This is a genomic window from Streptomyces crystallinus, assembly GCF_039521265.1.
GTDB classification, from domain to species: Bacteria; Actinomycetota; Actinomycetes; order Streptomycetales; family Streptomycetaceae; genus Streptomyces; species Streptomyces crystallinus.
Window position 1 is genome coordinate 279,763 of record NZ_BAAACA010000006.1, and the last position, 115,343, is coordinate 395,105.

Sequence of the window (115,343 nt, forward strand, 5' to 3'; positions counted from 1 at the left end):
CCCCGCCGACACACAGGATGAGCAGCGCGTTCATCGCCGTCTCCTGGGTCAGCTTGCTGCCCGCGAGCGCGCGCGCCATGGCGCCCATCACGAAGGGCAGCGCGATCATGATGGCGAGGAAGGTCCGGTCGGCGCCGAGCGCGGCCGCGTACCGGCGCACCAGGGTGCCCAGCTGGGCGCCCCAGCTCTGCGCCTTGGGCGGCTTGGCCACCACCCGGGCGGCGGCGGCCCGGCCGAGGTGCGGCTGGGCGCTGGAGGCGACGACGTACTGCTGGTGGAAGCGCGAGCCGGCGTACTCGCCCGCCCAGTCCCGTTCGCGGTCCCGCTCGAAGGCCTCGAACGCCTCCGGCCACTGCCCGAAGCCGAAGAAGCCCAGGGTGTCCCGGGGCGGCCCGTAGTACGCGATGCGGCCGCCCGGCGCCAGGACGAGGATCCGGTCGCAGACGTCGAGGCTCAGCACGCTGTGGGTGACCACGATGACGGTACGGCCGTCGTCCGCGAGGCCGCGCAGCATGTGCATCACCGAGCGGTCCATGCCCGGGTCGAGCCCGGAGGTCGGCTCGTCGAGGAAGAGCAGCGAGGGCTTGGTGAGCAGCTCAAGGGCGACGCTGACGCGTTTGCGCTGGCCGCCGGAGAGGCTGTGGATGGGCTGGGCGGCGCGCTGTTCGAGGCCGAGTTCGCCGATCACCTCGTCGACCCGGGCGCGCCGCTCGGCCTTGGCGGTGTCCTGCGGGAAGCGCAGCTCGGCGGCGTAGCCCAGCGCCCGGCGCACGGTGAGCTGGGCGTGCAGGATGTCGTCCTGGGGGACCAGCCCGATGCGCTGGCGCAGCTCGGCGTAGTCGCGGTAGAGGTCGCGGCCGTCGTAGAGGACCGTGCCCCGGTCGGCGGGGCGCAGCCCGGTCAGGGCGTTGAGCAGGGTCGACTTTCCGGCGCCGCTGGGCCCCACCACGGCCAGCAGGCACTTCTCCCCGACCGGGAAGGAGACCTGGTCGAGCAGGGTCTTGCGCCCCCGGTCGACGGCGACGGTCAGGTCCTGGACGTCGAGCGAGACCTCGCCGGTGTCGACGTACTCCTGGAGCTCGTCGCCGACCAGGCAGAACGCCGAGTGGCCGACGCCGACGATGTCACCGGGGGAGACCCGGGCGCGGGCGACGGGCTGGCCGTTGAGGAAGGTGCCGTTGTGGCTGCCGAGGTCGACGATCTCGTAGCCGCCGCCGGGGAGGGCGCGCAGTTCGGCGTGCCGACGCGAGACGACCAGGTCGTCGACGACGAGGTCGTTGTCGGGGGCGCGCCCGATCCGTACGGTCCTGGCGGGCAGCGGCCGCACCGAGGTGGGCCGGCGGAAGGCGCCGGTCGCGGACGGCATGGACACCGCGGAGAGCCGCTCGGGCGCGCGGACCGGTGGCGGGGCGCGGCCGACCAGCACGGCGCGGGGGCCGTCGGCGGGGCTGCCGAAGCGGATGACGCTGCCCGGGCCCACACCCCACTCGTGGACGCGGCGGCCGTCGGCGTAGGTGCCATTGGTGCTGCCCTCGTCCTCGACCGTCCAGTGGTCGCCCGCCGCGCGCAGCACCGCGTGGTGCCACGAGACGCGGGCGTCGTCGATGACGATCTCGCTGAGGGGGTCGCGCCCGACGTGGTAGTCCCGGCTCGGACTCATCACCGTGGAGCCGGTGTCGGTCTCCAGGACGAGTACGGGCGCTGTCGGCGCGGCAGACCGCTCTCCCATGGGTGGAATTCTACCTATACGTCCGTTTGCGCGCCCGGCGGTGACCCAGGCCTGAGTGCGGCCTTACCGGCGGTATACCGCCAGGGTTTACCGTCTGCTCGATCTACCTCGCAGGGATGACGTCCCACGTCATCCGCCTGCTGGATGTGGCTCCGCGGGCCCGCCGCCTAGATTGCGGCGCGGAACGCAAGCACCTCCGTACCTCTGCACCACCGCACCGACGAGCCGCCCGGCTCGACTCATCGCACCACGGACCGGCAGAGAGGACCTGTACCGCTATGTTCCACACCAGACGGGGGAGACGCGGCGGCATACGCGCCAAGGCGGTGACGCTGGCGACCGTGCTCGCCACGGCGGCCGGCGCGCTCGCGCTCACCCCTCAGTCCGCCTCCGCGGCCCCCAACTACTCCGGCGACCCCGTGCAGTACTGGAACAACGTGCTGCTGGGCGCGATCAGGACCGCCGGCGGCCCGCCGGGCCCACTCTCCCGCGCCGCCGCCGAGATGAACGCGGCGATCTACGACGCCGAGAGCTCGTACCAGCTCAAGTTCCACACCATGACCTCCGACCCCTACCTCCAGGCGGTCAACTACGCGGGCTGGGCGGAGGGGCCGGGCGAGGAGGAGCGGGTGATCGGGCGCACCGCCTACAACATCCTGCTCAAGCTCTTCCCCGGCCAGACCACCTACCTCGACAACAAGTTCACCGAGCGGTTCGGCACCAAGCCCACCGACTTCGACATCCTCGATGTGACCGTGGTCAACACGATGGTCACCAACATGTGGAACTTCCGGACCGCGGACGGCTCCGCCGACCAGACCGTCTACACCCCGGACGACAAGCCGGGCGCCTGGCGGCCCACCAGCTACCCGGACCTGCCGGACGCGAGCTGCGCCCAGGGCGGCCAGGCCGCCAACCCCGAGTGGGGCAAGGTCAAGCCGTGGGCGCTCACCTCCGGCTCCCAGTTCCGGCCCGCGACGCCCGGCCAGTACGCCTCGTACGAGAACCTGCTGGCCAGCCCCGCCTACGCGGAGCAGGTCGCGAAGGTGCGCGGGCTCGGCGCCGCGAACTCCACCACCCGCACGACCGACCAGACGGCCGCGGCCTGGTTCTGGGCCAACGACGCCAACGGCACCTACAAGCCGCCGGGGCAGCTGCTCGACATCACCGCGCGGGTGGCCCGGGACCGCGGCCTGACGCCCTATCAGAACGCCCGGCTGTTCGCGCTGGTGTCGGTGGCCATGGCGGACGCGGCCATCGCCGAGTGGGACGTGAAGTTCCAGACGCCGATCGACCTGTGGCGGCCCGTCTCCGCCATCCGCGAGGGCCTGGGGGACACCGGCTGGAAGCCGCTGTCGGGCAGCACGCCGTGCTTCCCGGCCTGGGCCTCGGGCCACTCCGCGTTCGGCGCCGCCTGGGCGGGGATCATGCGGCAGTACTTCAAGAGCGACAACATCACCTTCACCGCCTCGACCGACGACCCCAAGTCCCCGGTGAAGAACCGTACGTTCAGCAGCTTCAGCCAGGCCGCGCGCGAGGACGCGGACAGCAGGGTCTGGCTCGGCGTCCACTACCCGTGGGACGCGAGCGACGGGCTGACCCTCGGCGACGCCGTCGCCACCTGGGTCTTCACCCACAAGATGAAGGCCGCGGGATCCTGACGGACCGAGTACGCGGTGCCCGCCCCCGGGAGTTTCGGGGGCGGGCACCGCGTCTCAGCCGGGCTGGTCCCCGGGCGGCAGGTGCGAGGTCGGGCGGGCCTCCGCCGCGGGGTCGAGGATGCGGTTGAGGAAGTTGCGGGTCCGCTCCTCCCGGGGGGCGCCCACGACCTGCTCGGCCGGGCCCTGCTCGACGATGACGCCGCCGTCCATGAACACCACCCGGTCCGCGACCTCCCGGGCGAAGCTCATCTCATGGGTGACCACCATCATCGTCATGCCCTCGCCCGCGAGCACCCGCATCACCGCGAGGACGTCGCCCACCAGCTCCGGGTCGAGCGCCGAGGTCGGCTCGTCGAAGAGCATCACCTCGGGGCCCATGGCGAGTGCCCGGGCGATGGCGACGCGCTGCTGCTGCCCGCCGGAGAGCTGCGCGGGGTAGGCGTCGGCCTTCTCGGCGAGCCCGACCCGGTCCAGGTTCTCCCGGGCCACGGCCGCCGCCTTCACCTTGTCCCGGCGCAGCACCCGCCGCTGCGGCAGGACCAGGTTCTCGGTCACCGTGATGTGCGGGAACAGGTTGAACTGCTGGAAGACCATGCCGATACGGCGGCGCACCGCGTCGATGTCGACGTCCAGGTCGGTGACCTCGGTGCCGCCCACGAACACCTGGCCCGCGCTCGGCTCCTCCAGCAGGTTCACACAGCGCAGCAGCGTCGACTTGCCCGACCCCGAGGGCCCGATGACGCACACCACCTCGCCCCGGGCGACCTCCAGGTCGATGCCGCGCAGCACCTCGTTGTCCCCGAAGGACTTGCGCAGCCCGCGGATCTCGATCTCGTTGCGTGACGTCTCGTTCCGCGGCGTCTCGTTCCGCGGCGTTTCGTTCTGTGGCATCGCTTTCCTCACCTCGCCCGGTCGGCACGGGCTTCGAGGCGGCGCACCACGAAGCTCAGGGGCACGGTCACCATCAGGTAGCAGAGCCCGGCGACCAGGATCGGGGTGGAGTTGGCGCTCTGGCTGGCCAGGTCCCTGCCGTACTTGGTCAGCTCCCGCTCCTCCAGGGTGACCCCGAGGAAGAGCACCAGCGAGGAGTCCTTGAAGAGCAGCACCAGCTCGTTGGTCAACGGCGGGATGACGATCCGGAACGCCTGCGGGATGATCACCGACACCATGGCCCTGGCGTGCGAGAACCCCAGCGAGCGGGCCGCCTCCATCTGGCCCTTGGGCACCGCCTGGATGCCCGCCCTGATCGTCTCGGCCATATAGGCCGCGGCGACCAGGCCGAGCCCGAGGGCGACCTTTCCGTACGTACCGCCGGGGATCTCCGTGCCGGGGAAGGCCAGCGGCACCGCCACACCCACGAAGATGAAGATCAGCAGGGCGGGCAGCCCGCGGAACAGCTCGATGTAGATGCCCGCCACCCAGCGGTAGGGCGCCACGGACGACAGCCGCATCAGCGCGACCACCAGCCCGAGCACCAGACCGAAGGCGAAGCCGGAGAGCGTGTACACCACGGTGTTGCGCAGGGCGATGGTGATGATCTCCGGGAAGAGCTTCCCGATGAGGTCGGTCTGCGCGAACTGGTTCTGCAGCCGGTCCCAGTCGGCCAGCACCCCGATGGTGACCAGCACGCCCACGAAGACCGCGTACTGGATGCCCTGCGAGACGCGCCTTCGTTGACGCCTCGTCAGGCGGGAGGTCACCGCTGGGCCTTGGGCAGCGGTCCGATCCACTGTTCGTAGATCTTCTTGTACGTGCCGTCCGCCTTGGCGTCGGTGATCGCCTTGTCGATGGCGGCGAGCAGCTTGGTGTTGCCCTTCTTGACCGAGAAGCCGTACCGCTCACCGGTGGAGATGTTCTCCACCAGGGCGAACCGGTCGGCGTTGGCCTTGTCCTTGAGCCAGCCCTGGACCACCGGGTAGTCGATCACCACGGCGTCGACCTGGCCGGTGCGCAGCCCGTTGAGGACCGCGTCGGAGCTCTCGAAGGCGACCGGGTTGAAGCCCTTGCCGGTGGCGTAGCTCTCGCCGGTGGTCTCCGCCTGCGCGCCGAGCTTCTTCCCCTTGGCCTTGAGGTCGGCCAGCGAGGTGATCCCGCTCTTCTTGGTGGCGAGGAGCGCCTGGGTGGCGTCGAAGTAGGGGACGGAGAAGTCGACGTTCTTCTTGCGCTCGTCGGTGATGGTCATACCGGCGGCGGCGAGGTCGCACTCGCCGGAGTTGAGGAAGGCGCCGGTCTTGAAGTTCTCGAACGGAGTGTCGAGGATCTTCTGTTCGACCTTGAGGTTCTTGGCGACGAGGTCGATCAGCGACACATCGAAGCCCACGACCTTGCCGTTCTGCTCCGACTGGAACGGCGGATAGGGCAGATGGGTGCAGGTGGTCAGCTTGCCCTTCTTGACCACCGGCACCCCGCCCGCGGCCTCCCCCGAGCCGCCGCCGTCCGACGAGCACCCGGTGGCGACGAGCAGCAGACCTGCCGCGGTGGCTGCGGCGGTGGTCAGATTGCGGATACGGTGAGCCGTCCTGGTCACGGTTGACCTCCATCGGTACGAGGGTGGCTGAGGAGCGGAACCGTTCAGCCATGATCGTATGAGACTGGGGGTGACTTCGCCCCCGAACGCGTCAGGCGCGCCGATGACGTCATCCGGCCACCCGCCTGCCCGAAGCACCGGCGGGCGGGGTTCCAGGACACTGTTCAACTTGGCCATCTAGGCTGATCATTGACAGTTCCACCAGGCCCCCAGGAGACGACGCCCGTGACCGAGAACCCGGCCAACCTCGATGCTCCCGAGCACGTTCGGAGCAGAATCAACACCTCCCAGCCGCACACGGCCCGGATCTGGAACTACTGGCTCGGCGGCAAGGACAACTACGAGGTCGACCGTGAGGTCGGCGACCAGATCCGCCAGCTGCACCCCGGCATCGGCGACTACGCCCGCGCGGACCGGCTCTTCCTCGGCCGGGCGGTGCGCCACCTGGTGGCCGATCGCGGCATCCGCCAGTTCCTCGACATCGGCACCGGTCTGCCCACCGCCGACAACACCCACGAGGTGGCGCAGCGCATCGCCCCCGAGTCGCGGATCGTCTACGTCGACAACGACCCGCTGGTGCTCGCCCACGCCCGCGCGCTGCTGACCAGCACGCCCGAGGGCCGCACCGACTACCTCGACGCGGATCTGCGCGATGTGGACAGCATCCTGGAACACGCGTCGAAGACGCTCGACTTGACCCAGCCGGTCGCGCTGATGCTGCTCGGCGTGGTCATCTTCATCGAGGACGACGAGCAGGCGTACGGGCTGGTGCGGGGGCTGATGGAGAAGCTGGCGCCCGGCAGCTTCCTGGTCCTCTCGCACACGGTGACCCACCCCGAGATGCCCGACGTCGACCAGGCGGTGGCCTTCTGGAACGAGCACGGCACCCCCAAGCTCACCCAGCGCACCCCCGAGCAGACCGCCCGGTTCTTCGACGGCCTGGAGGTCCTGGAGCCCGGTGTGGTCTCCTGCTCGCGCTGGCGGCCCGAGGACGCGGCGGACGGCGAGCCCGCCGAGGTCGCCATGTTCGGTGGTGTCGGCCGCAAGGCCTGACCTGCGCCGGAGCCGTCTCCTGGGACGAAAATGGCCACGGCTTTGCCATTGCGGGGACCTCCCGCCGGGATGTCCCCGCAATGCGCCCTTCGTCACCGGGACGGCTTCACCGCACCTTGAGGGAAGGTTGACCAACTCACAAACGGATACAGAGGGTTACGGACATAGGTTCGGCCGCATGGCCCCCACCCCCTCCTCCCTCCCGGTCCTGCCGTACCGCAAACCGACCCGCGGCCGCGACTACTGGGTCCTCGACGACGTCCTGCCCAATGCCGACGAGGTCCGCGCGCGCTGCCTCGCCAAGGACGACTGGGTCGAGGGACACCCCCGCAAACCGGAGACCTGGCCGGGGCTGCGCACCATGCCGGGCCTGGAGCCCGCGGAACTCGCCCGGGTGGAGCGGCTGGTCAAGAAGGCGACCGGAGCCGCAGAGCTGTGGGTGCAGCGGGCGCCCGGCGGCGCCACGCTCAACCACAACTGCGTCCAGGTCGTCGGCCGGGACGAGTGCGAGCCGCGCCCGCACACCGACTCGCGCGCGCTGTGCCGGTACGCGGCCGTGCTCTACCTCAACCCCGGCGTGCCCAAGGACTGCGGCACCAGCTTCTACCGGCAGAGCCTGCCGGGCGGCGTGCTCGGCGGCAATCTGGTCGCGGCCCCGCACACCAACCTGGTCGAGGCCCTCGGCACCCGGTTCGTGCCGGCCGACTCCTTCACCGAGGACGTCCGCGTCCCCCACCGCTACAACCGCCTGCTGCTCTACAACGCCAACATGATCCACACCGCCACCGGCTACTGGGGCAGCACCCTGGAGGACAGCCGGATGACGGCCGTCTTCTTCTGGATGGCGTGAGCGTCACGCCGCGCCCTCGGCGGGCCGGGTGGCGACGACCACCGTGGCGTACCGCTCCTCGCAGCTCGCCACGCGCGGCACCAGACCGCCCGCGGTGACCGCGGCGACGGCCGAGGGCACCTGGCGCTCACCGGTCTCGAAGAACAGCCGCCCGCCGGGAGCCAGCCACCGCGCCGCCTCGGCGGTCACCCGGCGCAGCACGTCCAGGCCGTCGGCGCCGCCGTCGAGCGCCACCCGTGCCTCATGGACCCGTGCCTCCGAGGGCAGCAGCGCGATCTCCTCGGTCGGTACGTACGGCACATTGGCGAGCAGGACGTCCACGCGGCCGCGCAGTGCGGCCGGCAGCGCGGCGAACAGGTCGCCGTGGTGGGCCGAGCCCCCGGCGGCGGCGACATTGCGGCGGGCGCACTCCACGGCCGCCGGGTCGATGTCGGCGGCGTACAGCTCGCCATCCGTCAGCCGGGCCAGCAGCGCCACGCCCAAGGCGCCCGAGCCGCAGCACAGATCCACCACGACCGCCCCCGGCGGCGCGAGCGCGGCCGCCCGCTCCACCAGGAACTCGGTGCGGCGGCGCGGCACGAAGACGCCCGGGTCCACCGCGACCCGTACCCCGGCGAACTCCGCCCACCCCAGGACGTGTTCCAGCGGCAGTCCCTCGGCGCGCCGCGCCACCATGGCGTCGAGTTCGTCGGGGGTGCGGGCCGAGGTGATCAGCAACTCCGCCTCGTCCTCGGCGAAGACACAGCCGGCGGCGCGGAGCCTGGTCACAACGGAGGAGTGGTCAAGCACGGTAATGGGTCTCACCTGGGGATACGGGGCCGGGAAAACCCGCTGGGGCTCCGGCGGGGCGCGGTCACCCTACCCCGGGCGTGTCGGGCACCCGCAGTGATTTATCCGTGCATACCGTGCCTAGAATGACCGGATGATCTTTATTGTCGTCAAGTTCCCCGTGAAGCCCGAGTACGCCGAGGAGTGGCCCCGGCACGTCGCCGACTTCACCCACGCCACCCGGGCCGAGCCCGGCAACCTCTGGTACGAGTGGTCGCGCAGCATGGAGGAGCCGAACACCTACGTACTGGTCGAGGCCTTCCAGGACGGGGCCGGCGAGGCGCACGTCAACTCCGACCACTTCCGGGCGGCCATGGAGACCATGCGCCCGCTCCTGCGCCGCACCCCCGACATCGTGAGCACGACGATCGAGGGTGCGACGGGGTGGAGCGCCATGGGCGAGCTCCAGGTCGACTAGTCGACCGGCGGCCGCGCCGGCCGGGCCGTCACTTGACGGTGACGGTCACGGTCGGCGAGACGGTCTCGCCGTCCTTGACCCGCAGCTCCTCCTTGCCCTTGGTGTTCAGCTTGGCGTCCAGCGAGTAGCTGGAGCCCTGCTTGATGGTGGTACTGGCCTGCAACGTCGTCCACTTGCCCTTGTTCTTGTGCTGGAGCACGACCTTGCTGCCGACCGCCAGGCCCTTGGAGCGGCCGGTGAAGGTGACCTTGCCGCCCGCCTTCACCTCGGTGGCGCTCGCCTTGACGGTCAGCGATCCCGCCGCCGGTGACGCGTACTTGCTGCCGCTCGGCGTCGGCTTCGGGGTGGCCGCGGTCGCGATTCCCGTGGCCGACCCGGCCAGCAGGGCGAAGGACAGGGCGCCCGCTGCCGCCATCCGGGCGCAGCGGTGGCTCAGAGTGGATTTCACGATTGATCTCCCGTCTCGACCTGCTCCCCAGCCGGTCGATTCGTACCTTTTCTGAGGTTATCCATGGATGTTGGGAAACGGCGACCGGGCGGCGTGCCCCGGCGGGGGCCGTGCGCGCCCCTATGCTGAGGGCGATGTTCGCTCCCCAGGGCCCCACCGTCCGTGAACTCGCCGTCCAGGCACTGTCGTCGGTCGAGCGCGGCTACGACCTGCTCGCCCCGAAGTTCGACCACACGCCCTACCGCACACCGGACCGGGTCCTCGACGCCGTCACGCACACCCTCGCCGCACTCGGCCCGTTCGGCCGCGGCCTCGACCTGTGCTGCGGCACCGGCGCCGGTCTGGACGTGCTGCGCGCGGTGTGCCACGGGCGGATCGCCGGGGTCGACTTCAGTGCCGGGATGCTGGAGGTGGGCCGGGCGCGCGGGGGGCCGGACGCCGACCGGGTGCGCGCGGACGCCCGCGCGCTGCCCTTTCGGGACGCGTTCGACCTGGTCGTGAGCTTCGGCGCGTTCGGCCACTTCCTGCCGGCCGAGCGGCCGGGCCTGTTCGCCCAGGTCCGCTCGGTGCTCGCGCCCGGCGGCCGGTTCGCGTTCCCGGTCGCCGCGCCCGCCCGACCCGGCTCGCTCGGCTACTGGACCCTGCTCGGCTTCGACACCGCCATGCGGGTGCGCAATGCGCTGTGGCGGCCCCGGTTCGTCATGTACTACCGGGACTTCAGGCTCGCCGACGTCCGCGCCGAGCTCGCCGACGCCGGGTTCCGGGTGGACCTGTACGCCTTGGAGGAGCTCGGGCGGCGCCCCGACGGCAGCCCCCGCTGCCGTCTGGTGGTCGCGACGGCCCGCTGAAATCCGCCCCCGCCACCTGCGGTGATAACGCTCGGTAGTGCTCGTGTGGCGCGCGGTGAGCGGGAGTCGTACCGTGGCGGAGGTGGTTTTCACCGGTCCGTCGCCAGGGCGCGGCGGACCGGTCTCGACACTCTCGGGGTCACGAGGTGACTACCTTGCCCTCCGTGCACTTTCCTCTGATGCTCGCGCTGGCAGCGGGCTCGTTCTTCCTCTGGCGCAAAGGCGGCACCAAGCTGTCCCACGCGCTGATCTGCGCCGGATTCGGCTTCTACTTCGCCGACACCGCCGCGGCCCCCTCCCTGCACAGCGCCGTCAACTCGGTGGTCGGCATGCTCAGTCAGCTGGGCTGAGCACGCCGGCCACCGCGCCGGCTCAGGCGTCCGCGACCCAACTGCCGTGGAAACCCAGGGGCACCCGCCCGGGCAGATGGATCCGGGCCAGCGGACGGCCGCCGAAGTCCTGCGCCGCCAGGATCAGCAGATCGGCGGCCCCGCGCTCCGGATCGTGGACGTACGCCAGCGCGTAGCCGTCGTCCTCCGCCTTCCCCGGAGCCGGGCCCGGCCCGTGCGCCGCCACGAACACCGCCTCGCCCACGGCCGAGCCGCGGGGCAGCCGGTGGCGCTCGGCGGTGCCGCGCAGGAAGTCGTGCTTGATCAGGGCGTTGCCGAAGGAGAGGTCCGGCGGCACGCCGTCGGCCGTCAGATAGGCGGTGAACATCTCGGCGCTGGCCGCCGTGTACCCGTACCGGTGGCGCCGGGACACCAGCGACTCGTTGACGCGCGGGAACTCCTGCGGCCGGTCGTCGAGCCGCCGGGTGCGCACGCGGCCGTGCGCCAGGTCGACCGTCCAGCGGTCGAGCGAGGCGGGCGCGAGCGCGCTGGGGCCGTCGGAGCCCCGACCCGCGACCTGGAACGGCGCCGGGAAGGTGGTGAGTTCGACGACCACCGAGGCGCCGTCGTCGTACGCGTTGAGCGTGTGCGAGGCGAAGACGGGGTCGACCTCGAACCAGCGGACGCTGCCGCCCGCGCGCGGCATGACACCCACCCGCGCCGGGTGCCGGTCGTTCCACACGTACGGAACGAGCGCGCCCGCCCCGGCCGCCGCCGCGTCGAAGGTGACCGGGACGTCGAAGAGGACCACATAGCGCTCGGTGAGCGCGAAGTCGTGCATCATCGGGCTGTCCGCGACCGGGATCCGGGTCGTCCGGGCCACCCGCCCGGTCCGGTCGACGACCAGGTGGCGGACGTGGTCCCAGGTCGGGTAGTACGTCACCGCGTGCAGCTCGTCGGCGTGCGCGTCGTACTTGGTGTGCGCGGTGAACGAGCCGCTGAGCGTGGAGCGGAAGTCGTACGGGCGCAGGGTGTTGAGCTCGCCGTCGAGCTCGTACGGCAGCGGCCCGCTCTCCTGGAGGGCGAGGATGCGGCCCTTGTACGGGATGACGTGCGTGTTGCACGCGAAGTCGTCCTCCGGGACGGGCCCGGGGTGCGGCTCGCCGAGCTTGCGGCTGACGGCGGCCGAGCGGACCCACCGGTTGCGGTACCACTCCGCCCGCCCGTCGCGCAGCCGCACCCCGTGGACCATGCCGTCCCCGAGCATCCAGTGGTGCGGGCGAGGGTCCTCCAGGCCGAGGACGTTGGGGCCGGTGCGCAGATAGCGCCCGTTCAGGGAGCGGGGGATGCGGCCGGTGACCGGCAGGTCGAAGGCGGTGAGCTCCTCGGTCACGGGAGCGAAGGCCCCCTGGAGGAACGGCAGGCTCGCGGGGGAGGGCGCGGTCGCCCGCGGTGCGGTGCGCGGGGCGGCCGAGGCGACCGCACCTGCGCGCGCGGCGAGCAGACCGCCCGCCGCCGCGCCCGCCGCTCCTCGCAGCACGTTCCGCCGAGTGTGATCGTTCATGTCCGAGCCCCCCTGCTTCCGCTTCGGTACGACTTCCGTACGAGCTGTCGACGACGATCGTCCGCCCGGGCGGGGGGCCGGGTCAGGAGGTCTGGGGCCCGGAGCGGGGTGGTGCCAGGCCCCCTGTTTCGCGGCCGGCCCTTCGGGGTTTTCGCACGAAATCCCAGGCAAGGTGTTGAATATGCGACTATCGAAATGATGTGATGCGGGTCACAGATCGGGAGTGGCAGCAAGGAGCAAGTCGATGTCCACCACCGTCGAACAGTCCGTCCTGGCCCGCCTCGTCACCGACGCCGACCACGGCGTCCCCGTCCCCGTCACCCTCACCTACGACGGCTGTGACCCGCTGGCCGTCCGGATGGTCTTCCCGCCGGAGGTCTCCCTGCACGACGGCGGCGTGACCTGGGTCTTCGCCCGCAACCTCATCGACCGGGGGCTGCGCGACCCGGCCGGTACCGGCGATGTGCACGTCCGGCCGCTCGACCGGACCCGGACCGTGGTGGAGCTGCGCTCCCCGGAGGGTCTGGCCCTGCTCGAGTTCGGCACCGCGGCCCTGCGCCGCTTCCTCTTCCTCACCTACGCGGCGGTCTCCGCCGACGTCGAGAACCAGGATCTCGACATGGACAGCGCCCTGGCCGAGCTGCTGCGCGAGAGCCGGTGACCGCGCGGCACCGCTGAGCGGGCGAAGGTTCAAGGCGGGCTCAGGAGTCACCCGAGCATCGGCGCCGCCCGGTCGAGCACGGCGCCGATGCGCTCCCAGGCCGCCGTGTCACGCGCGACCGGCTCCAGCGCGGCGCCCTCGCCCGTGCCCCAGGCCGCCGCCGTCGCCACCGGGTCCGCGCCGGTGACGGCGGCCGCGGCGAGCGCGGCGGCGCCGAGCGCGACCAGTTCGGTCGCCCGGGGCACGATCAGCGGCCGGCCGGAGAGCCTTCGTACGGTCTCGATCCAGGTGCGGCCCCGGGCGCCGCCGCCGATCAGCCGCAGCGGGCGGGCGGCGGCCTCCGCGTCGGTGAGCCCGCAGGCGCGCAGCAGGTCGTCGAGGGCGGAAAGGGCGGTGAAGACCGCGCCTTCGTAGGCGGCGCCCAGGAGCTGGGGGCCGGTCGTGCTGTGGCGCAGACCCGTGAGCAGTCCGGCGGCGGTCGGCAGATCGGGGGTGCGCTCGCCGTCCAGGTACGGCAGCAGCACCGCCTCGCCGCCGGGTTCCGCGTCGTCGCGGCCCAGCCCGAGCAGGGCCGCCACCTTGTCCACGGCGAGCGTGCAGTTGAGGGTGCAGGCGAGCGGCAGGAACGTGCCGTCGGTGGCGGCGAAACCGGAGAGCGCGGGCGAGCCGGGCCGGGTGCGGGTGGCGGCGAAGACCGTGCCGGAGGTGCCGAGGCTGAGGACGGGGTGGTCGAGCAGCCCCGCGCCGCCGAGCCCGAGCCCCACGGCGGCGGCCATGTTGTCGCCGGTCCCGGCGGCGACCGCGATCCCCGCGGGCAGTCCGAGCGCGTCGGCGGCACCCGCCGTCAGCGATCCCACCCGGGTGGCCCCGGTGGCGGCGACCGTCGGCAGCAGGGAGGCGTCGAGGCCGAGGAGGCCGAGCAGCTCAGGGTCGTAGGCGCCGGTCGCCGTGGAGTACCAGCCGGTGCCTGAGGCGTCGCCCGGATCGGTCGCGGCCGTGCCGGCAAGGCGCTCGGTGAGGAAGTCGTGGGGGAGGCGGATCGCGGCGGCGGCCGAGGCGTGCGCGGGCTCGTTCTCGTACAGCCAGCGCCACTTGGCGGCGGTCACCGCCGCGACGGGGACCGAGCCGGTGCGCGCGGTCCACGCCCCCGGGCCGCCGAGCGCCTCGGTGAGGGCGGCGGCCTGCGGGGCCGAGCGGGTGTCGTTCCAGAGCAGGGCGGGGCGCAGCGGGCGCCCGGCGCGGTCCAGGACGACCAGGCCGTGCTGCTGTCCGGCGACCGCGATCCCGGCGACGGCTGACGCGGCCACCCCCGCCTCCTCGAGCCCCGCCGCGACCGCCTCGCCCAGCGCCCGCCACCACTGCTCGGGGTCGCTCTCGCGGGCCCCGTCGGCGCCGTCGACCCGGTGCGGGGCGCGGCCCGTGGCGAGCACCCGACCGCTCTGGGCGTCGACGAACAGCGCCTTGGTGGACTGCGTGGAGCTGTCCACCCCGATGACGACCGGCGCCTGCGGCATACGGGCCCCCACCTCTCTTCCGCGGATTCGACTCCGACCTGCGTGCACGGATTTGCGCGCGCGCGAAACAAATTAGATGACGGGCTGGGGTTTCGGAAGCCGAGGCGACCGTGTCATATTCGTCAGGTCAGTGAACAAATAGCCGCAGGGGCCGTCGGGCGCCCCGCACCGAGGTGGACACGACGATGACGGAACGCTTCACCCCCACCCCCGAGGACAAGTTCACCTTCGGTCTGTGGACCGTGGGCTGGCAGGGGCGCGACCCCTTCGGCGACGCGACCCGCCCCGCCCTCGACCCGGTCGACACCGTCCACCGGCTCGCCGAGCTCGGGGCGTACGGAGTGACCTTCCACGACGACGACCTGATCCCGTTCGGCGCGTCCGGCGCCGACCGCGAGGCGCACGTCAAGCGGTTCCGGGCGGCGCTGGACGCCACCGGCCTCGCGGTGCCGATGGCCACCACCAACCTCTTCACCCACCCCGTCTTCAAGGACGGCGCCTTCACCGCGAACGACCGCGACGTACGCCGGTACGCGCTGCGCAAGACGATCCGCAACATCGACCTCGCCGTGGAGCTGGGCGCCCGGGTGTATGTGGCGTGGGGCGGCCGCGAAGGCGCGGAGTCGGGCGCCGCGAAGGACGTACGGGTGGCGCTCGACCGGCTGAAGGAGGCCTTCGACCTGCTGGCCGAGTATGTGCTGGGCCAGGGCTACGACCTGCGGTTCGCGGTCGAGCCCAAGCCGAACGAGCCGCGCGGGGACATCCTGCTGCCCACCGTCGGGCACGCGCTCGCCTTCATCGAGCGGCTGGAGCACCCGGAGCTGGTCGGGGTCAACCCGGAGACCGGGCACGAGCAGATGGCCGGGCTCAACTTCACCCACGGGGTCGCCCAGGCGCTCTGGGCCGGAAAGCTCTTCCACATCGACCTCAACGGCCAGTCCGGCATCAAGTACGACCAGGACTTGCGGTTCGGGGCGGGCAATCTGCGCGACGCGTTCTGGCTGGTCGACCTGTTGGAGTCGGCGGGTTACGAAGGCCCGCGCCACTTCGACTTCAAGCCGCCGCGCACGGAGGACGCCGCCGGGGTGTGGGCCTCGGCGGCGGGCAACATGCGCACCTATCTGATCCTGCGCGAGCGCGCGGCGGCGTTCCGCGCGGACCCCGCGGTACGGGAGGCGCTGCGGGCGTCCCGCCTCGACGACCTGGCCCGGCCGACGGCCGAGGACGGGCTCGCCGGGCTGCTCGGGGACCGCTCGGCCTTCGAGGACTTCGACGCCCACGCGGCGGGGGAGCGCGGCATGGCCTTCGAGCAGCTGGACCAGCTGGCGATGGAGCACTTGATGGGGGTGCGCTGAGAGCCCGGCTTCCCACCACCGGGGGGGGTCCGGGCGGGGGTGGGACGCCCGGCTCGGGGACCTGATCCCGGCCCCGGCTTCGGCCGGGTCCGGGATCAGGCCTGCGCCCACCCCGCCGGATCGTCCAGCACCGCCTCCACGACCAGGGCCGCCGCGCCCCGGGCCGCGTCCCCCGAGGGTGAGGAGGGGCGCAGCCGGCCGCTGCCGCGGGGCCACAGGCCCGACACCACCCGGGACGCGAGCTCGGCCTCGGCCGGGGGCGTGAGCCACGGCGCCAGCGCGCGGTAGACGCCGCCGAGGACCACGGTCTGCGGGTCGAGGAGGTTGACCGCGCCCGCGAGGACCCGGCCCAGCATCCGCCCGGCGGTGCCCAGCGCCGTCAGCGCGCGCTCGTCGCCCGCCCGCGCCCGGCGTTCCAGCTCGGCCACGCCGGCCGCCCCGGCGCCCTCGTCGATGCCCCCGCCGCTCAGCAGCGCCGACTGGCCCGCGTACCGCTCCAGACAGCCGCGCGCCCCGCAGCGGCACTCGGGACCGGCCGGGTCCACCGGGACGTGGCCGATCTCCCCGGCGAAGCCGTGCGCGCCGCGCAGCAGTTCGCCGTTGAGGACCAGGGCGCCGCCCACGCCGATCTCGCCCGAGAGGTAGAGGAACGTACGGGCCTCGCCCGGGGCGCCGAACCACAGCTCGGCGAGCGCCGCGAGGTTGGCCTCGTTCTCCGAACCCACCGCCACGGGAGGGGCCTCGGAGCACTTCGCGAGCTCGCGCGCGAACAGGGTGTCTGCCGGGACGCCGTTCCAGCCCAGGTTCGGCGCCTGGCGGACCGTGCCGCCCGCCACCAGGCCCGGCAGGGCGAGCGTGACCCCGGCGGGCCGCAGCTCCTGCTGCCCGGCGGAGTCCAGCGCGCGCGAGGTGAGCCGGGCCGCCCGGGCCAGCACCTCGGCGGGCGGCGCGCCCCGGTTGTCCAGGTGCTCGGTGAGCCGGACCCGGTCGGTTCCGGCCAGGTCGACCACGCAGACGGTCGTGTAGTCGACGTTGATCTCGACGCCGACCCCGGCGACACCGGTCCTGGCCGGTTTGAGGACCGTGCCGGGGCGCCCCGCCTGCCCGCTGGAGGTCTTGCCCGACTCCGTGACGAAGCCGCCCTCCAGGAGCTGCTCCACCAGCGAGGACACGGCCGCCCTGGTCAGCCTGACGCGTGCCGCGACGCCCGCCCGGGTGGCCTCGCCCTCGTCGTGGACCGCGCGGAGCACCAGGCTGAGGTTGTGCCGCCGCACGGTGTCCTGGTCCGCCTTGGGCGCCAGTGGGGCGAGGTTGCTCTTCATGTCGTGGCCGAGCCTATGCGATGGCCGGGGCGCCGCAGTTGCCCGATCCAGCGGCACTCGAACGGGACTCGCGTGTCCCGGCACTAGGTTCTGCGAGCATGAGTGAGAAGACCATCACCGATGAGAAGCCCGTCACCGTCCTGCCCGCCGACGAGGCCTTCGCGGTCCCCGCGAGCGCGCGGAGCCTGGAGCGGGCCGCCGAGGCCCTGCGGGGCAACGGATTCACCGTACACATAGTGGAGACGGCCGCCGACGCCCGCGAGCTGGTGACCGGGCTGCTGCCGACCGACCGGGCGATCCTCGCCTCGACCAGCGAGACCCTGCGGCTCTCCGGGATCCAGGAGGACATCGACGCCTCGGGCCGGTTCAAGAGCATCCGCGCCGAGCAGGCCGACTGGGACCTGCGGGCCCGCCGCGACGAGGTGCGCGCCGCGCGCTCCGCGCCGGACGTCGTCGTCGGCAGCGTGCACGCCGTGACCGAGGACGGCCGGCTTGTCACCGGGTCCGCGAGCGGCAGCCAGCTCGCCTCGTACGCGTACGGCGCCGGCCAGGCGGTCTGGGTGGTCGGCGCCCAGAAGGTGGTGGCCGACCTGGACACCGCGCTGCGCCGCGTCGAGACGTACTCGCTGCCCAAGGAGGACGTCCGGGCCCAGCGGGTGATGAACCAGCGCAGTGTCCTCGCCAAGGTCCTGATCACCAGCCGCGAGGTCGTCCCGCACCGCAGCACCGTCGTCCTGGTCCGCGAGCCGATCGGCTTCTGAACCGTGTGCTGAGGACCCTTCCCACCGCCTTCGAAGCCGCCGCACCTCCCGGGTGCGGCGGCTTCCCGCGTTCCGGGGGTGAGTTCAGGCCACTCCCCGAGCCGAGGTGTGGGGGAACGTAACACCGATGCAATCTCTTGCGGAAGAGCTTGCGGAGAGAAAGGGGAGGGGAGGCGCGGAGATTTCCGCAGTGTGCCGAGGGTGTGTCCAAAGGGTTGACCAGCTGGTCCGGTCCGCCTACGGTCTCGACCGCAACAGCTTTCCGGTTGTTTCAGCAAGAACATTCAGAGACCTTCTGGGGCGGCCGGGCCGCGCCGCCTGGAAGGCCGCTCCGTCTCCCCGCATCCCCGCACGGAGGTCCCCCCCCATGGACGGTCGCACCGCCAGCACCCCCCGCAGACGCCGCCGTACGCGCAAAGCCCTGGCCGCCGCCGTCGCGCTCCTCGCGGGGGCCGCGAGCAGCGTCGTCCTCGGCGCCCCGCAGGCGGGGGCCGCCGCACCCGGGCCCAAGGACGTGGCCGCCGTCCTCTTCGAGTGGAACTACGCGTCGGTGGCCAAGGCCTGTACCGACGAACTCGGCCCCGACGGCTACGGCTACGTCCAGGTGTCCCCGCCCCAGGAACGTATACAGGGCGACGCCTGGTGGACCGGCTACCAGCCCGTCAGCTACAAGCTCGGCAACCGGCTGGGCGACCGCGCCGCCTTCCGCTCCATGGTGGGCACCTGCCACGCGGCGGGCGTCAAGGTCGTCGCCGACGCGGTGGTCAACCACATGGCGAGCGGCTCCGGCACCGGCACCGCGGGCTCGCCCTACTCCAAGTACGACTACCCCGGCACCTACTCCGGCGCCGACCTGGACGACTGCAAGGCCGAGATCACCAACTACCAGGACCGCTGGCACGTCCAGCACTGCGAGCTGGTCGGCCTCGCCGACCTCGACACCGGCGAGGAGTACGTCCGCAACACCGTCGCCGGGTACTTCAACGACCTGCTCTCCCTCGGCGTCGACGGCTTCCGGGTGGACGCGGCCAAGCACATCCCCGAGGACGACCTCGCCGCCATCAAGTCCCGGCTGACCGTCCCGGGCGTCTACTGGAAGCAGGAGACGATCTACGGCGCGGGCGAGGCCGTACAGCCCACCGAGTACCTGGGCACCGGCGACGCCCAGGAGTTCCGCTACTCCTGGGACCTCAAGCGGGTGTTCACCAACGAGAAGCTCGCGTATCTGAAGAACTTCGGCGAGGGCTGGGGCTATCTGACGTCGGGCAAGGCCTCGGTCTTCGTGGACAACCACGACACCGAGCGCGGCGGCCAGACCCTCACCTACAACGACGGCGCCCGCTACACCCTCGCCCATGTCTTCATGCTGGCCTGGCCCTACGGCTCCCCGGACGTCCACTCCGGCTACGTCTTCAGCGACAAGGACGCCGGGCCGCCCAACGCCGGTCGGGTGAACGCCTGCTACAGCGACGGCTGGAAGTGCCAGCACGCCTGGCCGGAGGTCCGCTCGATGGTGAAGTTCCGCAACACCGCGGGCACCGCGCCGGTCACCGACTGGTGGGACAACGGCAACAACGCCATCGCCTTCGGGCGCGGCGGCAAGGCGTTCGTGGCCCTCAACCACGAGGGCTCCGCGCTCACCCGCACCTTCCAGACGTCGCTGCCCCCGGGCGGCTACTGCGATGTGCAGAGCGGCAGGAACGTCACGGTCGACGGCTCCGGACGGTTCACCGCGACCCTGGGCCCGGACACCGCCCTCGCCCTGCACACCGGCGCCAGGACGTGCGGCACCTGACGCGAACACCCCCTGGCGCGTCCGGCCGGCCGGTCCGACGCTCCCCTCGTGCCCCGTATCCGCAGTCCCTCCGCAGAAGGAGTACGTCCGTGATCGGCTCTTTGCGCCGAACCGCCGTCACCGCCGCCGTGGCCCTCGCCCTGCTGGCGTCGGCCGCGCCCGCGGCGCAACCGGCGCCCGCCGGGCCCCCGGCCCCGCCGTCCGACGCCCGGCTCGCCGCCGAGCCCGCCCGGCACGAACTCACCCGGGAACAGCCCTACTTCGTCCTGCCCGACCGGTTCGCGGACGGCGACAGCGCCAACAACCGGGGCGGGCTGACCGGCGGCCGCTCGGTCACCGGCTACGACCCGACCGACAAGGGCTTCTACCAGGGCGGCGACCTCAAGGGGCTGACCGGGAAGCTGGACTACATCAAGGGGCTCGGCAGCACCGCGATCTGGCTGGCGCCGATCTTCAAGAACAAGCCGGTCCAGGGCACCGGCGCCGACCAGAGCGCCGGCTACCACGGCTACTGGATCACCGACTTCACCCAGGTCGACCCGCACTTCGGCACCAACGCCGACCTCGCCCGGCTGATCGAGGCGGCCCACGCCAAGGGCATGAAGGTCTTCTTCGACGTCATCACCAACCACACCGCCGACGTCATCGGCCACCGGGAGCAGAGCTCCGCGTACCTCTCCAAGGGCGCCTTCCCGTATCTGACCAAGGACGGCGTGCCCTTCGACGACAGCGCGTACGCGGCCGGAGGCAAGGGCTTCCCGGCCGTCGGCCCCGGCTCCTTCCCGTACACCCCGACCGTGCCGGCCGCCGAGAAGGACGCCAAGGTCCCGGCGTGGCTCAACGACCCCGCCCTGTACCACAACCGGGGCGACTCGACCTTCGCGGGGGAGAGCGCGGAGTACGGCGACTTCTCGGGCCTGGACGACCTGTGGACCGAGCGGCCCGAGGTCGTCCGGGGCATGGAGAAGATCTACGAGAAGTGGGTGAAGGACTTCGACGTGGACGGCTTCCGCGTCGACACCGTCAAGCACGTCGACATGGACTTCTGGACCCAGTGGGCGACCGCCCTGGACGCCTACGCGGCCAAGCACGGGCGCCGGGACTTCTTCATCTACGGCGAGGTGTACTCCGCCGACCCGTCGGTGACCTCCCCGTACGTCCGCCGGGGGCGGCTGGACGCGACGCTTGACTTCCCCTACCAGCAGGCGATGCGGAGTTACGTCTCGCAGGGCGGTTCGGCGGACGACCTGGGCGCGGCGCTGGGCCAGGACTACCGCTACACCACCGACAAGGCCAACGCCTATGAGCAGGTGACCTTCCTCGGCAACCACGACATGGGCCGGATCGGCGCCTTCCTGGTCCAGGACAACCCGAAGGCCGACGCCGCCGAGCTGCTGCGCCGCGACCGGCTCGCCCATGAGCTGATGTTCCTCAGCCGGGGCAACCCGGTGGTCTACTACGGCGACGAGCAGGGCTTCACCGGCTCCGGTGGCGACAAGGACGCCCGGCAGACGATGTTCCCGTCCAAGGTCGCGGACTATCTCGACGACACGCAGATAGGCACCAGCCGTACGCACGAGAGCAGCGCTTTCGATCCGGAGCACCCTCTCTACAAGGCGATCGCTGCTCTCTCGAAGCTCCGAAAGCAGAACCCGGCGCTCGCCGACGGTGTGCAGAGCGAGCGGTACGCGGCGCGGGGCAAGGGGATCTACGCCTTCTCCCGCACCGACGCGAGGACCGGGACCGAGTACGTCGTCGCCGTCAACAACGCGGCCGAGGAGCGGAGCGCCGAGTTCGCGACCGGCTCCGCGGACACCGCGTTCACCGGGATCTACGGTGCCTCGGGCACCCTCGCCAGCGGCGCCGACCGCCGTATCGCGGTGCGGGTGCCGGCCCTCTCGGCCGTCGTCTACAAGGCGGCCAAGCCGCTGGGCGCCCCGGCCGCGCTGCCCTCGCTGACCCTCGAGGCCCCGGCGGCCGGTGCCACCGGTGACGTCGAGCTCGCGGCGGACGTCGAGGGCGGGCAGCTGAACCGGGTGGTGTTCGCCGCCCAGACCGGCACCGGCGAGTGGCAGGTCCTCGGCTCCGCCGACCACGCCCCGTACAAGGCCGTCCAGCACCTGCCCGCCACCCTGGCGCCCGGAACCCCCGTGCGCTACAAGGCCGTTGGCGTCGACTCGGCCGGGCGCACCGCGAGCGCGACCGCGCAGACGACCAGCGGCGCCCCCGCCACCGACCCGGTGCCCACCGCGACGAGCCGGGACTACGCCGTGGTCCACTACAAGCGCCCGGCGGGCGACTACACCGACTGGCGGCTCTACGCCTGGGGCGACCTCGCCGACGGCGAGTCCACCACCTGGCCCGCGGGCCACGCCTTCACCGGCCGCGACGCCTACGGCGCCTTCGCGTACGTCAAGCTGAAGCCGGGCGCCTCCGGCGTCGGGTTCCTCGTCATCGACAAGGACGGCAACAAGGACGTCACCGCCGACCGCACCATCGACGTGGGCCGCACCGGCGAGATCTGGGTCGAGCAGGGCAAGGACGCCGTCCTCACCACGCCGCCCGCCAGCACCTACCCGCCGCAGGACACCACCAAGGCCGTCATCCACTACCGGCGCGCCGACGGCGACTACAGCGGCTGGGGCATCCACACCTGGACGGGGGCCGCGACACCCACCGACTGGTCGAGCCCGCTGCCGCCGGTGCGCACCGACGCCTTCGGCGCGGTCTTCGAGGTGCCGCTGAAGGAAGGCGCCACCAGCCTCAGCTACATCCTGCACAAGGGCGACACCAAGGAGTTCGGCTCCGACCGCTCACTGGACTTCTCCACGTACGCGCACGAGGTGTGGCTGCTCGGCGGGGTCGAGAAGTACCTTCTGCCCATGACCTCCGGCTCCGCCGCCGACCTCGACCTGTCGAAGTCGCGGGCGCAGTGGATCGACCGCGACACCGTCGCCTGGGACACCGGCAACGCGGCCGCGAGCTACCAGCTGGTGTACGCGCCGGGGGGCGGCCTCGCCGTCAAGGACGGCGTCCTCACCGGCGAGGGCCACTGGCTGCGGCTCACCCCTGTGCCCGGCGGCCTCACGGACGCGCAGAAGGCCCGGTTCCCGCACCTGAAGAAGTACGCGGCGTTCACCGTCGACCCGCGCGACCGCGCCCGCGTCGGCCAGGCCCTCACCGGTCAGCTCGTCGCCACCCAGCGCCTCGCCAACGGCGCCCTGCTCGCCGCCACCGGCGTCCAGACGCAGGGCGTCCTCGACGACCTGTACGGATCCCGCGCCACCAAGGCTTCGCTCGGCCCGGTCTTCAGGGGCGGCCGCCCGACGCTCTCGCTCTGGGCCCCGACCGCCCGGCGGGTCGCCCTCGAACTCGACGGCCGCACGGTCGCGATGCGCCGTGACGACGCGACCGGCGTGTGGTCGGTGACGGGCCCCCGGAGCTGGTCGGGCAAGCCGTACCGGTACGCCGTGACCGTGTGGGCGCCCAGCGTCCAGAAGGTCGTCACCAACCTGGTCACCGATCCGTACTCCACCGCCCTGACCACCGACTCGGCCCGCAGCCTGGCCGTCGACCTCGCCGACCCGAAGCTCGCGCCGCGGGGCTGGGCCACCCTGCGCAAGCCCGCCGCCGTACCGCTGCGCGCCGCGCAGATCCAGGAGCTGCACATCCGCGACTTCTCGGTCGCGGACCGCACCTCCCGCCACCCCGGCCAGTACCTCGCCTTCACGGACACCGGCTCCGACGGCATGAAGCACCTCAAGGAACTGGCCGCCTCCGGGACCTCGTACGTCCACCTCCTCCCGGCCTTCGACATCGCCACCATCCCGGAGAAGAAGTCCGACCAGGCCGTTCCCGCCTGCGACCTCAAGGTGTACGCGCCGGACTCGCCGGAGCAGCAGGCGTGCGTGGCCAAGAGCGCCGCCAAGGACGCCTACAACTGGGGGTACGACCCGCTGCACTACACCGTGCCCGAGGGCTCCTACGCCACCGACCCCGAAGGGACCCGGCGCACGGTCGAGTTCCGGCGTATGGTCCAGGGCCTCAACGGCGCCGGGCTGCGCACGGTGATGGACGTCGTCTACAACCACACCGCGGCGAGCGGCCAGGCCGACAAGTCCGTCCTCGACAAGATCGTGCCGGGCTACTACCAGCGGCTGCTCGCCGACGGCACCGTGGCCACCTCCACCTGCTGTGCCAACACCGCGCCGGAGAACGCCATGATGGGCAAGCTCGTGGTGGACTCGGTGGTCACCTGGGCCAGGCAGTACAAGGTCGACGGCTTCCGCTTCGACCTGATGGGCCATCACCCCAAGGCCAACATCCTCGCGGTCCGCAAGGCGCTCGACGCGCTGACACCGGCCGAGGACGGCGTCGACGGCAAGAAGATCGTCCTGTACGGCGAGGGCTGGAACTTCGGCGAGGTCGCCGACGACGCCCGGTTCGTCCAGGCCACCCAGAAGAACATGGCGGGCACCGGGATCGCGACCTTCTCGGACCGGGCCCGCGACGCGGTGCGCGGCGGCGGCCCCTTCGACGAGGACCCCGGCGTCCAGGGCTTCGCCTCCGGCCTCTACACCGACCCCAACTCCTCCACCGCCAACGGCACCCCGGCCGAGCAGCGCGCCCGGCTGCTGCACTACCAGGACCTGATCAAGGTCGGCCTCTCCGGCAACCTGGCCGGATACACCTTCACCGACACCCTGGGCCGTACGGTCAAGGGCGCGCAGGTCGACTACAACGGCGCCCCGGCCGGATACGCCGACGCCCCGGGCGACGCGCTCGCGTACACCGACGCCCACGACAACGAGTCGCTGTACGACGCGCTCGCCTTCAAGCTGCCGCGCACCACCTCGGCGGCCGACCGGGCCAGGATGCAGGTGCTCGCGCTGGCGACCGCCACGCTGTCGCAGGGCCCGGCGCTCTCCCAGGCCGGTACGGACCTGCTGCGCTCCAAGTCGCTCGACCGCAACTCCTTCGACAGCGGCGACTGGTTCAACGCGATCCACTGGGACTGCGCGGACGGCAACGGCTTCGGCCGCGGGCTGCCGCCGGCGGCCGACAACCAGTCCAAGTGGGCCTACGCCAAGCCCCTGCTGACGACCCCCTCGCTCACCGTGGGCTGCCCGGAGATCACCGCGGCCTCGGCCGCCTACCGGGACCTGCTGAAGATCCGTACGAGCGACCCGGCGTTCCGTCTGGCCACCACGGCCGAGGTGCAGTCGGCGCTCTCCTTCCCGCTCTCTGGCAAGGACGAGACGCCGGGTGTGATCACGATGCGACTCGGCTCTCTGGTGGTCGTCTTCAACGCGACCCCGGAGCGGCAGACCCAGCGGGTCGCGGACCTGGCGGGCCACGGGTACGCCCTGCACCCGGTGCAGGCGTCCGGCGGCGACGCGGCGGTGAAGTCGGCGTCGTACGAGAAGGGTTCGGGCACGTTCACCGTCCCGGGGCGCACGGTGGCCGTCTTCCGCCGTAGCTAGCGGCTCTGTCTGCCGCAGGGGAACCGCCGACCGGTGTGCCGGTCATGCGGTTCCCCTGCGGCGCTTCGGGCCTCAGCCCTCCCTGACCCGCACCAGAACCCCCCGCTCGTCGCGCACATACGCGCGGCGCCGGTTCTTCTCCAGCTTGCGGGCGACCTCGTCGTCCAGGTCCACGCCGTTCATCTCGGCCAGCGCCACCAGATAGAGCAGGACGTCGGCCAGCTCCTCGCCGAAGTCCGGGAGCCGTTTGCGCCAGGCCGTGAACGCCTCGCCCACCTCGGCGGTGAGCAGGCCGAACTCCAGGGGCACGTCCGTGACGTTGAACCCCTTCTCGATCTTGTTCGCCCAGGCCTGCTCCTGGGCGGTCCGGATCTCCAAGGCTCCTCCGTACCTGCGCTGCGACGGCGTCCGCCCAGCCTAGCCAGGGCCGAACGGGGCCCACCCGCCGATCAGGTTCAACACCGGGGCGCCGATGGCCGATAGGAGGGGGGAGATCCGGACGGCGAGGAGTACGGGACCATGCTCAACGAGTGGCACACGGCCGCCAACATCGGCGCGGGCCTCGGCTATGGCGGCATCATCGGCCTGGAGCGCCAGTGGCGGGCCCGGATGGCCGGGCTGCGGACGAACGCGCTGGTGGCGGCCGGATCCGCGCTCTTCGTGCTGCTCTCCACCTACGGCTTCGTGGACGCCACCAGCACCAGCGGCTACGACGGCTCGCGGGTGGCCGCGCAGATCGTCTCCGGCATCGGCTTCCTCGGCGCCGGCGTCATCATGCGCGACGGCCTGAGCGTACGTGGCCTGAACACGGCCGCCACCCTGTGGTGTTCGGCGGCGGTCGGCGCCCTCTCCGGGGCGGGCCTCTACGGGGTGGCCGCCCTCGGCACCGCCGGGGTGGTCGGCGCCAACCTGCTGCTGCGGCCGCTGGGGCGACGGCTGGACCGCGAGCCGCACGGCGGGGTCGAGGTCGGCACGGACTATCTGTTCGAGGTGGTGTGCACCGAGCCGGAGGAGGCGCATGTACGCATCCTCTCCGTCCAGGCCCTGACCCGGCCGGGGTTCCGGCTGCGCTCGGTGCACAGCCAGGACGCGGACGCGCCGGGCAAGGTGACGGTGGCCGCCGAGCTGACCACCGAGCGCCGCGACGACAGCCTCCTCGAAGAGGCGGTGAGCAGGCTGTCGTTGGAACCGGCCGTCTCGGCGGTGAGCTGGACGGTGCTGCACCACCCGGACGACAACGACGACGAGGAGTACGGCAACGGCTCCCGGCGCCGCCGCTACTGGGTCCGCAACTTCTTCAACAATCCCTAGAGCCCCACCCCTGGCGACACTCTGACGTTTCGTAAAGAATCGGACTCCCGCGTTCAGGTTCGAAAGGATCTTCGTGTAAAACAGTGCGGGACCGGTCAATGACAGTGTGTACTGGCCACGTTCGCCTTCCGGGGCGGTCGTCCACATGCCCTTCTCCCGATCTCCCCCGAAGGCCCATCAGATGATTGAGATACCGGACCTGGCCGCCGGAGGCCTGGCGGCCGGGACCCTGTCCGCGTTCGTGCTCGGGGGCGGGCTGCTGCGCTCCCGGCGCCGGGTGGCCCGGCAGCAGGAGGAGATCGCCGAGCTGCGCTCCCAGGGGGAGGGCGCCCGCGCCGAGGTGACCCGGCTCTCCCGGGCGTACGCCGCCGAGGTCGCCCATCTCGCCCAGCGCCGCGTCCCGGCCGAGGCGACCCGGGCCGCGCATCCGCACGTGCAGGTGCCCGGCCCCCTCCACCCGGACCTGGCGGGCACCGAGCTCGGCGCGGGCCTCGACGGCGTCCTCGAAGGGGTCGCCACCGCCGTGGCCCAGGAGCGCAAGCGCGTCGACGCCGCCGCCCGCGCGGGCATGCGCGGCGCCACCCGGGAGATCCAGGCCGGTCTCTACCGCCTCCAGGACCAGCTGCGCGGCCTCCAGCAGCGCTACGACGACCCGGAGCTGGCCCAGACGCTCTTCGCCCTCGACCACGAGAACGAGCAGTCGCTGCGGCGCGCCCAGGTCACCGCCGTGGTCTGCGGCGCCTGGGTGGGCCTGGCCCGCGAGGAGTCGCACCTGGTGGACGCGGTCACCGGCGGCCAGTCCCGACTGGTGGGCTACCACCGGGTGCGGGTCCACAACCACCTGGAGACCGGCACCGCGCTCGTCTCGCACGCGGTCGAGCCCGTCGCGATCATCGTGGCCGAGCTGCTCGACAACGCGCTGCGCCACTCCGCCCCGGACACCGAGGTCGTGGTGAACCTGGAGCGCGCCCACCACGGCGTCTCGGTCACCATCGACGACGCCGGGGTCGGTATGAGCCCCGACGAACGGTCCTACGCCCAGCGGATGGTGGCCGGCACCGAGCCGATCCTGCTCTCCGAGCTCGGCGACCCGCCCCGGATGGGTCTGGCCGCGATCGGCCAGCTCACCCGGCAGTTCGACCTCTCGGTGGACCTGTCCTCGCCCTCGCCGTACGGCGGGGTGCGCGCGGTGCTGCTGGTCAAGAACCATCTGCTGAGCCGGATCGACCCGGCCCACCGGCCGCCCGCCGCGGCCGCGCCGCGCTCCACCCGGACGGCCGAGACGCAGCCCGTCGCCGAGTACGCCCTGGAGCCCGCGGCGCCCCAGCCCCAGCCCCTGCCCGCCGCCGTGCACGCCACCGGCGCGATCGCCCACGAGCCCGCCCCCGACGGCGACGCGCTGCCCCAGCGGCGCCGCCGCGCCCGGGCCGCGCTGCCCGCCGAGACGGCCGCGGCGCCCGCCCGTACCCCCGAGGAGTCGGCCGCCGCACTCGGCGCCCTCCAGTCCGGCACCGCCGCGGCCCGCTCCGCCGCGTCCACCGAAGGGAACGAACCGCGATGAACAGCGGCACTACCGGCGAGACGGCGTGGGTGCTCGACGCGATCCTGGAGATCCCGCACGTCCAGGCCGCCGTCCTGCTCACCCGGGACGGCCTCGTCTCCGGCTACACCAAGGCGCTGTCCCAGGCGTCCGCCGAGCGCACCGCCGCCATCATGAGCACCGTGCAGGGCGCCTGCCGCACCGCCGCGGCCGCCTTCGCGGACCAGGAGGACGCCCGGATCCGCCAGGTCGTCATCGAGTCGGACCACGGCTACATCCTGGTCGCGCCGACCGCCCACGGCACCTGTGTGGCCGCCTACGGCGACCCGGACGTCCGGCTCGACCTGCTCGCCCACCGCGTCCACTCCCAGGTGGCCCGGCTCGGCGAGAAGACCATGGCGGCCGCCCCGCGCGGAGCCGACGGCGCCACCCACGCATGACGGGCCGCCGCGGCGGCCGCCCGCTGGTCCCCGCCTATCTGTCCACCGGCGGAGTCGCGCGGCCCAGCCGCAACAGCCTGGAGCGGCTCTCCGTGCTGACCGGCGGGGGCGGGCCGGAGCCCGCCGGACTGCCCGCCGCCCAGCACGCCCTGCTCGATGTGCTGGACGGCGGCTCGCTCACCGTCGTCGAGACGGCGGCGCTGCTCGAACTGCCGGTCTCCGCCGTCCGGGTGCTCGCCGCCGACCTGGTCGACCAGGGCCTGGTGAGCGCCCGCCCGCCGATCCCCGTCGCCGCCCTGCCCGCCCCCGATCTGTTGAAGAGAGTGGCCGATGGCCTCCGCGCCCTCAAGCAGTAGCCCCGGCTCCACCGGCGCCGCCGGGGCCCGTGGGATCCATCTGCCCGACACCGCCCGCGAGCTGGTGAAGATCCTCGTCGCGGGCCCGTTCGGGGTGGGCAAGACCACCCTGATCGACTCGGTCTCCGAGATCCGCCCGCTGCACACCGAGGAGCACCTGAGCGAGGCCTCGGTCGCGGTCGACGACCTCGCCGGGGTCCGGGACAAGACCACCACCACGGTCGCCATCGACTTCGGGCGGATCAGCCTGGGCGGGGGAGTGGTGCTCTACCTCTTCGGCACCCCCGGACAGGAACGTTTCCGCTCGCTGTGGGCGGACATCGCCTACGGGGCGCTCGGCGCGCTCGTCCTGGTGGACACCCGGCGCATCGACGACTCCTTCGACGTGCTGGGCCTGGTGGAGGAGACCGGACTGCCGTACGCGGTCGCGCTCAACACCTTCCCGGACTCCCGCCCGTACACCGAGGAGCAGCTGCGCCGCTCGCTCGACCTGGAGCCCGACACCCCGATGGTGACGTGCGACGCCCGCGACACCAACTCCTCCATCGACGCGCTGCTCGCGCTCGTCCAGCACCTGATCGCCCGCAACCGCCCGGAGACCCGGTGAACGCCCACCCCGCCTACCCCGCCCCCGCAGCCGCCTTCTCGCTCTCCGCGCCGGTGCGGCTGTGGGAGGACGGCTTCGCCGCCGACCCGCACGCCTACTACGCGGCGCTGCGCGCCCAGGGCCCGGTCGGCTGGGCCGAACTCGCCCCGGGCGTGCCCGCGTACGTCGTCACCGACCGGCGGGCGGCCCTCGACCTGCTGCACGACAGCGACACCTGGTCGCACGACCCGAGGCCCTGGGAGGCCACGGTCGCCGCCGACTCGCCGATCCTCGGCATGATGCGCTGGCGCCCCAACGCCCTGTTCGCGGACGGCGACGCCCACGTCCGCTACCGGCGCACCCTGCTGGACGCCTTCGACCTGGTCGAGCCGCACGACCTGCGCGAGCGGGTGCACCGGGCGGTGGACATCCTGGTGGGCCGGTTCGGCCCGGCCGGAAGCGCCGACCTGGTCACCGAGTTCGCCCGGCCGCTGATGGCGCTGGTCTTCAACAACCTCTTCGGCCTGCCCGACAGCGAGAGCGGCCGCCTCAACGACGCGCTCGGCCAGATGATGGAGGGCGGCGAGCGGGCGGCCCAGGGCGAGATGGAGTACGGCCGCTATGTGCTCGAACTGATCGCCGCCAAGAGCGAGCGGCGCGGCGACGACCTCACCAGCCGGCTCCTCGACCACCCGGCGGGCCTCACCCCCGAGGAGGTCACCTGGCAGGTGTTCCTCACCCTCGGCGCGGGCCACGAGCCCACCGCCAACCTCGTCTCCAACGCGCTCTCGCGCATCCTCGGCAACCCCGCCTACTACTCGACCCTCACCAGCGGCTCGCGCCCGGTCACGGACGCGGTGGCCGAGGTGCTGCGGTACGAGACGCCGCTCTCCAACTACGGCATTCACTTCGCCCGCCAGTCGCTGAGCTTCCACGGCGTATGGATCCAGGCCGCGGTGCCGGTGGTCGTCTCCTACGGCGCCATCGGCCACTTCGCCGAGCACGCGTACGCCGGGGGGCACCACCCGCACGACGCCTCGCACCTGTCCTGGTCGGCCGGCAACCACGGCTGCCCGGTCAAGCAGCACACCCTGCTGATCGCCACCGAGGCCATCGAGCGGCTCACCCAGTGGCTGCCCGACCTCGACCCCACCACCGAGCGCGGGCGTCTGACCTGGCGCCCCGGCCCGTTCCACCGTTCGCTCACGTCGCTGCCCGTCCGCTTCACCCCGCGCACCCCCGACCAGCCAGGAGAACGAGCATGACCCCGTCCACGCGAGTGCCCCTCGACCCGTTCGGCGCCGACATCCCCGCCGAGAGCGCCAGGCTGCGCGCGCTCGGCACGGTGGTGCCCGTCGAGCTGCCAGGAGGCATCCCCGCCTGGGCGCCCACCCGTTACGACACCCTCAAGTCCCTGATCCTCGACCCCCGGGTCAGCAAGGACCCCCGCCAGCACTGGGGTCTGTGGTCCGAGCTGGGCGAGCACCCCGACTGGGGCTGGATCCTGGGCTGGGTCGGCGTGATCAACATGCTCTCCACCTACGGGCCCGACCACACCCGGCTGCGCAAGCTGGTCGCCCCCAGCTTCACCGCCCGGCGCACCGAGGCGATGCGCGCCCGGGTGGAGGCGATCACCGCGGAGCTGCTCGACTCGCTGGCCGAGGCGGCCGCCTCGGGTGAGCCTGTCGACCTCAAGGCGGCCTACGCCCACCCGCTGCCGATGCGGCTGATCTGCGAACTCTTCGGCGTCCCGGGCTACTTGGTGAAGGACATGGCCCAGCTGATCGCGGCCATCATGGACACCTCCGACCCCAGCCCCGAGCACGCCGAGTTCGTCCAGAAGCAGATCGCCTATGTGCTGCCCTCGCTCATCGCGTTCAAGAGCGAGGTGCCCGGCGACGACATGACCACCGAGCTGATCAAGGTACGGGACGAGGACGGCGACCGGCTCAGCAACGACGAGCTCGTCTACACGCTGCTGCTCGTCATCGGCGCCGGTTTCGAGACGACCGTCAACCTCATCGGCAACGCCGTCGTCGACCTGCTCGGCCACCCCGAGCAGCTCGCCGCCGTCCGCGCCGGCGAGATCAGCTGGGACAACGTCATCGACGAGGTGCTGCGTGTGCACCCGTCCATCGCCACCCTGCCGCTGCGGTTCGCCGTCAGCGACATCGAGGTCGACGGGGTCACCATCCCGGCGGGCGACGCCATCGTCACCACCTATGCGGCGGCCGGCCACGACCCGGCCCATTACGGCGAGGACGCCGGGTCCTTCGACGCCACCCGCGCCGCCGACGACCACCTGGCCTTCGGCATCGGCGTGCACCGCTGCATCGGCGCGCCGCTGGCCCGGATGGAGGCGCTCACCGCGCTGCCCGCCCTCTTCGAGCGCTTCCCGGACCTGCGCCTGGCCGCGCCGACGGACGAGCTGAGCCAGGTGCCGTCGTTCATCGCCTTCGGCTACCAGGAGATCCCGGTCCGGCTGGGCTGAGCCGACGCGCCTTCGCGGTGGGGGCCGCCGGATCGGCTCGGCGGCCCCCACCGAATGAGCCGGATTTCCCGGCGGCTCCCGCTACTGCACCCGGACCTCGGAGCCCTCGGAGGCGCCGTCGTCCGGCAGGTGGACGTCGTCGACGGAGATGTTGACCTCCACGACCTCCAGGCCGGTCATCCGCTCCACGGCCGCGATCACGTTCTCGCGCACCTCGGCCGCGACCGCCGTGATGCTCACGCCGTACTCCACCACCACGTCCAGGTCGATGGCGGTCTGCCGCTCGCCGACCTCGACCTTCACGCCCCGGCTGACGGAGGCGCCCCGCGCCCTCGGCACCCGGTCGCGCATGGCGCCGATGGTCCGGGCGAACCCGCCGCCCAGCGCGTGGATGCCCGGCACCTCGCGCGCGGCGAGCCCGGCGATCTTCTCCACCACGCCGCCGGCGATCGTCGTACGGCCGCGCGTCGCGGGTGGCTGACCCGCACCGCTGCGCGCGGTCTGCAGGGTGGTGCCCGAAGTGCCGCTGCGGTATTCGTCGGTGTCGGGGCTCTCGGGCTTCTCCACGGCCGGGCTGATCGGCTCCGTCATCCGAAGCCACCTCCTCGGGGGTCGGTGTCGGTGCGCGGGGTCCGCGCGTTCTCGTCCTGCGAGTACCGTGCGCGCGGCTCGTCATGCGGGCAAGGGGGCGTGTCCCGCCCCTCGTTTCTTTGTCCAGCGCGCGTCAACACGGACGCCGTTCGCTGCTCCGGCCGGGTTCTCCTGCTGTAAAGGAACGCGCGAGACGGTGGTCGGGGGTGATCCCATGACTGCCGTGGCAACTGATGCACCGTCAAGGCAAGGCGCCACCGGCGCCTTTTCCGGCTGGAGGAAGATCATGAGACGTATCCGGTCGACCCGCTGTCTCCTCGCCCTCGCGGGCGCGCTGTGTCTGGCGACGCTGCCCGCGAGCCCCTCGGCCGCCGACCACCGAGGCACCCCGGTGCTCCGGGTGATGCCGCTGGGCGACTCGATCACCTGGGGCGGCGGAAGCCCCACCCTCTCCTCGTACCGGCGCCCGCTGTCCCAGATCATGCGGCTGGAAAGCCGTTACACCGTACGGTTCGTGGGCTCCAAGGCCTCCGGCAGCTTCGCGGACTTCTCCAACGAGGGCCACAGCGGCTATGTCATCGACCAGCTGACCGCGGGCATCGACGGCTGGATGGCCGGGGCCCGGCCCGACGTCGTGCTGCTGCACATCGGGATCAACGACATCGCCCGGGGCATCGACCTGCCGCACGCCCCCGACCGCCTGGCCGCCCTCGTCGACCGGATCTACGCGGACAAGCCGGACGTCAGCGTGCTCGTGATGGGGCTCATCCCGACCACCAGCGGCCTGGAGGAGCCCGCGGAGGCGTTCAACGTACGGGCCAGGGAGCTGGAGGAGACCGAGACGGAGGCCGGGCACAAGTTCCGTTACGTGGAGCCGCCCGCGCTCACCCAGGCCGAGTTCGTCGACCAGCTGCACCCCAACGACGCCGGGTTCCGGCGGATGGCGTGGTCCTTCTTCAAGCCCCTCGACGCGGTGTGGCGCGAGGGCTGGGAGTCCGGCGGGCCCGCGCTCGGCGCCGGCACCGAGGCGGGCGGCGCCAACGCGGTGCGCTGGGCGGACCTCGACGGCGACCGCCGCATGGACCAGTTCACCCTCGACGGCCACGGCGGTGTCTCGGTCCGGGTGAACCGGGGCGGCGCCGGACACGGCGGCTGGCAGCCGACCGGCCGGATCCTCGGCGGGCTGCCCGCCGACCCGGCCCGGGTGCGGTTCGCGGACTTCGACGGCGACGGCCGCGCGGACTGCCTCACCCTGGACACCGGCGGCGCGGTCTCGGTCCGCCTCTACCGGGGCGGCGACGACCACGGCGGCTGGCAGCTGCTGGGCCATGTCACCGAGGGCACCACGGCGGACGCGGGCCAGGTGGTGTTCACGGACTTCGACGGCGACGGCAGGACCGACTACGTCACCCTCGGCTCCACCGGAGAGGTACGGGTCCGCCTCAACCGGGGCGGCGACGGCCGGGGCGGCTGGACGGACTGGGGCCGGGTCGCCACCGGAGTGACCGCCGAGGCGAGCCGGGTGCGCTTCGCCGACCTCGACGACGACGGCCGCCCGGACTACAGCGTGGTGGCGGCGGACGGCTCGGTCCGCAGCTTCCTCAACCGGGGCGGCGACACCCGGGGCGGCTGGGTCGACCTCGGCACCACCACCACCGGCCTCACCGACGAGGCGGACCGGGTGTCCCTGGCCGACTTCAGCGGCGACGGCAACGCCGACTACATCCTCGCCGGGCCCACGGCCGCGGCGGCCTCGGTGCGCGCCTGGGCGGGCGGCGACGGCCACGGCGGCTGGGTCGACCGGGGCCGGGTGATCTCGGTGGCGCCGAGGCCGTGACGCCGGGGGAGAGGGCGGGGCGCTGTCGACACCAAGTGAACACCCCGGCCCCGCCAACTCCTCTGATCCATCAAGGCAATTGACGCACGCTCATTGACACTCTCTGGTCCGGACCACGATTCTGAGAGCGCTCTCACGAGGTGGAAGAGTCGGTTCCCCTCGCGGCGCCCCCCCATGAACCGCCGAGTCCGATGAGGAGTTGGAGCGTGTCCCTCCAAGGAAAGCTGCTGGCACCCCTGGTCACCGCGTTACTCGTGGCCACCGGGTTCACCGCCACCGGCGCGGCCACCCCCGCCACCGCCGCCGTGCCCTCGACCGTCCCGCTCACCGTGACCAACAACTCCGGTCGCGGTGGGCCGGTCTATCTCTACAACCTCGGAACGCTGCTCTCGACCGGCCAGCAGGGCTGGGCCGACGCCGGCGGCACCTTCCACCCCTGGCCGGCCGGGGGCAATCCGCCCACCCCGGCGCCCGACGCCGCCATCCCGGGACCGGCGAGCGGGCAGTCCACGACCATCCGGATACCCAAGTTCTCCGGACGCGTCTACTTCTCGTACGGCCAGAAGCTCGTCTTCAAGCTCACCACGGGCGGGCTGGTGCAGCCCGCGGTGCAGAATCCCAGCGACCCGAACCGGAACATCCTCTTCAACTGGTCCGAGTACACCCTCAACGACGCCGGACTGTGGATCAACAGCACCCAGGTCGACATGGTCTCGGCCCCGTACGCGGTCGGGGTGAAAGCGGGCGACGGCAGCGTCAGGTCGACCGGACATCTCAAGCCCGGCGGCTACAGCGGCTTCTTCGGCGCGCTCAGGGGCACGCCCGGCGGCTGGGCGAACCTCGTCCAGACCGGCCCCGACGGCTCGCCGCTGCGCGCGCTCGCCCCCGGCCACGGCATCGAGTCCGGAGCGCTCCCGAGGACCGTGCTGGACGACTACATCAACCGGGTGTGGCAGAAGTACAGCACCTCCACGCTGTCGGTGACGCCGTTCGCGGACCAGCCGGGCACCAAGTACTACGGCCGGGTCTCGGGCTCCACCATGGACTTCACCAACAGCGCCGGCGCGGTCGTCACCCGCTTCCAGAAACCGGACTCCGACAGCGTCTTCGGCTGCTACAAACTGCTGGACGCCCCGAACGACCTGGTGCGCGGCCCCATCTCCCGTACGCTCTGCGCCGGCTACAACCGCTCCACGCTGCTGGTCAACCCCAACCAGCCGGACACCGGTTCCGCCGCGTTCTACCAGGACGCGGTGACCAACCAGTACGCCCGTGAGCTGCACGCCCGGATGGCCGACGGCAAGGCGTACGCCTTCGCCTTCGACGACGTGGGCCACCACGAGTCGCTGGTGAACGACGGCAATCCGCAGCAGGCGTATCTGACCCTCGACCCGTTCAGCTAGGACCGGGGCCGCCCCCACCGACGGGGGACGGGGTTCGACCGGGCGGCTCATCCCGGGGGAGATCTCCCGACGCGGGGGAAGGCTCGCAGTCAGTGCACGAGTACGCCAGTACGCGAGTCCAGCGGGAAGGAGACGGGGATGAGCCGCCCCGAGGAGAGCGACACGGCGGGCCTGGAGGGCAGCGGCGGCAACGCCGGGTACGGGAGCAGGCCGTTCAAGCGCTCGCGCAGCCACTTCGTCGACCGCATCACCCGGGACGGGCGGGACGGCTGGCCCGTCGAGTACGGCCGCTACCGGCTGGTCGTCAGCCGGGCCTGCCCCTGGGCGAGCCGCGCGCTGGTCTCCCGGCGCCTGCTCGGCCTCGACGACGCCCTCTCGCTCGCGGTCGCCGACCCGATCCAGGACGACCGCAGCTGGCGCTTCACCCTCCAGGCGGACGGCCGGGACCCGGTGCTCGGCATCCGCTACCTCGCCGAGGCGTACGAGGCGCGGGAGCCCGGCTACTCCGGTGGCGTCAGCGTCCCGGCGATCGTGGACGTGCCCAGCGGCGAGCTGGTCACCAACGACTTCCAGCAGATCACCCTCGACCTCGCCACCGAGTGGCGCGAGCTCCACCGGGCCGGGGCGCCCGACCTCTACCCCGAGGGGCTGCGCGAGGAGATCGACGAGGTCATGGACGGGGTCTACCGCGACCTCAACAACGGCGTCTACCGGGCGGGCTTCGCCACCGGGCAGCGCGAGTACGAGGACGCCTACCGCGAGGTGTTCCGCCGGCTCGACCTGCTCTCCGGGCGCCTCGCGGACCGCCGCTACCTGGTCGGGGACACCATCACCGAGGCGGACATCCGGCTGTTCACCACGCTGGTGCGCTTCGACGCCGTCTACCACGGGCACTTCAAGTGCAACCGGAACAAACTGGCCGAGGACCCGGTGCTCTGGGCCTACGCCCGGGACCTCTTCCAGACCCCGGGCTTCGGCGACACCGTCGACTTCGACCACATCAAGCGGCACTACCACCTGGTCCATTCCGGCATCAACCCGACCGGCATCGTGCCCGCGGGCCCCGACCTCTCCGGCTGGCTGACACCCCACCACCGCGAGCAGCTGGGCGGCCGCCCGTTCGGGGACGGCACCCCGCCGGAGCCGGTGCGGCGCGGCGAGGCGATCCCGGAGGCGGGCCGGCCCTGAGAGCCTGTCTGTGAACCCCGCTCCGAGCCACCGCGCCCGGGCGCCGAGGTGCCGGGCCCGGGCGGGACGGGCAAGATGTTTCCAGGTCGCTTTATCGACTTCAGGGGGCTTGTGCGGCGCCCTGGGGTCGTTCACCCGTGCGAACCTGGAAGCGGCGAGCGGCGATGAGCGAAGAGTCGGTCATGGGCGGGGAGTGCTGGCTGTTGACCACCGGCGAACTCGTACCGGGCGACGTGGTCGCGACCGGCGTGGACCGCTGGCACGTCGTGGTGCGCACCGCCCCCGCCAGCGAGGCCCGGACCCGGCTCGTCCTGCGCCCGCTGGGCGGCGGCCCCGACCAGGAGCGCCTGCTCGACCGGCGCCGGCGCCAGGTGGTGCGGGTGGGCCGGGTCGACCCGCACGGCGTCGCACGGCCCGAGGGACCCGGGACCGGCGGACGGCGGGTCGTGGTGACCGGCCTGGGCGCGCTGACCCCGCTCGGCCCCGATGCGCCCGGGCTCTGGCAGGGGCTCCTCTCGGGGCGCTCCGCGGTCGGGCGGCTGGCGGGCGAGGAGTTCGACGCGCTGCCGGTGCGGCTCGCCGCCCGGGCCGCGGTGGACCCCGCCGAGCTGCTGCCCAGACCGATGGCGCGGCGGATGAACCGAGCCGCGCAGTTCGCCCTGCTCGCCGCCCGCGAGGCCTGGCGGGACGCGGGCCTCGACCTGGCGGGCGCCCGGCAGAGCGGGCTGCTGCCGGCCCGCGCCGGGGTGTCGATGGGGTCGATCATCGGGGGTGCGCCGGTGCTGGTGGAGGCCCAGCGGCGGCTGGCGGAGCGCGGCCCGCGCGCGGTCTCGCCGCACACCGCGCCGATGCTGGTGCCGTCCTCGGCCGCCGCCCAGATCTCCATCGACCTCGGCATCCTCGGTGAGGCGAGCACCCTGGTGTCGGCCTGCGCCTCCGGCACCGAGGCCATCGGGCGGGCCGTGGACCGTATCCGCGACGGCCATGTCGACCTGGTGGTGGCGGGCGGCACCGAAGCCGTGATCACCCCGGTGATCCTGGCCGCGTTCGCCGCCATGAGGGCCGTTTCCACCCGCAACGACGAACCGGCCGCCGCCTCCCGCCCCTTCGACAAGCGGCGGGACGGGTTCGTCCTCGGCGAGGGCGCGGGCGTCCTGGTCCTGGAGGCCGAGGAGCACGCCCGGGCCCGGGGCGCGCGCATCTACTGCGAGGCCGCCGGCTGGGGCCTGTCCGCCGACGCCTTCCACATGGCGGCCCCCGAACCGGGCGGACGCGGCATCGAGGCCGCGCTGCGGGCGGCCCTCGCGGACGCGGACGCCACGGCGGCGGACGTGGTCCACGTCAACGCCCACGCCACCGCCACCGTCGAGGGCGACCGGGCCGAGGCCAGGGCGCTCGGCCGGGTCCTGGGCGCCCACACCCCCGACGTCCCCGTCACCGCGAACAAGGGCGCGCTCGGCCACCTCCAGGGCGGCGCCGGCGGGGTGGAGGCCATCGCCACCGTCCTGGCGCTGCGCGACGGGCTCATCCCGCCCACCGCCGGGTGCGACGACGTCGAGGACGGGATCGCCCTCGACGTCGTGCGCGGCAGCCCGCGCTCCCTGCCGCTGGACGGCGACATCGCGCTCAGCGACTCGTTCGGCTTCGGCGGCCACAACGCGGTGCTGGCCTTCCGGAGCATCGGCTAGCACGCCGGACGTACGGGAGTGAGCCGCCGGAGACGTACGTAGGTGACTCAGCCGAGGCCTCCCGCCAGCGCGTTCATCAGGGTGCCACCGGCGGTGTCGCCCGACATCTCCCAGATCATGGCGCCCAGCAGCCCCTTCGACTTGAGATAGGCCGTCTTCCTGCCGATCGACCAGGTGTCGTCGAAGGTCCACCACTGCCCGTCGGCGCCGGTGTAGCCGTAGGTGGAGACCGACTGCTCGTCGTGGTACACGGTCAGCCCCGGCACTCCGGAGAGCATGTTGCTGTAGCCGCGCACCCCCGCCTCCTCAGGGAACTGGCCCGGCGCGGCCCCCTTGGCCGCCTGCCACTCGCCGTGCGCCCCGCCGTCGGTGACGCTCTGCCAGCCGCGCCCGTAGAACGGGAAGCCGACGGTGAGCTTGCGCGGGTTGACCCCGGCGTCCAGATACGTCCGGACGGCCGCGTCCACGCTGAAGTGGGTGGGATACGGGTCCTGGGCGTCGGTGTAGAGGTTCGCCTGGTGGCCGGTGCGGTTGGGCTCCCAGGAGTTGTCGCTGCCGGCGCCGTGGAAGTCGTACCCCTGCACATTGGCGAAGTCCAGGGACGAGAAGATCGTGCTCAGGTCCCAGCCCTGCTGGATCTTCGCCGGGTCGGCGGGCGTGAACGCGGTGAGCAGCCGGTGCGGGCCGCCCAGCGCGTCGAGCTGCTTGCGGAACTCGGCGAGCAGCAGGGTGAGGTTGGCCTTGTCGGCGGTGGAGTAGTGGTTGCCCGCGTGGCCGTCGGGCGAGCCGGGCCACTCCCAGTCCAGGTCGATGCCGTCGAAGACCCCGGCGCCGGTGCCGGGGCCGCCCGCGCCGTTGTAGGCGGGCAGATTGCCCTTGATCCACACGTCGACGCAGGACGAGACGAACTTCTTGCGCGAGGCGTCGGTGGCGGCGGCGTCCGTGAAGAACTTCGAGTACGTCCAGCCGCCGAGCGAGACGACGACCTTCAGATTCGGGTACTTGGCCTTGAGCTTCTTGATCTGGTTGAAGTTGCCCTGGAGCTTGGCGTAGCCGTCGTCGGCGACGCCGTCGACCGACTGGGCGGCGGCGAACGGCCGGGCGTAGTCGGCGTCCGCGTCCCCGGCGCCGGTGCCCTGGTCGGGGTCCTGGGGGTTGCTGGTCGTGCCCTTGGTCACCCCGGCCAGGCACGTCAGGTTGACCGGGTCGATGTTCTCGAAGGCGTAGTTGACGACGTCCAGCTTGGCGGCCGAGCCCGAGGTGTCGAGGTTCTTCACGAAGTACTGGCGGCCGTAGATGCCCCACTGGGCGAAGTAGCCCACCTTCAGGTACTTGCCGTTGCCCGCCTGGTCGTCGGTGGTGACGGTCAGCGCGGCGGAGGCGGGTGAGGCGTTGTCGGCCGCGTCGCGCGCCTTCACGGTGAAGGTGTAGGCGGTCGCCGGAGTCAGCCCGGCGACCGTCGCCGAGAGAGTGGTGGCGGGGAGCGTCTGGACGAGCGCCCCGTCGCGGTAAACGTCGTACGCCGCCACGCCGACGTTGTCGCTCGACGCGTTCCATGCCAGGCTCACGCTCGTGGACGTCCGGCCGGTGGAGCGCAGCGCGGTGGGCGCGGTGGGCGGTGTGGGGTCGGAGGCCGGGTCGGTGGTCGTCACGGTGACCGCCGCGCTCTGCGGCCCGGGGTTGCCCCGGGTGTCCCTGGCCCGGACCGTGAAGCCGTAGGCGGTTGCCGGGGTGAGGCCGCCGACCGTGGCCGAGGTGGTGGTGGCGGTGGCCACGACCGTACCGCCGCTCAGCACGTCGTACGAGGCCACCGGGTAGTCGCCGCCGGTCGCGGCGGACCAGGCGAGCGAGACGCTGTGCGCGGTGACCGAGGTGGCCGTGGGGGTGCCGGGCGCGGACGGCGGTCGGTCCGGGGTGCCGTCGCACTTGTCGCCGTTGACCGTGCAGCCGCCGGGCGCGCCGATCGGACCGTTGGCGACGAACCAGTAACTGTACGGCTCGGTGGTCGAGTTGGCGGGGACGGTCGCGTTGTAGTACGCGTTCCTGACCGTCACATGGCGGCCGCTGACGGTGGCCTCGCCGTTGTAGTGGCCGCTGATGGAGACCCCGGCCGGGAGGTCGAACTCCAGGGTCCAGCCGGTGACGGGGGAGGAGGTGGTGTTGCGGATGACATACGTCCCCTTCCACCAGGAGCCGTTGTCCTGGCTGCTGAAGGAGGCGGTGAGCCCGCCCGCCGCGTGCGCCGGGGTGGCGCCGAGGCCGGTGAGCAGGGCGACGGGGAGCAGCAGGGCGCCGAGCAGTGCGAGGAGTCTTCGGTGCGGGGTCGGGCCCGGTAAGGGCGAAGGCGACGAGGACATGCGTTCCTCCCTGCGATGCCGTGGGGGATGGTGCCGTGGGGGATGGGACAGGGCGGATCGCTGGGCAACGTAGAAGGTCTGGACCAATCGGTCAACCGTTTGGTCCAGACCTTTTTCGCGAGCCCGGTTCCGTACGCTGCCGCGCGCCCCCGGCCGCTACATCGTCTTGCCGCGCTGCCGCGCCGCCTCCTCGGCCACGGCCGAGGTCAGTGTCCGCCGCAGCACCCCGGCGAACCGCACCGGATGCGTGCTCAGGCCGACGTGGCCGCCCGGGAACTCGACCAGCCCGGTGCCCAGCCGCTCGGCCAGCACCGCCGCCGGGCGGGCGAGCAGCAGCTCCCGGGAGGCGCGCCCGCAGGCCAGGACCAGCTGCCCGGGGTGCCCCGCCAGCGCGTCGAGGTCCGGCATATGGCCGCTGAACTGCCGCAGTTCGCGCTCCAGGAACTGCGGCATGTTCTCCCGCATCCGCCGCAACCGCTCGGCGTCGGCCGCCGGGTCGCCCGCCCCGGCGGACCCTTCCCGTACGTCGTCGGGCTCGTCCGCGCTCTCCTGGCCCGCCACGGCGCCGAGCGCGGCCATCGCCGCCTCCAGGCCGTCGCGGCCGAACGCCTCGGCCACGCCCGCGAAGGCCGCCCGCCAGTGGTCCGCGTCGGGCAGCAGTCCCAGCGCCGGCGGCTCGTGGGCCACCGCCAGGCGCACCCGCTCCGGGTGCCGCGCCAGCAGGTCGAGCGCGATGATCGCGCCCGAGCTGCTGCCGAAGACGTACGCCGGCTCCGTCGGCGAGACCTCGGCGAGCAGTCGGTGCATGTCGTCGCTGTGCACCTCCACGCGCTGGTCGCGGCCCCGCTCGCCGGCGGCGCTGCGGGACTTGCCGCGCGGGTCGACGGCGACCACGGTGAACCGGTCGGCCAGGTCCGCGCCCACCCGGTCGAAGGAGGCGGCGTCCCCGCCCCCGCCCGGGATCATCAGCAGCACGGGGCCCGTGCCGCGTATCTCGTAGTACAGCCCCGCGCCGGGTACGGGCAGTTCAGGCATGGTTCGCTTCCTCCGTGGACGAGGTGGGCCAGTGGGTGAGGGCGAGGTGCAGGGCCGCCACGGCCCGCCGCCAGGAGGCGTCCACATCGCGTACGTGGTGGAAGCCGCCCTGGGCCTCGATGCTCAGATAGCCGTGGAAGGTGCTGCGCAGCAGCCGTACCGCGTCGGTCAGGTCCGGCTCGTCCAGGCCGTAGCCGCGCAGCATCCCGTAGGTGATCTCGACGGTCCGCCGCATCGCGGGCGCGTCGGCGACGAGATCCAGGTCGACCCGGATCTGGGTCGACGCGTAACGGCCCGGGTGGGCCCGTGCGTAGGCCCGGTAGGCGTCGGCGTACGCCATCAGGGCGTCCCGGCCCGAGCGGCCCGCGACCGCGACGGCGATCTCGTCGATCAGCTCGCCGCCGGCCAGCAGCGCCACCCGCATGCGCAGCTCCCGCACGTTCTTGACGTGCGAGTACAAGCTCGCGTCCTTCACGCCGAAGTGCCGGGCCAGCGCCGACAGGGTGACGTTCTCGAACCCGCTCTCGTCCGCCAGGTCGGCGGCGGCCGCCGTGATCCGGTCCGCCGTGAGCCCCGCACGTGCCATGCGCCCCGTACCTCCGTCGTCGCTGCTCAGCACCTCGGAATCGCTGTTCCTAGGGCCTCTAGGTTAAAACCTAGGATACATAGGTACGCTGCTGTCGCGCCATCGCGGCTAGTCTCTGGCGACACAGCGCTTTGGGGAGGCAGCCGTGCCGCAGGAACCGACGGAACGCCGCGTCGTCGTCACCGGGGTGCCCCGGCGCACCCGGGGGCCCGGCGGCCACCGCCCCCGCACCGAGATCGACGAGCAGACCACCCTCGGCCACACCTATGTGCGCTCCCTGATGCGCAGCCAGCTGCTCGCCGGGCTCACCGTGCTCGCCGTGCTGGTGCTGCTCGTCGGGCCGCTGCCGCTGGTGTTCGCGGTGCGGCCGCAGAACCCCGGGCTCGTCTGGGGCGTGCTCGGCTTCGGCGTCTACCCGCCGCTGGTGCTGCTCGCCCGCTGGTACGTGAAGCGCGCCGAGCGCAACGAACAGGACTTCGCCCGCCTCGTCGAGGACCGCTGACCGCCCGCGCGGCGCCGCCGAGGAACGTGGAGACGTGAACCAGAACTACGCCGTACCGGCCGTGGCCCTCGTGGTGCTCGCCACGGTCCTCGTCGGCGCGCTCGGCCTGCGCATATCGCGGACCACCTCCGACTTCTACGTGGCCTCGCGCACGGTGGGCCCCCGGCTCAACGCGGCCGCCATCAGCGGCGAGTACCTCTCCGCCGCCTCCTTCCTCGGTATCGCGGGCCTCGTCCTCGTCCAGGGCCCCGACATGCTCTGGTACCCGGTGGGCTACACCGCGGGCTATCTCGTCCTGCTGGTGTTCGTCGCCGCCCCGCTGCGCCGCTCCGGCGCGTACACCCTGCCCGACTTCGCCGAGGCCCGGCTGGAATCCCGCTCGGTGCGGCGGCTCGCGGCCGCCCTGGTCGTCGGGGTGGGCTGGCTCTATCTGCTGCCGCAGCTCCAGGGCGCGGGCCTCACCCTCCACGTGCTCACCGGGGCGCCGCGCTGGTTCGGCGGGGTGCTGGTCGCCGTGGTCGTCGTCGCCACCGTCGCCGCGGGCGGCATGCGCAGCATCACCTTCGTGCAGGCCTTCCAGTACTGGCTGAAACTCACCGCGCTGACCGTGCCCGCGCTGTTCCTGGTGCTCGCCTGGCACACCGACGGCGCCCCGCGCGTCGCCTTCGACGAGCCGGCCGCCTTCCGCGAGCAGCGGTCCGTGCGCGTCGACGACACCCTCGACATCCGGCTCGCCGCCCCGCTCACCGTCACCGCCACCGGCACCGTCGACGGCACGCGCCGCCAGGACGAACGCCTCCTGCTGCCCACCGGCACCCACCGCGTCGAGCGCGGCACCCGCCTCGACTTCGCCCCCGGCGACCCGGTCCCCGGCAGCGACGCGGGCAGCGCCGGTATGTCCACCCCGCTCGCCCACGCCCGCCAGGAACGCCCGCTGTACGCCACCTACGGGCTGATCGTCGCCACCTTCCTCGGCACCATGGGCCTGCCGCACGTGGTGGTCCGCTTCTACACCAGCCCGCACGGCGTCGCCGCCCGCCGCACCACCGTCGTCGTCCTCGGCCTGATCGGCGCCTTCTATCTGCTGCCGCCCGTCTACGGCGCCCTGGGCAGGCTGTACGCGCCCGAACTCGCCCTCACCGGCCAGTCCGACGCGGCCGTGCTCGTCCTGCCGCACCTGGTCATCGGCGGGGTCGGCGGCAACCTGCTCGGCGCGCTGCTCGCGGGCGGCGCCTTCGCGGCGTTCCTGTCCACCGCGTCCGGGCTGACCCTGGCGGTCGCGGGCGTCCTCACCCAGGACGTGCTGCCCACCCGGGGCGTGCGCCACTTCCGCCTCGCCACCCTGCTCGCGGTCGCGGTGCCGCTGGCGGCCAGCGCCCTGGTGGGCGGGCTGCCGGTGGCCGACGCGGTGGGCCTGGCGTTCGCGGTCTCCGCCTCCTCCTTCTGCCCGCTCCTGGTGCTCGGCATCTGGTGGCGCGGGCTCACCCCGCCCGGCGCGGTCGCGGGCATGGTGGCGGGCGGCGGCTCGGCGCTGCTCGCGGTCACCGCCACCATGGCGGGCCTGCCCGGCGGCGGACCGCTCTTCGCGCTGCTCGCCTGGCCCGCCCTGTGGTCGGTGCCGCTCGGCTTCCTGACGATGATCCTGGTGTCCCTGGCGACGGCCGCCCGGATCCCGGCGGGCACGGCCGCGATACTGGCCCGCTTCCATCTGCCGGAAGCGCTGTACGCGGACAAGCGCCCCACGACGCCCCGTCAGGCGCAGCCGTGAACGGGTTCCTGGCCGGGATGTTCGCGGCCGCCCTCCCCCTGGTCGCGGCCGGCTTCTGGGCCGGGCGGCGCACCGCGCGCCCGCAGGGGCTCGGCGATCTGGGCACACCCGTCGAGCACGCCACCTTCCAGACCCTGCACACCGCGTCCGTGGCCGCGCCCCCGCTGCGCGCCGGGCTCACCCCCGACACCGCGCGCCGCGCCGCCCGGGGCCTGCGCACCCTCCTGGGCACCGACGCGCTGTGTCTGACCGACGGGTCCTCGGTGCTGACCTGGGACGGGGCCGGGGAACACCACAGCGCGGAGATCCTCCAGCGGCTCGGCCGCATCCGCGAGACCGGCCGGGGTGAGGCGTTCCGTATCCGCTGCGACGACGACGGCTGCGCCCTGCACTGGGCGGTGGTGGCCCCGCTCACCGTCGACGACCGGGTGCTCGGCGCCCTGGTCGCCTGTGCGCCGCGCGAGTCGGCGGTGCTGGCGCGGGCGGCCGGCGAGGTGGCCCGCTGGGTCTCCGTGCAGCTGGAGCTCGCCGACCTCGACCGGTCCCGCACCCGGCTGATCGAGGCCGAGATCAAGGCGCTGCGGGCGCAGATCTCCCCGCACTTCGTCTTCAACTCGCTGGCCGTGATCGCCTCGTTCGTCCGGACCGACCCGGACCGGGCCCGCGAACTGCTCCTGGAGTTCGCGGACTTCACCCGCTACTCGTTCCGCCGGCACGGCGACTTCACCACCCTGGCCGACGAACTGCACGCCATCGACCAGTATCTGGCGCTGGTCCGCGCCCGGTTCGGGGAGCGGCTGTCGGTGACCCTCCAGATAGCGCCCGAGGTGCTGCCGGTGGCGCTGCCGTTCCTGTGCCTCCAGCCGCTGGTGGAGAACGCCGTCAAGCACGGTCTGGAGGGCAAGGCCGACAAGAGCCACATCAGCATCACCGCGCAGGACGCCGGGTCCGAGGCGCTGGTGGTCATCGAGGACAACGGCGTCGGCATGGAGCCCGACCGGCTGCGCCGCATCCTCGCGGGCGAGGCCGGCCCGTCCACCGGCATCGGCCTGTCCAACGTGGACGACCGGCTGCGCCAGGTGTACGGGGACGGGTACGGCCTGGTGATCGAGACGGCGGTCGGCGCCGGAATGAAGATCACGGTCCGGCTCCCCAAGTACCAGCCGGGCGTCCACTCGCCCTAGGGAACCGGTGCTGGGCCCTAACCGGCGTACTCCGTGAGGTCGATGGAGTGCACCGCCAGCTGATGGCCGTGGCGCGGGTCGGCCAGGACCTTCTCCGGGGCCATGCCCAGCTTGCGGATCACGTTGTGGGACGCCGTGTCGCCCACGCGCGCGATGGCCAGGACCCGGTCGAGGCCGCGGTCCTGGAGGGCGAACTCCAGCGAGGCGTGGGCGGCCTCCGAGGCGTACCCCTGCCCCCAGAACTGCCGGCCCAGCCGCCAGCAGACCTCCACGGCGGGCAGCACCTCGGGCAGATACGCGGGCACCGAGAGACCGGTGAACCCGGCCAGCTCGCCGGAGCCGAGGAGCTCGACGGCGAAGACGCCGAAGCCCTCCTCGTCCCACTCCTCCTCCCAGCGCTCGATCTCGTCGGCCGTCTCCTCCAGATCGAGGACCGAGCCGTCCCCGGTCCAGCGCATCACGTCCGGGTCGGCGTTGATCTCGGCCAGTGCGGGCAGGTCGTCCTCGTCCCAGCGGCGCAGGAGCAGACGGGGGGTGTGGATCTCGGTCATGCGCCCATCCTGTCGAATGCGGGGCCGAACCGGTAATCAGCGGCCCGGGCGCGGGCAGACCCGGCCCGTGGAAGGACCCGAGGGCGGGCCGCCCCAAGGCGCGCCGCGCGGGCGGGCGGCCGTGGTGGCCGGGGCCACCCGGGGCGCTGGGCGCGGCATCGCCGCCGACCGGGAGGCCCGGGGCTGCCCGGCGGTGATCCCTTCCGTACGACGCCTGTTCTCCTGCGGCCCGCTGTGCTTCCATGCACCGGCGACGACCGAGCGGCAGGGGGAGCGTGGGGATGGACCGGCGGGGCTTTCTCAGAGGGGCGGCCGTGCTTCCGGCCGCGGGACTCCTGGCGTACCCGGGCGCCGCGCCCGCCGCGGCGCGCGCGGTGGGCACCGGCGACTGGATGGCGGGCCTCGCCGCCTCCACCGACCTGCGGCAGCTGACGATCCCCGGCACCCACAACACCGGCGCCCGGTTCGGCGGCCTGTGGGTGAAGTGCCAGAGCGCGCTGGTCGCCGCGCAGTTGACCGCCGGGATCCGGTTCCTCGACGTACGGTGCCGGGCCACCGGCGACGCCTTCGCCATCCACCACGCCGCCTTCTACCAGAACCTGATGTTCGGCGATGTGTTGATCGCCTGCCGGGACTTCCTCGCCGCCCACCCGGGCGAGACCGTGCTGATGCGGGTCAAGCAGGAGTACTCGACGGCGAGCGACGCGGAGTTCCGCCGGATCTTCGACATCTACCTCGACCAGAAGGGCTGGCGCCCGCTCTTCCGCCTCGACCCCGCGCTGCCCGCCCTCGGCGCGGCCCGGGGCCGGGTGGTGCTGCTCGCCGACAACGGCGGACTGCCCGGCGTCCGCTACGGCGACCCGGCGCTCTTCGACATCCAGGACGACTACAACGCCGAGCCCTTCGGCAAGTACCCCAAGGTCGAGGCCCAGTTCCGCAAGGCCGCCGACCAGCCCGGCAAGCTGTACGTCAACTACGTCAGCACCGCGGCCGGGCTGCCCCCCGAGTGGAACGCCGCCCGGCTCAACCCGCAGGTGCGCGGCTTCCTGGACGGCCCGGCCCTGGCGGGCAGGACCGGGCTCGGCATCGTGCCCATGGACTTCCCCGACGCGGCCCCGGGGCTGATCGACGCGGTGCTGCGGCACAACCCCGCCCCCGCCGCCCGCCGGGCGCGGCCGAACGGGTGACCGCGGGCCGGCGGTGCGACACGGGCCCGTCCGGCGGGCGCGACGCCGTGATGCGGAGGAAAAACCCGCGAAGTTAAGCTGACGCAGTGGCTGGACGCGACCGACGGGAGATCGGGCCGGGCGAGAGGCTGGCCCTCAACCGCATGGGCAGCTTCGACTGGGACCTGGAGCACAACACCCTTGCGTTCGATGACGCCGGTCTGGCCGTCTTCGACCTGCGGCCCGACGAGTACGACGGGAACCCGGACTCGCTGGTCTCCCGGGTGCCGCCCGAGGAGGGCATGCGGATCAACGGGGTGATCAAGGAGGCCATGCGGACCGGCCGCTCCTCGTACGGCGGCTACTTCCAGGTGCGGCGGCGCAACGGCCACCGCCAGTGGACCCATGTGCGCGGCCGGATCCTGCGGGACGGGCGGGGCAACGCCTACCGCGTCCTCGGGATCGTCCGCAACGCCTCCACCGAGCTCACCGAGTTCACCGTGATCAGCCCGCTGGAGGCGGGCCGCAGACGGATCACCGGCATGGTGCAGGGGACCACCGAGGCCCTCTCCAGGGCGGTCACCGTCGACGACGTCGCCGCGGTCCTCACCGGCAGCGACGGCAGGGAGCGGTTCGGCGCCGACGGCCTCCTGCTGGGCCTGGTGGAGGGCGGCGCGCTCAAGGTCATCGCGCTGGCGGGCGACTCGATGGAGGCGCTGGACGAGCTGAAGCTGTACCGCCTGGACGACTCGCTGCCGCTCGCCGAGGCGGTGCTGACCGGCCAGCCCCGGTTCGTCACCTCACTGGGCGAACTGGGTCACACCTTTCCCCGGCTGGCCCCGTACATCCAGCGCCTGGAGCTGGACGCGGCGGCCTTCCTGCCGCTGATCGCCCAGGCCCGCCCGGTCGGCGGCCTGGCGCTCTTCTTCCGGGGCCGCAGCGACTTCTCGGCCGAGGACCGCAATCTGTGCCTGGGCCTGGCGGGCATCGTCGCCCAGTCGCTCCAGCGCGCCATCCTCTTCGACCAGGAGCGCGAGTTCGCCACCGGCCTCCAGGCGTCGATGCTGCCCCGGCACGTGCCCGAGGTCGCCGGCGCCGAGATCGCCGTGCGCTACCACGCGGCCTGGGGCGGCCGGGAGGTCGGCGGCGACTGGTACGACGTGATCCCGCTGCCCCGGGGCCGGGTCGGGGTGGTGGTCGGCGACGTCCAGGGCCATGACACCCACGCCGCTGCGATCATGGGCCAGCTGCGGATCGCGATCCGTGCCTACGCGGGGGAGGGCCACCCGCCCGCCACGGTGCTCGCCCGCGCCTCCCGCTTCCTCGCCGAACTCGACACCGAGCGCTTCGCGACCTGTACGTACGCCCAGGTGGACCTGGTCTCCGGCGGCGTACGGGCCGTCCGCGCGGGCCATCTGGGGCCGTTCATCCGGCACACCGACGGCCGGGTGGGCCGCCCCAATCTGCGCGGCGGGCTCCCGCTCGGGCTCGCCAGCGAGTTCGACGACGAGGACTTCCCCGAGACCCGGCTCGACCTGGTGCCCGGCGAGACGATGGTGATGTGCACCGACGGGCTGGTGGAGGAGCCCGGCCTGGACATCACGGCCGGGATGGACTCCCTGGCGGCGGCCGTCCGCAGCGGCCCCGAGGGCGCCGACGCGCTCGCCGACCACCTCTCCGACAGCCTCTGGGAGCGCTGGGGCACCGGTGACGACGTGGCCCTGCTGGTGCTGCGCCGGGCCCCCGACCCGGGCACCCCGCAGGCCCCCCGGATCCACCAGTACATCCACCAGGCCGACCCCGAGGGCCTGGCCGAGTCCCGGGTGGCGCTGCGCCGGGCCCTGGAGGACTGGGGCTTCGGGGAGCTCGTCGACGACGTGGAGCTGGCGGCGGGCGAGCTGCTCGGCAACGTCCTGCTGCACACCGAGGGCGGCGCCGTCCTCACCCTGGAGGTGCTGCCCGAGCCGGTGCGGCGGGTGCGGCTGTGGGTCAAGGACCGCTCCAGCGTCCGCCCGCGCCGCCGCACCCCCGGCGAGGCGGCCACCTCCGGGCGCGGGCTGATGCTCATCGAGGCGGTGTCGGCCCGCTGGGGTGTGGAGCCCCGGGGCGACGGCAAGGCGGTGTGGTGCGAGTTCGTCCCCGAGGGGGCGCAGGACGCGGCGGCGGCCCTGCCGGCCGGGCGGCCGGTGGTACCGCCGGAGGAGCCCCCGGAGGACTGACCGGCCCGTACCGGAGCACGGGCCGGAGAGTTCCGCGCCGACGCGGACGGGCCCTCAGGGCTTGATGACCCAGGCGTCGCCGAGCGAGCGCTCGCCCGAGGAGTCCGACGGGCGGTTGATGACGCCGTCGGCCGCCGTGACCATCACGCTGGAGCCGCCGCCGTCGAGGTTGAGCGCCTCTCGGGCGCCGAGCTGGCGCATCAGCTCGGCGGTGCGCGCGATGCTCAGCCCCTCGCTGTAGCCCGCCTGGCGGCCGTCGACGACGGCCAGCATCAGCCGGCCCCGGTCGTCCACGCCCATCATCGAGCGGGGGTTGGACCGGTTGGTCCAGTCGTAGGTGAAGGACTGGTCGGTGCCGAACCGGATGATCCCGTCCCCGAGCGCGTTCACCGACACCTTGCCGTGGCGTACCAGGGTGGGGCCGACCTGCATGATCGTGGTGTCCGGGGTGAGCGCGACCGGGCGGCCGTAGCCGTCGCTGACGCGGGTGCGGATACCGAGCTGGTCGCCCTCGTGCACATGGTCGAGCAGCCACTGGGCGCTGTCCCCGATGGCCTGGACGGTGGAGCCGCCGGGCGGGACCTCGGCGCCGCGCGAGGAGTTCACCTCGACCACCCGGTCGGCGGCGTCGAGGACCGCCTCCGCGCCCGCGCCGGTCGGCGGGGTGCCCCACTCGGGGGTGAACCGCACCAGCTCGCTGGGGTCGGTGCACTCGAAGTCGTGCTGCGGCTGCTCGGTGGGGGTGTCGCCGCCGACCCCGCCGCAGTTCCACACGTCGCCGGGGAACCGGTTGACGCCGTCGATCTCCTGGACGGCGCCGCCCGGCGTCTGGAGCGAGATGTGGGCCTTGATGGTGTCGACGCGGACGCTCCGCCCGCCGTCGTTGAGGATGATCGCCCCCCGGCCCTGGGTCGCCGAGGCGAGCACCTTGCCGTCCTTGACGTAGAACCCGCCGGGGGCGTCGTTGTAGAACCACTGGCCGTTGACGCCCGCGACCGCGTGCGCGCGGGCCACGAGGTCGGTGGCCGGCTCGGTGCCGTGCAGGGTGGGCCCGAACTCGGTGCCCACCCTGCCGTGGAACCGGCTGAAGTCGACTCTGATGACGTTGACCTTCTGCGGGGCCTGGTAGTCCGTGCCGTCCTGCGCGGTGTAGCGCGTGTCACCGGTGAACCCGGCGGCCTTCACCCTGGCCAGCTCCGCGGCCGCGTCGGGCCGCTCGGCGTAGCCGCCCAGCCGGACCGTCCAGCCCAGCGTGCCCGCCGCGAGGTCGGCGTACGCGGGCGAGCGGACCTCTTCGACCCGGGGCGCGAACCCCTTCTCGCGCAGGGCCTGCGCGACCCGGTCCGCCGTGTCCTTGGGCCCCAGCTCGGTCGTGGCCCTGCTGATCCGGCCATCGGGCTCGGCCGGCAGGAACACGTGCACGGTCCAGAAGTCGTCGGCGTTCTTCCTGCCGAAGGTGTACGTGGTGAGCGTGACCCCGGGGCTCAGGGTCCGGGTCACCGGCGGAGCGGTGGTCGGCAGCGGCGGCGTGTACGGCTTGGCGGGCGCGTCGAGAGCGGGGCGGAGGGCACCGTGGGGGGCGGCCTCGGCAGTCGGCATGGCGACCGCGGCGGTCAGGGCGACGGCGGCTGACAGCGCGGCGGCGAGGGTGGTTCGGCGCATGAGGCTTCCTTCGTGGGTGGGAAGGTGCGTCGAAAATTAGATGGTGTGGACATGACTTGCGCTGATACGTCACACGCTGCCCACATGAAGTGACTCTCACTGATGAGTGAACGAGGCAGCAGGCCAGAAGTAGTTGGCCCGGACGAAGTTCAACCGCCTTTCGCACAAGGGCTGCTGTGCTCTTCACCGGGGCGTGTGGCGCGCATGGAGTCCCCTTTCGCGATCAGACGATCCGTCAGTTATTTCGTCCGATTTATAGCGGAGGTTTAGGGATCTTCCGCGCGAATCGCCGTCGGCCGGGCAGCGCTGTCCCCCGGTCGGCTCCCGCCGCGCCTGCCCGCCCCCGCCGCCCGGCCCGCTCGCCGTGCGGGGACGGCCGCCAGCGGGCAGCCTGGATCCCCAGAGGTGTCCACGCGCGGCCGTGGAGGAGGTGGTCCGCCGTGCCCGACCGGGATGCGCCCGGCCCGCCGCCCGACCGCGCGCCCCCGCACCAGGCGGTCCTCTCCCGGGTGCTGACCGGGCTGCTGGACGACGTCCAGGCGCACTCCGGCGCCGTCTATGTGTTCGATCCCGGGGAGAACGTCCTGGTCATGGCCGCGATAGCGGGGCTGCCCAGGGTGTTCGCCGCGCCCTGGGAGCGGGTCGGGCTCGCCGCCCCCATCCCGGTCGCCGACGCCGTCCGCGAGCGGCGGCTCGTCTGGGTCGGCGGCGAGGAGGAGATGGCGGGCCGCTACCCCCGGATCGCCGTCGTGCTGCCCTACCCGTTCGCCCTGGCCGCGCTCCCGGTGGCCACCGCCGACACGGTCTACGGCGCCGTCTACACCACCTGGCCCGGCTCGCACCCCTCCGACCTCTCCCGCACCGAGCGCGAGCGGCTCACCGCCGCCTGCGACCGGCTCGCCGAGTACATGGAGTGGGCCGCGGGGCAGGGCCGCCCGGTGCGGCCGGTCTCCGGCGTACGCCCGGTGGAGCCGCCCCCGGGCGAGGTCCGCGCCGCCGAGGCCGCCCGGATGGCCGCACGCCTGCCGTACGGGCTGTGCGCGCTCGACATCGACGGGCGGGTCGAGTACGCCAACCAGGCGGCGGCCGACCTGCTCGGCGTCCCGGTGGACCGGCTGCTGGGCACCCCGCCGTGGCTGACCCTGCCGTGGCTGAACGACCCGATGTATGAGGACCGCTACCGGGCGGCGCTGCTCAGCCAGCAGATCACCTCGTTCGTGGCGCTGCGCCCGCCCGGCGACTGGCTCTCCTTCCGGCTCTACCCGAGCACCACCGGGCTCACCGTGCGCATCACCCGGGCCCGCGCCACACCCCGTGGCGGCCGTCCGCCGCGCGACGACGGGGAGGGGCCGGGGCGGCTGGTGACCATCTCGCACGTGCTGAGCCTGGCCAGCGCCCTGACCGAGGCCGTAGGCGTACAGGACGTGGTCGACCTGGTGGCCGACGAGATCATGCCGGCCGTGGGCAGCCGGACCCTGGTGATGCTCGGCTCCTCCGGCGGGCGGCTGCACGTCCTCGGGCAGCGCGGCTACGAGGACCCCGCGGTGGTGGACCGGTTCGACGGGATGCCGCTGACCGCCCACACGCCGGGCGTGCGCGCCCTGCTCACCGGCGTACCGGGGTTCTTCGAGTCGCGCGGGCAGCTGGAGCGGCTCTACCCGGCCCGCTTCGCGACCCCCGACGGCATGGCGGCCTGGGCCTATCTGCCGCTGGTCGCCTCCGGCCGCCCGGTGGGCACCTGTGTGCTCGGCTACGCCGAGGAGCGCACCTTCACGGCCGAGGAGCGCGCGGTGCTGACCAGCGTGGGCGGACTGATCGCCCAGGCCCTGGAGCGCGCGCTGCTCTACGACGCCAAGCACCGGCTGGCCCACGGCCTCCAGGAGGCCCTGCTGCCGCACACCCTGCCGGAGCTGCCCGGCCTGGAGGTGGCCGCGCGCTATCTGCCGGGCACCCAGGGCATGGACATCGGCGGCGACTTCTACGACCTGCTGCCGGTCGGCACCGAGGCCGCCGCGGTGATCGGGGACGTCCAGGGCCACAACGTCACCGCGGCCGGCCTGATGGGCCAGGTCCGTACCGCCGTACGCGCGTACACGGCCGTCGGCCAGACCCCCGGTCGGGTTATGGAGTCCACCAACCGGCTCCTGGTCGACCTCGCCGCCGAGCGCTTCGCCAGCTGCATCTATCTGCGTCTGGACACCGCCCGCGGCCGCGCCCTGCTGGCCCGCGCCGGGCACCCCCAGCCGCTGCTCATGGCCCCGGAAGGCCGAGTGCGCCCGCTGGATCTCGCGGGCGGCCCGCTGCTGGGCATCGAGGCCGACGCCGTCTACCCGACCACCGAGGTGCCGCTGCCGCCCGGATCGGTGCTGGCCCTGTACACCGACGGACTCGTCGAGGTGGCGGGCGTCGACCTCGACGAGTCGGTGGCCGCGGTCGCCGACCGGCTCGCCGAGTTCGGCGGCCGCCCTCTGGAAGAGGTCGCCGACCGTCTCGTACGGCATGTCCAGGAGACCCAGGGGCGCACCGACGACGTGGCGCTGCTGCTGCTCAGGCCCCGGTGAGCGGCGGTGGGGGAGCGGTGCTCTCCCGTTCGATCAGCCGGGGCAGCGGCATCGGGACCGAGCGGGCGGCGCCGCCGTCGAGCAGCGCGGTCAGCTCCCGCGCGGCGAGGCGCCCGAAGGCGATGGTGTCCCGGGAGAGCGCGGTGAGCCACGGGTGGACCATCCGGCACAGCACCGAGTCCTCCCACGACACGATCGAGACGTCCCTGGGCACCGAGAGGCCGAGCCCCGCCACCACGGCGGCGCCCGCGGCCGCCATCACGTCGTTGTCGTAGACCAGCGCGGTCGGCGCCGCCCGGGCGCCGAGCACCCGGCGGGTCACCGCGGCGCCCTCGGTGTCGGAGTAGTCCGTGGTCACCGAGCGCACCTGGGTGAGCCCGTGCCGCGCGGCCTCGGCGCGCAGCGAGCGGATACGGCGGTCGGTGTGGGCCAGCGAGTCCAGCCCCGCGATGTGCACGACCGAGCGGTGGCCCAGCTCGTAGAGCCTGCCGACGACCGCCGCCATCGCCCCGGTGTCGTCGGCGCGCACCTGCGACAGGTTGGGGTGGGTGTCCGCGAGGCCGCCGATGACGACTCCCGGCAGCCCCAGCTCGTCGAGCAGCCCCGGGCGCGGGTCGTCGGTGCGCGGGTCCACCACCAGGACCCCGTCCACCCGGTGCTCGGCCCACCACCGCCGGTAGACCGCGCACTCCGCCGCCACGTCCTCCACCACCTGGAAGAGCAGGCCGAGTTGGCGCTCGGCCAGCACCTCCTGGATACCGGAGATCAGCTGGAGGAAGAACGAGTCCACCCCCAGCGTCGCCGCCGGGCGCGCCACCACCAGGCCGACCGTGGCCGCCCCCTCGCCGGACAGCGCCCGGGCCGCCGTGCTCGGCCGCCAGCCCAGCTGCTCGGCGACCCGGCGGACCCGGTCCCGGGTGATCTCCGAGACGCCGGGGCGGTCGTTGAGCGCGAACGACACCGCGCTCTCGGAGACCCCGGCCCGCTGGGCGATGTCCTTCATCGTCGGGCGGCGCGCCGGAGCGCGCCGGGCCGCCTGCGTGTCCTTGCCGGACGGCGGGCTGTCCGTCACCCGAGCCCCTTTCCGCTGGTTCCGGCCGATCTGCGGCCGGTGAATGCCCCAGCGTACTAATGCGCTTGAGCGCTCTGACTCTAAAGCGCATTAGTGGATCGCCGCAACTGTCCAGCCACACGCTGCTGAACTGGGCTGATGTCATCCAACTACGGCCGCCTATTGACTTTTTGAAGATTCGCACCGCACAGTCTGCCGATGTGAGCGACCGGTACCGCGTCTTTCCGGGGGACGGCCCTTGGATGCGCTGCGGGGCCGGGACTCCGCCGTCCGCACGTCTGGTCCGAGCAAAGGAGCCGTACACCGTGCGCATCCCCCGCAGGGCACTCGCCGCTGCCGCCGTCCTCGCCGCCGTCCTGCCGCTGAGCGCCTGCTCCAGCGACTCCGACCCGGGCTCCTCCGACGCGTCCGGCAAGGTCGAAGGGAAGATCACCTTCCAGACCTGGAACCTCCAGGCGAACTTCAAGGACTACTTCAACGGCGTGATCGCGGACTTCCGCAAGAAGTACCCCGGCACCGAGGTGAAGTGGGTCGACCGGCCCGCCGAGGGCTACGCCGACAAGATCAGCGCGGACGCCGCCGGCGGCACCCTGCCCGACGTCGTCAACGTCTCGCCCGACCTGGTGGCCCCGCTCGCCAAGGCCGGTCTCGCGCTCGACCTCGACAAGGCGGCGGCCGACTACCGCAAGGAGTATCTGCCCGGCGCGTGGGAGAGCCACCGCATACCGGGCATGCAGGGCACGTACGCCTTCCCCTGGTACCTCAACACCGGCCCGCTGTTCTACAACAAGCGGCTGTTCAAGGACGCGGGTCTGGACGCGGAGAAGCCCCCGAAGACGTACGAGGAGGTCTTCGCGGACGGGCTGAGGATGGCGCGGCAGAGCAACGGGAAGATCGCCACCTTCGCGAACGTCCCGACCATCGAGGACTTCGGCCGCTACGGCGCCGGACAGATGAGCAAAAGCGGCGACGGCTTCGCCTTCAACGACGCCAAGGGCGTCGAACTGCTCACCAGGTACAAGGAGTTGTACGACGCCAAGGCGCTCGACCCGCAGGCGCTGACCGCCACCCCCGAGTCGACCGGCCACAAGTTCCTCACCGAGTCCGTCTCCATGAACCCCGGCAGCGCCCTCGACCTCGCCAACTTCAAGAAGCAGGCCCCGACGCTCTACAAGAACATCGGGATCACCGACCAGATCTCCAGCACCGGCAAGGCGAACATGTACGTCATGGGCGTCATGGTCAACTCCAAGTCCGGGCAGAAGCCCGCCGCGGTCGCCTTCGCGCACTTCGTGACCGACGCGACCCGCCAGATGGAGTTCGCCAAGAAGGTCGCCATCTTCCCCAGTACCGCGGGCTCGCTCGACGACCCGTACTTCACCAAGGAGGACGGCACCGACGAGACCCGGGTGCGGATCGCCGCCGCCAAGTCCCTGAAGACCGCGGTGAACTACACGCCGGTGCTGTTCAGCGAGCAGATGAAGGTCGCGCTGCGCAACGAGGTGGCCAAGGCGCTCCAGGGCAAGGAGAGCCCCAAGGAAGCGCTTGACAACGCTGTCAAGGCCTGCGACCAGCTGCTGAAGCAGAGCTGAGCCGTCCGTGAACAGCCCCGCCGCCTCCACTGCGGACCCGTCCGCCCCCCTCGCCGCCCCGGCGGCCCGGAGCCCCCGCTCCGGGCCGCCGCGGGCCGGCCGCCGCATCCGCCGCCATCTGCCCTCCAGCCCCTGGCTGTTCGCGGCGCCCGGACTGCTCGTCGTCGGCGTGTTCAGCCTCTACCCGTTCGTCAGCACCGTGCTGAACGCCTTCACCGACCGCCGCACCCTGGTGCCCGGCCACTACGTGGGCCTCGCCAACTTCCGTGAGCTGTGGCACGACGACATGTTCTGGACCGGGTTGCGCAACAGCACGCTGTACGTGCTCGGCGTCGTCCCGGCCCTGGTGGTCCTGCCGCTGCTGCTCGCCCTGCTCGTCCAGCGGCACATCCCCGGCATCGCCTTCTTCCGGGCCGCCTTCTACACCCCGGTGGTGGCCTCCATCGTGGTGGTCGGCCTCATCTGGGTGTGGATGCTCGACGACCGGGGGCTGATCAACTCGGTCCTGGAGGCGGTGGGCGTCGGCAAGGTCGGCTTCCTCAGCGACCAGTGGCTGCTGCTGGGCAGCGCGATGGCGGTCACGGTCTGGAAGGGCCTCGGCTACTACATGATCATTTATCTGGCGGCGCTGGCCAATGTGCCGCGCGAGCTGCACGAGGCCGCGGCCGTCGACGGGGCCGGGGCAGTGCGCCGCTTCTTCACCGTCACCGTGCCCGCCGTCCGCTCCACCATGGTCCTGGTCGCCGCCCTCTCCTCGGTCTCGGCCTTCAAGGTCTTCTCCGAGGTCTATCTGATGGCGGGCCCCGCCGGCGGCCCTGCGGGCGAGGACACCACGCTGGTGATGCTCGTCCAGCGCGTCGGCACCGGCCTCACCGGCCGGGTCGGCTACGCCTCGGCGATCTCCGTGGTCGTCTTCGTCGTCACCGTGGCACTGATGCTGCTCGTCCTGCGGGCGGACCGGAGGGAGGACGCGTGAGGACCGACACCGATGCCGGGTCCGGCACCAAGGGCGCACCCGCCGTGCGCCGCCGGGCCGGGGTCACCGACGCCGAGGGGCGGCGCGTCCCGCTCTGGCAGCTCCTGCTGCGCTACACCCTGCTCCTGGTGGTCCTGGCCCTCACCGTCGGCCCGTTCCTGTGGCAGCTGTCCACCTCGCTCAAGGGCCCGCACGAGGACATCTTCAGCTCCCCGCCCACGTTCCTGCCCGGGCACCCGACCTTCGACAACTACACGCGCGTGGCCGACACCATCCCGGTCTGGGACTACGCCCTGAACTCGCTCAAGGTCGCCGCCGCCAACGTCGTCACCAACTGCGTCGGCGCCTCGCTCGCCGGATACGCGCTGGCCCGGATGCGCTTCTCGGGCCGGCGGGCGGCCACCCTCGCGTTCATCCTCGCCATGCTGGTCCCCGTCGAGGGCATCATCATCGCCCAGTTCACCACCATGCGGGACCTCGGTCTCAACAACACCCTGATCGCGGTCCTGCTGCCCGGCTCCATCGGCGCGATGAACGTGCTGCTGATGCGCAACGCCTTCCTCAACCTCCCGTACGAGATCGAGGAGGCGGCGTACGTCGACGGGGCCAACGCCTGGCAGCGCTATCTGCGGATCGCGCTGCCCGCCGTCCGGGGCACCCTCGCGGTGGTCGCCATCTTCGCCTTCATGGGCGCCTGGGACGACTTCCTGTGGCCGCTGATCGTCCTCAGCGACCCGGACCGCTTCACCCTCACCATCGGCCTGAACTATCTGCACGGCACCTTCGCCAACGACGAACGGCTCGTCGCGGCCGGCACGGTCATCGCCGTCGCCCCGCTCATCGCGCTCTTCGCCTGTCTGCAGCGCTACTTCTTCCGCGGTGTCGGCGAGGGAGCCGTCAAGGGCTGAGCCCCGCCTCCCCCGTATCCGCGGCACGCCCACAGAACGGACCCGTATGCCTTCGCCCCAGGCCCGCATGCCTGCCGCCGTGCGCTTCGGCGCCAACTACACCCCCGGCCAGGGGTGGTTCCACCACTGGCTCGACTTCGACCTCGACGCCGTACGCGCCGATCTCGACGCGATCGCGGGGCTCGGCCTCGACCACATCCGGGTCTTCCCGGTGTGGCCGTACTTCCAGCCCAACCGCACCCTGATCCGGCCGCGCGCGGTCGAGCAGCTGGTCCAGCTCGCCGACGCGGCGGGCGAACGCGGCCTGGACGTCAACGTCGACGGCCTCCAGGGGCATCTGTCGAGCTTCGACTTCCTGCCCGCCTGGACCCAGACCTGGCACCGGCGCAACCTCTTCACCGACCCCGACGTCCTCGACGGGCAGGCGGCGCTGCTGCGCACCCTCGCCGGGGCGCTCGCGGACCGGCCCAACTTCATCGGGATGACGCTCGGCAACGAGATCAACCAGTTCGCGGCCGGACCGCACCCCGACCCCGACCGGATCACGCCCGCGCAGGCCGGGGCGTGGCTGGACCGGATGCTCGCCGCGTGCGAGGAGGGCGCCCCCGGCAAACCCCATGTGCACGCCGAGTACGACGCCGCCTGGTACCAGGACGACCAGCCCTTCACGCCCGCGCACGCGGCCCGGCTCGGCGCCATGACCACCGTGCACTCCTGGGTGTTCAACGGCACGGCCCAGGCGCACGGGCGCACCGGCACGGCCACCGAGCACCACGCCGCGTACCTCGTGGAGCTGTCGAAGGCCTGGGCCCACGACCCGCGCCGGCCGGTGTGGCTCCAGGAGGTCGGGGCGCCCGCCCCGCTGATACCCGCCGAGCACGCGGCCGCGTTCACCGAGGCGACGGTGGTGAACGCGCTGGACTGCCCGGACTTGTGGGGGGTCACGTGGTGGTGCTCCCACGACGTGGACCGTTCGCTGGCCGATTTTCCCGAACTGGAGTACAGCCTGGGGCTGTTGACCAGTGACGGGCGGGTCAAGCCGGCGGGGGCCGTGGTGGCCCGGATCGCGGAGTCGTGGCGGGGCGCTGTCCATGCGCCCGCGCCCCGGACCACCGCGCTCGTCGTGGACGTGGGGGACGAGGTCCTGGCGCCGGGCCGGTCCGTGTGTGCGCCCGGGGGGCCGGTGTTCGAGGCCTACGCCCGGCTGGTGGCGGACGGGGTGCGGCCGACCGCGGTTCTCGCGGGGCGGGCCGGGGACGAGGCGCACCTGGCGATGCGGGGGATCGAGGAGGTGGTGGAGCCGGTGGCGGTGCGCTGAGCCGGTCCGGTGCTGGCTGTTCGGCTGCGGACCGTGGGTGGCTGGTCGCGCAGTTCCCCGCGCCCCTGAGGGCGCGGCCATTCGTCTACTCGACCCGAAACGGGGATCACCTCATGCCTTCGCATCCCAGCCGTCGTGCAGTTGTCCTCACCGGTGTGGGGGCGGCGGTCGTTACCGCTCTCCCCTCGGTTGACGCCCGCGCCGCCGCGAGCCCATCCGTCGACCTCCAGCCGTATGCCTCCTACTGGTACCCCGACTCCCTCCCCTCCGGTACTCCCGGGCCCGGGATCACCTGGCGCAGCCTGAAGGAGTGGCGGGCCGAGGACGACGTCGACCTCGCGTTCAACACCGCCTCCGTGCCGCTCGCCCGGCGGTTCGCGCCGGTGCCGGTGAACCGGACCGCCCGCCGCGGGCAGGCCCGTATCCAGGCGCTGGTCTCGTTCGAGCACACCGCGGGCAACCCGTCCCAGGGCGCGGCCACCGCCGACTACTACGCGCTCAGCCACTGGGCCTACCTCGACGAGCTGGTCTTCTGGGGCGGGTCGGCGGGGGAGGGGCTGATCCTGGCCCCGAACGCGCCGGTCGTGGACGCCGCCCACCGCAACGGCGTGCCCGTGCTCGGCACGGTCTTCCTGCCGCCGACCGCCTGGGGCGGCGACCTGCGGTGGACCCGTGACCTCGTACGGCGCGACGCGCTCGGCCAATTCCCGCTCGCCGCCAAGCTGGTGGAGGTCGCCACCGCGTACGGCTTCGACGGGTGGTTCGTGAACGCCGAGACCGACGGCGGGGACGCGGCCCTCGGCGCCGACATGCTCGCCTTCGTACGCGAGCTGAAGAGGCGCGGCGCGGCCGCGGGGCTGCGGATCACCTGGTACGACGCCATGGCCGTGGACGGCTCGGTGGGGTGGCAGGGCGCGCTCAACGGCCGCAACCAGGACTTCTTCCGCGGCGCCGACGCGATGTTCGTGGACTTCCGCTGGTCGCCCGCCTCCCTCCGCGCCTCGGGTGAGCTGGCCGAGCGGCTCGGGCGGGACCGGTACGAGCTGTGGGCGGGCGTCGACGTCGAGGCCCATGGCTGGGACAGCTCGGTGGACTGGGACGCCATCGTCCCCAGGGACCGGGCGCACGTGGTCTCGTACGGGCTCTACCGGCCCGAGTGGACCCGTGGCCACCTGCCCGAGGGGCGCACCCCGGGGCAGTTCCACGCGGCCGACGACCGGTTCTGGACCGGCCGTTCGCTCGACCCCTCGCAGCCCGACACGGACGGCTGGCGCGCACCGGCGACCGTGGTGGCCGACCGCTCCACGGTCGACCGGCTGCCGTTCGCGACCTCCTTCAACACCGGGCACGGGCTGCGCTGGTACGAGCGCGGCCGGGTCGCCTCGGGCGCCGAGTGGAACCATCTGGGGCTCCAGGACCGGCTCCCGGGCCGGCGGTGGGTGGTCCGCTCGGCCGGGCGGCGGCCGGCCGTCTCCTTCGACTTCGACGACGCCTGGCGCGGCGGGTCCAGCCTGCTGGTCGACGGGGACTTCGACGCCCCCGCCACGGTCGAGCTCTACGCGACCCGGCTGCCGCTGTCCCCGTCCACGGTCGTCGAGCTCACCCACCGGGCCGACGAGGGCGCGGTCACGGTCGAGCTCGCGGTCGCCCTGCGCGAGCCCACGCGGCCCGGTGACCCCGTCCCGTACACCTATGTCCCGGCGGGGCGGCTGCGGGCGGGCCGGGCCGGCTGGACCACCGCGTCCTTGCGGCTGAACGGCCTCGCCGGGACCGCCCGTTCGCTCGGTGTCCGGCTCACCGCAAAGGGGCGCGCCCGGTGGCGCCTGGGCGCGCTCGCGGTGCGCGAGTCGGGCGCCACGGCCCCGGCCGCGCCGGCCCGGCTGCGCGTCACCGGCTCGGCGAGCGGCGCCGAGGGCACCTCGCTGCGCTTCGCGTGGCGCCGGGCCCCCGGGCCGGTCCGCCACTACGAGCTGCACCGGGTGCTGCCCGGAGGAAGCCGCCGCTTCCTCGGGGGAACGTGCGGGAATGCCTTCTTCGTTCCCGCACTGAAGCCGGAAGGAGGCGAGCGCTCGGCGCGGTTCGAGATACGGGCCGTCGACGAGCTCTACAGCGCCTCGGCGCCCGCCTTCACCGTCCACTCCTGGTAACAACCGCACCGACCCTCACACCCGCACCCCGCCGGACCTCGACCCACGGAGCAGACCCTCATGCATGACGACCGCAGCCTGGTCGAAGCCCGCCTACGGCGAGTCCTCGACGAGCGCATCCGCCCCGCCGTGTACCCCGAATCCGTCCCGCTGGAAGTGGCGGTGTGGCACGCGCCGGGCGAGCCCGTGCCGGTCGCCGAGGGCCTGGCCGGGGTGCCCGAGCCGATCGCGGTGGGGGACGCCTGGGGCGCGCCGTGGGGCACCAGCTGGTTCCGGGTGACCGGGACCGTACCGGCTCACTGGGCCGGCAGGACCGTCGAGGCGCTGCTCGACCTCGGCTTCGACGAGAACATGCCCGGCTTCCAGTGCGAGGGCCTGGTCTACCGGCCCGACGGCACCCCGGTGAAGGGCCTCAACCCGCGCAACCAGTGGGTGCGGATCGGCGCGCCCGTGGCGGGCGGCGAGGAGGTGCGGCTGCACATCGAGGCCGCGTCCAACCCCGTCATCCTCGACTACCACCCCTTCGTGCCGACGGCCCTGGGCGACAAGGAGACCGCGGGCGACGAGCCGCAGTACCGGCTGGCCCGGATGGACCTCGCCGTCTTCGACCAGACCGTCTGGGAGCTGGCCCTGGACCTGGAGGTGCTGGGCGAGCTGATGCACGAGCTGCCCGTGGAGGGCGCCCGGCGCTGGGACATCCTGCGGGCCGTGGGCCGGGCGCTGGACGCGGTGGACCTCCAGGACGTGGGCGGCAGCGCCGCCGCCGCCCGCGCCGAGCTCGCCGGTGTCCTCGCGGTGCCCGCCGGGCCGACCGCCCACCGCATCAGCGCGGTGGGGCACGCGCACATCGACTCGGCGTGGCTGTGGCCGCTGCGCGAGACCGTGCGCAAGGTGGCCCGTACGACGTCGAACATGACGGCGCTCCTGGAGGACGAGCCGGACTTCGTCTTCACCATGTCGCAGGCGCAGCAGTTCGCCTGGATCAAGGAGCACCGGCCCGAGGTCTACGCGCGCGTGAAGAAGGCCGTGACCGACGGGCGGTTCGTGCCCGCGGGCGGCATGTGGGTGGAGTCGGACACCAACATGCCGGGCTCGGAGGCGATGGCCCGTCAGTTCGTGCACGGCAAGCGGTTCTTCCTCGACGAGTTCGGCGTCGAGAACGACGAGGCCTGGCTGCCTGACACCTTCGGCTTCGCGGCCGGGCTGCCGCAGATCATCAAGGCGGCGGGCGCCAAGTGGCTGCTCACCCAGAAGATCTCCTGGAGCCAGACCAACACGTTCCCGCACCACACCTTCCAGTGGGAGGGCATCGACGGCACCCGGATCTTCACCCACTTCCCGCCCGTTGACACCTACAACTGCTCGATGAAGGGCAGCGAGATCGCCCACGCCGCCCGCAACTTCAAGGACAAGGGCGCGGCACGGCACTCACTGGCCCCGACCGGCTGGGGCGACGGCGGCGGCGGCACCACCCGCGAGATGGTCGCCAAGGCGGCCCGGCTGCGCAGCCTGGAGGGTTCGGCGACCGTCGAGTGGGAGAGCCCGGCGGAGTTCTTCACCAAGGCGCAGGCGGAGTACCCCAACGCGCCGGTGTGGGTGGGCGAGCTCTATCTGGAGCTGCACCGCGCCACCCTGACCAGCCAGGCGAAGACCAAGCAGGGCAACCGGCGCAGCGAGCACCTGCTGCGCGAGGCCGAGCTGTGGGCCGCGACGGCGGCCGTGCGCGGTGACTTCCCGTATCCGTACGAGGAGTTGGACCGGATCTGGAAGACCGTCCTGCTGCACCAGTTCCACGACATCCTGCCCGGCTCCTCCATCGCCTGGGTGCACCGGGAGGCCGAGCGGACCTACGCGGAGGTCGCACGGGAACTGAACGCGATCATCGAGGGCGCGCAGCGCTCGCTCGCGGGGGAGGGCGGCTTCGGCGCCACCCTGGTGTTCAACTCCGCGCCCCACGCGCGCGACGGCGTCGCCGCGGGCGGCGCGGCGCCGGCCCGGCGCACCGGAGCGAGCAGTGTCGCCCCGCGCGAGGGCGGCGGCTTCGTGCTGGACAACGGGCTGCTGTCGGTCGAGATCGACGGCCGGGGCCTGGTGGTCTCCGCGTACGACATCGGCGCCGGGCGGGAGAGCGTGGCACCCGGCAAGGCCGCGAACCTGCTCCAGATCCACCCCGACTTCCCCAACATGTGGGACGCGTGGGACGTGGACGCGTTCTACCGCAACACCGTGACGGATCTGACCGACCTCGACCAGCTGGTGGCGGTCGAGGACGCGGGGGCCGCCGCCGTACGGGTCGTGCGCCGGTTCGGGGACTCGACGGTCACCCAGCTGCTGAGCCTGGCGCCCGGCGCCAAGCGGCTGGACATCGCCACCGAGGTCGACTGGCACGAGACGGAGAAGTTCCTCAAGGCCGCGTTCCCGCTGGACATCCACGCCGAGCGGTACGCGTCGGAGACCCAGTTCGGCCATGTCCACCGCCCCACCCACACCAACACCAGCTGGGAGGCGGCCAAGTTCGAGGCCTGCAACCACCGCTTCGTCCACCTGGAGGAGCCCGGCTGGGGCGTCGCCCTCGTCAACGACTCCACCTACGGGCACGACGTGACCCGGACGGTGCGCGACCCCGCCGAAGGGCCCGGCACGACCACCACCGTCCGTGTCTCGCTGCTGCGCGCCCCGCGCTTCCCCGACCCCGAGACCGACCAGGGCGTGCACCGCTTCCGGCACGCACTGGTCCCCGGGGCCACCATCGGGGACGCGGTGCGCGAGGGCTACCGCGTCAATCTGCCGGAGCGGCGGGTCGCGGGCGGGGCGGAGGTGGCGCCGCTGGTGTCGGTCGACGAGGACGCGGTGGTGGTCAGCGCCGTGAAGCTGGCGGACGACGGGAGCGGTGACGTGGTCGTCCGGCTCTACGAGTCGCGCGGCGGCCGGGCCAGGGCCCGGCTCACCCCGGGCTTCGCGGCGGACGCGGTGGTGGCCACCGACCTGCTGGAGCGGCCGCTCAGCGAGGGCGTACGGCTGGAACTCACCGACGGCGTCGTGGAGTTGGCCCTGCGCCCCTTCGAGCTGGTCACTCTTCGGCTGGCGCGGACCCGTCCGGGGGCCTGACGGACTCCAGGGCCTGCTCCAGCGTGGGAGCAGGCCCCAGGACGGCCGTGAGCGCGGTGATCCGCAGGATCCGCAGTGTCAGCGGATGGTCGCAGACCAGCGCCCAGGAGCCGCCCCGCTCGGTCACCCGGCGATGGGCCCGCACCAGCAGGGCGAGGCCCGAGCAGTCCAGGAACCGGACGGGGCGCAGGTCCACGGCCAGCGCCCCGACCCCGTCGCCGGTGAGGGTGTCCAGGCGCGGCCGCAGCGCCTGGACGGCCTGGATGTCGATCTCGCCGTGCAGCTCGGCGACGGTCACTCCGGGGCGGGTGTGGACCCGCAGGAGTGGCCGCTCGCGGTCCGGGCGGGAGGCCGGCACCAGCTCTCGCGGTCCGTCGTCGACGTATTCGTTGCGGCGCACTGTCCCTCCCCCAAGGCAGCGTTGAGGTCGCGGCGACCGGGGCCGTGGCCGCCGGGGGGAACGTTAGACGCTGGCCGGAGCGCCAGAAGTGCAGAAACAATTCACACGACCGTTTCATCACTCGATCGAGTGAAGTGATGTTGTGGCGCTTGCCAGTTCGCCGTCCGGCACGCGAGCCGTCATGAACCGGGTGGTACGGCGGATCCGGAAGCCCAGGGCCTCATAGAGGCGGATGGCGGGGGTGTTGCCCGCGCCGGTGTGCAGGAACGGACGCTCGCCCCGGGCCCGGATGTTGGCCACCACCGCCAGGATCAGCCGGGTGCCCAGGCCCTGGCCCCGGTAGGCGTCGTCGGTGCAGACCGCGCTGATCTCGGTCCAGCCGGGCGGGTGCAGCCGCTCGCCCGCCATCGCCACCAGGGCGCCGTTCCTGCGCACGCCCAGATAGGTGCCGAGCTCGATGGTGCGCGCCAGGAACGGACCGGGCCGGGTCCGCTCCACCAGGTCCAGCATCTCGGGGACATCGGCGGCGGTCAGCGTGACCGCTTCGTCGAACGGCTGCCCCTGCGCCCCGTCGTCGACGAGCTGCACCCCACCCGTCTCGAAGGTCAGCTCCCAGCCGGCGGGCGGCAGATGGCTGATCCCCAGCAGCGGCACCTCGTTGCCGGGCCCGGCCAGCGCGGCCACATCGGCCCAGTCCTCGGGTCCGGGGTCGTCCGACAGCGCCAGCCACGGCGTCACCTCGGGCGGATAGCGCAGCACCCGCCCCAGCCGCTCGGCGAAGTGGGCGTGCGGCCCGGTCAGCGAGGAGCGGGCCGGGTTGTCCAGGGGATGCGGTGCGCTCATGCCGCCACCTCGATCACTACCTTGCCGCGTACATGCCCGTCCTCGACCGCGCGCAGCGCCTCGGGCGCCCGCTCCAGCGGGAACGTCCGCGTGACGAACGGGCGCAGCGCCCCGCTCGTCACCAGCCGCGCCACCTCGTCGAGCACCGCGGCCGTACGGGCCCGGCGCACCGGCGAGCCGCCGAGCCGCGGCACGCCCACCGGGTCGGCCGCGCTGAGCAGCTTCGTACGGTCCTCCACCAGCGCGGCGACCGTCTCCAGGACCTCGCCGCCGACCAGGTCGAGCACCGCGTCCACGCCGTCCGGCGCCGCCGCCCGGACCCGCTCGGCGAGCCCCTCGGCCGCGGAGGACACATGGACCGCCCCCAGGGACTCGACGAACTCCTTCTTGCTCTCGCTCGCCGTGCCCACCACCCGCACCCCGAAGGCCCGCGCGAGCTGTGCCGCGGCCACGCCCACGCCGCCGCCGGCCCCGGTCACCAGGAGCGCGGCCCCGGCGGGCAGGTCGAGCTGGCGCAGGGCGTCGTACGCGGTCGCCCCGGCCACCGGCAGGGTCGCCGCGTCCGTGAACGCCAGGCCCCGCGGTATCCGGGCGGCCACCGTGACCGGCAGCAGGGCGTACTCCGCGTAACCCCCGCCCACCGGATTCCCGAAGACGGCGTCCCCGACGGCGAACCCGGTCACCCCGGGGCCCAGCTCCGCGACCACGCCCGCGACCTCGCTGCCGAAGACCGCGGGCAGCTCGGGCTCGGGCGAGCCAGGCCGGCGCAGACCCTGGCGCAGCTTCCAGTCGACCGGGTTCACACCGGCGGCCCGGACCGCGACCAGCAGCTGGCCGGGGCCCGGGCGCTGCCGGTCCCGCTCGATGAACGCCTCGGTCTCGGGACCGCCGTTCCGGGTGTACGCGTACGCCTTGGGCATCTGCCGACTCCTGTCTCTCAGCAGCTCCAAGGTCGTTCCCGGTGTCGCTATTCCCGGGAGCGCGCGCTGTTCATCCGGCCGCGAACGGCTCGCCGCCCACGGGGTCAGCAGTTCCGCACGTCACCGTCGGCCTGCATGAACGCCGCGGTGGCCCAGCCCTGGGCGCCACGCAGCCAGTACCAGGTGGAGGTGCCGTTGACGTTCTCGCCGTGGGTCTTGCACTCGATGCGGTCCTGGCTGCCCGGGCTCAGGGCCACGACGACGTCGGCGTTCAGGCTCGGGTTCTCGCGCACGTTCAACTCGATGCGCGAGGTGACCGTGCCCCGGACCCGGCCGTCGTGGTGGTCGCGCGAGTGGCCGTCGTGGTCGTCCCGGCGCCAGCCGTCGCCGTGGTCGCTCCACCAGCGGCCGCCGCCGTTGTCCTCGTGGATCCAGCCGCTGATGCGGGCGTCCCACGACCAGCCGCTGCCGCCGCGGTCGTGGCCGTCGCCCGGGTCGTGGGCCGGGGCCGCCGCTGCCGCGGTGGCCAGCGTGCCCATGGCGAGACCGCACGACAGCAGGGTCGTGGCGGCCGCTCGACGTATCCGTCCGGTGCGCATACCGGCTCCTTTCGTCGCTCCCGCCCCTTGAGACCATCCCCTCCACTACACACCCGGGCCGGGCGGGATGCGATCCGGGCAGGTCAGAGCCGGTTTTCCGGGCGCTGGGTGACGAAATCGAGCCGTCTTGCGGGCCCGTTGTGGGTAACCGTTCAACCAAAGTGGGCGCCGTCAGAGCCCCGACAGGTGCGCGGCCTCGCGGAACACCTCGACGAGCATGGCGAGCGTGAGCCGTCCGGTCGCCGTGTTGCGGTGGCTCGGGTGGTAGCAGCCGAGCAGATGCAGCGGCGGACGGCCGTCGTCCGCAGCGGCCAGCGTCACATGGACGCCGTGCCCGAACCCCGGCCGGGGGCGCGGCACTTGCCAGCCCGCCGCGGCCAGCACCGGGAGCAGCGCCTGCCAGCCGAACGCGCCGAGCACCACGACCGTACGCAACCCCGGGCTCAGCAGGTCCAGTTCGGCCGCGAGCCAGGGGCGGCAGTTGTCGCGCTCGCCCGGGGTCGGCTTGTTGTCGGGCGGCGCGCAGTGCACGGGCGCGGCCAGCCGTACGCCTCGCAGCTCCAGGCCGTCCCCGGCATGGGTGGCCTGTGCCTGCGAGGCGAGGCCCACCTGGTGCAGCGCCTTGAAGAGGAAGTCGCCGGAGGCGTCGCCGGTGAACATCCGGCCGGTCCGGTTACCGCCGTGCGCGGCGGGGGCGAGGCCGACGACGGCCAGGGCCGCGTCCGGCGGCCCGAACCCGGGCACCGGCCGCCCCCAGTACTCCCATTCCCTGTACGCCGCCCGCTTGGTCGCGGCGACCTCCTCGCGCCAGGCGACCAGTCGGGGGCAGGCCCGGCAGCGGATCACCTGGGCGTCCAGCGCGTCGAGGCTGCGGCAGCGGGGCGCCCGGTGCGAGGGGAACGCCGGGTCGTCCGGTCCGGGCGACGGCCCCTTCGTCCCGCCCGGCCCCGTGGTCCCACGCGCTTCGTCCATGATCCCAGGCTAGGGGGCGAGGGCCCCGGCCGCCGCCCCGCCGAGGCATGCGGAAGAGCCAAGAAGGGGAGTCACAACCGGCCGAATTATTCGTCCATGGAGAGCTCGGGGAAGGGCATGGGCGTGGTCGCGGATCCTGTTTGCGCTGGCGGACGCCCGTAGACGCCCGCCGGGCCCGCGCCGGGCCCCGCGGACGCGGGCGCAGATGCCGTTGGCAGGTACCAAGGGCCTCCTGCGCTCGGCCCCGGTGCGCACTACTGTGAAAGTCCGGCTGCAGGGGAGTGTGGTTGGGACGTGGACAGTTCGTGGAAGATCCTGGTGGTCGACGACCGCGAGGACAACCTCTTCGCCATGGAGAGCGTGCTGCGTCCCGTGGGCCGCCCCATAGTGTGCGCCCGCAGCGGTGACGAGGCGCTCAAAACCGTGCTGCGCGGCGGCATAGCGGTGATCCTGCTCGATGTGCTGATGCCCCGGATGGACGGCCTCGAAGTGGTCGAGTACCTCAAGCGGCTGGAACACACCCGGAGCCTGCCGGTCATCCTCGTCACCGGCATCGGCCGCGACGACGACCTCGCGGCCCGGGCCTACCACCTCGGGGTGGCGGACTTCCTGGTGAAGCCGGTGGAGCCGTGGGCGGTGCGCTCCAAGGTCCGGGTGCTGGCGGACCTTTATGTGGAGAACCAGTTGCTGCGGCGCCGCCTCGAATCGCTGGGATCGCCCATGCCGCCGATGCCGACCGTCCCGCCACAGGCGCATCGGCCGCCGTGGCGGGCGATGCGGGTGACGGACGACAGTCGTTGAGATCTGTCGTCCGTCACCTGTCATCTGCGACCTGTCACCCGGAGGCCATCTGCAACTGACGCAGCGACGCCACCAGTTGATCCACCTCCTCCGACGTGTTGTAAAGCGCCAGCGAGGCCCGGGCCGCCGACTCCAGTCCGTAGTGGGCGAGCGCCGGCTGTGCGCAGTGGTGGCCCGCGCGGATCGCGATGCCGTCGCGGTCCAGCCAGTCGGCGACGCCCGCCGGGTCCTGGCCCGCCAGGGTGAACGTCAGCACCGCGATCCGCTCCGGCGCGGCGCCCACCAGCTCCAGGCCGGGCACGGTGGCCAGGGCCTGCTGGGCGTAGGCCATCAGCCCTTCCTCGTACGCCGTGACGGCGTCCCGGTCGAAGGAGCCCAGCCAATCGAGCGCGGCCAGCAGCCCGATCACTCCGCCGATGTCGCCGGTGCCGGCCTCCATGCGGTGCGGGACCGGCGCGAACGTGGTGAGGCCGAAGGCCACCGAGTCGATCATGTTGCCGCCGCCCTGCCAGGGCCGCATGCCCGCCAGTACCTCCGGCTTGGCGTAGAGGGCGCCGATGCCGGTCGGGGCGAAGAGCTTGTGCCCGGAGAACGCGTAGAAGTCCGCGTCCAGGTCCATGACGTCGACCGGGAAGTGCGCCACCGCCTGCGCCCCGTCCACCAGCACCTTCGCCCCGTACCGATGGGCGAGCGCGGTCATCTCCTTCACCGGCGGGACGGTGCCCAGCACATTGGAGGCGTGGCTGAGCGCGACCAGCTGGGTCCGGGAGGAGAGCAGGTCCGCGTACGCGAACCGGTCGATCTCCCCCTCGGGCGTCAGCGGGACCGGCACCACCCGGGCCCGGGTCTCCTTGGCGATCATCTGCCAGGGCACGATGTTGGAGTGGTGCTCCAGGACCGGTACGAGGATGTCGTCGCCGGGCCCGAGGTTGTCCCGGCCCCAGCTCTGGGCGACCAGGTTGACCGCCTCGGTGGTGCCGCGCACGAACACGATGCTGTCGGGGGTGGGCGCGCCCAGGAACCGGGCGACCGCCGCGCGCCCCGCCTCGTACGCCTCGGTGGCCTCGCGGGCCATGGTGTGGGCGCCCCGGTGGATGTTGGAGTTGGCGGCGCTGTAGTAGGCACCGAGCGCCTCGATGACCTGGCGGGGCTTCTGGGTCGTCGCCCCGTTGTCCAGCCAGACCAGCGGACGGCCGTTGACCGTGCGGTGCAGGATCGGGAAGTCCTGGCGCGCGGTCTCGGCCGAGTAGGCACCCGGTACGGCCGGGCGCTGGGGGAGCCCCGACTGCTCGGGTGCGGCGGGCTGTACGGGCGCGGCGGCCTGCTGCCCGGACAGGGCCTGCGGCACCGGCGCGGTGGTCTGCGCGGGCATCGCGGTGGGACCGGGCAGCGTACTCAGACCGGTGACCGGTGCCCCCGACAGCTGTCGGCCGAGGTCAGGAGTAGTCATGGTAGTTGGACACCTCGACGTTCTGGAGCACGGCGATGGCGTCCTCGACCAGGACGGCCGTGTTGAAGTACGCGGTCATCAGATACGAGGTGATGCCCTTCTGGTCGGTGCCCATGTTCCGCATCGCGAGCCCGGGTTCGATCTCGTCCTGGACACTGGAGGGGCGCAGCCCGACCACGCCCTGCTCCGCCTCGCCCATCCGCATCAGCAGGATCTCGGTCGTCCCGGAGCCCACCCCGCCGTTGAAGCGGACCTTGTCGGAGGGGAGCAGCGGCACCCCGCGCCAGGTGAGCAGCGGGCTGCCGAACCGGGAGTCGACCACCGGCGGCACGCCCCGCCGGGTGCACTCGCGGCCGAACGCGGCGATCGTCCGGGGGTGCGCGAGGAAGTACCCCGGCTGCTTCCACACCTTGGCGAGCAGCTCGTCGAGGTCGTCCGGGGTGGGCGAGCCGGTGCGGGCCTGGACGCGCTGGCCCGCCGGGACGTTGTTGAACAGGCCGAACTCGGGGTGGTTCAGGAGCGCCGCCTCCTGCCGTTCGCGCAGCGCCTGGACGGTGAGGTTGGACTGCGCCCGGGTCTGGTCGATGGGGCCGTTGTAGAGGTCGGCCACCCGGGTGTGGACGCGCAACACGGTCTGCGCCAGCGTCATGTGGTACTCGCGCGGCGCGTCCTCGTAGTCGACGAACGTGCCCGGCAGATCCGGCTCGCCCACATGGCCGGAGGCCAACTCCACCGGCGCCTCGGCCCCCGGCACCATGTGGTTCCCGGCGGCGTAGTCGTCCATCGCGGCCCGGACCCCCGCGTCCCGGTCGGCCAGGGCGGCGAGCGCGCCGCGCTCGGCGACCAGGGCCACGCCGGGCGTGAGCGCCTGGACGCGGTAGGGCATCGGCTCGGAGCGGGTCCAGCTGCCGAGGTCGAAGAACTGGCCGTCGCCGATGACCTCGATGAGCGCCTCCTCGCCGTACCGGCCGGTCATGCGCTTCTCGGCGCGGCCGCGCACGATCACCCACAGCCGGTCGGCCGGGTCGCCGCTCTGCACCAGGACCTGGCCGGTCTCGAAGGAGACCTCGGTGAACGCGCCGGCCAGCTCGGTCAGGAGCGCCTCGTCGGCGTCGCGTAAGTAGGGCATCTCCCGCAGGTCGCCGGGGACGATACGGTGGGTGCCGTCGTTGTCGGCGTAGGTGGTGATGCGGTCGTCGCCGAGCACGAAGGTGCGGCGGCGGTTGACGCGGTAGACGCCGGACTCGACGTCCACCCAGGGCAGCGCCCGTAGGAGATAGCGCGGGGTGATGCCGCGCATCTGCGGCGTGGTCTTGGTGGCGGTCGCGAGTTGCCGTGCCGCGTCCGGGCTGAGGGACATCCGGTCGTTCACCACGGGAACCTCCTCGATGACATGGGCGGCGGCCGCCGGGACGGCTGCCGCACAGGAACGGGGACCGATCGTCTGCTCGATGCGGGCAGGTCGACAAGACGCCAATCGCGGGGCTGCCGGGGCGCCGGGCCTGAAACCGTCCATTCAGTCAATGGATTCCTGAAATGGAATGGTTCGTTCGGTTGGCGGCTTTCCTGGTGGCTCCCGCCGGGGCCCGAACGGAACGCCTTTTCCGGTTTGGTGGAAATAAATTCAACTCCCCCGAAATAGGCGGGATATGACCCAATGGGGACGCTATGACTCCCTAAAAGTCCCCCTTATGACGGCCGATTACGGTGTGGCCGGACTGCCACCCTTCGGACACCGGGCGGGCGAAGCGCGCGCTGTCGCGAACCGGACAGGTGACGCGAGTGATGTGGGGGACCGCCGCTTGGCCGTGGGGCGGGAGCGGTACTGTGCGCGCACCGCCAATGGGGCGGTACGGAACAGTGGAGGATTCTGTGACCGTAATCAGAGGAACGGGGCGTCGTCGTGGAGCGCTGATAGGGGCCGCCGCCGCGGGCCTCCTCGGCGTCGGCCTGAGCGCGCTTCCCGCGCAGGCGCACACCCCCGTCTGGAAGGTGACCTGCTCGACCGTCACGGTCGACCTGACCCAGTACTCCGCCGAGGCCACCAACACGGTGACCATCAAGACGGCGGACGGCAAGGACCTGCTCCCCACCGAGGAGTTCAAGGGCCAGTTCCACAAGAAGCTGAAGCTCCCCGCCCACGACAAGGAGCTCACGCTCCGGCTCGTCGTGAAGGCGGGTGACGGCGACCAGTACTCGCGCGACGAGACCAAGACCTCTCCCGTGTGCGACACGGTCCCCCCGACCAGGCCCACCCCGTCGGGCAAGCCGTCCAAGCCCTCGAAGCCGACGCCGTCGGCCGAGCCCAGCAAGCCCGCCCCGGCGCCCAGCACCTCCTCGCCGGCGGCCCCCGCGCCCCAGCCGAGCCCCAACCTCGCGGAGACCGGCTCGTCGAGCTCGACCCCGCTCGTCGCCGGCATGGGCGGTGCGGTGCTCGTCGCGGGCGGCGGCATCGTCTGGGCCGCGCGCCGGCGGCGCCCGGCCAGGCACTGACCCGCTCACCCCGTGGCGACTGCGCCGGCGGCCCCCTGCGGGCCACCGGCGCAGTCGCGTCTCATGTGCCGCTCGCGCGCGTGCTCAGGGGTAGGAGACCACCGTCGACGGTGTCGTCGAGGTGCCCGAGGTCGGCGCCCCGGTGCCGTTGACGACGTGCGCGTACTGCCCCTTGCCGCCGAGGGAGACCACCAGCAGGTCGTGCAGCCGTACGCCCGGCCGGTCCGGCACCTCGAAGCCGTGGTCCTGGACGATCGTGGGATCCACGTTGTAGTAGCAGTAGCTGCCGAGCCCCCAGCCCTCGTGGGTGGTGACGGAATCGGCCACCTTGTACGCGGCGAACCCGCGCACGCTCCCGTTCTGGACGGCGGCCTGGCTGGGCGCGTCGTACGCCTTCTCGTTCTGGAAGAAGATCGTCCGGCCGCGCTCGCCGTTCCAGCGCACGTCGTACTTGTTGAAGTGCTCGACGAACAGGCCGGTGGCCAGCACGTCGTCGCCGTTGACCGTCAGCCCGTAGTCGGCCCGGTTGGTGTCCCAGCCGACGCCGGTGCCGTGGTCGGCGCGCCACAGCCAGGTGTGGTCCACGATGACGTTGTCGCTGTTGATCTCCATGCTGGAGGTCGCCCTGCCCGCGCCCGCCCCGCCGATGCGGACGAACACGTCCTGGACGGTCGTCGGGTCCACCGCGTGGTGCGCGCTCGCCCCGGGCGGCCCGACCTGGAGCAGGACGGGCGACTCGACCGGCCCCGCGTCGATGAGGAGCCCGGCCAGCCGCACCCCGTCGACGTCGGCGACCCGCAGTGCGGTGACCCCGTTGTCCGGGACGACCGTGGCGAGCCCCAGGCCCAGGACCACGGTGTCGGGCCGGGTGACCTCGATCGGCCGGTCGACGTGGTAGATCCCGGGCGTGAACAGCAGGTTGAGGCCCTGGGCGAGCGCCTGGTTGACGGTGGCGGCGCTCGCGCCGGGCTTCACCACGTAGAACTGGCTGAGCGGCAGCGAGCTGCCCGGCGAGGCGCCCGACGCCCAGGAGACATCGCGCGCGTCGGTGCGCTTGGCGGGGACGAACACCCGGTAGTCGTTGCCGTCCAGGTAGAGGAACGGCTTCTCGCGTGAGACGGGGGTGGTGTCGAGCGTGGTGTACGGCGGGTTCGGGAAGCTCTGCGCGGGCGCGCCCCGGACCCCGGAGAAGGTCATGTTCCACACGCCGTTGGTCCAGCCGCCCATCGAGCTGTCACGTGTGTACCACTGCTGCTGGGAGTACGGGCCGACGGTGCCGTCGATCCTGCTGTCCGCGATGTAGCCGCCGCTGGCCCAGCCGTAGCCGTTGGGCGCCAGGTTCAGGCCGCCCTTGACGTGCATCCGCCGGAAGGGGGCGGCCTGGGCCACCGCCCAGCGGTCGGTGCCGCTGACCGGGTTGAGCGCCAGGTTCTCGGCGGAGCGCCAGAAGTTCTGGGTGGCGTTGCCGCCCAACCAGCCCGCGTCCACGGTCACATCGCCGTTGATGGTGGTGTCGTCGGGGTTGCGCCCCAGGCCCGCTATCGAGGTGTAGAAGCCGAGGTTGGCGTTGAGGCCGTTGTACGTTCCGGGCTTGAACAGAAGCGCGTAGCGGCCGGAGCCGAACTGCGCCGACTCCTGCTGCCGGAAGACCTGGTCGAGCCTGCCCTGGATGTCCGGGGTCGACGGGTCGAAGACCAGCACGTTGGGCCCCAGGTCGCCGCCGCCAGGCAGGGTGCCCCCGCCGCTGCCGAAGACCTGGAACTCCCAGAGGGAGTAGCCGTATCCGGTGGCGCGGGCCGTCCCGTACATCCGCACATAGCGGGCGGTCCCGGAGACGGTGAGGGTCTCCGTGCCGCCCTGTCCGGCGGCCGTGGAGTACGCGGTGGTCCAGGCGGTGCCGTCGGTGGAGAGCTCGATGCGGTACGCCTTGGCGTACGCCGCCTCCCACTTGAGGACCACCTTGCCGAGCGCCGCAGGGGCGCCGAGGTCGACCTGGATCCACTGGGGGTCCGAGAACGCGCTCGACCAGCGCGTTCCGTCGTCGCCGTCGACCGCCGAGGCGGCCGGGGTGCCGCCGTTCTCCTGGCTGGAGGCGGTCACCGGCCGGCCCTGGGAGAGCGGCGGCGGGTCGGCGTGCGCGGCGGTCGCGGGGACGAACAGGAGCAGCGCGGCCACCAGCGCGGCGGCCACGGCGGCGGCGAGCCGCCGGGGGCGGGCGAAGGGTCCGGGAGACGCCGGCGAACCGGCGGGGGGAGCGTGCATCGGGCCTCGATCCTGGGTCGTGGGGGTGAGGAACGGGATGGCGGGAGAGCGCTCTCCGGGTGCACCCAGATGTTTCTCCGGCGTTGCCGACACGTCAAGAGTTGTACACACAACGGCTGTTGGCGCATGCGTCCGCCTCACGGGTGGGCGCCGCTCGGCCATGGACCGGCGTGCCCGTGGAGCGCTCTCCCGTACAGTGCCGCCATGAGCGGAGATCTGCGGGAGCACGCCGGGGCGCCCACGCTTGAGGACGTGGCGCGGGTCGCCGGGGTCTCGCGGGCGACGGTCTCCCGCGTCGTCAACGGCGTCCGCAACGTCGACCCCGGTATCCAGGAGGCCGTGCGGCGGGCCGTCGTGGCCACCGGGTACGCGCCCAACCGCGCCGCCCGCGCGCTCGTCACCCGGCGGGCCGGGACCATCGCCCTGGTGGTGTCGGGCGTCGACGGCGGCTGCGCCGGGCACGACGGGCCGGACGCGTTCGCCGCCCGGGTCTTCGCCGACCCGTTCTTCGGCCGGGTGGTCGCCGGCGTCGTCGGCTTCCTGCGGCCCCGCGCCACGCATCCGGTGCTGATGTTCGCGGAGACGCCCGCCGAACGGGAGCAGGTGCTCGGGTATCTGCGCCAGGGCAGCGCCGACGGCGCCCTGATCGTGTCGGCGCACGGCGAGGACCCCCTGCCCGCGCTGGTCGCCGCCGCCGGGCTGCCCGCCGTGCTCTTCGCGCGCCCGGCCCGGCCGGTGCCGCTCAGCCATGTCGACCTGGCCCACGCGGACGGGGGACGGCTGGCAGCCGAGCACCTGGTGGCCCGGGGGTGCCGGCGGGCCGCCACGATCACCGGGCCGCTGGACGTGCCGGCGGGCCAGGACCGGCTCTCCGGGTTCCGGGACGCGATGGCGCGCCGGGGGCAGCCGTACGTGCCCATCGTCGAGGGCCGGTTCACCCAGCGCAGCGGCGAGGAGGCGATGGCGCGCCTGCTCGCCGAACACCCGGACGTGGACGGGGTGTTCGTCGGCAACGACGTGATGGCGCGGGGCGCCTGCCAGGTGCTGGGGGAGCACGGCAGACGGATCCCCGACGACGTCGCCGTGGTGGGCTTCGACGACAGCGCGGCGGCGACCTCCGGGCGCCTCGGCCTCACCACCGTGCGCCAGCCCGTGGAGGACATGGCGGCGGAGATGGCCCGACTGCTCCAGGAGCACATCGAGACCCCCGAGCGCCCGGTGACCTCGGTCGTCTTCGCACCCGAGCTGGTGGTACGGGAGTCGGCCTGAGCCCCGGGGCGGCCGTCAGCGGGCGGTGCGCTCCTCGACCGCGGTCCGCCAGCCGGGCTGCTCGGGGACGGGCGGGGCGTCGCCGGCCGGTGCGCGGTGGCCGCCGCGCGCGAAGAAGTCGGCCAGCGGCAGGGTGGCCGCGCCGACGGTGACGGCGTCCGGCCCGAGCCGCCCGAGCTCGACGCTGACGCGCTCGGCGGGGTGGCGCAGCGCGTACGCGGTGGCGTGTGCCCGGACCGACTCCAGGATGTACGGGCCGAGTTGGAGCCCCGCCCAGCCGCCGACCAGGATGCGCTCGGGGTTGTAGAGGTTGATGAGGTCGGAGAGCCCGGCGCCGAGGTACTCGGCGGTCTCGTCGAGCACGGCCCGCGCCACGGGGTCGTGCGCCTCGGCGCAGGCGTCCGCCTCCCCGGCGGCTCCCTGGGGACAGGCCGCCGCCAGCAGCGCCGTCACCGCCGCCTCCTCCTCGATGCCCTCCGGCAGGGCGGCGCCCGCCTCGCGCCAGCGGGCGACCAGGGCCTTTGCCCCCGCGTACGCCTCCAGACAGCCCGGCGCCCCGCACCGGCAGCGCCGGCCGCGCACATGGACCGTGGTGTGGCCCCACTCGGCGGCGCTGCTGTGGGCGCCCCCGTAGATCTGCCCGTCGGAGACGATGCACGCGCCGACGCCCGAGCCGAGCAGCACGATCACCGCGTTCCGGGCGCCGCGCCCGCCGCCGAACCACATCTCGGCCTGGCCCAGCGTCTTGGCGCCGTTCTCCACGAAGAGGCCGAAGCCCGGCGGGAGTTCGTCCGCGAGGGCGCCGCGCAGCAGCGCCTCCAGCGGGACGGCGTCCCAGCCGACGGTCTGCCCGTGCACCACCGCGCCCTCGGCGCCGCTGCGGTCGACGATGCCCGGGACCCCGACGCCGATGCCGAGCAGCCGCTCGGGCGCGAGAGCGGCGTCGCGCAGCACGGCGGCGACCCCGTCGCGGATGAGGGCGACGACGTGGCCGACGTCGTAGCCGTCCGCCGCCAACGTCAGCTCCGCGCGGGCCAGTTCGCTCATCATCAGGTCGAAGAGCTCGACGCGGACGCGGGTCTCGCCGACGTCCACGCCGATGAGGTGGCCGCTGTCGCGGGTGACGCGGAGCAGGGTGCGCGGGCGGCCGCCGTCCGAGTCGACCACGCCCGCGTCCTCCAGGAGCCCCTCGGCGGCGAGCTCGGTGACCACGTTGCTGATGGATCCTGAACTCAACCCGGTGGCCGGACCCAGCGCCTGACGGCTCATCGGGCCGTCGAAATACAACCGTTGCAATACCGCGGTCCGGTTGTCGCGCCGCAGGTCGCGAACGGTTCGTCTGTTCGGCATGGCCATATGGCTCCCTCCCTGCGTGCAACATACCGTCGCGCGGGGCCTTGACGCGACCTTCTCTCGGGTCTTAACTCACGTCCTAAATTAAGGCGTGAGTCCGTTCAGGACCTGAACCCGGCCACCTCTGGAACCCCGGAAAGGGGCGATCCCGTCATGCGCAGACTCCGAGCCGCGGCTGCCTTCGCGACCCTCACCGCTCTCGTCGCCACCGCGAGTGGCTGCGGCGGCTCCGACACGGGCGGAGGCGGCAACGGCTCCCCGAAGTCCCTGACGTACTGGGCGTCCAACCAGGGGCCGAACATCGAGGCCGACAAGAAGATCCTGACCGCCGAGCTCAAGAAGTTCGAGCAGCGAAGCGGGATCAAGGTCAAGCTGGAGGTCGTCCCCTGGTCCGACCTGCTCAACCGCATCCTCGCCGCCACCACCTCCGGCCTGGGGCCGGACGTGCTCAACATCGGCAACACCTGGTCCGCCTCGCTCCAGGCCACCGGCGCGCTCCTCGCGTGGGACCGGTCGGCGTTCGACGCGATCGGCGGCCGGGCCAGGTTCACGGACTCCGCGGTGGCCGCCGCCGGCGCCCAGGGAAAGGACCCGGCGGCCGTCCCGCTGTACTCGCTCTCGTATGCCCTCTACTACAACAAGAAGATGTTCGCCGACGCGGGCATAGCGAAGCCGCCCGCGACCTGGGACGAGCTGGTCGCGGACGGCAAGCGGCTGTCCAAGGACGGCACGTGGGGTCTTGGCGCCGAGGGCGCCAACCTCGCCAACAACATCCACCAGGTGTTCGTGCTGGGCAGACAGCACGGCGTGGAGTTCTTCGACGCCGCCGGGAAGCCCGCCTTCACCTCGGACGGCGCGGTCGCCGCGGTGAAGCAGTACGTCGACTTCATGGCCAAGGACAAGATCGTCGCGCCGGGCAACGCGGAGTACGCCCAGAACCAGTCGCTGCGCGACTTCTCCACCGGGAAGACCGCCATGGTGCTGTGGCAGGCGGCCGCCTCCACCTTCGCCGCGCAGGGCATGAAGCCCGAGGAGTGGGGCGTCGCGCCGGTGCCCGTCCCGGCCGGGACCCCGGACTCGGCCAGGAACGTCAACTCGATGGTCGCGGGCATCAACATCGCCGTCTTCAAGAACACCCACAACCGCGACGGCGCCCTGAAGTTCGTGGAGTTCATGACCAGCGACGAGGAGCAGAAGCTCCTCAACCGGACCTACGGCTCGATCCCCCCGGTCAAGGCCGCACAGGCCGACCCCGCCTTCGCCGCCCCCGACACCTCGGTGCTCAAGGACACCCTGCTCAAGAGCGCCGCCCCGCTGCCGCAGGTCCCCGAGGAGTCCCAGTTCGAGACGGCCGTCGGCACCGCCGTCAAGAGCCTGTGGGCCGACGCGGCGGCGGGCCGCGCGGTCACCACCGAGTCGGTGCGGGCGGCCCTCACCAAGGCCCAGCAGCAGATGCCGAAGTGAGCGCCCCCGTGACGCCGCCGACCCCAGCACCCCTCGCCGTCGACACGGCGCAGCCGCCGGAGCGCGGCGGGCGGGCCGGGCCACCGAAGGCCCGCCGCCGAAGCCCCCGCGCCCCCGGCCGGATCCGCAAGGCGGGCCTGCCCTATCTGCTGCTGCTCCCCGCCCTCGCCCTCGAACTCCTCATCCACCTGCTGCCGATGGTCATCGGCGCGGTGATGAGCTTCAAGACGCTCACCCAGTTCTTCATCCGGGACTGGACGAGCGCGCCCTGGGCCGGCCTCGACAACTACAGGATCTCCGTCGACTTCTCGGCCCCTGTGGGCAAGGACCTCCTCGACTCCTTCGTCACCACCTGTCTGTTCACGGTGGCCTCGGTCACCCTGTGCTGGCTGCTGGGCACCACGGCGGCCGTCTTCACGCAGGACGCCTTCCGCGGCCGGGGCCTGCTGCGCGCGGTGTTCCTCGTCCCGTACGCCCTGCCGGTCTACGCGGCCGTCATCACCTGGGCCTTCATGTTCCAGCGCGACAACGGGCTGGTGAACCACGTGCTGCACGACCAGCTCGGGCTCGGCGGCGACCGCGCCTTCTGGCTGATCGGCGACAACAGCTTCTACGCGCTGCTCACCGTCTCGGTCTGGAAGGGCTGGCCGTTCGCCTTCCTGGTGGTGACGGCCGGGCTCCAGAACATCCCCCAGGAGCTGTACGAGGCCGCGGCCATCGACGGCGCCGGGATGTGGCAGCGGATCCGCCGGATCACCCTGCCCTCGCTGCGCCCGGTCAACCAGGTCCTCGTCCTGGTGCTGTTCCTGTGGACGTTCAACGACTTCAACACGCCGTACGTGCTGTTCGGGCGCTCGGCGCCGAAATCCGCCGACCTCATCTCCCTCCACATCTACCAGTCGTCGTTCGTCACCTGGAACTTCGGCACGGGCGCCGCGATGTCGGTGCTGCTGCTGCTCTTCCTGCTCGTGGTGACGGCCGGCTATCTGCTCCTGACCTCGCGGGGAAGGAAGTCCGCCGATGCCTAGCGCGAGTCCCACCGCCGCGCCCCGCTCCTTCGTGTGGGCCCGCCGGGTCTTCCTGACCCTGCTCACCGGCTTCGTGCTGCTGCCGGTGTACGTGATGGCCAGCAGCTCCCTCAAGCCGCTCCAGGACGTGTCGGGCCGGTTCCGCTGGCTGCCGGGCAAGCTGACCGTCCGCCCCTACCTGGACATCTGGAAGACCGTCCCGCTCGCCAAGTACTTCGTGAACTCGCTGGTCGTGGCGGGTTCGGCGACCGTGCTGTCGGTCGTGGTGGCGATCCTCGCGGCGTACGCGGTGAGCCGCTACCGCTTCCGCGGCAAGCGCGTGTTCACCGTGACCGTGCTGTCCACGCAGATGTTCCCCGGGATCCTCTTCCTGCTGCCGCTGTTCCTGATCTTCGTCAACGTCGGCAACACCACCGGGGTCGCCCTGTACGGCTCGCGCGGCGGGCTCGTCCTCACCTATCTCACCTTCTCGCTGCCCTTCTCCATCTGGATGCTCATCGGCTACTTCGACTCGGTCCCGCGCGACCTCGACGAGGCGGCGCTGGTCGACGGCTGCGGGCCGCTGGGCGCGCTGGTGCGCGTGGTGGTCCCGGCGGCGGTCCCGGGGATCGTGGCGGTCGCGGTGTACGCGTTCATGACCGCGTGGGGCGAGGTCCTGTTCGCCTCCGTGATGACCGACGACACCACCCGCACCCTCGCCGTGGGCCTCCAGGGCTACGCCACCCAGAACGACGTGTACTGGAACCAGGTCATGGCCGCCTCGCTGGTCGTCAGCGTGCCGGTGGTCGCCGGGTTCCTGCTGCTCCAGCGCTATCTCGTGGCCGGGCTGACCGCCGGCGCGGTGAAGTGACGAGTCGTCAGACCGACTGCTGTGAAAGGACATCCGTGACCGAGCCCATCGACCTCGCCGCCCTCCCGGAGGACTTCGCCTGGGGCGTGGCCACCTCCGCGTACCAGATCGAGGGGGCCGTGGCCGAGGACGGCCGAGCCCCCTCGATCTGGGACACCTTCTCGCACACCCCGGGGAAGGTCGACGGCGGCCACCACGGCGACACCGCCTGCGACCACTACCACCGCTGGCGTGAGGACATCGCGCTGATGAAGGAGCTCGGCGTCACCTCGTACCGCTTCTCGCTCGCCTGGCCGCGCATCCTGCCGGGCGGCGACGGGCCGGTGAACCGGGCGGGCCTCGACTTCTACTCCCGCCTGGTCGACGCCCTGCTGGAGGCCGGGATCACCCCCAACGCCACGCTCTACCACTGGGACCTGCCCCAGGCCCTCCAGGACCGGGGCGGCTGGCCCGCCCGGGAGACCGCCGAGCACTTCGCCGCGTACGCCGAGGTCGCGGCCAAGGCGCTCGGCGACCGCGTCCCGCTGTGGGCCACCCTCAACGAGCCGCTCTGCTCGGCCTGGATCGGCCACCTCGAAGGGCGGATGGCCCCGGGCCTGAGCGACATCACGGCCGCCGTCCGCGCCTCCTACCACCTGCTGCTGGGCCACGGACTGGCCACCCGGGCGCTGCGCGCCGCGGCCCCCGGCGCCCAGGTCGGCATCGTCAACAACCTCTCGACCGTCGAGCCCGCCTCCGCGTCCCGGGCCGACCTCGCCGCCGCCCGCCGGGCCGACGGCCACACCAACCGCTGGTGGCTCGACCCGGTGCACGGCCGGGGCTTCCCCGCCGACATGCGGGAGGTGTACGGGGTCGACCTGCCCGAGCGCCCCGGCGACCTCGACGCCATCGCCGAGCCGCTCGACTGGCTGGGCCTCAACTACTACTTCGGGGTGCGTGTCGCCGACGACCCGCACGGCCCCCACCCGTTCGCCCGCCAGGTCCCGCGCCCCGGGCTGCCGCGCACCGGCATGGACTGGGAGATCGACGCGAGCGGCATCGAGGCCCTGCTGACGCGGCTGACCGACGACTACGGGGCGCGCCGCCTCTACGTCACCGAGAACGGCTCGGCCTACCCCGACACCGTACGGCCCGACGGCACGGTCCACGACCCCGAGCGCGTCGCGTACCTGCGCGCACACCTGGCGGCATGCGCCCGCGCCGCCCGCGGGGGCGCCCCGCTCGCCGGGTACTACGCCTGGTCGCTCCTGGACAACTTCGAGTGGGCGTACGGCTACGACAAGCGGTTCGGCCTGGTGCACGTCGACTACGCCACCCAGAAGCGCACGGTCAAGGGCAGCGGCCGCCACTACGCCGAGATCATCGCGGGCCACCGCCGCCGCGCCCCGCGCGCGGCCTGACCGGCCGGGGCCGGCCCGCTCAGGAGCCCCGCAGATGCTCGGCCAGCCGTTCAAGGAAGACGCGTTGCCCGGCCACCAGCCGGGGCGACGCCTCCTCGGGCGCGAGCCAGGCGAACCGGTCCATCTCGGGGAACTCCCGCTGCACGCCCGAGCCCCGGGGCCACTCCATGGTGAAGGTGCCGGGGACCACGCCCGTCAGATCGAGGTCGGCCTCCAGCGTCCAGACGGCGACCACCTTGCCGTTGGCCTGCCGCGCCTCCCCGAGCGGCACCGGGGTGCCCTCGGGGGCGGGCAGCCCCAGCTCCTCCTCGAACTCGCGCAGCGCCGCCGCCTGCGGCAGCTCCTGTGGGCCGTACTCGCCCTTGGGGATCGACCAGGCGGCCTCGTCCCGGCCGGCCCAGAACGGGCCGCCCATGTGTCCGATCAGCACTTCGACGCCGGTCGGTGCGGTCCGGTGGAGCAGGAGACCCGCGCTGCGTTTCACGGCCATGGCGACCAGTGTGCTGGCTGATCGGGCCCTGGCGGTAGGGCCCGGGACGTCGCTGGGCCCGGCGTCACCCGGACAGGCCAGCGGGCCCCGCTACGGCCGACGGACGTACGGCGTGGTCGTGCTCAGCCGGACGAAGCCCAGGCGGCGCAGGATGGGCTCGCTCTGGTCGGAGGCGTCGACCTGGAGGAAGCGGTAGCCCCGCTCGACCGCGACGCGGGCGCGGTAGGAGACGAGGGCCCGGTAAATACCCCGGCCGCGCCACGCCTCGGCGGTGCCGCCGCCCCAGAGCCCGGCGAACTCGGTACCGGGGAGCAGCTCCATCCGGGCCGCGCTCACCGGCACCCCGTCCGCCAGCGCCACCACCGCGACCAGGGTCTCGGGCGCCTCGGCGAGCTGGAGCCCGATGCGCCGGGCGAGCCGGGAGGCGTCCTTGCCGAACGCCTGCTCGTGCGCGTCCTTCATCAGCGCGACCCCGGCCGCGTCCGTCACCGGCACCAGCTCGACACCCTCGGGAAGGTCCGGCACGCCCAGCTGGTCCTTGGCCTCGGCCACCATCAGGGCCTCGGCGGGCTCCGCCGTGAACCCGGCGGCGAGCAGCCGTTCACCGAGGTCGGCCGGGGTGTCGTGGGCGTACAGCTTCCACTCGAACTCGCGCCCCAGCGAGGCGAAGTGCCGTACCTGCCCGGCGATCTCGCGGTCGGCGCCGCTCTCGTCGAGGTCCGACCAGAGGACGCCGTTCCAGACGGGATCGGGCCCCACATGGCGTACGACCCCGCCCACCCGCTCGATCCGGGAGCCGGGGCCGTCCGGCGGGGAGTTCTCGCGCATCTGCCGGTCGAACAGGGCCAGTACGTCGTCGTTGTCCATGCGCTCACTCCAGCACCGGCGGACGGCTGTGACAAACGGGTTTCGGACCGCTGCGGAAGGAGTGGGTCCGGCTACAACTTCCGCGGTAGTGGGTGCACCGCGACTGGTTGACGCCGCGCGTCTGACCTGCATCTAAGCTGCGGTAATGCGGATCCGCCCCGTTGCCGCCGACGTTCTCGTCGCGCTGGCACAGACGTGTGTCGCCGTGCTGCTGGGACGGGAGGCTTCGAGCCAGGGGCAACCCCCGCTCGACCTGGTCGGATACGCGCTCGCCGTGGTCATCAACATGGCGTGCGCCTTCCGTTCCAAGGCGCCGGTGGGGGTCTGCGGCTTCGTCATCGCGACCTGGACGCTCTACATCGCGCTGGGGAACTGGCCGGTCGTCGGCAGCTACGGCGGCATGATCGCCTGCTATACGGTCGCCGCCACCCGCCCCGCCCGGATCTCCGGGACCTGCGCGGCCGTCCTCGGCGCGGTCTGGCTGTTCGCCGGGTTCCGGGTCGGCAGCAACGCCATGCCGTCCGTGGTCGTCCAGTCCCTCGCGGTGCCCGCCGTGGTCTGGCGGTTCGGCCGGGTGGCGCGCCGCTCCAGCAAGCTAGCCGAACAGCTGGCCAAGGAGCAGGAGGCCCGGGCCAGACGTGAGGTGGCGGAGGAACGCGGCCGAATCGCCCGGGAGTTGCACGACATCATCGCCCACCACATGTCGGTGATCTCGGTCCAGTCGGGGCTGGCGCGGTTCGTCTTCGAGTCCGATCCGGCCACCGCGCGCGGCGCGCTGGGCACGATATCGGCCACCAGCCAGGAGGCCCTGGAGGAGCTGCGGCGGATGCTGCACGTGCTGCGCGCCGAGGACCTCGACGGCGAGCCGTCGGCCCCGATGCCGGGCCTCGCGCGGCTGTCGGACGTGGTGGAGCGGCTGCGGGCCGGGGGTCTGCCGGTGGAGCTGAGGGTGCTGGGGGAGCAGCGGACACTCGCGCCCGGTGTGGACCTGTGCGCGTACCGGGTGGCTCAGGAGGCGCTCACCAACGTCCTGAAACACGCGCCCGGCGCCCGGACGACCGTGGAAGTCTCCTATCAGCGGAACCATGTCTCACTCGCCGTCGTGAACGAGAGTACGAGAGCGAATCCGGTCGCCGACCGATCGGGTGGCGGACATGGGTTGATCGGGATGCGGGAACGGGCCAAGCTCTACGGCGGCACGATCAGCACAGGCCCGAGGAGCGGGGGCGGCTTCGAGGTCCGGCTGCTGCTGCCGACCTCGGCCCAGCCGACCGCCTGACCGGGGCCGTATGACAGACCGTACGACACAGGGGGAAGACGCGCTGCGATGACCAGGGCACTCGTGGTCGACGACCAGTTCCTCGTCCGGGCCGGTCTGGTCGCGCTGCTGCGGGCGGCGGGCATCGACGTCGTCGGGGAGGCGAGCGACGGCGAGGAGGCGGTCGCGCAGGCGGCGCGGACCCGCCCCGATGTGATCCTGATGGACATCCGGATGCCGGGGATGAGCGGGATCGCCGCCACCGAGCGGATCCTGGCGCAGGCGGAGGATCCGGCGCCGCGCATCCTGATCCTGACCACGTTCGACCTCGACGAGTACGTGTACTCGGCGCTGCGGGCCGGTGCGTCCGGGTTCCTGCTCAAGGACGCGGGGCCGGAGCGGCTGCTCACCGCGGTCGCGGCGGTGGGCGGCGGTGACACCCTCTTCGCGCCGAGCGTCACCCGGCGGCTCGTGGAGTCCTTCGCGCGGCCCGCCGAGTGCTCCCCGCACCTGTCGTCGGACCTGGAGGCGCTCACCGCCCGGGAGACCGAGGTCCTCAAGCTCACCGCGCGCGGACTGTCGAACCTGGAGATCTCCGACCACCTCTTCATCAGCGAGGCGACCGTCAAGACCCATCTGAACCGGGCCATGAGCAAACTGGACCTGGCCAGCCGGGCCCAGGCGGTGGTGCTCGCGTACGAGTCGGGTCTGGTCACCCCCGGCGGGGGCGGCCGCTGACCGCGCGCGGGCTCAGCTGAAGTCGGCGGCGGCGCTGTTGTAGCGGAGCAGATAGGCGGCGAACCGGTCGAGGTCGGCCTCCTCCCAGTCCGCGAGGCGCTCGTGGAAGGCGTGCCGGCGCAGCACCGCCGCCTCGGCGAGCTTCTCGGTGCCGGCGGCGGTCAGATGCAGCAGCTGGATGCGGTGGTCGGCCGGGTCGGTGCGGCGCTCGATGAACCCCAGCTTCTCCAGGGCCGCGATCTGCCGGCTGATCGTCGACTTGTCGAGCATGTAGTACGCGGCGAGGTCGGTCGCGCGGCACCCCTGCTGGTCCTCCATGTGGGACAGCAGCGTGAAGGAGACCAGGGACAGCTCCGGGTGCATCCGCGCGGCGGCGGCCCGGGCGCGGCGGGCGAACGCGGTGAGCTCCCGCTGGATGGTGGTGACCGACTGGTCTCGGCTGGGCACGGCTGGTCCTCTCACTGGCTAGTTGTAGAATACAACGCCAGTAGGGGCGGCGCTCCTGCGCCACTCCGGCAGCCGGGTCCCACTCCGTCCCGGTATCCCTGCGCCCCTCTCCGTTCCGGTCTCACTCCGCCCCGGTCCCGCTCTCCCCGTCCACCGTCTCCAGTGCCTGTGTCAGCCAGCGGATCCAGAACGTCTCCAGTTCGATGCCGCCGCGCAGCACGAGATGGCGCAGCCGGTCCTGCTCGCTGTCGCGCTCCGGCGGGAAGTCCCGCCGCTCGATTCCCTCGTACAGCTCCAACTGCCGCTCGTGCAGGGCGAGATGGCGGCGCAGCTCGGCGGGGAGGCCCGCCGTGCCGACCACCGCCGCCGCCCGCACCCGCAGCAGCAGCGGATCCCGCATGGCGCGCGGGTCCTGCCCGGCGGACGCCCACGCGGCGAGCTCCGCCTGGCCCGCGGGCAGGACCTCGTACTCCTTCTTCTGGCCGCGCGCCGGCGTCTCGGACGGCAGCGCGCGGATGGCACCCGACTGCTCCAGCTTGCCCAGCTCGCGATAGATCTGCTGGTGCGTCGCCGACCAGAAGAAGCCGAACGACTTGTCGAACCGGCGGGTCAGCTCAAGCCCCGACGAGGGCTTTTCGAGCAGAGCGGTCAGGATCGCGTGCGGGAGGGACATGGACGCATCCTAGGTTCCGCCGGGCGAGGCCGGTCCGACAGGTCTCAGAGGGCCGCCGCCAGCCTGGTGCCCTGGTCGATGGCGCGCTTGGCGTCCAGTTCGGCGGCCACGTCCGCGCCCCCGATCAGATGCACGGTGGCGCCCGCCGCCGTCAGCTCCTCGAACAGGTCGCGGCGCGGCTCCTGCCCCGCGCACAGCACGACGGTGTCCACCGGCAGCACGGTGGAGGTGCCGTCGACGGTGATGTGCAGCCCGGCGTCGTCGACGCGGTCGTAGCTGACGCCCGCCACCATGGTCACGCCCCGGTGCTTCAGTTCGGTGCGGTGGATCCACCCCGTGGTCTTGCCGAGGCCCGCGCCGACCTTGGAGGTCTTGCGCTGGAGCAGGTGCACCGCGCGCGGCGGCTTGGGCCGCTCGGGCGCGCGCAGCCCGCCGCGCTCGCCGTAGGAGGTGTCGACGCCCCACTGCCGGAAGTACGTCTCGGGGTCCAGGCTCGCCGCGTCGCCGCCGTCGGTGAGGAACTCGGCCACGTCGAAGCCGATGCCGCCCGCACCGACGATCGCGACCCGCTCGCCGACCGGCGCGCCGTCGCGCAGCACGTCCAGGTAGGTGACGACACTGGGGTGGTCGGAGCCGGGGATCTCGGGGCTGCGGGGCGTCACACCGGTGGCGACGACCACCTCGTCGTAGCCGCCCGAGGTGAGCTCCTCGACGGTGGCGGTGGTGTTCAACCGGACGTCCACGCCGCGCAGTTCGAGCTGCGTACGGTAGTAGCGCAGGGTCTCGTCGAACTCCTCCTTGCCCGGGACGCGCTTGGCGATGTTCAGCTGGCCGCCGATCTCCGCCGCCGCGTCGAACAGGGTGACCGCGTGGCCGCGCTCGGCCGCCGAGACCGCGAACGCCAGCCCGGCCGGGCCCGCGCCGACCACGGCGAGGCTCTTGCGGCGCTTGGTGGGGGAGAGGACCAGCTCGGTCTCGTGGCAGGCGCGCGGGTTGACCAGGCAGGAGGTGATCTTCCCGCTGAAAGTGTGGTCGAGGCAGGCCTGGTTGCAGCCGATGCAGGTGTTGATGGTCTCCGAGCGCCCGGCGGCGGCCTTGGCGACGAACTCCGGGTCGGCCAGGAACGGCCGCGCCATCGACACCATGTCCGCCCGGCCCTCGGCGAGCAACCGCTCCGCCACCTCCGGGGTGTTGATGCGGTTGCTGGTGATCAGCGGGATGGAGACCGACCCCATCAGCTTCTTGGTCACCCAGGTGTAGGCGCCGCGCGGCACCGAGGTCGCGATGGTCGGGATCCGGGCCTCGTGCCAGCCGATGCCGGTGTTGATCAGGGTCGCCCCGGCCGCCTCGACGGCCTTCGCCAGCGTGACGACCTCCTCCAGGGTGGAGCCGCCGGGCACCAGGTCCAGCATGGAGAGCCGGTAGATCAGGATGAAGTCCGCGCCGACGCGCTCGCGGGTGCGGCGCACGATCTCGACGGGGAAGCGCATCCGGTTCTCGTAACCACCGCCCCAGCGGTCGGTGCGCCGGTTCACGGCGCCCGCGATGAACTCGTTGATCAGATAGCCCTCGGAGCCCATGATCTCGACGCCGTCGTAGCCCGCCGACTTGGCCAGCTCGGCCGCGCGCACGAAGTCCTCGACGGTCTGCTCGACCTCGTCGTCGGTCAGGGCGTGCGGTACGAAGGGGCTGATCGGGGCCTGGATCGCGCTCGGCGCCACCAGGTCCTGGTGGTAGGCGTACCGGCCGAAGTGCAGGATCTGCATCGCGATCCGGCCGCCCGCCGCGTGCACCGCGTCGGTGACCGTGCGGTGCTGGGCCGCCTCCGCCTCGGTGGTGAGCTTGGCGCCGCCCTCGTACGGGCGGCCCGCGTCGTTCGGGGAGATACCGCCGGTGACCATGAGGCCGACCCCGCCGCGCGCCCGCTCGGCGTAGAAGGCCGCCATCCGCTCGAACCCGTTCTCGGCCTCTTCGAGCCCGATGTGCATGGACCCCATCAGCACCCGGTTGGGCAGGGTGGTGAAGCCGAGGTCGAGGGGGCTCAGCAGGTGGGGGTAGTCGCTCATCGGGGGGCCTCCGGATACGGCGGTGTCGTCAGCTCCAGTTGTAGAGCACGGAGAGCGGTTGTGCAACAAGTTGCATAAAGGCGTGGGCCGGGGCTCACGTCTCGGCGCCCGCGTCCGGCGCGCGCCGAGCCCGGCAGGACGTGCGAGGGCCCGGCGGGAGTCTCCCGCCGGGCCCTCGCCGCTGTGCCGCGGCTCACACCTTCCGGTAGCCGTACGCCTCCGAGGCAGCCGCCTCCACCGCGTCCAGCGGAGCCCCGGCCGAGGCGGACACCACGGCCGCCACCGCGCCCTCGACGAAGGGCGCGTCGATCAGCCGGGTCCCGGGCGGCAGCTCGTCGCCCTCGGCGAGCAGCGCCTTCACGGTGAGCACCGCGCTGCCCAGGTCCACCAAGACCGCCACCCCCGCGCCCCGGTCGACGCTCGCCGCCGCCCGGGCGATCAGCTCGGAGCTGGTGCCGAGGCCGCCGTCGGGGGTGCCGCCCGCGGCCGCCACCGGGGCGGTCGCCCCGCCGCCTGCGAGGCCGGTCGCGAGCGCGGCGACGGCGGCGGCGACCTCCGCGCTGTGCGAGACGAGCACCACCCCGACGAGCCCGTCGGCGCCGCCCGCGCTCACGCGGCGGCCTCCGCCAGCGCCTCGACGAGCAGCGCGGCCGAGGTCGCGCCCGGGTCCTGGTGCCCGATCGAGCGCTCGCCCAGATAGCTGGCCCTGCCCTTGCGGGCCTGGAGCGGCACGGTCGCCAGCGCCCCGGCCCGCGCCGCCTCGCCCGCCGCCGCGAACGACTCCCCGAGCGCCTCGACGGCCGGGAGCAGCGCGTCCAGCATCGTCTTGTCCCCGGCGACGGCCCCGCCGAGCTGCGCCACCGCCGCCACGCCCTCGCCCAGCGCCGCCGCGAACTCCTCCCGGCTCACCTCGGCCCGGTCCCCGAGGGCCTTGCCGGTACGGCGCAGCAGCGTCCCGTACAGCGGTCCGGAGGCGCCGCCCACGGTCGAGATCAACTGCCGTCCGGCGAGGGCGAGTACGCCGCCGGGGGTGTCCGGGGCCTCCTTCTCCAGCACGGCCGTGACGGCGGTGAAGCCGCGCTGGAGGTTGGCGCCGTGGTCGGCGTCACCGATGGCCGAGTCCAGTTCGGTCAGCCGCGCCGCCTCCCGGTCCACGGCCGAGGCCGTCGCGGTCATCCAGCGGCGGAAGAAAGCAGCATCGAGCACGAGCACTCCTCGGGGGTACGGATCGGTCGTACGGGGCGGGGGCACCGGCTCAGCAGCCCCACCGCAGCGCGGGCGTGGACACCGGCGCGTCCCACAGCCGCAGCAGCTCCTCGTCGGCCTGGCACAGCGTCACCGAGCAGCCCGCCATGTCGAGGGAGGTCACATAGTTGCCCACCAGGGTGCGCGCCACCGGGACGCGCCGCTCGGCCAGCACCCGGTGCACCTCGGCGTTGAACCCGTACAGCTCCAGGAGCGGTGTCGCTCCCATGCCGTTGACGAGCAGCAGCACGGGGCTGGACGGCTTCAGGTCCTCCAGGACGGCGTCCACGGCGAAGTCCGCGATCTCCCGGGAGGTCATCATGGCCCGCCGCTCCCGGCCCGGCTCGCCGTGGATGCCGACGCCGAGCTCCAGCTCGCCGGGCGGCAGGTCGAAGGTCGGGCCGCCCTTGGCGGGCGTGGTGCAGGCGCTGAGCGCCACGCCGAAGCTGCGTGAACTCGCGTTCACCCGGCGGGCGATCGCCTCGACCCGCTCCAGGGACGCGCCCTCCTCGGCGGCCGCGCCCGCGATCTTCTCCACGAAGAGGGTGGCCCCGGTGCCGCGCCGCCCGGCGGTGTAGAGGCTGTCGGTCACGGCGACGTCGTCGTCGACGAGCACCTTGGCGACCTGGACGCCCTCGTCCTCGGCGAGCTCCACCGCCATGTCGAAGTTGAGCACGTCACCGGTGTAGTTCTTCACGACGAACAGCACCCCGGCCCCGCTGTCCACGGCGGCCGCGGCCCGCACCATCTGGTCCGGCACCGGCGAGGTGAACACCTCGCCCGGACACGCGGCGGCGAGCATCCCGCGCCCCACGAACCCGCCGTGCAGCGGCTCGTGCCCCGACCCGCCCCCGGACACCAGCCCCACCTTCCCGGCGAGCGGCGCGTCCCGCCGTACGACCACCCGGTTCTCCACGTCGACGGTCAGCTCGGGATGCGCGGCAGCCATCCCGCGCAGCGCGTCCGCCACGACCGTCTCGGCCACGTTGATCAGCATCTTCATGGACGTTCTCCTTCCCTTCGGCGTACGGCGCAGAACGCGGATCACCGTAGTCACGGGCGGCTCCCCGGCCCGGGACGACCGCCGCGTGTCGGCCACTCGGGTGTCCGGCGGGCACGGGTCGGGTGGTTGCGGTGCGGTGCCCGTGAGTATGGGGGCCGGGAGCGGGAGAGGGACAGGGTATGCGGAAGACAGTGCGCGCGCGGTGGTGGCCGGCGCTGGCCGGGACGGCGGCCCTGGGGCTGGCCGTCGGGTCGGGTCCGGTGGCCGCCGCCGGGTCCGGCCAAGCCTGGGGGAGTCAGGGCGCGGCGGCCGAACTGCCGGGGGCACAGCTGGAGTTGGAGCGTGCCGCCCGCAGCCCGGGGGAGCTCGCCGGGCTGCTGCGCGAGCTGCCCAAGGGCGGCGACCTGCACCACCATCTGGGTGGCGCGGTCCGCCCGGAGTCGCTCCTCACCTATGCCGCCCGCGACCGCAAGTGCGTGGACACCACCACGTACGTCGTCTCCCCGCGGCCGTGTGCCTCGGGGCAGCGGCCCGCCCAGGACGCCGTGCGGCCCGGCCCGTTCCACGACGAGGTCGTCCGGGCCTGGTCGATGCTCGGCTTCGTCCTGCCGCCGGACGGCGACCCGCAACCCGGCCACGACCACTTCTTCGCGACCTTCGGGAAGTTCGCCGAGGCCGAGACGGGTCACGACGCGGACATGCTGGCAGAGGTGGCCCGCGACGCCGCACGGGAGCGGACCGCGTATGTGGAGACGCTGGTGACCGTGGCGGCCGAGCCGCTGCGGCGGCTGGTCGACCGGCTGCATCCGGCGGACCCGGGGCCGTCCGGTCTGGCGGAGTTCCACCACACCCTGACCCGGGACCGCCGGTTCCAGCGGATCGTGCGGGAGGCCGCCGCCGCGTACGACGAGAGCTTCACGCGCTACCGCACCCTCCTCGGCTGCGGCCGTGTGCCCGCCCCGGCGGCCTGTTCCGTCGTCATCCGCTTCGACTACCAGGTCGGCCGCGCCCAGCCCGCCCGCCACGTCTTCGCCCAGCAGATCCTCGGCTTCGAGCTCGCCCGCCGCCGGCTCGGCCATGTCGTCGGCGTCAACATGGTCCAGCCCGAGGACGCGCCGATCGCGCTGCGGGACTACACCCGGCACATGAGGATGATCGGCTTCCTGAAGTCCCGCTCCCCGACCGTGCACGTCAGCCTGCACGCGGGTGAGCTGGTCGAGGGGCTGAACGGCGTCACCGGCCGCGATCTCACCTTCCATATCGCCCAGGCCGTCGACCTGGCCGGGGCCGAGCGTGTCGGCCACGGTGTCGACCTCGTCCACGAGCGCGACCACCGGGCGCTGGCGGCCCGGATGCGCCGGCGGCACGTCCTCGTCGAGGCGCCCCTGATCAGCCACGCCCAGATCCTCCGCGTCACGGGCGAGCGCCACCCCCTGCACACCTATCTCGACGCCGGTGTGCCGCTCGCCCTGGCCACCGACGACCCGGGTGTCAGCCACAGCACCCTCACCGACGTCTACCGGCTGGGCGTCACCGACCAGGGCCTCGGCATCGAGGACTTGCGCACCTCCGCGCGCGCCTCGCTGGACCACGCCTTCGTCGAGGGGGCCAACCTGTGGCGGGAGCAGGACCGGTACGACACCTTCGCCGCGCCCTGCCGCGCCGACGTCCCCGCCCCGGACCGCGCGCCCGGTGCCGGGTGCCGGGCGTTCCTCGCCGCCAGCCCCAAGGCAGCCCTCCAGTGGCGGCTGGAGGCGGACTGGCGGGCCTTCGAGCGCCGCTGCGCACGCCGCTGAGCCTCACCGGCATACCGGGACGATTCAGGCAGAATGCCGCCCATGACTCTCACCACGCGGCGGTCCCGGCGGCTACGGCCGCGGCCGGTGCTGCGGCTGGGGCTCGCCGCCGCAGCCTCGGGGGCACTCCTGCTGACCGGCCCGACCCCCGCCGACGCGGCGCACGCGCCCGGCACGGGACGTACGGGAGAAGAGGCGGCGGCCGACGGCTGGTCGGACGCCGACGTCCTCGGCTTCTGGACCGAGGAGCGCATCGCCTCCGCCACCGACCCCGCGCGCCCCGGCCCGGACGGCGACCCCGGCGGCGCCCCCGGGCCCCCGGCCGCCGGGCCCGGTATGCCGAGCGCCGAGCACATCCCCGGGATCCCCTCCGTCGGCGTCCTGTTCACCTCCGCGGGCCCCGACCCGACGACCGGGGAGATGCGCGCGCACAAGTGCTCGGCGAGCGTGGTGGAGAGCAGCGGGAACGACCTCGTCCTGACGGCGGGCCACTGCGCGGGCGGGCGGGCCGTGTTCGTCCCGCTCTACCGTTCGCGCGCCGCGCTGGCCGACCAGCCGTACGGGTTCTACCGGGTCACCGACTGGTATGTGGACGACCAGTACGTGCGCAACAGCAAGCGGGCCGTCTCCGACCTGGACTACGCCTTCGGCCGGCTGGCGCCCTCGCCCGACGGCAGGGACGCGCAGGACGCCGTCGGGGCCAACCGCCTGGCCCCTACCCCCGGTTACCGCCAGGACGTGACGATGCTCGGCTACCCCCGGGTGGGACGCAACCCGGCGGACACACCGGTGCGCTGCTCGGCGCGGTCGGGGCAGCTGTCCGGGTTCCGGCAGATGCGGGTGGAGTGCGCCGGGATGTGGGGCGGCGTCTCCGGCGGTCCGTGGTTCTCCGACGTCGACTGGGACGCCGGGACCGGCGAGATCATCGGGAACGTCGGCGGCTACAACGGCGGCGGCATGGACGTCCCGGAGTCCGACCCCCGCTACCACCAGATCACCTACAGCCCCGTCTACGGCGACCGCTTCTTCCGGCTCTACGCCGACGCCAGGGAAGGGCGGCGGCCGCACTACGGCGCGTACCGATGAGCACGCTCGTACCGGTGAACGAGCCTGCGAGGGGCGGGAACTGGGCGGGCGGCGGGCGGAGCCGGAGAACCGGTCCGCCCGCCGCCCTGACCGCACCGCGGCCCGCTGCCATGGGTACCCTCCGGGCTGCCTGGCGGGGGCGCAGGAGCCAGCAGGGGGCGGGGTCACGACACGGCCGTACCTGGGGCGGGCGAGGGCGCCCCGGGAGGACTCCCGGTGGGCCCCCGCCGCTCGGCCGTGGGCGTCAGACGACTTCCATCGTCGCCATCATGCCCATCGCCGCGTGGTCGAACATGTGGCAGTGGTAGACGTACTTGCCGCGGTAGCCGGTGAAGGTGGCCTGCACCTTGATCTTCTCGCCCGGCATCAGCCGGACCGTGTCCTTGAGGCCGGCCTCGGGCCCGGACGTCACCGGGACGCCGTTGCGCTCCAGCACCCGGAACTGCACCAGGTGGATGTGGAAGTTGTGCGGCACCCGCTGGTTGACGTTGCTGACCGTCCACACCTCGGTGTCGCCGTACTTGATGGTGTTGTCGACGCGGGTGTGGTCGTAGACCTTCTCGTCGATGTACCCCATGCCGTCCGCGGAGTTCTCGTCCACCCGCAGCACGACGTTGCGGTTGACCGTCGGCGCGGGCAGCGCGGGCAGCGTCCGCAGCTTCGCCGGGACCCGGCTGTAGTCCGCCGCCGTGCGGGTCACCCGGAACTGGAGCACCGGCGTGGGAGGCACGCCCGCGGGCACGTTCTCCGTGTTGACGATCTCCACGTTGGTGCCCACCGGGTACTTGGAGAAGTCGATGACGACGTCGGCGCGCTCACCGGAGGTGATCGAGATCTTGTCGGTGGTCACCGGGGCCTCCAGCAGGCCGCCGTCGCCGCCGATCTGCTGGACGGTCGAGCCGTCCGACAGCTTCAGGGTGAGGAACCGCATGTTGGCCGTGTTGTACAGCCGGAAGCGGTACTTGCGCGCCGCGACCTCGAAGTACGGCCAGGCCTTGCCGTTGGCGAGGATGACGTTGCGGCCGCGGAAGTCGTTCATCTGGTAGATGAGCTGGCCGTTCTCGTCGAAGCGCGCGTCCCGGATCGCGATCGGGATGTCGTAGGCGCCCGACGGCAGCCCCAGCGCCTTCTCCGGCAGGTCCATCAGCGTGTAGAAGCCGGTCAGACCGCGGAAGACGTTCTCCGACTCGACGTGGTGCGCGTGGTCGTGGAACCACAGGTTCGCGTTGGGCTGGCTGTTGGGGTACGTGTAGGTCTTCTCGCCGCCCGGCTGGATGAGGTCCATCGGCGTGCCGTCGCTGGACTCCGGGACATGCCCGCCGTGCAGGTGGATCGAGGTCGGCGAGGGCAGGTTGTTCTTCTGGGTGACCACCACGCGGTGGCCCGAGCAGGCCTTGATCCACGGGCCGGGGAAGTACCCGTCGAAGGTGCGGACGGTCGTCTGCTTGCCCGGGATGATCTCGGTCTGGACTTCCTGCATCTCAAAGCTGTAGTACGCGGTGGTACCCGATATGCGGTCCGGCTTGGTGACCTCGGGAACCGGCATCTCCTGCGCGAACTTGGGGATGGTGGTCGGGTCGATGTCCGACGCCGTCTGTGCCTGCGCCTCGCTGCTCAGCGCCGGAAGCAGCAGTCCCGCGCCCCCCACGGCACCGGTGAGCGCGACGCCGGCCTTCATCGCATTTCTGCGTGTGATCATCAAGAACTCTCCCAGCGAGACATGCTGAGGACGCCCCCGCGGCGTCCTGGCAGTGATCGTTCGGGCGGCGTACGGGCATCCCCGCAGGCGCCGCCGGCCCGTCACGCGGCCCGGCGAGTGGGTCGGCTCGCCGCCGCCTGACCGGCAGTCCCGGGGAACAGCCCCACCTTGTTCATGAAGCTCGGCCTCGGGGTGTCACATGGTGCTTCCGGCGCCCTTCCGGGGTGGGGCCCGGCGCGGCGCGGTAGATCTTGGCTCAAGTCTCCTGGTGCCGCTCTGGCCGAACAAGACACTCTGGTTTCAGGGTTGTGTCAGATTTCGCAAATTACTTGCCAGTTGTGTAGGGGCTCTGGCATCCGAACGTCAGACTCCGTCAGGTACCCGAGGATGGGCTCCGCCAGGGGGTGGAGCTATCGTCGGAAGTCCGGATCGGTCGCACGTCCGGAACGCGTGGGCGGCCCCGGATCCTGGAGGGCCCGGCCCGTGGCTACGAGGGGGGCGGTCGGGGGATGGAGCAGGACGACGCCGTGATCGGCTGCACCGGCGAAGTGCTCGTCGGAACCCGCGGCTCCGGCGGACCCGGTGAGGTCCTGGTACGGGTGCGGGGCGGTTCGGAGACGTTCCTCGCCTGGTCCGAGGAGCCCCTGCCGCGCGGTGCGCGGATCCTCGTCGTCCAGTCGCGCGGCACGCGTCAGGTGGACGTCATCGAGTGGGCCGACCCGCTGGACGAGCTGGGCCTCGGCACCGGCTGAGAACCGTACGGCCCACGGGTCCGCTCAACAGCACAGCAAGCACAAGACAAGGGAGACCCCGATGTTCGGTTACCGCGTGCCCGCCCCCGACGAGGCGATGCTCATCTCGGGCGGCAGACGAGGTCTGGGAGGAGCGCCGTTCCGGGTGGTGACCGGCCACGGCAAGTTCGTGCTCCCCATCTTCCGCAAGACCCGCTTCCTCACCCTCGCCATGTGCGAGTCCGAGGTGACCGAGACCTGTGTGACCAAGCAGGGCATCGCGCTCACCGTACGGGCCGTCATCGCCTTCAAGGTCGGCAACGACACCGAGTCCATCGTCAACGCCGGTCAGCGCTTCCTCTCCGACCAGGACCAGATGTCGGTGCTCACCGGCCGGATCTTCGCCGGTCATCTGCGGGCGATCATCGGCTCGATGACCGTCGAGGAGATCGTCACCGAGCGCCAGAAGCTGGCCGCCGAGGTGCTCGACACCTCGAAGTCGGAGATGGCGAAGATCGGCCTGATCGTCGACTCGCTCCAGATCCAGTCGATCGACGACGGCGACACCGGCTACATCGCCGCGATGTCCGCCCCGCACAAGGCGGCCATCCAGCGCCAGGCCCAGATCGCCCAGGCCCAGGCCACCCAGGCCTCCGTCGAGGCCGAGCAGGCGGCCGCGCGCAACCAGGCGGAGTACGCCCGCCAGACCGCCATCGTCCAGGCCGAGTACTCGGCCGAGGTCGACCGCGCCCAGGCCAAGGCCGCCCAGGCCGGCCCGCTCGCCCAGGCCCACGCCCAGCAGGAGGTGCTGGCCGCCCAGACCGAACTGGCGCTGCGGCAGGCCAGGCTGCGCCAGCAGCAGCTGGTCGCCGAGATCGTCAAGCCCGCCGAGGCGGAGGCCGAGCGCATCCGGGTACTGGCCGTGGCCGAGGCCGAGCGGATGAAGATCCAGGCCGAGGCGGCGGCCTCCTACGACCGGGTCGCGCTCGACCGGATGCTGATCGACCAGCTGCCGCAGATCGTCAAGGAGGCCGCGGGCGGTCTCGCGGGCGCCAACGTCAACGTGCTCAACGGGGCCGACGGCCTCGGCGAGATCGCGGCGGGCCTGGTCGGCCAGGGCCTGACGATCCTCGACTCGGTCCGCCAGAACCTGAGCGGATCCGGCCAGGGGCAGGAGCGCCGCGACGGCTCCGCCAAGGGCGGCGGTCCGCTGGAGCTGCAGAGTTACCTCGGCGCTTCCGAGAAGCCCGCGCCACAGGAGGACGACTCCTCGGACGGGCGCGGCACCTCGCAGGCCAGAACCGGCGACGGCTCCGTCACGCTGGACTGATCGCGCCCCACCGGTCTTCGGGGCACGGATTGGTCAAGCGGCGCCCGATGAGGGTGAAGGGGGTGTCCTGCGGGTGAATCGTGCGCGAGGATGGGGTTATGACCGCGGCCCATCGCGCCATGGCCCAGTTGGAGACATGGCCGAATCTGGTAAGTGGCCCGCCCCGGTGCGCCGTTGGGCAAGCCTTCCGCACGACGGAGTACGAGGTGGTGCACTTCCACTCCGACTACGCCGCCGACCTGCATCTCACCCATCTGGCGATCGAGCGGCTGCTGCCCCAGCTCCGGCGCAGCAGCGCGATCCGGGTGACACCCGGATCCGCCTGGCTCACCGTGCTCCTGGACTGCGACGCGGACGTCGAGCTGCTCCTGAGCCTGATCAGTGTGGCGCTCAAGGCGCACGGCGACGACCGCCGGCGCCACCCGGGTCCGCCGTGCGAGTGGTACGGCTCGGCCGCGCCCTCACCGCGTGCGACGGTCGGCGTCGGGGCGACACCCGCCGCCACCCCGCACGGACTGGTGCCCGCCGCCCGCCGCGCGATGGGACGGTTCATCCCGCACGGCCACCGGCCGGACTGACACACCGGGCCCGCCCCAGTAGTCGGGGCGAACCGGCGCCGGGTTCCGGCGACTTGGTGTGGCGTGGATCACGCGTGTTTCCAGGGCGGAATCGGTCGATCAATGTGCGCACCCGCCGGTGAAACGCCCGGGGCGGATGCGAGGATGAGCCCGCCATGACTGCCCCAGACTCCTGCCGCACCCCGCGGGCCGCGATGTTCGCGGCCCTGTGTGTGCTGCTCACCGCGCTCGGGCACGCCCTGATGTCCGGGGCGTCGGTGCCCTGGTGGGCGCTGGGCTGCGGCTTCGTCGCCACCGGCGCCACGGCGTGGGCGCTGGCCGGGCGCGAGCGCGGGTTCGGGCCGGTCGTGGCGGTCGCCGTGGGAGCGCAGGCGGTGCTGCACGAGCTGTTCTCGTGGGCCCAGGCCGCCGCGCGCCCCGCCACGCCGCCCACGGACATGCGGATGGGCGGGATGCCCATGGGGGATATGGGCCATATGAGCCATATGGGCTCCATGGGTCACGACATGGCCGGGATGCCCCTGGGGATGTCCTCCGGCGGCATGCTCGCCGCCCACCTGCTCGCCGCGCTGCTGTGCGGTCTGTGGCTCGCGCACGGCGAGCGCGCCGCCTTCCGGATCCTGCGGGCCTTCGCCGCCCGGCTCTTCGCCCCGCTGCGCCTCGCCCTCTCGGCCGCGCCGCCGCGCCCCGCCCGCCTCGGTGCCAGGCCGGACCGCGCGGTCCGGGCACCCCGGCAGCTCTTCCTCGTCCACGCGATCACCTCACGGGGCCCGCCCGCCGGGACCGCTGTCGTCTGACGACAGCCGGTTCCCCGTGGCGTCCCCGGAGTCCTCTCCGGCGCCCCGGGCATCGGCGGCACGCCTCGCTGCCGCCGTACCCCTTCACCGGACCCGCCGCCCCGTCGGCGGCCGGTCCGGATCCCGGATTCCCGAGAAGGACATCAGGTGATCACTCCTGCCCTGCCCCGCTCGCGCGACGAGTCCACGGACCAGGTCATAACGGCCTGGGCGCTCGCCGCCCGCACCGGTGACCGCGAAGCCGTCGAGCACTTCGTCCGCGCGCTCCACCGCGACGTACGCCGTTACGTCACCTACCTCGGCGCCGACCCGCAGGCCGCCGACGACCTGACCCAGGAGACCTTCCTGCGGGCCCTCGGCAGCCTGCACCGCTTCGAGGGCCGCTCCTCGGCCCGTACCTGGCTGCTGTCGATAGCGCGCCGCGCGGTGGTCGACAACCTGCGGTACACGGCCGCGCGGCCGCGCGTGTCCGACACCGACGACTGGCAGTCGGCCGCCGAACGAGCCCAGCCCCGGGGGCTGCCCGGCTTCGACGACGGGGTCGCCCTCGCCGATCTGCTGGCGGCGCTCCCGGACGAGCGCCGCGAGGCCTTCGTCCTCACCCAGCTCCTCGGCCTGCCCTACGCGGACGCGGCCCACGTCAGCAACTGCCCCGTGGGGACCGTGCGCTCCCGGGTGGCACGGGCCCGCCAGGCGCTGATCGAGCGGCTGCACGCGGCCGAGGGCGCGGAGCTCGCGGGCGTACCCGCCTGAGCGACGCGAAAGGCCCGGACCGTATACGGTCCGGGCCTTCCCGTCACGGGCGGTGCGGTCAGGCGCGGTCCGGCACGCCCTGGAACGCGCCCAGGATCCGCTCCGCCGCCAGCGTCGGCGTCAACTCGCCGTCGCGGACGCGCCGCTCCAGCGCCGGGGCGAGCTCACGTACCGCGGGATGCGCCCGCAGCCGCTCGAGCAGCTCGTCCCGGACCATCGTCCAGGTCCAGTCGACCTGCTGATCACGCCGCTTGGCGGCGAGCCGCCCCGTGGAGTCGAGCAGCGTACGGTGCTGGTCGAGCCGCTCCCACACGGTGTCGAGCCCGCTGGACTCGCGCGCGCTGCACCACAGCACCGGGGGAGTCCAGGCGGCGTCCGCCGGGTGCATCAGCCGCAGCGCGCCCGCCAGCTCCCGCGCCGCCGACCTCGCGTCGCGCTCGTGCGGCCCGTCCGCCTTGTTCACGGCGATGACGTCCGCCAGCTCCAGGACGCCCTTCTTGATGCCCTGGAGCTGGTCGCCGGTGCGCGCGAGGGTGAGCAGCAGGAACGAGTCGACCATGTTCGCGACCGTCGTCTCGGACTGGCCGACACCGACGGTCTCCACCAGGACGACGTCGTACCCCGCCGCCTCCATCACCACCATCGACTCACGGGTCGCCTTGGCGACGCCGCCGAGCGTGCCGGCGCTGGGCGAGGGCCGCACGAAGGCCGCCGGGTCCACCGCGAGGCGCTCCATCCGCGTCTTGTCGCCGAGGATGGACCCGCCGGTACGGGTCGAGGACGGGTCGACGGCGAGCACCGCCACCCGGTGGCCGAGTCCCGTCAGCATCGTGCCGAAGGCGTCGATGAAGGTGGACTTGCCCACCCCCGGCACCCCGCTGATGCCGATCCGCCGGGCGTTTCCGGTGTGCGGCAGCAGCTCGGTGAGGAGCTGCTGGGCGAGCGTGCGGTGGTCGGGCCGGGTGGACTCGACGAGGGTGATCGCGCGGGCCACGAAGGCCCGCTTCCCGTCGAGCACACCCTTGACGTAGCTGTCGAGATCGATGCGCACGGGCGGCTACAGCTCGTCGTGGCCCAGCGCCGCGCCGAGCCGCGCCACCAGGTCGTACGCCGCGTCCGGGATGACCGTCCCCGGCGGGAACACCGCCGTGGCGCCCATCTCCAGGAGGGTGGGGACGTCCTGCGGCGGGATGACACCGCCCACGACGACCATGATGTCCTCCCGGCCCTCGGCCGCCAGCTCCTCGCGGAGCGCCGGTACGAGGGTGAGGTGACCGGCGGCGAGCGAGGACACCCCGACGATGTGCACGTCCGCCTCGACCGCCTGCCGGGCCACCTCGCCGGGCGTCTGGAACAGCGGGCCGACGTCCACGTCGAAGCCGAGGTCGGCGAAGGCGGTGGCGATCACCTTCTGGCCGCGGTCGTGGCCGTCCTGGCCCATCTTGGCGACCAGGATGCGCGGACGGCGGCCCTCCGCCTCCTCGAAGCGGTCCACCAGGGCGCGGGTGCGCTCCACGGAAGGCGACTCCCCTGCCTCGTTGCGGTACACGCCGGAGATCGTACGGGTCTGCGCCGCGTGGCGTCCGTACACCTTCTCCAGGGCGTCCGAGATCTCCCCGACCGTCGACTTGGCGCGGGCCGCGTTGACGGCCAGCTCCAGCAGGTTGCCGGTGCCGGAGGCGGCGGCTTGGGTCAGCGCGCGCAGCGCGTCCTGGCAGACCGCCTCGTCGCGCTCCTCGCGCAGCCGCCGCAGCTTGGCGATCTGCTGGGCGCGCACCGAGGAGTTGTCGACCTTGAGGACGTCGATCTGCTCGTCGGTCTCCACCCGGTACTTGTTGACGCCGATCACCGGCTGGCGCCCGGAGTCGATGCGCGCCTGGGTGCGGGCGGCCGCCTCCTCCACGCGCAGCTTCGGGATGCCCGCGTCGATGGCCTGCGCCATGCCGCCGGCCGCCTCGACCTCCTGGATGTGCTGCCAGGCCCGCCGCGCCAGGTCGTAGGTGAGCTTCTCCACATAGGCGCTGCCGCCCCACGGGTCGATGACCCGGGTGGTGCCCGACTCCTGCTGGATGAGCAGCTGGGTGTTGCGGGCGATGCGCGCCGAGAAGTCGGTCGGCAGGGCCAGTGCCTCGTCCAGGGCGTTGGTGTGCAGCGACTGGGTGTGGCCCTGGGTGGCGGCCATCGCCTCCACACAGGTGCGGGTGACGTTGTTGAAGACGTCCTGTGCGGTCAGCGACCAGCCCGAGGTCTGCGAATGGGTGCGCAGCGACAGCGACTTGGTGTTCTTCGGGTCGAACTGCTTGACCAGGCGCGCCCACAGCAGCCGGGCCGCCCGCATCTTCGCGATCTCCATGAAGAAGTTCATGCCGATCGCCCAGAAGAAGGAGAGTCTGGGCGCGAACGCGTCGACGTCCAGGCCCACGTCGATCCCGGCCCGCAGGTACTCCACACCGTCCGCCAGCGTGTACGCCAGCTCCAGGTCGGCCGTCGCGCCCGCTTCCTGGATGTGGTAGCCGGAGATGGAGATCGAGTTGTAGCGCGGCATCCTCTGCGAGGTGTACGCGAAGATGTCGGAGATGATCCGCATCGAGGGCTTGGGCGGGTAGATGTAGGTGTTGCGGACCATGAACTCCTTGAGGATGTCGTTCTGGATGGTCCCGGCCAGCTTCTCGGGCGGTACGCCCTGCTCCTCGGCGGCCACGATGTAGAGCGCGAGAACGGGCAGCACCGCGCCGTTCATCGTCATCGACACCGTCATCCTGTCCAGCGGGATGCCGTCGAAGAGCTGGCGCATGTCGTAGATCGAGTCGATGGCCACGCCCGCCATGCCGACGTCACCGGTGACCCGCGGGTGGTCGCTGTCGTAGCCGCGGTGGGTCGGCAGGTCGAAGGCGACCGAGAGGCCCTTCTGGCCGGCCGCGAGGTTGCGCCGGTAGAAGGCGTTGGACTCCTCGGCCGTGGAGAACCCGGCGTACTGCCGGATCGTCCAGGGCTGGTTGACGTACATCGTCGGGTAGGGGCCGCGCAGATACGGCGCCACGCCCGGGTACGTCTCCAGGAAGTCCAGGCCCTCCAGGTCGCGCCCGGTGTACAGCGGCTTGACCGCGATGCCCTCCGGGGTCTCCCAGAGCAGATCGCCGTCGGCCTTCCCGGTGGACTCCTTGACCGCGGTGCGCCACTGGTCCTCGGAGCCTTCGGCGCCGGCGCCCGGAGTCAGCGGCAGCTGAGAGAAGTCGGGGATCGTCATGACGCCACTCCCGTGCGGTCGAGGGCGGAGGAGAGCACGGCCACCGCGTCGCAGCCGGCGAAGACGTACGCGTCGACGCCGGTGAACTCGCCGCGGCCGGCGAGGTAGATGTGTGTCGCGCCGGCCGACCTGAGCGCGGCGGCGACCGCCTCGGCCTGCTCGGCGTAGAGCGCGTCGCTGGAGCACAGACAGGCGAGGGTGGCGCCGCTGGCGGCGAACGCCTCGGCGGCCGTGGCCGCGTCCACCGACACCGGGTCCTGCACGGGCTCGATCCCGCCGGCCTGGAACAGGTTGGAGGCGAAGGTCGCCCGGCCGGTGTGCGCGGCGGCCGGGCCGAGCGCCGCGAGGAAGACGCGCGGCCGGGCCCCGGTCGCGGCGAGGTGGGCGTCCGAGCGGGCGCGCAGCTCCTCGAAGGCCTCGTCGCGCCGCACCCTGGGCAGCCCGCCCGAGGGCGCGGCGGGGGCCGCCTCGCGCTCTACGGGGCGCTCGGCGAGGTGCGGGAACTCGCTGACACCGGTGACCGGTTCGCGCCGCCGCGCCAGCCGGGCGCTGCGGGCGGCCCAGGTGGCGGCGAGCCGCTCCCGGACGAGGCCGGAGCGCAGTGCGGCCGCCTGGCCGCCCGCGCGCTCGATCTCCTGGAAGAACTCCCAGGCGCTGTGCGCGAGTTCGTCGGTGAGCCGCTCCACGTACCAGGAGCCGCCGGCCGGGTCGATCACCCGGGCCAGGTGCGACTCCTCCAGGAGGATCGAGGAGGTGTTGCGCGCGATCCGGCGCGCGAAGGCGTCCGGCAGGCCGAGGGAGTGGTCGAAGGGGAGCACCGTGACGGCGTCCGCGCCGCCGACGCCCGCGCCCAGACAGGCCACCGTGGTGCGCAGCATGTTCACCCACGGGTCGCGGCGCGTCATCATCACCGGCGAGGTCACCGCGTGCTGGCGCTGCGCTCCGGCGGCGGGGGCCCCGCTCGCCTCGGCGACCCGGGCCCACAGCCGCCGCGCGGCGCGCAGCTTGGCGATGGTCAGGAACTGGTCGGCGCCGGCCGCGTAGCGGAACTCCAGCTGGGCGCAGGCCGCCTCGACGGACAGGCCCGCCCCGGTGAGCGCGCGCAGATAGGCCACACCGGTGGCCAGCGACGCGCCGAGCTCCTCGGCCGCCGAGCCGCCCGCCTCGTGGTACGGCAGGGCGTCCACGGTGAGCGCGCGCAGCTGCGGGAACCGCTCGGCGCAGAGCCGGGCGAGGCCCACGGCCGGGGCGATGTCCAGCGCGTCGCCGGTACGGGCCTCGTGGCCCAGCGGGTCGGCGCCGAGGTTCGCACGGGCGGAGCCGACCGGGACGCCGCGCTCCTCGTACAGGGCCAGCAAGGCCCGTGCGGCGGGCTCGAATTCGGCGCCCGCGTCGAGGACGACGGGCGCGAGGTCGAGGTAGACGCCGTCGAGGGCGCGGGCGAGTGAGGAGACCGGCACACCGCCCTGACCTACGGCCAGCCAGAGCGAGGTGACGCCGTTCTCCAGATCGGCCAGCACGGCCTCGTTGACCCGGGCGGGGTCGGTTCCGGCGTGGCGCTGTCGTACGCCCCAGCCGTCGGCCGCGTTGCCCTCGGCCCGGCTTCCCCGGACAAAGGGGGCGAAGCCCGGATAACCGGCATCGGGCGCGGAGTCTCGCGCGGTGTACAGGGGCCGGGTGGTGAGCCCGTCCTCGACCGGGGTGGACAGTGCCTCCTCGGCAGCCGTGCCCGAGACATCTTTACCCGATTTGCGCAGCACGCCTTCCACGAGGCGCTGCCACTGCTCATGGGTTGCATCAGGGAACTCGGCGGCCAGCGAAAGCCCGTCGTCAGGCAGGACCGTCATGCTCAGATGCTAGGGCAGTGGCGCAAAGGTGCAGCAGGGGGAAGGGCTGTGACCTTGCCCTCGCCGGAACGCTCTTGATCCTTTACTGGCGGTGCCGTATCCGGCGCGGACAGGGGGGCGCGTTCGTGGTCGCAACGGTCCGTATCGGCCTCTCCGGACGTATCGACCCCTCTTGGCGCACCCCCTTGGCGCACCCTCTTGACGGCCCCGGAAGCCCACTGGTTCAGTGGCTCAGCCACTGATCCACACCTGAACATCGCCATCACGACCCTGGGGAGGGACTTCGTGGAGACGCTGCCCCGCGAGACCATCGTCGACGTCCTGGAGAACCGGCTGCGCGAGGACATCCTCACCGGCCGCCATCCGGCGGGCAGCTATCTGCCGCCCGAGCGCAGCCTCGCCGACGGCTACGGCGTCACCCGGACCACCCTCAAGCACGCCTTCGGCCGGCTGGTGCAGGCCGGGCTGCTGGAGACCCGCCACGGCGTCGGCACCCGGGTGCGCGACTACGCCCGCCTCGGCGGCGCCGACCTGCTGCCGATGCTGGTGCGCCACAGCCCGGACTGGATCGGCGAGATCTTCGAGGTGCGGCGCGGCATCGGCGCGCTGATCGCCGAGCGCGCCGCGGCCCGCCGTGACGACCGGGCCGCCGCCGAGCTGCGCGAACTCCTGGACGCCGTACGGGAGGCGGCGGGCGGCGACGCCGTGCAGCTGGCCGACGCCGAGGTGCACCGGGCGCTGGCCCGGGCCACCGGCAACCGGGTCTATGTGCTGCTCACCAACACCCTCTTCAACGCCTATCTGCCCGTACGGGCGGCCCTGGTGGGGCCGTTCACCGACCCCGAGGCGGCCTACGCGCGGCTCGCCCCGGTCGTCGACGCGGTGGCCGCGGGCGACCGCCCGGCCGCGCGCGCGGCGGCCGACGCCTATCTCACCGCCACCGAGCGGATCATGCTGGAGGGGCTGGCATGAGCGGGCGCGGCACAGAGTTCCGCGAAACGCTCCTCGGCACGTTCCGGCTCGACGGCGAGGGCCGCACCCGGGCCGCCCGCCTCGACCTGCGGGCCTTCGCGGACACCGTCCTGCGCCCGGCCGGGACGACCGCCGCCCGGGCCACCGGGCGCATCCGGATCGAGGGCTGGGCCGACGACCCGTCTCTGGCCGGGGAGTTGGAGATCTCCCCGCTGGAGCGCCGCCGCATCCGCTACCGCCTCACCTTCACCGCCGACGGCCGCCGCCTCACCCTGGACGGCTGGAAGTCCCCCACCCCGCTGCGCCCGGTCCGCTCGATGACGGTCCTGCCCTGCACCCTGTACGAGGACGGCGAGCGGGTCGGCGTGGGCACCCTGCGCTTCCCCCTGGCCACGGGCCTGGCGCCGTTCCTGGCGAGCTTCCGCTTCCCGCGCCGCGAGGACACCGCGGCGCTGGCCGCCCCGCGCTGGAAGGGCGAGCCCGGCCGTACCGAGGTCTGGTACACCACCGCGACCGACCCCGCCACCGGCGACGGCCTCTGGCTCCACCACGAACTGGTCGCGCCCACGGACGGCTCGGCGGCCTACGCCCACGGCTGGGTCGCGGTGTTCCCCCAGGACGGCCCGGTCGAGCACGCCCGTTTCGGCCCCGAGCCGTGGCGCGGCGGGCGCGAGGGCTTCGGCGCCGAGGACGTCTCGGCCCGGCCCGGCCGGCTGACCGGAAAGGCCGGCGCGTTCACCTGGGACCTGGCCGAACAGGCCCAGGACACGCCGCTGTTCACCTTCCCGCGCTGGTCCTGGCGCCGCCCGCTGCTGCCCGCCGCCCAGATCCTCCCGGCCGCCCGCGCCACGTACGACGGCACGGTCACCCACGGCGGGCGCACCCTGACGCTGAGGGGCGCGCCGGGCGCGTCCGCCCGTGTCTACGGACACGGCAACGCCCGCCGCTGGTCCTGGCTGCACGCGGACCTCGGCGGCGGAGACGTCCTGGAGGTGGTGGCGGCGGTCTCCACACGGCCGGTGCTGCGCGCCCTGCCGCCGCTGGTCTTCCTGCGGCTGCGCCGGCGCGGGCGCACCTGGCCCCGGCGAGCCGAGCGGTCGGCCCTCGGGCGCTTCCGGGCGGAGATCGGGCTGCCGGTGTGGACGGTGACCGGCCGCTCGGGTGCGCGCCGGATACGGGTCGAGGTGACCCAGCCGGAGGAGCGCACCCTGGCCCTCGCCTACACGGACCCCGACGGAAGCGAGGCGGTGTGCCGCAACAGCGAGACGGCCGACGCGGTGGTCCACCTGGAGCGCTGGTGGGGGAGGTGGCGGACGGAGGCCCGGTGGACGCTGGCGGGCACGGCCCACGCGGAGGTGGGGGGACGATGACCGGGGACAGCGGCCGGACGGCTGCCGGGCTGGTGGCGGCGCTCCTCGCGGACGACGGCAGGCAGCCCTGGACGGCGCGGGTGCCCGACCGGCTCGACGGCGTCCTCGCCTCGATGCCCGCACCCGCGCGGGCGGGGTTGCGCGGGGCGGCGGCGGCCGTGGACGGGTACGCGCTCGCCCGGACGGGACGGCGGCTGGCCGCGCTCGGCTCCGAGGAGCGCGAGCGGGTCATGGCGGAGCTCGGCGCCCGCCCCGCCCTCGCCCCGGTCCTGGACCTGCTCAAGGTGCCGGTGCTGCTCGCCGCAGGGACGGAACGCCTGGTCCACGAGGGTGTGCGCGGCCTGTCCTTCGCCCCGCCGGACGATCCCCCGCTCGACTGTGTACCGGCCGGTCAGTGGCCCGTGCGGACCACCGCCGACGCCGTGGTGATCGGGTCCGGCGCCGGGGGTGCGATGGCCGCGCGGACCCTGGCGCGGGCCGGGCTGCGTACGGTCGTCCTGGAGGAGGGGCACCACCACTCCACCGCCTCGTTCGGACGCCGAGCCCCGCTCGACCGGTTCGCCGAGCTCTACCGCGACGGCGGCGCGACCGTCGCGGCCGGCCGCCCGCCGCTGCTGCTGCCGACCGGACGGGCCGTCGGCGGTACGACCCTGGTCAACTCCGGTACGTGTTACCGCACTCCGGACCACGTCCTCGACCGCTGGCGCACCGCCTTCGGCTTCGGCTTGGCGGACGGCATGCCCGAGCGGCTCGACGAGGTCGAGCGGACGCTGCGCGTGGCCACCCAGCCTCTCGACGTCCTGGGCAACAACGGCCTGCTGGCGCTCACCGGCGCCGAGCGGCTCGGCTGGCGGGCCGCGCCGCTGCGCCGCAACGCCCCCGGCTGCAAGGGCTCCTGCCAGTGCGTGGTGGGCTGCCCGGCCGGGGCCAAGCAGAGCGTGCAGCTCTCGGTGCTGCCGGACGCGTGCGTGGCGGGGGCCAGGATCGTGACCGGCGCGCGGGTGCGGCGCGTCCTGGTCGACACCGACCGGCCGGGCGGGCCCAGGGCGGCCGGGGTGCGGGTGCGGCGGGCGGACGGCAGCGAACTGGAGATCCTCAGCCCGCTGGTGGTGGTCGCGGCGGGCGCCCTCCAGTCCCCGCCGCTGCTGCGCCGCTCGGGCCTGGGCTCCCATCCGGGCGTCGGCCGCAACCTCAGGGTCCACCCGGCGACGAGCGTGGCGGGCCGCTTCGCCGAGCCGGTCACGGCCTGGGAGGGCGTGCTCCAGAGCGTCGGGGTGGAGGAGCTGCACGGCCGGGGCGTCCTCATCGAGGCGACGGCCACCCCGCCGGGCATGGGCAGCTTCGTGCTGCCGGGCGTGGGCCGGGAGCTGCGCCGCGAACTGGACGGCGCGGACCGTCTGGCCACCCTCGGCGCGATGGTCGCCGACCGCCCCTCGGGCAGCGTCCACGGCCGCGACCGCACCCTGATCCGCTACGACCTGGACCCCCGCGACGCGGGCCGGCTGCTGACGGCGGTCCGGGCCATGGGCCGGCTGCTGTTCGCGGCGGGCGCCGAGGAGGTGCTGACGGGCATCCCGCGGGCGCCGAAGGCGCGAAACCCGCTGGAGCTGGACGAGGTGCTCTCCGGTGTGACGGCCCGTCAGCTCCACCTCTCCGCCTTCCACCCCACCGGCACCGTCGCCGGGGGCGGCGACCCGGCCCGTTTCCCCGCCGACGGGCAGGGCCGGCTGCGGGGCGTCGAGGGGGTGCTCATCGCCGACGCCTCGCTGCTGCCGGGGTGCCCCGAGGTCAATCCCCAGCTCAGCGTGATGGCGGCGGCGTCGGGGGCGGCGGACGCCCAGGTGCGGCGGTCGGCCCGGGCGTAGGGGGCCGGGCTAGGGGCCGGGCCGCGCGGCGGTCAGAGCAGCGCCCGCAGTGCGGACCGCCCCACCAGAGCCACCCCGTGCCCGTCCCGCACCGCGACCGCCAGCTCCGCGCCGCTCTCCTCCAGCTCCACGAGCGCGGTGTCCGCCCGCTCACCCACCCCGAAGTGGGGCAGCGGTGCGCCGAGGTGGTCGCGTACGAGGTCGTCCGGCTTGAGCGCGCCCTCCGCCACGGCCGTGGCCAGCACGTCCAACGAGAGGGAGCCCGCCAGCTCCGGGACGGTCGGCGCGCGGCCGGGGCCCACCGGGCACGGCCCGGCCGGCGCCACCGGCGGAAGACCGAGGTCGCGCAGGGCCCGCAGCGCGGTGAGTGCCTCGTCGGCCGTGCTGAGCCGGTTCACATACGGCAGCGGCTCCTCCCGTACCGCCGACGCCACCGCGTCCCCGACCCGGGGCCCGCCCTCCTCCCCGTCGAGGAAGCCCAGCCGCAGCAGCCACGCGTCGTTGAAGTACTTCGAGAGGTACTGGCGCCCCGAGTCCGGCAGGATCACCACGACCAGCGCCTCGGGGCCGAGACCGGCGGCCACCCGCTGCGCGGCCGCCACCGCGAGACCGGCGGAGCCGCCGACCATCAGGCCCTGCTCGCGGGCGAGTTGGCGTACCGTCAGCAGCGCCTCGCGGTCGCTCACCGGCAGCAGCTCGTCGACCACGTCCTGCTGGTAGGAGGTGGGCCAGACGTCCTCCACCGTCTCCGGGTGGCGCACATGGCCGGTCGCCTCCACGAAGTACGGACGGCCGTCGCCGCCCGAGTACACCGACGCCGCCGGGTCGGCCCCGGTCACCCGCACGGCGCCTGCGCTGACCTCCTTGAGGTAGCGGCCCGTACCACTGATCGTGCCACCGGTGCCGACGCACGCCACCAGATGAGTGATCCGCCCGTCCGTCTGGCGCCAGATCTCGGGGCCGGTCGTGGCGTAGTGGGCCCCCGGGTTGGCCGGGTTGTCGTACTGTCCGGCGAGCCAGCTGCCCGGCCGCTCCTCGGCGATCCGCGCGGCCGTGTTGAACACGTTCTCCGGATCCTCGGCGGGCAGCCCGCTGCGCCGCACGACCACCTCCGCGCCGAAGCCGCGCAGTGTGGCGATCTTCTCGGCGCTCGTCTTGTCGGGGACGACCAGGACGGCCCGGTAGCCCTTCGCCGCCGCCACCATCGCGAGCCCGGCACCCGTGTTGCCGGAGGTCGCCTCGACGACGGTGCCGCCGGGGCGCAGCAACCCGTCCCGCTCCGCCTGCTCGATCATGTGCAGACCGATGCGGTCCTTCACACTGCCGCCCGCGCTGAGGTATTCGAGCTTGGCGTAGAGCGCGGCCGCGTTCTCGCCGCCGGGGGTGCGCAGCCGCACCAGCGGGGTGGAGCCGACGAGTTCGAGCACTGATTCGTGAACGTCCATACCGGCGAGCTTACGAGTCCCGGGCGCCGAGCAACGCCGGTGCGGCCACGCCGGTGCGGCCCCGGCGGAGACCTCCCGCCGGAGCCGCACCCGCGCCTGCTACGCGGCGTCGAACGTATAGAACTTCTTGTGGTCCAGCATGTCCGCCGGCGTCACGTTGTTCCACGGGCGCATGGTCTCGCGCAGGTCCACGACGTTCGCCGTCCCGGCGGCCGGGAGGTAGGCCGAGGACGGGTGGCGCTCCTGCCACTGCGCCCAGAGCTTGTCGATGAACGCGTGGTGCAGCCAGAACACCGGGTCGTTGGGGGAGACACCGGTGGCCATCTGGCCGCCGACCCATACGTGCACCCGGTTGTGCAGGTTGACGCCGCGCCACCCCTCCAGGTGGTTGCGGAATCCGTCGGAGGCGCTGTTCCAGGGCGCCATGTCGTACGTGGACATGGCGAGGACGCTGTCGACCTCGGCCCTGGTGGGCAGCTGCGGGACGCTCGCGCCGAGGGCGCGGCGCAGATAGTTGCGGCCGTCCACCCGGACGTTGATGGTCCACTTGCCGCCGGCGGAGGCGAACGGGCCGTCCATCACCTGGCCGTCGCGGCTGCGGCCGGTGCCGCCGAGGAAGTCCGCGGCCCACAGGGAGGAGGCGGTGGTGCGGTCCGCCGTCCAGTCCCAGTAGGGCAGCGTGACGGTGGAGTCCACCGACTGCAGCGCCTGCTCGAACTCCAGCAGGAATCTGCGGTGCCAGGGCAGGAACGACGGCGAGCGGTGGCCGACGCGCTCGGTGTCGTCGTTGTCGCTCATGATGAACTCGTTGTGCGTGGTGACGAACGCGTCGTACTTCCCGTTGCGCTTCAGCGTCAGGATCGCGTTGACGAACCGCCGCTTCTCGTCAGCGGTGAGCGTCGCCTGGTTCTTGCGTACAGCCATGGAAGTGCTCCAGATGTGGTGCTAGTGCGGGTGCGGTGCCGGGACGGGATCAGACGAGCGGGACCAGGGCGGCGCCCTGGAGCTCCACCACGGCCGCACGGGCCACGGCGCGCGGGTTCGCGAACGTCTCGTAGTGGTTGACCACGCTGATCCAGGTGCCGTCGGCGTTGCGCATCAGGTGCAGCTCCTTGCCGTCTATCTGCACCGAGTAGCCGCCGTGGTGGCCGTGGGCGCCGCCGGGCGCGGGCGCGCCCTGTATCCGGCGGCCCTGGTAGACCTCGTCGAACGGGGCGGGCGCGTCGTGCCCCGTGTGGTCCATGCCGCCGTGGCCGGTGTGGCCGCCGTCGGCGGCGGGGACGACGCCGTTGGCGGGTCCGCTCGCGGTCGCCGCGTACGCGGTGCCGGCCAGGCCGAGGCCGGCCACCGCGCTCGCGGTGAGGCCCAGCGCGCTGCGGCGGGTGAGTCGGGACATGGGTAACCCCCTGTGGTTCACGTTGCTCGGTAGTGGTCCAGCGGCGTCGGGGGCGCGAACATGTGAAGTCGCTGCCCTGCCCACGCGCTTGACGGGTCGTTGACGGACGTGTGTCCGGCTGGTCAGTGCCGGACGTCCGTCGGACCGTCCTGGCAAATGCCTACAGCCCGGCAACGGAACGGCAAAGCGCCACCCAAATGGTTGGCCTCAATGCGGACATGTCCAGATTCGAAGTGCAATGTTGAACGGAGATGATCTTGCTGTCCGCGCCCCCCTGCCCCTGCGAAAGTGCAGATCCTTCACGAAATCTGTCGATCCCGTGAAGATTTTGTTGCTGGGGTGGTGACGGTGTGGCGGCCCTCACGCGCGAAAGCTGGCCGGTTTCGCGCCTCGTGCGCGGGAGGTGACGGGGTGTGAGACGAGGTGCGGGCGGCCGGTCGCGGGGAGCTGTGCGACCGCGGGACGGCGACGCCGTCCACGCCCGGGCGGAGAGCGTGGACGGCGTCCAGGAGGCTTGCCGGGGTAGGTCAGGCCAGGCCGAACAGCTGTGTCCAGTACGTGCCCGCGCGTCCGCCGCCCGCGAAGCCGACGCCGAGGTGGGTGAAGTCGGGCTTGAGGATGTTGGCCCGGTGGCCCGGGCTGTTCATCCAGCCCTCCACCACCTCGGCCGCCGTGCGCTGCCCGCAGGCGATGTTCTCGCCGATGCCGCGGTGCGCGGCCCCGGCCGCCCGGGCCCGGTCCCAGGGCTCCAGGCCCTCCGGGGAGGTGTGCGAGTAGAAGCCGCGCGCCGCCATGTCCGCGCTGTACGCCTGGGCCGCCGAGGCCAGGTGCGTGTCGTCCGCGAGCGGGCGCAGACCGGCCCTGGCGCGGCGGCCGTTGGTGAGCGCCACCACCGCGGACACCGTCCGGCGCAGCCCGTCCTCGCTGAACGGACTCGCCCACAGCGCCGTCCAGTACACCTCGCCCGTGCGCGCGTCGGTGGCGCGGCCGATGCCCGCCTCGGTGAAGGCGGCGTCCCGCAGCGGGCGCCGGGTGTGGGCGTCCTCCAGGCAGTACGCCAGGAACTCGGCCGGGGTGCGCGGGCCCGACACCAGGTGCTCGGCGATGCCCAGATACGCGTACCCCCGCGTCGTGACGCGCTGGAAGACCGACACCCCGTCCGGGCTCTCCACGCTGAGCCGGCCCTGGGCGGCCATGGTCGCGGCGTGCGCCTCGGCGGCCGAGGCCAGCCGCGCCTCGAGGGTCACCGGGGGCGCCCCGGCCCTGACCCGCTCGGCGTTGACCAGTGCGCCGAGGCCGTCGGCCCCCGCGGGCTCCTGGCGCCGCGCGGCCGGGACGGGCGCGGGGGCGGGCAGCTGGACCGTGGGCGCGGGCGGCGGCGGGTCCTCGTCGGCGACCTCCACCCCGAAGTCACGGGCGACTCCCGCGAGGCCGTCCGCGTACCCCTGCCCCAGGGCGCGCACCTTCCAGCCGGTGCCCCGGCGGTAGATCTCGGCCAGCAGCAGCACCGTCTCCCGCTCCGGCCTCGGCGGGGTGAAGCGGGCCAGGACCTCGCCGCCGGGACCGGTGAGCCGCAGGCTCGGCACCGGCAGCCGGCCGAGCGGGACGCCCGGCTCGGCCGGGCTGACGACCACGGTGAGCCGGCTCGCCCCGGCCCGCAGCCGGCTCGGATCCACCGTGATCACCTCGTCGGCGAGGCGGGTGCCCGGCGCGGACGGCTGGTTGTAGAAGACGAAGTCGGCGTCGCCGCCCACCTTCCCGGTGTCGTCGGTGATCAGCACCGACAGGTCGAAGGGCCCCGGGACGCCGATCGTCAGGACGCCGTCCGGAAGGGGCAGGTTGCCCCCGGGAACCAGCTCGCTCATCGACACCACCTGTCCCCGGGCCCGCCGCGGCCCGCCACCGCGCCGCGCCGCCCTGCCCTCGCGCTGCGTCCTCCTGCGTTGCTGTGGGGAGAACGCGGTGGGCGCGGTGGCTGGTTCCCGGCTGCGGCGTGTCGCGGGGACGACTTTCACGGACCGGGCCGCACGGCCTCTCGAAGGGCTCGGGAAGCCGCCGTACGGGTGACATTTCTGGGGCGGATGCGTTCTGCGGGACGGGGTACCAGAATGGAGCCACGCCGGACTAACGAGGAGGCGGCATGAACGCTCAGTCCGAGCCCGCGCCGAAGCGGGAGGGGATCACCCCGGACGCCCTGTTGCACACCGGATCGGGCGGTGAGGTCACCGCCGAGGACCTGGTGCTGGCGTCC

95 protein-coding genes and 1 pseudogene (2 of these 96 only partly in view) are annotated in these 115,343 nt (G+C 73.0%); 54 read left to right on the top strand and 42 right to left on the bottom strand.

The genetic code is table 11. The features are described 5' to 3' along the window. Window positions 1-1,729, bottom strand: the 5' portion of a protein-coding gene (locus tag ABD236_RS05210; protein WP_344070614.1) for an ABC transporter ATP-binding protein/permease. 623 nt of this gene lie to the left of the window's left edge; 1,729 of the gene's 2,352 nt are visible here — the first part of the coding sequence; it begins with the start codon at window positions 1,727-1,729; its stop codon lies off the left edge, out of view. Between the two features lie 278 nt (window positions 1,730-2,007). Here ABD236_RS05210 and ABD236_RS05215 point away from each other — a divergent pair, with 278 nt between their 5' ends. Next, complete coding sequence (locus tag ABD236_RS05215; RefSeq protein ID WP_344070616.1) at window positions 2,008-3,390, top strand: vanadium-dependent haloperoxidase; 1,383 nt, start codon at window positions 2,008-2,010, stop codon at window positions 3,388-3,390. 54 nt (window positions 3,391-3,444) lie between these two features. Here ABD236_RS05215 and ABD236_RS05220 read toward each other — a convergent pair whose 3' ends face one another. From ABD236_RS05220 to ABD236_RS05230, 3 genes are read right to left on the bottom strand one after another with little or no spacing between them, the layout of a single operon-like run. After that, window positions 3,445-4,281, bottom strand: coding sequence for an amino acid ABC transporter ATP-binding protein (locus tag ABD236_RS05220; RefSeq protein WP_344070618.1), 837 nt, complete (start codon window positions 4,279-4,281; stop codon window positions 3,445-3,447). Between the two features lie 8 nt (window positions 4,282-4,289). Then, entirely contained in the window at window positions 4,290-5,090 is an 801-nt protein-coding gene (locus ABD236_RS05225; protein WP_344070620.1) for an amino acid ABC transporter permease, read from the bottom strand. Further along, a complete protein-coding gene (locus ABD236_RS05230) occupies window positions 5,087-5,917 on the bottom strand; it encodes a transporter substrate-binding domain-containing protein (protein ID WP_344070622.1) in 831 nt (276 codons plus the stop codon). Before ABD236_RS05230 ends, ABD236_RS05225 begins: the two co-directional genes overlap by 4 nt. 225 nt (window positions 5,918-6,142) lie before the next feature. On the opposite strand from ABD236_RS05230, the gene ABD236_RS05235 reads away from it, so the two are divergent. Both ABD236_RS05235 and ABD236_RS05240 read left to right on the top strand, forming a co-directional pair. Beyond that, window positions 6,143-6,970, top strand: coding sequence for an SAM-dependent methyltransferase (locus tag ABD236_RS05235; protein ID WP_344070624.1), 828 nt, complete (start codon window positions 6,143-6,145; stop codon window positions 6,968-6,970). A gap of 178 nt (window positions 6,971-7,148) precedes the next feature. Further along, on the top strand, window positions 7,149-7,820 hold the full coding sequence (locus ABD236_RS05240; RefSeq protein WP_344070626.1) for a DUF6445 family protein: 672 nt from the start codon (window positions 7,149-7,151) through the stop codon (window positions 7,818-7,820). Window positions 7,821-7,823: 3 nt separating this feature from the next. Here ABD236_RS05240 and ABD236_RS05245 read toward each other — a convergent pair whose 3' ends face one another. Next, window positions 7,824-8,615 (bottom strand): putative protein N(5)-glutamine methyltransferase, encoded by a 792-nt coding sequence (locus ABD236_RS05245; protein ID WP_344071204.1) that lies wholly within the window; start codon window positions 8,613-8,615, stop codon window positions 7,824-7,826. 127 nt (window positions 8,616-8,742) lie between these two features. On the opposite strand from ABD236_RS05245, the gene ABD236_RS05250 reads away from it, so the two are divergent. Continuing rightward, window positions 8,743-9,066: a putative quinol monooxygenase gene (locus tag ABD236_RS05250; protein WP_344070628.1), complete on the top strand. Its 324-nt coding sequence runs from the start codon at window positions 8,743-8,745 to the stop codon at window positions 9,064-9,066. A gap of 28 nt (window positions 9,067-9,094) precedes the next feature. Here ABD236_RS05250 and ABD236_RS05255 read toward each other — a convergent pair whose 3' ends face one another. Continuing rightward, window positions 9,095-9,514 carry a hypothetical protein gene (locus tag ABD236_RS05255; RefSeq protein ID WP_344070630.1) on the bottom strand — a complete coding sequence of 140 codons (420 nt, stop codon included), beginning with the start codon at window positions 9,512-9,514 and terminating at the stop codon, window positions 9,095-9,097. A 134-nt stretch (window positions 9,515-9,648) separates the two neighbouring features. On the opposite strand from ABD236_RS05255, the gene ABD236_RS05260 reads away from it, so the two are divergent. Beyond that, window positions 9,649-10,362, top strand: a complete 714-nt coding sequence (locus ABD236_RS05260; RefSeq protein ID WP_344070632.1) for a class I SAM-dependent methyltransferase — start codon at window positions 9,649-9,651, stop codon at window positions 10,360-10,362. 164 nt (window positions 10,363-10,526) lie between these two features. Next, complete coding sequence (locus tag ABD236_RS05265; RefSeq protein WP_344070634.1) at window positions 10,527-10,712, top strand: hypothetical protein; 186 nt, start codon at window positions 10,527-10,529, stop codon at window positions 10,710-10,712. 22 nt (window positions 10,713-10,734) lie between these two features. Here the strand turns inward: ABD236_RS05265 and ABD236_RS05270 are convergent, their stop codons facing one another. Then, a complete protein-coding gene (locus ABD236_RS05270) occupies window positions 10,735-12,255 on the bottom strand; it encodes a carotenoid oxygenase family protein (RefSeq protein WP_344070636.1) in 1,521 nt (506 codons plus the stop codon). Window positions 12,256-12,499: 244 nt separating this feature from the next. On the opposite strand from ABD236_RS05270, the gene ABD236_RS05275 reads away from it, so the two are divergent. Then, a complete protein-coding gene (locus ABD236_RS05275) occupies window positions 12,500-12,916 on the top strand; it encodes an SsgA family sporulation/cell division regulator (RefSeq protein ID WP_344070638.1) in 417 nt (138 codons plus the stop codon). A gap of 47 nt (window positions 12,917-12,963) precedes the next feature. Here the strand turns inward: ABD236_RS05275 and xylB are convergent, their stop codons facing one another. Further along, entirely contained in the window at window positions 12,964-14,430 is a 1,467-nt protein-coding gene (gene xylB / locus ABD236_RS05280) for a xylulokinase (protein WP_344070640.1), read from the bottom strand. Between the two features lie 185 nt (window positions 14,431-14,615). Between xylB and xylA the strand changes: the two genes are divergently transcribed. Continuing rightward, window positions 14,616-15,785 (top strand): xylose isomerase, encoded by a 1,170-nt coding sequence (gene xylA, locus ABD236_RS05285; RefSeq protein ID WP_344070642.1) that lies wholly within the window; start codon window positions 14,616-14,618, stop codon window positions 15,783-15,785. A gap of 95 nt (window positions 15,786-15,880) precedes the next feature. Here xylA and ABD236_RS05290 read toward each other — a convergent pair whose 3' ends face one another. Continuing rightward, window positions 15,881-17,107, bottom strand: a complete 1,227-nt coding sequence (locus ABD236_RS05290) for an ROK family protein (protein WP_344070646.1) — start codon at window positions 17,105-17,107, stop codon at window positions 15,881-15,883. A gap of 98 nt (window positions 17,108-17,205) precedes the next feature. On the opposite strand from ABD236_RS05290, the gene ABD236_RS05295 reads away from it, so the two are divergent. The 3 genes and pseudogenes from ABD236_RS05295 (at window position 17,206) to pulA (ending at window position 25,146) form a co-directional block, all read left to right on the top strand. After that, complete coding sequence (locus ABD236_RS05295) at window positions 17,206-17,868, top strand: LUD domain-containing protein (RefSeq protein ID WP_344070648.1); 663 nt, start codon at window positions 17,206-17,208, stop codon at window positions 17,866-17,868. A gap of 367 nt (window positions 17,869-18,235) precedes the next feature. Then, window positions 18,236-19,657, top strand: a pseudogene (locus ABD236_RS05300) (alpha-amylase); the annotation flags it as partial. A 98-nt stretch (window positions 19,658-19,755) separates the two neighbouring features. Continuing rightward, window positions 19,756-25,146: a pullulanase-type alpha-1,6-glucosidase gene (pulA, locus tag ABD236_RS05305; RefSeq protein WP_425543825.1), complete on the top strand. Its 5,391-nt coding sequence runs from the start codon at window positions 19,756-19,758 to the stop codon at window positions 25,144-25,146. A gap of 72 nt (window positions 25,147-25,218) precedes the next feature. Here the strand turns inward: pulA and ABD236_RS05310 are convergent, their stop codons facing one another. Beyond that, a complete protein-coding gene (locus ABD236_RS05310; RefSeq protein WP_344070651.1) occupies window positions 25,219-25,524 on the bottom strand; it encodes a MazG nucleotide pyrophosphohydrolase domain-containing protein in 306 nt (101 codons plus the stop codon). Between the two features lie 141 nt (window positions 25,525-25,665). Here ABD236_RS05310 and ABD236_RS05315 point away from each other — a divergent pair, with 141 nt between their 5' ends. From ABD236_RS05315 to ABD236_RS05345, 7 genes are all read left to right on the top strand, one after another. Further along, on the top strand, window positions 25,666-26,457 hold the full coding sequence (locus tag ABD236_RS05315; RefSeq protein WP_344070652.1) for an MgtC/SapB family protein: 792 nt from the start codon (window positions 25,666-25,668) through the stop codon (window positions 26,455-26,457). A 181-nt stretch (window positions 26,458-26,638) separates the two neighbouring features. After that, window positions 26,639-28,018: an ATP-binding protein gene (locus ABD236_RS05320; protein WP_344070654.1), complete on the top strand. Its 1,380-nt coding sequence runs from the start codon at window positions 26,639-26,641 to the stop codon at window positions 28,016-28,018. Then, window positions 28,015-28,437 carry a roadblock/LC7 domain-containing protein gene (locus tag ABD236_RS05325; protein ID WP_344070656.1) on the top strand — a complete coding sequence of 141 codons (423 nt, stop codon included), beginning with the start codon at window positions 28,015-28,017 and terminating at the stop codon, window positions 28,435-28,437. The genes ABD236_RS05320 and ABD236_RS05325 overlap by 4 nt, the downstream gene beginning before the upstream one ends. Continuing rightward, window positions 28,434-28,793, top strand: a complete 360-nt coding sequence (locus ABD236_RS05330; protein ID WP_344070658.1) for a DUF742 domain-containing protein — start codon at window positions 28,434-28,436, stop codon at window positions 28,791-28,793. Before ABD236_RS05325 ends, ABD236_RS05330 begins: the two co-directional genes overlap by 4 nt. Further along, a complete protein-coding gene (locus ABD236_RS05335) occupies window positions 28,768-29,400 on the top strand; it encodes a GTP-binding protein (protein ID WP_344070660.1) in 633 nt (210 codons plus the stop codon). The genes ABD236_RS05330 and ABD236_RS05335 overlap by 26 nt, the downstream gene beginning before the upstream one ends. Then, on the top strand, window positions 29,397-30,644 hold the full coding sequence (locus ABD236_RS05340) for a cytochrome P450 family protein (RefSeq protein ID WP_344070662.1): 1,248 nt from the start codon (window positions 29,397-29,399) through the stop codon (window positions 30,642-30,644). Before ABD236_RS05335 ends, ABD236_RS05340 begins: the two co-directional genes overlap by 4 nt. Further along, a complete protein-coding gene (locus ABD236_RS05345) occupies window positions 30,641-31,870 on the top strand; it encodes a cytochrome P450 family protein (protein ID WP_344070664.1) in 1,230 nt (409 codons plus the stop codon). The genes ABD236_RS05340 and ABD236_RS05345 overlap by 4 nt, the downstream gene beginning before the upstream one ends. An 81-nt stretch (window positions 31,871-31,951) precedes the next feature. Here ABD236_RS05345 and ABD236_RS05350 read toward each other — a convergent pair whose 3' ends face one another. After that, a complete protein-coding gene (locus tag ABD236_RS05350; protein ID WP_344070666.1) occupies window positions 31,952-32,461 on the bottom strand; it encodes an Asp23/Gls24 family envelope stress response protein in 510 nt (169 codons plus the stop codon). A 286-nt stretch (window positions 32,462-32,747) separates the two neighbouring features. On the opposite strand from ABD236_RS05350, the gene ABD236_RS05355 reads away from it, so the two are divergent. The 4 genes from ABD236_RS05355 (at window position 32,748) to ABD236_RS05370 (ending at window position 38,577) form a co-directional block, all read left to right on the top strand. Beyond that, the gene (locus tag ABD236_RS05355) at window positions 32,748-34,298 is read left to right on the top strand and encodes an FG-GAP-like repeat-containing protein (protein WP_344070668.1); all 1,551 of its coding nucleotides are present in this window, start codon (window positions 32,748-32,750) and stop codon (window positions 34,296-34,298) included. A gap of 224 nt (window positions 34,299-34,522) precedes the next feature. After that, complete coding sequence (locus tag ABD236_RS05360) at window positions 34,523-35,701, top strand: glycoside hydrolase family 64 protein (protein WP_425543826.1); 1,179 nt, start codon at window positions 34,523-34,525, stop codon at window positions 35,699-35,701. A 138-nt stretch (window positions 35,702-35,839) separates the two neighbouring features. Then, a complete protein-coding gene (locus ABD236_RS05365) occupies window positions 35,840-36,889 on the top strand; it encodes a glutathione S-transferase family protein (RefSeq protein ID WP_344070672.1) in 1,050 nt (349 codons plus the stop codon). Window positions 36,890-37,053: 164 nt separating this feature from the next. Next, window positions 37,054-38,577 carry a beta-ketoacyl-[acyl-carrier-protein] synthase family protein gene (locus ABD236_RS05370; protein WP_344070674.1) on the top strand — a complete coding sequence of 508 codons (1,524 nt, stop codon included), beginning with the start codon at window positions 37,054-37,056 and terminating at the stop codon, window positions 38,575-38,577. A gap of 47 nt (window positions 38,578-38,624) precedes the next feature. On the opposite strand, the gene ABD236_RS05375 is transcribed toward ABD236_RS05370, so the two are convergent. From ABD236_RS05375 to ABD236_RS05385, 3 genes are all read right to left on the bottom strand, one after another. Then, on the bottom strand, window positions 38,625-40,934 hold the full coding sequence (locus ABD236_RS05375) for a glycosyl hydrolase family 18 protein (RefSeq protein WP_344070676.1): 2,310 nt from the start codon (window positions 40,932-40,934) through the stop codon (window positions 38,625-38,627). A 156-nt stretch (window positions 40,935-41,090) separates the two neighbouring features. After that, complete coding sequence (locus tag ABD236_RS05380) at window positions 41,091-41,969, bottom strand: alpha/beta fold hydrolase (protein WP_344070679.1); 879 nt, start codon at window positions 41,967-41,969, stop codon at window positions 41,091-41,093. Beyond that, window positions 41,962-42,555, bottom strand: a complete 594-nt coding sequence (locus ABD236_RS05385) for a TetR/AcrR family transcriptional regulator (RefSeq protein WP_344070681.1) — start codon at window positions 42,553-42,555, stop codon at window positions 41,962-41,964. Before ABD236_RS05385 ends, ABD236_RS05380 begins: the two co-directional genes overlap by 8 nt. A gap of 145 nt (window positions 42,556-42,700) precedes the next feature. Here ABD236_RS05385 and ABD236_RS05390 point away from each other — a divergent pair, with 145 nt between their 5' ends. From ABD236_RS05390 to ABD236_RS05400, 3 genes are read left to right on the top strand one after another with little or no spacing between them, the layout of a single operon-like run. Beyond that, window positions 42,701-43,057 (top strand): hypothetical protein, encoded by a 357-nt coding sequence (locus ABD236_RS05390; protein WP_344070684.1) that lies wholly within the window; start codon window positions 42,701-42,703, stop codon window positions 43,055-43,057. Window positions 43,058-43,091: 34 nt separating this feature from the next. Then, window positions 43,092-44,825, top strand: a complete 1,734-nt coding sequence (locus ABD236_RS05395; RefSeq protein WP_344070686.1) for a sodium/solute symporter — start codon at window positions 43,092-43,094, stop codon at window positions 44,823-44,825. Further along, window positions 44,822-46,009 carry a sensor histidine kinase gene (locus ABD236_RS05400; RefSeq protein ID WP_344070688.1) on the top strand — a complete coding sequence of 396 codons (1,188 nt, stop codon included), beginning with the start codon at window positions 44,822-44,824 and terminating at the stop codon, window positions 46,007-46,009. Before ABD236_RS05395 ends, ABD236_RS05400 begins: the two co-directional genes overlap by 4 nt. Window positions 46,010-46,026: 17 nt before the next feature. Here ABD236_RS05400 and ABD236_RS05405 read toward each other — a convergent pair whose 3' ends face one another. Continuing rightward, on the bottom strand, window positions 46,027-46,560 hold the full coding sequence (locus tag ABD236_RS05405; RefSeq protein WP_344070690.1) for a GNAT family N-acetyltransferase: 534 nt from the start codon (window positions 46,558-46,560) through the stop codon (window positions 46,027-46,029). 281 nt (window positions 46,561-46,841) lie between these two features. On the opposite strand from ABD236_RS05405, the gene ABD236_RS05410 reads away from it, so the two are divergent. Next, window positions 46,842-47,747: a phosphatidylinositol-specific phospholipase C gene (locus tag ABD236_RS05410; RefSeq protein WP_344070692.1), complete on the top strand. Its 906-nt coding sequence runs from the start codon at window positions 46,842-46,844 to the stop codon at window positions 47,745-47,747. A gap of 143 nt (window positions 47,748-47,890) precedes the next feature. Beyond that, window positions 47,891-49,945, top strand: a complete 2,055-nt coding sequence (locus ABD236_RS05415) for a SpoIIE family protein phosphatase (RefSeq protein WP_344071206.1) — start codon at window positions 47,891-47,893, stop codon at window positions 49,943-49,945. A gap of 54 nt (window positions 49,946-49,999) precedes the next feature. On the opposite strand, the gene ABD236_RS05420 is transcribed toward ABD236_RS05415, so the two are convergent. Continuing rightward, window positions 50,000-51,607 carry a phosphodiester glycosidase family protein gene (locus tag ABD236_RS05420; protein ID WP_344070694.1) on the bottom strand — a complete coding sequence of 536 codons (1,608 nt, stop codon included), beginning with the start codon at window positions 51,605-51,607 and terminating at the stop codon, window positions 50,000-50,002. 440 nt (window positions 51,608-52,047) lie between these two features. Here ABD236_RS05420 and ABD236_RS05425 point away from each other — a divergent pair, with 440 nt between their 5' ends. Further along, a complete protein-coding gene (locus ABD236_RS05425; RefSeq protein WP_344070696.1) occupies window positions 52,048-54,168 on the top strand; it encodes a SpoIIE family protein phosphatase in 2,121 nt (706 codons plus the stop codon). Here the strand turns inward: ABD236_RS05425 and ABD236_RS05430 are convergent. Continuing rightward, complete coding sequence (locus ABD236_RS05430) at window positions 54,155-55,171, bottom strand: LacI family DNA-binding transcriptional regulator (RefSeq protein WP_344071207.1); 1,017 nt, start codon at window positions 55,169-55,171, stop codon at window positions 54,155-54,157. The two genes, ABD236_RS05425 and ABD236_RS05430, sit on opposite strands and share 14 nt — an antisense overlap. Window positions 55,172-55,545: 374 nt before the next feature. Between ABD236_RS05430 and ABD236_RS05435 the strand changes: the two genes are divergently transcribed. The 6 genes from ABD236_RS05435 (at window position 55,546) to ABD236_RS05460 (ending at window position 65,289) form a co-directional block, all read left to right on the top strand. Beyond that, a complete protein-coding gene (locus tag ABD236_RS05435) occupies window positions 55,546-56,832 on the top strand; it encodes an ABC transporter substrate-binding protein (RefSeq protein ID WP_344070698.1) in 1,287 nt (428 codons plus the stop codon). Window positions 56,833-56,938: 106 nt separating this feature from the next. Then, complete coding sequence (locus ABD236_RS05440) at window positions 56,939-57,808, top strand: carbohydrate ABC transporter permease (RefSeq protein ID WP_344071209.1); 870 nt, start codon at window positions 56,939-56,941, stop codon at window positions 57,806-57,808. Between the two features lie 44 nt (window positions 57,809-57,852). Further along, window positions 57,853-58,716 (top strand): carbohydrate ABC transporter permease, encoded by an 864-nt coding sequence (locus tag ABD236_RS05445; protein ID WP_344071212.1) that lies wholly within the window; start codon window positions 57,853-57,855, stop codon window positions 58,714-58,716. Window positions 58,717-58,783: 67 nt separating this feature from the next. Further along, on the top strand, window positions 58,784-60,034 hold the full coding sequence (locus ABD236_RS05450; RefSeq protein WP_344071214.1) for a glycoside hydrolase 5 family protein: 1,251 nt from the start codon (window positions 58,784-58,786) through the stop codon (window positions 60,032-60,034). A gap of 113 nt (window positions 60,035-60,147) precedes the next feature. Continuing rightward, the gene (locus ABD236_RS05455; protein WP_344070700.1) at window positions 60,148-62,181 is read left to right on the top strand and encodes an endo-beta-N-acetylglucosaminidase; all 2,034 of its coding nucleotides are present in this window, start codon (window positions 60,148-60,150) and stop codon (window positions 62,179-62,181) included. Between the two features lie 60 nt (window positions 62,182-62,241). Beyond that, window positions 62,242-65,289, top strand: coding sequence for an alpha-mannosidase (locus ABD236_RS05460; RefSeq protein ID WP_344070702.1), 3,048 nt, complete (start codon window positions 62,242-62,244; stop codon window positions 65,287-65,289). On the opposite strand, the gene ABD236_RS05465 is transcribed toward ABD236_RS05460, so the two are convergent. The 5 genes from ABD236_RS05465 to ABD236_RS05485 form a co-directional block, all read right to left on the bottom strand. Next, window positions 65,252-65,689, bottom strand: a complete 438-nt coding sequence (locus ABD236_RS05465) for an STAS domain-containing protein (protein WP_344070704.1) — start codon at window positions 65,687-65,689, stop codon at window positions 65,252-65,254. The two genes, ABD236_RS05460 and ABD236_RS05465, sit on opposite strands and share 38 nt — an antisense overlap. Before the next feature lie 117 nt (window positions 65,690-65,806). After that, window positions 65,807-66,532 carry a GNAT family N-acetyltransferase gene (locus tag ABD236_RS05470; RefSeq protein WP_344070706.1) on the bottom strand — a complete coding sequence of 242 codons (726 nt, stop codon included), beginning with the start codon at window positions 66,530-66,532 and terminating at the stop codon, window positions 65,807-65,809. Beyond that, the gene (locus tag ABD236_RS05475) at window positions 66,529-67,452 is read right to left on the bottom strand and encodes an NADP-dependent oxidoreductase (RefSeq protein WP_344070708.1); all 924 of its coding nucleotides are present in this window, start codon (window positions 67,450-67,452) and stop codon (window positions 66,529-66,531) included. Before ABD236_RS05475 ends, ABD236_RS05470 begins: the two co-directional genes overlap by 4 nt. 104 nt (window positions 67,453-67,556) lie before the next feature. Beyond that, the gene (locus ABD236_RS05480) at window positions 67,557-68,051 is read right to left on the bottom strand and encodes a hypothetical protein (protein WP_344070710.1); all 495 of its coding nucleotides are present in this window, start codon (window positions 68,049-68,051) and stop codon (window positions 67,557-67,559) included. Window positions 68,052-68,222: 171 nt separating this feature from the next. Next, window positions 68,223-69,023 carry a uracil-DNA glycosylase gene (locus ABD236_RS05485; RefSeq protein ID WP_344070712.1) on the bottom strand — a complete coding sequence of 267 codons (801 nt, stop codon included), beginning with the start codon at window positions 69,021-69,023 and terminating at the stop codon, window positions 68,223-68,225. Window positions 69,024-69,317: 294 nt separating this feature from the next. On the opposite strand from ABD236_RS05485, the gene ABD236_RS05490 reads away from it, so the two are divergent. Further along, window positions 69,318-69,824: a response regulator gene (locus ABD236_RS05490; protein WP_344070714.1), complete on the top strand. Its 507-nt coding sequence runs from the start codon at window positions 69,318-69,320 to the stop codon at window positions 69,822-69,824. A gap of 34 nt (window positions 69,825-69,858) precedes the next feature. Here ABD236_RS05490 and ABD236_RS05495 read toward each other — a convergent pair whose 3' ends face one another. Together ABD236_RS05495 and ABD236_RS05500 are read right to left on the bottom strand one after the other, a co-directional pair. Further along, on the bottom strand, window positions 69,859-71,274 hold the full coding sequence (locus ABD236_RS05495) for a SufS family cysteine desulfurase (RefSeq protein ID WP_344070716.1): 1,416 nt from the start codon (window positions 71,272-71,274) through the stop codon (window positions 69,859-69,861). Beyond that, complete coding sequence (locus ABD236_RS05500; RefSeq protein WP_344071217.1) at window positions 71,261-72,646, bottom strand: family 2B encapsulin nanocompartment shell protein; 1,386 nt, start codon at window positions 72,644-72,646, stop codon at window positions 71,261-71,263. Before ABD236_RS05500 ends, ABD236_RS05495 begins: the two co-directional genes overlap by 14 nt. A gap of 500 nt (window positions 72,647-73,146) precedes the next feature. Here ABD236_RS05500 and ABD236_RS05505 point away from each other — a divergent pair, with 500 nt between their 5' ends. Next, window positions 73,147-73,767 carry an LAETG motif-containing sortase-dependent surface protein gene (locus ABD236_RS05505; protein WP_344070718.1) on the top strand — a complete coding sequence of 207 codons (621 nt, stop codon included), beginning with the start codon at window positions 73,147-73,149 and terminating at the stop codon, window positions 73,765-73,767. An 84-nt stretch (window positions 73,768-73,851) separates the two neighbouring features. On the opposite strand, the gene ABD236_RS05510 is transcribed toward ABD236_RS05505, so the two are convergent. After that, window positions 73,852-76,029, bottom strand: coding sequence for a discoidin domain-containing protein (locus ABD236_RS05510; RefSeq protein WP_344070720.1), 2,178 nt, complete (start codon window positions 76,027-76,029; stop codon window positions 73,852-73,854). A gap of 204 nt (window positions 76,030-76,233) precedes the next feature. Here ABD236_RS05510 and ABD236_RS05515 point away from each other — a divergent pair, with 204 nt between their 5' ends. After that, a complete protein-coding gene (locus ABD236_RS05515; protein ID WP_344070722.1) occupies window positions 76,234-77,298 on the top strand; it encodes a LacI family DNA-binding transcriptional regulator in 1,065 nt (354 codons plus the stop codon). Between the two features lie 15 nt (window positions 77,299-77,313). Here the strand turns inward: ABD236_RS05515 and ABD236_RS05520 are convergent, their stop codons facing one another. After that, on the bottom strand, window positions 77,314-78,654 hold the full coding sequence (locus tag ABD236_RS05520) for an ROK family transcriptional regulator (protein WP_344070724.1): 1,341 nt from the start codon (window positions 78,652-78,654) through the stop codon (window positions 77,314-77,316). A 150-nt stretch (window positions 78,655-78,804) separates the two neighbouring features. Here ABD236_RS05520 and ABD236_RS05525 point away from each other — a divergent pair, with 150 nt between their 5' ends. The 4 genes from ABD236_RS05525 to ABD236_RS05540 are packed head-to-tail and all read left to right on the top strand — an operon-like array spanning window position 78,805 to window position 83,393. Next, on the top strand, window positions 78,805-80,115 hold the full coding sequence (locus tag ABD236_RS05525) for an ABC transporter substrate-binding protein (RefSeq protein WP_344070726.1): 1,311 nt from the start codon (window positions 78,805-78,807) through the stop codon (window positions 80,113-80,115). Between the two features lie 8 nt (window positions 80,116-80,123). Next, window positions 80,124-81,143 (top strand): carbohydrate ABC transporter permease, encoded by a 1,020-nt coding sequence (locus tag ABD236_RS05530; protein ID WP_344070728.1) that lies wholly within the window; start codon window positions 80,124-80,126, stop codon window positions 81,141-81,143. Then, window positions 81,136-81,993 carry a carbohydrate ABC transporter permease gene (locus ABD236_RS05535; RefSeq protein WP_344070730.1) on the top strand — a complete coding sequence of 286 codons (858 nt, stop codon included), beginning with the start codon at window positions 81,136-81,138 and terminating at the stop codon, window positions 81,991-81,993. Before ABD236_RS05530 ends, ABD236_RS05535 begins: the two co-directional genes overlap by 8 nt. A 35-nt stretch (window positions 81,994-82,028) precedes the next feature. After that, a complete protein-coding gene (locus ABD236_RS05540; protein WP_344070732.1) occupies window positions 82,029-83,393 on the top strand; it encodes a GH1 family beta-glucosidase in 1,365 nt (454 codons plus the stop codon). 19 nt (window positions 83,394-83,412) lie between these two features. Here the strand turns inward: ABD236_RS05540 and ABD236_RS05545 are convergent, their stop codons facing one another. After that, window positions 83,413-83,883, bottom strand: a complete 471-nt coding sequence (locus ABD236_RS05545; protein ID WP_344070734.1) for an NUDIX hydrolase — start codon at window positions 83,881-83,883, stop codon at window positions 83,413-83,415. Between the two features lie 90 nt (window positions 83,884-83,973). Next, on the bottom strand, window positions 83,974-84,750 hold the full coding sequence (locus ABD236_RS05550) for a GNAT family N-acetyltransferase (protein WP_344070736.1): 777 nt from the start codon (window positions 84,748-84,750) through the stop codon (window positions 83,974-83,976). Between the two features lie 145 nt (window positions 84,751-84,895). Between ABD236_RS05550 and ABD236_RS05555 the strand changes: the two genes are divergently transcribed. After that, entirely contained in the window at window positions 84,896-86,029 is a 1,134-nt protein-coding gene (locus ABD236_RS05555; protein WP_344070738.1) for a sensor histidine kinase, read from the top strand. A 48-nt stretch (window positions 86,030-86,077) separates the two neighbouring features. Further along, on the top strand, window positions 86,078-86,746 hold the full coding sequence (locus ABD236_RS05560) for a response regulator (RefSeq protein ID WP_344070740.1): 669 nt from the start codon (window positions 86,078-86,080) through the stop codon (window positions 86,744-86,746). 12 nt (window positions 86,747-86,758) lie between these two features. Here the strand turns inward: ABD236_RS05560 and ABD236_RS05565 are convergent, their stop codons facing one another. The 6 genes from ABD236_RS05565 to dhaK form a co-directional block, all read right to left on the bottom strand. Beyond that, window positions 86,759-87,193, bottom strand: coding sequence for a MarR family winged helix-turn-helix transcriptional regulator (locus ABD236_RS05565; protein WP_344070742.1), 435 nt, complete (start codon window positions 87,191-87,193; stop codon window positions 86,759-86,761). A 121-nt stretch (window positions 87,194-87,314) separates the two neighbouring features. Next, a complete protein-coding gene (locus ABD236_RS05570; RefSeq protein WP_344070744.1) occupies window positions 87,315-87,866 on the bottom strand; it encodes a PadR family transcriptional regulator in 552 nt (183 codons plus the stop codon). Window positions 87,867-87,910: 44 nt separating this feature from the next. Beyond that, window positions 87,911-89,932, bottom strand: coding sequence for an oxidoreductase (locus ABD236_RS05575; RefSeq protein WP_344070746.1), 2,022 nt, complete (start codon window positions 89,930-89,932; stop codon window positions 87,911-87,913). A 193-nt stretch (window positions 89,933-90,125) separates the two neighbouring features. After that, the gene (locus ABD236_RS05580; RefSeq protein WP_344070748.1) at window positions 90,126-90,545 is read right to left on the bottom strand and encodes a PTS-dependent dihydroxyacetone kinase phosphotransferase subunit DhaM; all 420 of its coding nucleotides are present in this window, start codon (window positions 90,543-90,545) and stop codon (window positions 90,126-90,128) included. Then, complete coding sequence (gene dhaL, locus ABD236_RS05585) at window positions 90,542-91,138, bottom strand: dihydroxyacetone kinase subunit DhaL (protein WP_344070750.1); 597 nt, start codon at window positions 91,136-91,138, stop codon at window positions 90,542-90,544. Before dhaL ends, ABD236_RS05580 begins: the two co-directional genes overlap by 4 nt. A 49-nt stretch (window positions 91,139-91,187) precedes the next feature. Continuing rightward, complete coding sequence (gene dhaK, locus ABD236_RS05590; RefSeq protein WP_344070752.1) at window positions 91,188-92,180, bottom strand: dihydroxyacetone kinase subunit DhaK; 993 nt, start codon at window positions 92,178-92,180, stop codon at window positions 91,188-91,190. 179 nt (window positions 92,181-92,359) lie between these two features. Here dhaK and ABD236_RS05595 point away from each other — a divergent pair, with 179 nt between their 5' ends. Beyond that, window positions 92,360-93,976, top strand: a complete 1,617-nt coding sequence (locus ABD236_RS05595; RefSeq protein ID WP_344070754.1) for an adenosine deaminase — start codon at window positions 92,360-92,362, stop codon at window positions 93,974-93,976. A 42-nt stretch (window positions 93,977-94,018) separates the two neighbouring features. Next, a complete protein-coding gene (locus ABD236_RS05600) occupies window positions 94,019-95,062 on the top strand; it encodes a trypsin-like serine peptidase (RefSeq protein ID WP_344070757.1) in 1,044 nt (347 codons plus the stop codon). A gap of 244 nt (window positions 95,063-95,306) precedes the next feature. On the opposite strand, the gene ABD236_RS05605 is transcribed toward ABD236_RS05600, so the two are convergent. Beyond that, window positions 95,307-96,761, bottom strand: a complete 1,455-nt coding sequence (locus tag ABD236_RS05605; protein ID WP_344070759.1) for a multicopper oxidase family protein — start codon at window positions 96,759-96,761, stop codon at window positions 95,307-95,309. Between the two features lie 509 nt (window positions 96,762-97,270). Between ABD236_RS05605 and ABD236_RS05610 the strand changes: the two genes are divergently transcribed. From ABD236_RS05610 to ABD236_RS05630, 5 genes are all read left to right on the top strand, one after another. Continuing rightward, a complete protein-coding gene (locus ABD236_RS05610; RefSeq protein WP_344070761.1) occupies window positions 97,271-97,513 on the top strand; it encodes a hypothetical protein in 243 nt (80 codons plus the stop codon). A 61-nt stretch (window positions 97,514-97,574) separates the two neighbouring features. Then, window positions 97,575-98,822: a flotillin family protein gene (locus ABD236_RS05615; RefSeq protein ID WP_344070763.1), complete on the top strand. Its 1,248-nt coding sequence runs from the start codon at window positions 97,575-97,577 to the stop codon at window positions 98,820-98,822. Window positions 98,823-99,028: 206 nt separating this feature from the next. Beyond that, window positions 99,029-99,400, top strand: coding sequence for a luciferase domain-containing protein (locus tag ABD236_RS05620; protein WP_486387787.1), 372 nt, complete (start codon window positions 99,029-99,031; stop codon window positions 99,398-99,400). A 155-nt stretch (window positions 99,401-99,555) separates the two neighbouring features. Continuing rightward, the gene (locus ABD236_RS05625) at window positions 99,556-100,197 is read left to right on the top strand and encodes a hypothetical protein (protein WP_344070765.1); all 642 of its coding nucleotides are present in this window, start codon (window positions 99,556-99,558) and stop codon (window positions 100,195-100,197) included. Window positions 100,198-100,344: 147 nt separating this feature from the next. After that, on the top strand, window positions 100,345-100,950 hold the full coding sequence (locus ABD236_RS05630; RefSeq protein WP_344070767.1) for a sigma-70 family RNA polymerase sigma factor: 606 nt from the start codon (window positions 100,345-100,347) through the stop codon (window positions 100,948-100,950). Between the two features lie 58 nt (window positions 100,951-101,008). On the opposite strand, the gene meaB is transcribed toward ABD236_RS05630, so the two are convergent. The 3 genes from meaB to mutA are packed head-to-tail and all read right to left on the bottom strand — an operon-like array spanning window position 101,009 to window position 106,044. Further along, the gene (meaB, locus tag ABD236_RS05635; protein ID WP_344070770.1) at window positions 101,009-102,001 is read right to left on the bottom strand and encodes a methylmalonyl Co-A mutase-associated GTPase MeaB; all 993 of its coding nucleotides are present in this window, start codon (window positions 101,999-102,001) and stop codon (window positions 101,009-101,011) included. Window positions 102,002-102,007: 6 nt separating this feature from the next. Beyond that, window positions 102,008-104,197 (bottom strand): methylmalonyl-CoA mutase, encoded by a 2,190-nt coding sequence (gene scpA, locus ABD236_RS05640; RefSeq protein WP_344070772.1) that lies wholly within the window; start codon window positions 104,195-104,197, stop codon window positions 102,008-102,010. Next, window positions 104,194-106,044: a methylmalonyl-CoA mutase small subunit gene (gene mutA / locus ABD236_RS05645; protein ID WP_344070774.1), complete on the bottom strand. Its 1,851-nt coding sequence runs from the start codon at window positions 106,042-106,044 to the stop codon at window positions 104,194-104,196. The genes scpA and mutA overlap by 4 nt, the downstream gene beginning before the upstream one ends. Window positions 106,045-106,329: 285 nt before the next feature. Between mutA and ABD236_RS05650 the strand changes: the two genes are divergently transcribed. From ABD236_RS05650 to ABD236_RS05660, 3 genes are read left to right on the top strand one after another with little or no spacing between them, the layout of a single operon-like run. Further along, entirely contained in the window at window positions 106,330-107,016 is a 687-nt protein-coding gene (locus ABD236_RS05650) for a FadR/GntR family transcriptional regulator (protein WP_344070776.1), read from the top strand. Then, the gene (locus ABD236_RS05655) at window positions 107,013-108,386 is read left to right on the top strand and encodes a hypothetical protein (protein ID WP_344070778.1); all 1,374 of its coding nucleotides are present in this window, start codon (window positions 107,013-107,015) and stop codon (window positions 108,384-108,386) included. The genes ABD236_RS05650 and ABD236_RS05655 overlap by 4 nt, the downstream gene beginning before the upstream one ends. Further along, the gene (locus tag ABD236_RS05660; RefSeq protein ID WP_344070780.1) at window positions 108,383-110,251 is read left to right on the top strand and encodes a GMC family oxidoreductase; all 1,869 of its coding nucleotides are present in this window, start codon (window positions 108,383-108,385) and stop codon (window positions 110,249-110,251) included. The genes ABD236_RS05655 and ABD236_RS05660 overlap by 4 nt, the downstream gene beginning before the upstream one ends. A 32-nt stretch (window positions 110,252-110,283) precedes the next feature. Here the strand turns inward: ABD236_RS05660 and ABD236_RS05665 are convergent, their stop codons facing one another. The 4 genes from ABD236_RS05665 to ABD236_RS05680 form a co-directional block, all read right to left on the bottom strand. Continuing rightward, window positions 110,284-111,696 (bottom strand): pyridoxal-phosphate dependent enzyme, encoded by a 1,413-nt coding sequence (locus ABD236_RS05665; RefSeq protein ID WP_344070782.1) that lies wholly within the window; start codon window positions 111,694-111,696, stop codon window positions 110,284-110,286. 99 nt (window positions 111,697-111,795) lie between these two features. After that, window positions 111,796-112,620: a tyrosinase MelC2 gene (gene melC2 / locus ABD236_RS05670; RefSeq protein WP_344070785.1), complete on the bottom strand. Its 825-nt coding sequence runs from the start codon at window positions 112,618-112,620 to the stop codon at window positions 111,796-111,798. A gap of 49 nt (window positions 112,621-112,669) precedes the next feature. After that, a complete protein-coding gene (melC1, locus tag ABD236_RS05675; protein ID WP_344070788.1) occupies window positions 112,670-113,092 on the bottom strand; it encodes an apotyrosinase chaperone MelC1 in 423 nt (140 codons plus the stop codon). 527 nt (window positions 113,093-113,619) lie between these two features. Then, window positions 113,620-114,957: a CAP domain-containing protein gene (locus tag ABD236_RS05680; RefSeq protein WP_344070790.1), complete on the bottom strand. Its 1,338-nt coding sequence runs from the start codon at window positions 114,955-114,957 to the stop codon at window positions 113,620-113,622. 275 nt (window positions 114,958-115,232) lie between these two features. Between ABD236_RS05680 and ABD236_RS05685 the strand changes: the two genes are divergently transcribed. Further along, window positions 115,233-115,343, top strand: partial view of a hypothetical protein gene (locus tag ABD236_RS05685; RefSeq protein ID WP_344070792.1) — the 5' portion only. 90 nt of this gene lie beyond the right edge of the window; 111 of the gene's 201 nt are visible here — the first part of the coding sequence; its start codon is at window positions 115,233-115,235; its stop codon lies off the right edge, out of view.

Coding starts and splice junctions, on each gene's coding strand:
- ABD236_RS05215 (WP_344070616.1), top strand. CDS start 2,008: ATGTTCCACACCAGACGGGGGAGACGCGGCGGCATACGCGCCAAGGCG.
- ABD236_RS05220 (WP_344070618.1), bottom strand. CDS start 4,281: ATGCCACAGAACGAAACGCCGCGGAACGAGACGCCGCGGAACGAGACG.
- ABD236_RS05240 (WP_344070626.1), top strand. CDS start 7,149: ATGGCCCCCACCCCCTCCTCCCTCCCGGTCCTGCCGTACCGCAAACCG.
- ABD236_RS05250 (WP_344070628.1), top strand. CDS start 8,743: ATGATCTTTATTGTCGTCAAGTTCCCCGTGAAGCCCGAGTACGCCGAG.
- ABD236_RS05260 (WP_344070632.1), top strand. CDS start 9,649: ATGTTCGCTCCCCAGGGCCCCACCGTCCGTGAACTCGCCGTCCAGGCA.
- ABD236_RS05270 (WP_344070636.1), bottom strand. CDS start 12,255: ATGAACGATCACACTCGGCGGAACGTGCTGCGAGGAGCGGCGGGCGCG.
- ABD236_RS05275 (WP_344070638.1), top strand. CDS start 12,500: ATGTCCACCACCGTCGAACAGTCCGTCCTGGCCCGCCTCGTCACCGAC.
- xylB (WP_344070640.1), bottom strand. CDS start 14,430: ATGCCGCAGGCGCCGGTCGTCATCGGGGTGGACAGCTCCACGCAGTCC.
- xylA (WP_344070642.1), top strand. CDS start 14,616: ATGACGGAACGCTTCACCCCCACCCCCGAGGACAAGTTCACCTTCGGT.
- ABD236_RS05290 (WP_344070646.1), bottom strand. CDS start 17,107: ATGAAGAGCAACCTCGCCCCACTGGCGCCCAAGGCGGACCAGGACACC.
- ABD236_RS05295 (WP_344070648.1), top strand. CDS start 17,206: ATGAGTGAGAAGACCATCACCGATGAGAAGCCCGTCACCGTCCTGCCC.
- ABD236_RS05315 (WP_344070652.1), top strand. CDS start 25,666: ATGCTCAACGAGTGGCACACGGCCGCCAACATCGGCGCGGGCCTCGGC.
- ABD236_RS05320 (WP_344070654.1), top strand. CDS start 26,639: ATGATTGAGATACCGGACCTGGCCGCCGGAGGCCTGGCGGCCGGGACC.
- ABD236_RS05325 (WP_344070656.1), top strand. CDS start 28,015: ATGAACAGCGGCACTACCGGCGAGACGGCGTGGGTGCTCGACGCGATC.
- ABD236_RS05330 (WP_344070658.1), top strand. CDS start 28,434: ATGACGGGCCGCCGCGGCGGCCGCCCGCTGGTCCCCGCCTATCTGTCC.
- ABD236_RS05335 (WP_344070660.1), top strand. CDS start 28,768: ATGGCCTCCGCGCCCTCAAGCAGTAGCCCCGGCTCCACCGGCGCCGCC.
- ABD236_RS05345 (WP_344070664.1), top strand. CDS start 30,641: ATGACCCCGTCCACGCGAGTGCCCCTCGACCCGTTCGGCGCCGACATC.
- ABD236_RS05350 (WP_344070666.1), bottom strand. CDS start 32,461: ATGACGGAGCCGATCAGCCCGGCCGTGGAGAAGCCCGAGAGCCCCGAC.
- ABD236_RS05355 (WP_344070668.1), top strand. CDS start 32,748: ATGAGACGTATCCGGTCGACCCGCTGTCTCCTCGCCCTCGCGGGCGCG.
- ABD236_RS05365 (WP_344070672.1), top strand. CDS start 35,840: ATGAGCCGCCCCGAGGAGAGCGACACGGCGGGCCTGGAGGGCAGCGGC.
- ABD236_RS05370 (WP_344070674.1), top strand. CDS start 37,054: ATGAGCGAAGAGTCGGTCATGGGCGGGGAGTGCTGGCTGTTGACCACC.
- ABD236_RS05375 (WP_344070676.1), bottom strand. CDS start 40,934: ATGTCCTCGTCGCCTTCGCCCTTACCGGGCCCGACCCCGCACCGAAGA.
- ABD236_RS05380 (WP_344070679.1), bottom strand. CDS start 41,969: ATGCCTGAACTGCCCGTACCCGGCGCGGGGCTGTACTACGAGATACGC.
- ABD236_RS05385 (WP_344070681.1), bottom strand. CDS start 42,555: ATGGCACGTGCGGGGCTCACGGCGGACCGGATCACGGCGGCCGCCGCC.
- ABD236_RS05405 (WP_344070690.1), bottom strand. CDS start 46,560: ATGACCGAGATCCACACCCCCCGTCTGCTCCTGCGCCGCTGGGACGAG.
- ABD236_RS05410 (WP_344070692.1), top strand. CDS start 46,842: ATGGACCGGCGGGGCTTTCTCAGAGGGGCGGCCGTGCTTCCGGCCGCG.
- ABD236_RS05415 (WP_344071206.1), top strand. CDS start 47,891: ATGGGCAGCTTCGACTGGGACCTGGAGCACAACACCCTTGCGTTCGAT.
- ABD236_RS05420 (WP_344070694.1), bottom strand. CDS start 51,607: ATGCGCCGAACCACCCTCGCCGCCGCGCTGTCAGCCGCCGTCGCCCTG.
- ABD236_RS05430 (WP_344071207.1), bottom strand. CDS start 55,171: ATGAAGGACATCGCCCAGCGGGCCGGGGTCTCCGAGAGCGCGGTGTCG.
- ABD236_RS05450 (WP_344071214.1), top strand. CDS start 58,784: ATGCCTGCCGCCGTGCGCTTCGGCGCCAACTACACCCCCGGCCAGGGG.
- ABD236_RS05455 (WP_344070700.1), top strand. CDS start 60,148: ATGCCTTCGCATCCCAGCCGTCGTGCAGTTGTCCTCACCGGTGTGGGG.
- ABD236_RS05460 (WP_344070702.1), top strand. CDS start 62,242: ATGCATGACGACCGCAGCCTGGTCGAAGCCCGCCTACGGCGAGTCCTC.
- ABD236_RS05470 (WP_344070706.1), bottom strand. CDS start 66,532: ATGAGCGCACCGCATCCCCTGGACAACCCGGCCCGCTCCTCGCTGACC.
- ABD236_RS05475 (WP_344070708.1), bottom strand. CDS start 67,452: ATGCCCAAGGCGTACGCGTACACCCGGAACGGCGGTCCCGAGACCGAG.
- ABD236_RS05480 (WP_344070710.1), bottom strand. CDS start 68,051: ATGCGCACCGGACGGATACGTCGAGCGGCCGCCACGACCCTGCTGTCG.
- ABD236_RS05485 (WP_344070712.1), bottom strand. CDS start 69,023: ATGGACGAAGCGCGTGGGACCACGGGGCCGGGCGGGACGAAGGGGCCG.
- ABD236_RS05495 (WP_344070716.1), bottom strand. CDS start 71,274: ATGACTACTCCTGACCTCGGCCGACAGCTGTCGGGGGCACCGGTCACC.
- ABD236_RS05510 (WP_344070720.1), bottom strand. CDS start 76,029: ATGCACGCTCCCCCCGCCGGTTCGCCGGCGTCTCCCGGACCCTTCGCC.
- ABD236_RS05515 (WP_344070722.1), top strand. CDS start 76,234: ATGAGCGGAGATCTGCGGGAGCACGCCGGGGCGCCCACGCTTGAGGAC.
- ABD236_RS05520 (WP_344070724.1), bottom strand. CDS start 78,654: ATGGCCATGCCGAACAGACGAACCGTTCGCGACCTGCGGCGCGACAAC.
- ABD236_RS05525 (WP_344070726.1), top strand. CDS start 78,805: ATGCGCAGACTCCGAGCCGCGGCTGCCTTCGCGACCCTCACCGCTCTC.
- ABD236_RS05535 (WP_344070730.1), top strand. CDS start 81,136: ATGCCTAGCGCGAGTCCCACCGCCGCGCCCCGCTCCTTCGTGTGGGCC.
- ABD236_RS05545 (WP_344070734.1), bottom strand. CDS start 83,883: ATGGCCGTGAAACGCAGCGCGGGTCTCCTGCTCCACCGGACCGCACCG.
- ABD236_RS05550 (WP_344070736.1), bottom strand. CDS start 84,750: ATGGACAACGACGACGTACTGGCCCTGTTCGACCGGCAGATGCGCGAG.
- ABD236_RS05555 (WP_344070738.1), top strand. CDS start 84,896: ATGCGGATCCGCCCCGTTGCCGCCGACGTTCTCGTCGCGCTGGCACAG.
- ABD236_RS05560 (WP_344070740.1), top strand. CDS start 86,078: ATGACCAGGGCACTCGTGGTCGACGACCAGTTCCTCGTCCGGGCCGGT.
- ABD236_RS05570 (WP_344070744.1), bottom strand. CDS start 87,866: ATGTCCCTCCCGCACGCGATCCTGACCGCTCTGCTCGAAAAGCCCTCG.
- ABD236_RS05575 (WP_344070746.1), bottom strand. CDS start 89,932: ATGAGCGACTACCCCCACCTGCTGAGCCCCCTCGACCTCGGCTTCACC.
- dhaK (WP_344070752.1), bottom strand. CDS start 92,180: ATGAAGATGCTGATCAACGTGGCCGAGACGGTCGTGGCGGACGCGCTG.
- ABD236_RS05595 (WP_344070754.1), top strand. CDS start 92,360: ATGCGGAAGACAGTGCGCGCGCGGTGGTGGCCGGCGCTGGCCGGGACG.
- ABD236_RS05600 (WP_344070757.1), top strand. CDS start 94,019: ATGACTCTCACCACGCGGCGGTCCCGGCGGCTACGGCCGCGGCCGGTG.
- ABD236_RS05605 (WP_344070759.1), bottom strand. CDS start 96,761: ATGATCACACGCAGAAATGCGATGAAGGCCGGCGTCGCGCTCACCGGT.
- ABD236_RS05610 (WP_344070761.1), top strand. CDS start 97,271: ATGGAGCAGGACGACGCCGTGATCGGCTGCACCGGCGAAGTGCTCGTC.
- ABD236_RS05615 (WP_344070763.1), top strand. CDS start 97,575: ATGTTCGGTTACCGCGTGCCCGCCCCCGACGAGGCGATGCTCATCTCG.
- ABD236_RS05625 (WP_344070765.1), top strand. CDS start 99,556: ATGACTGCCCCAGACTCCTGCCGCACCCCGCGGGCCGCGATGTTCGCG.
- scpA (WP_344070772.1), bottom strand. CDS start 104,197: ATGACGATCCCCGACTTCTCTCAGCTGCCGCTGACTCCGGGCGCCGGC.
- mutA (WP_344070774.1), bottom strand. CDS start 106,044: ATGACGGTCCTGCCTGACGACGGGCTTTCGCTGGCCGCCGAGTTCCCT.
- ABD236_RS05655 (WP_344070778.1), top strand. CDS start 107,013: ATGAGCGGGCGCGGCACAGAGTTCCGCGAAACGCTCCTCGGCACGTTC.
- ABD236_RS05660 (WP_344070780.1), top strand. CDS start 108,383: ATGACCGGGGACAGCGGCCGGACGGCTGCCGGGCTGGTGGCGGCGCTC.
- ABD236_RS05665 (WP_344070782.1), bottom strand. CDS start 111,696: ATGGACGTTCACGAATCAGTGCTCGAACTCGTCGGCTCCACCCCGCTG.
- melC2 (WP_344070785.1), bottom strand. CDS start 112,620: ATGGCTGTACGCAAGAACCAGGCGACGCTCACCGCTGACGAGAAGCGG.
- melC1 (WP_344070788.1), bottom strand. CDS start 113,092: ATGTCCCGACTCACCCGCCGCAGCGCGCTGGGCCTCACCGCGAGCGCG.
- ABD236_RS05680 (WP_344070790.1), bottom strand. CDS start 114,957: ATGAGCGAGCTGGTTCCCGGGGGCAACCTGCCCCTTCCGGACGGCGTC.